121 protein-coding genes are annotated in these 110131 nt (G+C 33.3%); 49 read left to right on the top strand and 72 right to left on the bottom strand.

Annotation, left to right across the window (positions count from 1 at the left end; genetic code table 11):
- Positions 1-26: 26 nt before the first annotated feature.
- The 7 genes from ACOMCU_RS16395 to ACOMCU_RS16365 form a co-directional block, all read right to left on the bottom strand.
- Entirely contained in the window at positions 27-266 is a 240-nt protein-coding gene (locus ACOMCU_RS16395; RefSeq protein WP_421050762.1) for a hypothetical protein, read from the bottom strand.
- A gap of 341 nt (positions 267-607) precedes the next feature.
- On the bottom strand, positions 608-1255 hold the full coding sequence (locus ACOMCU_RS16390; RefSeq protein ID WP_421050761.1) for a hypothetical protein: 648 nt from the start codon (positions 1253-1255) through the stop codon (positions 608-610).
- A gap of 54 nt (positions 1256-1309) precedes the next feature.
- Entirely contained in the window at positions 1310-2239 is a 930-nt protein-coding gene (gene holA / locus ACOMCU_RS16385) for a DNA polymerase III subunit delta (RefSeq protein WP_421050760.1), read from the bottom strand.
- 1013 nt (positions 2240-3252) lie between these two features.
- Positions 3253-3453, bottom strand: a complete 201-nt coding sequence (locus tag ACOMCU_RS16380; protein WP_421050759.1) for a hypothetical protein — start codon at positions 3451-3453, stop codon at positions 3253-3255.
- Positions 3454-3724: 271 nt separating this feature from the next.
- Positions 3725-3916, bottom strand: a complete 192-nt coding sequence (locus tag ACOMCU_RS16375) for a hypothetical protein (protein WP_421050758.1) — start codon at positions 3914-3916, stop codon at positions 3725-3727.
- A 126-nt stretch (positions 3917-4042) separates the two neighbouring features.
- A complete protein-coding gene (locus tag ACOMCU_RS16370; RefSeq protein ID WP_421050757.1) occupies positions 4043-4540 on the bottom strand; it encodes a hypothetical protein in 498 nt (165 codons plus the stop codon).
- 69 nt (positions 4541-4609) lie between these two features.
- Positions 4610-5338 (bottom strand): helix-turn-helix transcriptional regulator, encoded by a 729-nt coding sequence (locus tag ACOMCU_RS16365; RefSeq protein WP_421050756.1) that lies wholly within the window; start codon positions 5336-5338, stop codon positions 4610-4612.
- A gap of 208 nt (positions 5339-5546) precedes the next feature.
- Between ACOMCU_RS16365 and ACOMCU_RS16360 the strand changes: the two genes are divergently transcribed.
- Entirely contained in the window at positions 5547-6920 is a 1374-nt protein-coding gene (locus ACOMCU_RS16360) for a hypothetical protein (protein WP_421050755.1), read from the top strand.
- A gap of 536 nt (positions 6921-7456) precedes the next feature.
- Here the strand turns inward: ACOMCU_RS16360 and ACOMCU_RS16355 are convergent.
- A complete protein-coding gene (locus ACOMCU_RS16355; protein ID WP_421050754.1) occupies positions 7457-7666 on the bottom strand; it encodes a hypothetical protein in 210 nt (69 codons plus the stop codon).
- A 434-nt stretch (positions 7667-8100) separates the two neighbouring features.
- A complete protein-coding gene (locus ACOMCU_RS16350; RefSeq protein ID WP_421050752.1) occupies positions 8101-8607 on the bottom strand; it encodes a hypothetical protein in 507 nt (168 codons plus the stop codon).
- A gap of 381 nt (positions 8608-8988) precedes the next feature.
- On the opposite strand from ACOMCU_RS16350, the gene ACOMCU_RS16345 reads away from it, so the two are divergent.
- Complete coding sequence (locus ACOMCU_RS16345; protein ID WP_421050751.1) at positions 8989-9747, top strand: phospholipase D-like domain-containing protein; 759 nt, start codon at positions 8989-8991, stop codon at positions 9745-9747.
- 12 nt (positions 9748-9759) lie between these two features.
- On the top strand, positions 9760-10596 hold the full coding sequence (locus tag ACOMCU_RS16340) for a hypothetical protein (protein WP_421050750.1): 837 nt from the start codon (positions 9760-9762) through the stop codon (positions 10594-10596).
- Positions 10597-10637: 41 nt separating this feature from the next.
- On the opposite strand, the gene ACOMCU_RS16335 is transcribed toward ACOMCU_RS16340, so the two are convergent.
- The 42 genes from ACOMCU_RS16335 to ACOMCU_RS16130 form a co-directional block, all read right to left on the bottom strand.
- Positions 10638-13634 (bottom strand): DNA polymerase III subunit alpha, encoded by a 2997-nt coding sequence (locus ACOMCU_RS16335; RefSeq protein WP_421050749.1) that lies wholly within the window; start codon positions 13632-13634, stop codon positions 10638-10640.
- A 284-nt stretch (positions 13635-13918) separates the two neighbouring features.
- Complete coding sequence (locus tag ACOMCU_RS16330; RefSeq protein WP_421050748.1) at positions 13919-14374, bottom strand: hypothetical protein; 456 nt, start codon at positions 14372-14374, stop codon at positions 13919-13921.
- Between the two features lie 262 nt (positions 14375-14636).
- Complete coding sequence (locus ACOMCU_RS16325) at positions 14637-15008, bottom strand: hypothetical protein (RefSeq protein ID WP_421050747.1); 372 nt, start codon at positions 15006-15008, stop codon at positions 14637-14639.
- 260 nt (positions 15009-15268) lie between these two features.
- The gene (locus tag ACOMCU_RS16320; RefSeq protein ID WP_421050746.1) at positions 15269-15409 is read right to left on the bottom strand and encodes a hypothetical protein; all 141 of its coding nucleotides are present in this window, start codon (positions 15407-15409) and stop codon (positions 15269-15271) included.
- Positions 15410-15494: 85 nt separating this feature from the next.
- Positions 15495-15653 carry a hypothetical protein gene (locus ACOMCU_RS16315; protein WP_421050745.1) on the bottom strand — a complete coding sequence of 53 codons (159 nt, stop codon included), beginning with the start codon at positions 15651-15653 and terminating at the stop codon, positions 15495-15497.
- Between the two features lie 84 nt (positions 15654-15737).
- Positions 15738-16121 (bottom strand): hypothetical protein, encoded by a 384-nt coding sequence (locus ACOMCU_RS16310; protein ID WP_421050744.1) that lies wholly within the window; start codon positions 16119-16121, stop codon positions 15738-15740.
- Positions 16122-16197: 76 nt separating this feature from the next.
- Entirely contained in the window at positions 16198-16356 is a 159-nt protein-coding gene (locus ACOMCU_RS16305) for a hypothetical protein (protein WP_421050743.1), read from the bottom strand.
- Between the two features lie 39 nt (positions 16357-16395).
- The gene (locus ACOMCU_RS16300) at positions 16396-16740 is read right to left on the bottom strand and encodes a spore protein H (RefSeq protein WP_421050742.1); all 345 of its coding nucleotides are present in this window, start codon (positions 16738-16740) and stop codon (positions 16396-16398) included.
- The gene (locus ACOMCU_RS16295; protein WP_421050741.1) at positions 16730-16948 is read right to left on the bottom strand and encodes a hypothetical protein; all 219 of its coding nucleotides are present in this window, start codon (positions 16946-16948) and stop codon (positions 16730-16732) included. Before ACOMCU_RS16295 ends, ACOMCU_RS16300 begins: the two co-directional genes overlap by 11 nt.
- A 442-nt stretch (positions 16949-17390) precedes the next feature.
- Positions 17391-17852 (bottom strand): hypothetical protein, encoded by a 462-nt coding sequence (locus tag ACOMCU_RS16290; RefSeq protein ID WP_421050740.1) that lies wholly within the window; start codon positions 17850-17852, stop codon positions 17391-17393.
- 37 nt (positions 17853-17889) lie between these two features.
- On the bottom strand, positions 17890-18129 hold the full coding sequence (locus tag ACOMCU_RS16285) for a hypothetical protein (protein ID WP_421050739.1): 240 nt from the start codon (positions 18127-18129) through the stop codon (positions 17890-17892).
- A gap of 331 nt (positions 18130-18460) precedes the next feature.
- Positions 18461-19285, bottom strand: coding sequence for an ATP-grasp domain-containing protein (locus ACOMCU_RS16280; protein WP_421050738.1), 825 nt, complete (start codon positions 19283-19285; stop codon positions 18461-18463).
- Between the two features lie 111 nt (positions 19286-19396).
- Positions 19397-19783: a hypothetical protein gene (locus ACOMCU_RS16275; protein ID WP_421050736.1), complete on the bottom strand. Its 387-nt coding sequence runs from the start codon at positions 19781-19783 to the stop codon at positions 19397-19399.
- 337 nt (positions 19784-20120) lie between these two features.
- Complete coding sequence (locus ACOMCU_RS16270) at positions 20121-20294, bottom strand: hypothetical protein (RefSeq protein ID WP_421050735.1); 174 nt, start codon at positions 20292-20294, stop codon at positions 20121-20123.
- Positions 20295-20487: 193 nt separating this feature from the next.
- Complete coding sequence (locus ACOMCU_RS16265; RefSeq protein WP_421050734.1) at positions 20488-20616, bottom strand: hypothetical protein; 129 nt, start codon at positions 20614-20616, stop codon at positions 20488-20490.
- A 30-nt stretch (positions 20617-20646) separates the two neighbouring features.
- Positions 20647-21183, bottom strand: a complete 537-nt coding sequence (locus tag ACOMCU_RS16260; RefSeq protein WP_421050733.1) for a hypothetical protein — start codon at positions 21181-21183, stop codon at positions 20647-20649.
- Positions 21184-21224: 41 nt separating this feature from the next.
- Positions 21225-21572 (bottom strand): hypothetical protein, encoded by a 348-nt coding sequence (locus ACOMCU_RS16255; protein WP_421050731.1) that lies wholly within the window; start codon positions 21570-21572, stop codon positions 21225-21227.
- 39 nt (positions 21573-21611) lie between these two features.
- Positions 21612-21887 carry a hypothetical protein gene (locus ACOMCU_RS16250; RefSeq protein WP_421050730.1) on the bottom strand — a complete coding sequence of 92 codons (276 nt, stop codon included), beginning with the start codon at positions 21885-21887 and terminating at the stop codon, positions 21612-21614.
- A gap of 95 nt (positions 21888-21982) precedes the next feature.
- Positions 21983-22390: a hypothetical protein gene (locus tag ACOMCU_RS16245; protein WP_421050729.1), complete on the bottom strand. Its 408-nt coding sequence runs from the start codon at positions 22388-22390 to the stop codon at positions 21983-21985.
- 100 nt (positions 22391-22490) lie between these two features.
- Positions 22491-22868, bottom strand: coding sequence for a hypothetical protein (locus ACOMCU_RS16240; RefSeq protein WP_421050728.1), 378 nt, complete (start codon positions 22866-22868; stop codon positions 22491-22493).
- A gap of 685 nt (positions 22869-23553) precedes the next feature.
- Positions 23554-24411 carry a DNA cytosine methyltransferase gene (locus tag ACOMCU_RS16235; RefSeq protein WP_421050727.1) on the bottom strand — a complete coding sequence of 286 codons (858 nt, stop codon included), beginning with the start codon at positions 24409-24411 and terminating at the stop codon, positions 23554-23556.
- Between the two features lie 36 nt (positions 24412-24447).
- Entirely contained in the window at positions 24448-24741 is a 294-nt protein-coding gene (locus ACOMCU_RS16230; protein WP_421050726.1) for a hypothetical protein, read from the bottom strand.
- 225 nt (positions 24742-24966) lie between these two features.
- Positions 24967-25323, bottom strand: a complete 357-nt coding sequence (locus tag ACOMCU_RS16225) for a hypothetical protein (protein ID WP_421050725.1) — start codon at positions 25321-25323, stop codon at positions 24967-24969.
- A 49-nt stretch (positions 25324-25372) separates the two neighbouring features.
- Positions 25373-25558, bottom strand: coding sequence for a hypothetical protein (locus tag ACOMCU_RS16220; RefSeq protein WP_421050724.1), 186 nt, complete (start codon positions 25556-25558; stop codon positions 25373-25375).
- Positions 25559-25615: 57 nt separating this feature from the next.
- Entirely contained in the window at positions 25616-25852 is a 237-nt protein-coding gene (locus ACOMCU_RS16215; RefSeq protein ID WP_421050723.1) for a hypothetical protein, read from the bottom strand.
- Between the two features lie 165 nt (positions 25853-26017).
- Positions 26018-26200 carry a hypothetical protein gene (locus ACOMCU_RS16210; RefSeq protein ID WP_421050722.1) on the bottom strand — a complete coding sequence of 61 codons (183 nt, stop codon included), beginning with the start codon at positions 26198-26200 and terminating at the stop codon, positions 26018-26020.
- Positions 26201-26238: 38 nt separating this feature from the next.
- Positions 26239-26460, bottom strand: coding sequence for a hypothetical protein (locus tag ACOMCU_RS16205; protein WP_421050720.1), 222 nt, complete (start codon positions 26458-26460; stop codon positions 26239-26241).
- Positions 26461-26499: 39 nt separating this feature from the next.
- Entirely contained in the window at positions 26500-27507 is a 1008-nt protein-coding gene (locus ACOMCU_RS16200; protein ID WP_421050719.1) for a hypothetical protein, read from the bottom strand.
- A gap of 601 nt (positions 27508-28108) precedes the next feature.
- Entirely contained in the window at positions 28109-28711 is a 603-nt protein-coding gene (locus ACOMCU_RS16195; protein ID WP_421050718.1) for a thermonuclease family protein, read from the bottom strand.
- Between the two features lie 707 nt (positions 28712-29418).
- Entirely contained in the window at positions 29419-30030 is a 612-nt protein-coding gene (locus tag ACOMCU_RS16190; RefSeq protein WP_421050716.1) for a hypothetical protein, read from the bottom strand.
- Between the two features lie 284 nt (positions 30031-30314).
- Positions 30315-30587, bottom strand: a complete 273-nt coding sequence (locus tag ACOMCU_RS16185) for a hypothetical protein (RefSeq protein ID WP_421050715.1) — start codon at positions 30585-30587, stop codon at positions 30315-30317.
- Positions 30588-30624: 37 nt separating this feature from the next.
- A complete protein-coding gene (locus ACOMCU_RS16180) occupies positions 30625-31599 on the bottom strand; it encodes a GGDEF domain-containing protein (RefSeq protein ID WP_421050714.1) in 975 nt (324 codons plus the stop codon).
- A gap of 217 nt (positions 31600-31816) precedes the next feature.
- Positions 31817-32035 (bottom strand): hypothetical protein, encoded by a 219-nt coding sequence (locus ACOMCU_RS16175; RefSeq protein ID WP_421050713.1) that lies wholly within the window; start codon positions 32033-32035, stop codon positions 31817-31819.
- Positions 32032-32187 carry a hypothetical protein gene (locus tag ACOMCU_RS16170; protein ID WP_421050712.1) on the bottom strand — a complete coding sequence of 52 codons (156 nt, stop codon included), beginning with the start codon at positions 32185-32187 and terminating at the stop codon, positions 32032-32034. Before ACOMCU_RS16170 ends, ACOMCU_RS16175 begins: the two co-directional genes overlap by 4 nt.
- 368 nt (positions 32188-32555) lie before the next feature.
- Positions 32556-32747: a hypothetical protein gene (locus tag ACOMCU_RS16165; protein ID WP_421050710.1), complete on the bottom strand. Its 192-nt coding sequence runs from the start codon at positions 32745-32747 to the stop codon at positions 32556-32558.
- 39 nt (positions 32748-32786) lie between these two features.
- The gene (locus ACOMCU_RS16160; protein ID WP_421050709.1) at positions 32787-33197 is read right to left on the bottom strand and encodes a hypothetical protein; all 411 of its coding nucleotides are present in this window, start codon (positions 33195-33197) and stop codon (positions 32787-32789) included.
- A gap of 13 nt (positions 33198-33210) precedes the next feature.
- On the bottom strand, positions 33211-33405 hold the full coding sequence (locus ACOMCU_RS16155; RefSeq protein WP_421050708.1) for a hypothetical protein: 195 nt from the start codon (positions 33403-33405) through the stop codon (positions 33211-33213).
- A gap of 38 nt (positions 33406-33443) precedes the next feature.
- Positions 33444-33842: a hypothetical protein gene (locus tag ACOMCU_RS16150; protein WP_421050707.1), complete on the bottom strand. Its 399-nt coding sequence runs from the start codon at positions 33840-33842 to the stop codon at positions 33444-33446.
- 192 nt (positions 33843-34034) lie between these two features.
- Positions 34035-34307 (bottom strand): hypothetical protein, encoded by a 273-nt coding sequence (locus ACOMCU_RS16145; RefSeq protein ID WP_421050705.1) that lies wholly within the window; start codon positions 34305-34307, stop codon positions 34035-34037.
- Between the two features lie 865 nt (positions 34308-35172).
- Complete coding sequence (locus ACOMCU_RS16140) at positions 35173-39474, bottom strand: DUF5704 domain-containing protein (protein WP_421050704.1); 4302 nt, start codon at positions 39472-39474, stop codon at positions 35173-35175.
- Positions 39475-39484: 10 nt separating this feature from the next.
- Positions 39485-40744 carry an S-layer homology domain-containing protein gene (locus ACOMCU_RS16135; RefSeq protein ID WP_421050703.1) on the bottom strand — a complete coding sequence of 420 codons (1260 nt, stop codon included), beginning with the start codon at positions 40742-40744 and terminating at the stop codon, positions 39485-39487.
- An 82-nt stretch (positions 40745-40826) separates the two neighbouring features.
- Positions 40827-41267 (bottom strand): DUF3797 domain-containing protein, encoded by a 441-nt coding sequence (locus ACOMCU_RS16130; protein WP_421050702.1) that lies wholly within the window; start codon positions 41265-41267, stop codon positions 40827-40829.
- Between the two features lie 661 nt (positions 41268-41928).
- Here ACOMCU_RS16130 and ACOMCU_RS16125 point away from each other — a divergent pair.
- Positions 41929-42567, top strand: a complete 639-nt coding sequence (locus ACOMCU_RS16125) for a hypothetical protein (protein ID WP_421050701.1) — start codon at positions 41929-41931, stop codon at positions 42565-42567.
- A 107-nt stretch (positions 42568-42674) separates the two neighbouring features.
- Here ACOMCU_RS16125 and ACOMCU_RS16120 read toward each other — a convergent pair whose 3' ends face one another.
- Both ACOMCU_RS16120 and ACOMCU_RS16115 read right to left on the bottom strand, forming a co-directional pair.
- Entirely contained in the window at positions 42675-43067 is a 393-nt protein-coding gene (locus ACOMCU_RS16120) for a hypothetical protein (RefSeq protein WP_421050700.1), read from the bottom strand.
- Positions 43068-43439: 372 nt separating this feature from the next.
- Complete coding sequence (locus ACOMCU_RS16115) at positions 43440-43943, bottom strand: hypothetical protein (protein ID WP_421050698.1); 504 nt, start codon at positions 43941-43943, stop codon at positions 43440-43442.
- Between the two features lie 480 nt (positions 43944-44423).
- Between ACOMCU_RS16115 and ACOMCU_RS16110 the strand changes: the two genes are divergently transcribed.
- Both ACOMCU_RS16110 and ACOMCU_RS16105 read left to right on the top strand, forming a co-directional pair.
- On the top strand, positions 44424-45062 hold the full coding sequence (locus tag ACOMCU_RS16110; protein WP_421050696.1) for a DUF6088 family protein: 639 nt from the start codon (positions 44424-44426) through the stop codon (positions 45060-45062).
- A complete protein-coding gene (locus ACOMCU_RS16105) occupies positions 45043-46026 on the top strand; it encodes a nucleotidyl transferase AbiEii/AbiGii toxin family protein (RefSeq protein WP_421050695.1) in 984 nt (327 codons plus the stop codon). The genes ACOMCU_RS16110 and ACOMCU_RS16105 overlap by 20 nt, the downstream gene beginning before the upstream one ends.
- A 138-nt stretch (positions 46027-46164) precedes the next feature.
- On the opposite strand, the gene ACOMCU_RS16100 is transcribed toward ACOMCU_RS16105, so the two are convergent.
- The 3 genes from ACOMCU_RS16100 to ACOMCU_RS16090 form a co-directional block, all read right to left on the bottom strand.
- Positions 46165-47277: an RNA-guided endonuclease TnpB family protein gene (locus ACOMCU_RS16100; protein ID WP_421050694.1), complete on the bottom strand. Its 1113-nt coding sequence runs from the start codon at positions 47275-47277 to the stop codon at positions 46165-46167.
- Positions 47278-47288: 11 nt separating this feature from the next.
- Positions 47289-47687, bottom strand: a complete 399-nt coding sequence (gene tnpA, locus ACOMCU_RS16095; protein ID WP_421050693.1) for an IS200/IS605 family transposase — start codon at positions 47685-47687, stop codon at positions 47289-47291.
- 254 nt (positions 47688-47941) lie between these two features.
- Entirely contained in the window at positions 47942-48982 is a 1041-nt protein-coding gene (locus ACOMCU_RS16090; protein WP_421050692.1) for a hypothetical protein, read from the bottom strand.
- A gap of 440 nt (positions 48983-49422) precedes the next feature.
- Between ACOMCU_RS16090 and ACOMCU_RS16085 the strand changes: the two genes are divergently transcribed.
- Positions 49423-51201 carry a DUF4365 domain-containing protein gene (locus ACOMCU_RS16085; RefSeq protein WP_421050691.1) on the top strand — a complete coding sequence of 593 codons (1779 nt, stop codon included), beginning with the start codon at positions 49423-49425 and terminating at the stop codon, positions 51199-51201.
- 72 nt (positions 51202-51273) lie between these two features.
- Here ACOMCU_RS16085 and ACOMCU_RS16080 read toward each other — a convergent pair whose 3' ends face one another.
- From ACOMCU_RS16080 to ACOMCU_RS16015, 14 genes are all read right to left on the bottom strand, one after another.
- Positions 51274-51861 (bottom strand): hypothetical protein, encoded by a 588-nt coding sequence (locus ACOMCU_RS16080; protein WP_421050690.1) that lies wholly within the window; start codon positions 51859-51861, stop codon positions 51274-51276.
- Between the two features lie 14 nt (positions 51862-51875).
- The gene (locus ACOMCU_RS16075) at positions 51876-52862 is read right to left on the bottom strand and encodes a hypothetical protein (RefSeq protein ID WP_421050689.1); all 987 of its coding nucleotides are present in this window, start codon (positions 52860-52862) and stop codon (positions 51876-51878) included.
- On the bottom strand, positions 52859-53419 hold the full coding sequence (locus ACOMCU_RS16070) for a hypothetical protein (RefSeq protein WP_421050688.1): 561 nt from the start codon (positions 53417-53419) through the stop codon (positions 52859-52861). The genes ACOMCU_RS16075 and ACOMCU_RS16070 overlap by 4 nt, the downstream gene beginning before the upstream one ends.
- 19 nt (positions 53420-53438) lie before the next feature.
- A complete protein-coding gene (locus ACOMCU_RS16065; RefSeq protein ID WP_421050687.1) occupies positions 53439-53819 on the bottom strand; it encodes a hypothetical protein in 381 nt (126 codons plus the stop codon).
- A gap of 58 nt (positions 53820-53877) precedes the next feature.
- The gene (locus ACOMCU_RS16060; RefSeq protein WP_421050686.1) at positions 53878-54351 is read right to left on the bottom strand and encodes an ABC transporter permease; all 474 of its coding nucleotides are present in this window, start codon (positions 54349-54351) and stop codon (positions 53878-53880) included.
- A 60-nt stretch (positions 54352-54411) separates the two neighbouring features.
- Positions 54412-56472: a hypothetical protein gene (locus ACOMCU_RS16055; RefSeq protein WP_421050685.1), complete on the bottom strand. Its 2061-nt coding sequence runs from the start codon at positions 56470-56472 to the stop codon at positions 54412-54414.
- Between the two features lie 3 nt (positions 56473-56475).
- Entirely contained in the window at positions 56476-58410 is a 1935-nt protein-coding gene (locus ACOMCU_RS16050; RefSeq protein ID WP_421050684.1) for an ATPase, T2SS/T4P/T4SS family, read from the bottom strand.
- Complete coding sequence (locus ACOMCU_RS16045; protein WP_421050683.1) at positions 58407-59213, bottom strand: hypothetical protein; 807 nt, start codon at positions 59211-59213, stop codon at positions 58407-58409. Before ACOMCU_RS16045 ends, ACOMCU_RS16050 begins: the two co-directional genes overlap by 4 nt.
- A gap of 4 nt (positions 59214-59217) precedes the next feature.
- A complete protein-coding gene (locus tag ACOMCU_RS16040; RefSeq protein ID WP_421050682.1) occupies positions 59218-60117 on the bottom strand; it encodes a hypothetical protein in 900 nt (299 codons plus the stop codon).
- Positions 60117-61076: a hypothetical protein gene (locus tag ACOMCU_RS16035; protein WP_421050681.1), complete on the bottom strand. Its 960-nt coding sequence runs from the start codon at positions 61074-61076 to the stop codon at positions 60117-60119. Before ACOMCU_RS16035 ends, ACOMCU_RS16040 begins: the two co-directional genes overlap by 1 nt.
- A gap of 51 nt (positions 61077-61127) precedes the next feature.
- Complete coding sequence (locus ACOMCU_RS16030) at positions 61128-62537, bottom strand: hypothetical protein (protein WP_421050680.1); 1410 nt, start codon at positions 62535-62537, stop codon at positions 61128-61130.
- Positions 62538-62665: 128 nt separating this feature from the next.
- Positions 62666-63724, bottom strand: a complete 1059-nt coding sequence (locus ACOMCU_RS16025) for a hypothetical protein (RefSeq protein WP_421050679.1) — start codon at positions 63722-63724, stop codon at positions 62666-62668.
- Positions 63725-63828: 104 nt separating this feature from the next.
- Entirely contained in the window at positions 63829-64539 is a 711-nt protein-coding gene (locus tag ACOMCU_RS16020; protein WP_421050678.1) for a hypothetical protein, read from the bottom strand.
- Positions 64540-65350: 811 nt separating this feature from the next.
- The gene (locus ACOMCU_RS16015) at positions 65351-65989 is read right to left on the bottom strand and encodes a hypothetical protein (protein ID WP_421050677.1); all 639 of its coding nucleotides are present in this window, start codon (positions 65987-65989) and stop codon (positions 65351-65353) included.
- 336 nt (positions 65990-66325) lie between these two features.
- Here ACOMCU_RS16015 and ACOMCU_RS16010 point away from each other — a divergent pair, with 336 nt between their 5' ends.
- On the top strand, positions 66326-66451 hold the full coding sequence (locus ACOMCU_RS16010; protein WP_421050675.1) for a hypothetical protein: 126 nt from the start codon (positions 66326-66328) through the stop codon (positions 66449-66451).
- A gap of 663 nt (positions 66452-67114) precedes the next feature.
- Here ACOMCU_RS16010 and ACOMCU_RS16005 read toward each other — a convergent pair.
- Positions 67115-67672 (bottom strand): hypothetical protein, encoded by a 558-nt coding sequence (locus tag ACOMCU_RS16005; RefSeq protein WP_421050674.1) that lies wholly within the window; start codon positions 67670-67672, stop codon positions 67115-67117.
- Positions 67665-68870 (bottom strand): hypothetical protein, encoded by a 1206-nt coding sequence (locus ACOMCU_RS16000; protein ID WP_421050672.1) that lies wholly within the window; start codon positions 68868-68870, stop codon positions 67665-67667. Before ACOMCU_RS16000 ends, ACOMCU_RS16005 begins: the two co-directional genes overlap by 8 nt.
- Before the next feature lie 504 nt (positions 68871-69374).
- On the opposite strand from ACOMCU_RS16000, the gene ACOMCU_RS15995 reads away from it, so the two are divergent.
- The 41 genes from ACOMCU_RS15995 (at position 69375) to ACOMCU_RS15795 (ending at position 109907) form a co-directional block, all read left to right on the top strand.
- Complete coding sequence (locus ACOMCU_RS15995) at positions 69375-70796, top strand: hypothetical protein (RefSeq protein ID WP_421050671.1); 1422 nt, start codon at positions 69375-69377, stop codon at positions 70794-70796.
- Positions 70797-70954: 158 nt separating this feature from the next.
- Positions 70955-74188: a type IV secretory system conjugative DNA transfer family protein gene (locus ACOMCU_RS15990; protein ID WP_421050670.1), complete on the top strand. Its 3234-nt coding sequence runs from the start codon at positions 70955-70957 to the stop codon at positions 74186-74188.
- A gap of 15 nt (positions 74189-74203) precedes the next feature.
- Positions 74204-75169 (top strand): hypothetical protein, encoded by a 966-nt coding sequence (locus ACOMCU_RS15985; RefSeq protein WP_421050668.1) that lies wholly within the window; start codon positions 74204-74206, stop codon positions 75167-75169.
- Between the two features lie 218 nt (positions 75170-75387).
- Complete coding sequence (locus ACOMCU_RS15980) at positions 75388-76251, top strand: hypothetical protein (protein ID WP_421050667.1); 864 nt, start codon at positions 75388-75390, stop codon at positions 76249-76251.
- A complete protein-coding gene (locus ACOMCU_RS15975; protein ID WP_421050666.1) occupies positions 76196-77416 on the top strand; it encodes a replication-relaxation family protein in 1221 nt (406 codons plus the stop codon). Before ACOMCU_RS15980 ends, ACOMCU_RS15975 begins: the two co-directional genes overlap by 56 nt.
- 11 nt (positions 77417-77427) lie before the next feature.
- Positions 77428-77814, top strand: a complete 387-nt coding sequence (locus ACOMCU_RS15970; protein WP_421050665.1) for a hypothetical protein — start codon at positions 77428-77430, stop codon at positions 77812-77814.
- A 69-nt stretch (positions 77815-77883) separates the two neighbouring features.
- On the top strand, positions 77884-78375 hold the full coding sequence (locus tag ACOMCU_RS15965; protein WP_421050663.1) for a hypothetical protein: 492 nt from the start codon (positions 77884-77886) through the stop codon (positions 78373-78375).
- Between the two features lie 282 nt (positions 78376-78657).
- Positions 78658-79008, top strand: a complete 351-nt coding sequence (locus tag ACOMCU_RS15960) for a hypothetical protein (protein WP_421050662.1) — start codon at positions 78658-78660, stop codon at positions 79006-79008.
- Between the two features lie 137 nt (positions 79009-79145).
- A complete protein-coding gene (locus ACOMCU_RS15955) occupies positions 79146-79751 on the top strand; it encodes an NYN domain-containing protein (protein ID WP_421050661.1) in 606 nt (201 codons plus the stop codon).
- A gap of 155 nt (positions 79752-79906) precedes the next feature.
- Positions 79907-81358, top strand: coding sequence for an AAA family ATPase (locus ACOMCU_RS15950; RefSeq protein WP_421050660.1), 1452 nt, complete (start codon positions 79907-79909; stop codon positions 81356-81358).
- Positions 81358-83286 carry a hypothetical protein gene (locus ACOMCU_RS15945; RefSeq protein ID WP_421050659.1) on the top strand — a complete coding sequence of 643 codons (1929 nt, stop codon included), beginning with the start codon at positions 81358-81360 and terminating at the stop codon, positions 83284-83286. The genes ACOMCU_RS15950 and ACOMCU_RS15945 overlap by 1 nt, the downstream gene beginning before the upstream one ends.
- 271 nt (positions 83287-83557) lie before the next feature.
- Complete coding sequence (locus ACOMCU_RS15940) at positions 83558-87391, top strand: leucine-rich repeat protein (RefSeq protein WP_421050658.1); 3834 nt, start codon at positions 83558-83560, stop codon at positions 87389-87391.
- A gap of 325 nt (positions 87392-87716) precedes the next feature.
- Positions 87717-88814, top strand: coding sequence for a hypothetical protein (locus ACOMCU_RS15935; protein WP_421050657.1), 1098 nt, complete (start codon positions 87717-87719; stop codon positions 88812-88814).
- A 273-nt stretch (positions 88815-89087) separates the two neighbouring features.
- Positions 89088-90059, top strand: coding sequence for a DNA-methyltransferase (locus ACOMCU_RS15930; protein ID WP_421050656.1), 972 nt, complete (start codon positions 89088-89090; stop codon positions 90057-90059).
- Positions 90060-90066: 7 nt separating this feature from the next.
- On the top strand, positions 90067-90531 hold the full coding sequence (locus tag ACOMCU_RS15925) for a hypothetical protein (protein WP_421050655.1): 465 nt from the start codon (positions 90067-90069) through the stop codon (positions 90529-90531).
- Positions 90532-90674: 143 nt separating this feature from the next.
- The gene (locus ACOMCU_RS15920; protein ID WP_421050653.1) at positions 90675-91751 is read left to right on the top strand and encodes a hypothetical protein; all 1077 of its coding nucleotides are present in this window, start codon (positions 90675-90677) and stop codon (positions 91749-91751) included.
- Between the two features lie 166 nt (positions 91752-91917).
- Positions 91918-92454 (top strand): hypothetical protein, encoded by a 537-nt coding sequence (locus ACOMCU_RS15915; RefSeq protein WP_421050652.1) that lies wholly within the window; start codon positions 91918-91920, stop codon positions 92452-92454.
- Positions 92455-92489: 35 nt separating this feature from the next.
- Positions 92490-93140 carry a hypothetical protein gene (locus tag ACOMCU_RS15910; RefSeq protein WP_421050651.1) on the top strand — a complete coding sequence of 217 codons (651 nt, stop codon included), beginning with the start codon at positions 92490-92492 and terminating at the stop codon, positions 93138-93140.
- An 18-nt stretch (positions 93141-93158) separates the two neighbouring features.
- The gene (locus ACOMCU_RS15905) at positions 93159-93323 is read left to right on the top strand and encodes a hypothetical protein (RefSeq protein ID WP_421050650.1); all 165 of its coding nucleotides are present in this window, start codon (positions 93159-93161) and stop codon (positions 93321-93323) included.
- Positions 93304-93753, top strand: coding sequence for a hypothetical protein (locus tag ACOMCU_RS15900; protein WP_421050649.1), 450 nt, complete (start codon positions 93304-93306; stop codon positions 93751-93753). The genes ACOMCU_RS15905 and ACOMCU_RS15900 overlap by 20 nt, the downstream gene beginning before the upstream one ends.
- Positions 93754-93798: 45 nt before the next feature.
- On the top strand, positions 93799-94023 hold the full coding sequence (locus ACOMCU_RS15895; protein WP_421050648.1) for a hypothetical protein: 225 nt from the start codon (positions 93799-93801) through the stop codon (positions 94021-94023).
- Entirely contained in the window at positions 93986-94261 is a 276-nt protein-coding gene (locus tag ACOMCU_RS15890; RefSeq protein ID WP_421050647.1) for a hypothetical protein, read from the top strand. The genes ACOMCU_RS15895 and ACOMCU_RS15890 overlap by 38 nt, the downstream gene beginning before the upstream one ends.
- A gap of 108 nt (positions 94262-94369) precedes the next feature.
- Positions 94370-94573, top strand: coding sequence for a hypothetical protein (locus tag ACOMCU_RS15885; RefSeq protein ID WP_421050646.1), 204 nt, complete (start codon positions 94370-94372; stop codon positions 94571-94573).
- On the top strand, positions 94570-95832 hold the full coding sequence (locus ACOMCU_RS15880; RefSeq protein ID WP_421050645.1) for a ubiquitin-like domain-containing protein: 1263 nt from the start codon (positions 94570-94572) through the stop codon (positions 95830-95832). Before ACOMCU_RS15885 ends, ACOMCU_RS15880 begins: the two co-directional genes overlap by 4 nt.
- A 34-nt stretch (positions 95833-95866) precedes the next feature.
- Entirely contained in the window at positions 95867-96562 is a 696-nt protein-coding gene (locus ACOMCU_RS15875; protein ID WP_421050644.1) for a hypothetical protein, read from the top strand.
- A 456-nt stretch (positions 96563-97018) separates the two neighbouring features.
- A complete protein-coding gene (locus ACOMCU_RS15870; protein WP_421050643.1) occupies positions 97019-97498 on the top strand; it encodes a macro domain-containing protein in 480 nt (159 codons plus the stop codon).
- 418 nt (positions 97499-97916) lie between these two features.
- On the top strand, positions 97917-99305 hold the full coding sequence (locus ACOMCU_RS15865; protein ID WP_421050642.1) for a DNA primase: 1389 nt from the start codon (positions 97917-97919) through the stop codon (positions 99303-99305).
- 51 nt (positions 99306-99356) lie between these two features.
- Positions 99357-99833, top strand: a complete 477-nt coding sequence (ssb, locus tag ACOMCU_RS15860; RefSeq protein ID WP_421050641.1) for a single-stranded DNA-binding protein — start codon at positions 99357-99359, stop codon at positions 99831-99833.
- A 121-nt stretch (positions 99834-99954) separates the two neighbouring features.
- Positions 99955-101091, top strand: coding sequence for a DNA polymerase III subunit beta (dnaN, locus tag ACOMCU_RS15855; RefSeq protein WP_421050640.1), 1137 nt, complete (start codon positions 99955-99957; stop codon positions 101089-101091).
- Positions 101092-101336: 245 nt separating this feature from the next.
- The gene (locus ACOMCU_RS15850; RefSeq protein WP_421050639.1) at positions 101337-101819 is read left to right on the top strand and encodes a hypothetical protein; all 483 of its coding nucleotides are present in this window, start codon (positions 101337-101339) and stop codon (positions 101817-101819) included.
- 48 nt (positions 101820-101867) lie between these two features.
- The gene (locus ACOMCU_RS15845) at positions 101868-102047 is read left to right on the top strand and encodes a hypothetical protein (protein WP_421050638.1); all 180 of its coding nucleotides are present in this window, start codon (positions 101868-101870) and stop codon (positions 102045-102047) included.
- A gap of 129 nt (positions 102048-102176) precedes the next feature.
- A complete protein-coding gene (locus ACOMCU_RS15840) occupies positions 102177-102299 on the top strand; it encodes a hypothetical protein (RefSeq protein ID WP_421050637.1) in 123 nt (40 codons plus the stop codon).
- 387 nt (positions 102300-102686) lie between these two features.
- A complete protein-coding gene (locus ACOMCU_RS15835) occupies positions 102687-102938 on the top strand; it encodes a hypothetical protein (protein ID WP_421050636.1) in 252 nt (83 codons plus the stop codon).
- A 34-nt stretch (positions 102939-102972) separates the two neighbouring features.
- Positions 102973-103170 carry a DUF6877 family protein gene (locus ACOMCU_RS15830; RefSeq protein WP_421050635.1) on the top strand — a complete coding sequence of 66 codons (198 nt, stop codon included), beginning with the start codon at positions 102973-102975 and terminating at the stop codon, positions 103168-103170.
- A 54-nt stretch (positions 103171-103224) separates the two neighbouring features.
- Positions 103225-103434, top strand: a complete 210-nt coding sequence (locus ACOMCU_RS15825; protein ID WP_421050634.1) for a hypothetical protein — start codon at positions 103225-103227, stop codon at positions 103432-103434.
- A gap of 124 nt (positions 103435-103558) precedes the next feature.
- Positions 103559-105061, top strand: a complete 1503-nt coding sequence (locus ACOMCU_RS15820) for a DNA cytosine methyltransferase (RefSeq protein WP_421050633.1) — start codon at positions 103559-103561, stop codon at positions 105059-105061.
- Positions 105062-105088: 27 nt separating this feature from the next.
- Complete coding sequence (locus tag ACOMCU_RS15815) at positions 105089-105391, top strand: hypothetical protein (protein WP_421050632.1); 303 nt, start codon at positions 105089-105091, stop codon at positions 105389-105391.
- Positions 105392-106484: 1093 nt separating this feature from the next.
- On the top strand, positions 106485-106727 hold the full coding sequence (locus tag ACOMCU_RS15810) for a hypothetical protein (RefSeq protein WP_421050631.1): 243 nt from the start codon (positions 106485-106487) through the stop codon (positions 106725-106727).
- Positions 106728-107098: 371 nt separating this feature from the next.
- Entirely contained in the window at positions 107099-108169 is a 1071-nt protein-coding gene (locus ACOMCU_RS15805) for a hypothetical protein (protein ID WP_421050630.1), read from the top strand.
- A 629-nt stretch (positions 108170-108798) separates the two neighbouring features.
- On the top strand, positions 108799-109365 hold the full coding sequence (locus ACOMCU_RS15800; protein WP_421050628.1) for an AbrB/MazE/SpoVT family DNA-binding domain-containing protein: 567 nt from the start codon (positions 108799-108801) through the stop codon (positions 109363-109365).
- 29 nt (positions 109366-109394) lie between these two features.
- The gene (locus ACOMCU_RS15795) at positions 109395-109907 is read left to right on the top strand and encodes a hypothetical protein (RefSeq protein WP_421050626.1); all 513 of its coding nucleotides are present in this window, start codon (positions 109395-109397) and stop codon (positions 109905-109907) included.
- Positions 109908-110131: the final 224 nt, after the last annotated feature.

Raw genomic sequence — 110131 nt, 5'->3', positions numbered from 1 at the left:
GAAATAGGAAAGGGCTTTTTAAAAGTTTAGAATTTATAGCCAAAGATAAGAGCCATAAATAATAAAGAAGCGATGAATATTACTACTGTTAAGAATGTAAAAACACCCTTAAATATAGTTCCCCACCAACCGATATCTAGTCTTTTGATTTCCGAAGGCAGATCATTCTCCACTTTCAAGTTTTTATTTGTTTTAGATCTACGATAGCTGTCAATTGATGTTGAATACACTAAAGTAGTCCTTCCGTTTAATACATTAGCTTTCATGGTTATCCCATCCTTAAAATTAATTTATCAAATTACTCAAAAAAAAGCACTTTTGATAAATGAACAGACTATTCCCGTTGAGAGATTAGTATGAACACTTCAAAAGTGCTTTTAAGACCCCTATACCGTATGGTTGGGGGGAATTTGAGTTAGTAAGATATGCAATTATTATAAACTATCTTAATTTTCTTATCAATAGGGAAGGAGATTTTTAAGCTTCAGGACTAAAAAGATATTCAGTATAAATGCATTTAATTTTATTTTTCACCTACGACATATTTAACTTAACCCTAGCCTCATATACATTGTAAATTTTACTTATCCTATTCCAGTAACGGTATTTACTTGCTGCTTTCATACAATCTGGAGAATTCATACGTTTCAAATATAGGATTTAATCTTAATTCCAGGTACTTACCTACGAGTGAAGTATTATCCGCATTCGTTATTCGGTAAACCTTACGTGCACGTATAGAATTTCTGTAAATTACCTTAGCCACCTCTTCAACAATAACGTTGTTACAGTTATTAAAGTAATACGCTTCAGGGGTGCACTTTAAAAGGGATTCGACTAAGAAAAAAGTGCGAGAATAAAAATCACTATATTGTTGAACCATGAACTTATTATGTGTTTTTCCAGCTTCAACAAGTGCGAAATGATTTTCAATCGAATTTGACCATAGTTCCGCTTCAAACGACCTATTGAGAGGTAATATTTCTAGAACATAATCTTCTAATGTACCAGCTTGTTTGAAACCTCGAATATCTTTAATGTCATATCTCCTATCACAACCACAAGATTTACAATGAAAATGATGAAAATCATAAAAATTGAATGAGGTGAATTCCATATTTAAAAAATCGTTTGCGTAAACATTCCCTGAGTTCCTGGATATTTTGAGGCACCTTGGACATTTTACATCCAAGGTGAAAACTGTCCCTATATTTTTAGCTAACTTACGTTTTAGATCTTCAATATTAATAAACATATAATATTCTCCTTTTGGGCAACTAAAAAAGAAACTTGAAAACCAAGTTTCTTTTCACATCCACTGTAAAATTAGTGTTTCAAGAGCAATTACTTTGTCTACTTGCCCTCTTTTCATTTTTAAATCAAGTGTGGCCACTTGATCCATTTTTGATTGTATATCACTTAGTGTATAATCTTCTGCTTGTTCCTTCGCTATTTGTAGTGCATAAGGGTGGACAGTTAAATAATTCTGTACAGGGTTCCCAGTTATTTCTGCAATTTTTATTTGTTCTATCATCCTTAATTGACGAATGATTAGCAAAAGAACTTGAATAGGATCGTTCCCTGTCATTAAAAGATCAGATAATAAATCAATAGCAGATGCTTGTCGATACATAATACGGTCCAATAGTTTAAATACATCACTTTCAAGTGTGCGAGATAAAACATCGCTTAACATATCTGCTGTAATGAGCTTTTCTGATGGGAAACGATTTTGAATTTTCTTTAGTTCATTATCCAAAAGATATAAATCCACACCTAATTGAACAACCATTTTATCTACTGCGTTTTTCTCTAAATTTAATTTATACGCTTTAGACCGTGTATTGATCCAGCTTTGAGGGAACTTAATAAGCTTCCCTTCAAACACTTCAGCAGACTTCATGAGTGCCTTCACCAGCTTTTTACGTTTATCCAACTTTGTATAACGGAAAACAACAGTCGTTGTATTCTCCTTGTTGTTAATAAACTCTGTGACACTTTCCATTTCTTTATCTGATAATGCTTTTTCACTACCTAAGAAGTAACAATCATTTAGAACAAGGATTTTATCATCACTCCCAAATAAACTGCCTTGTGAAGCATCTATTAAAACATCGATTATAGAGTTTTCCCTCATGTCATATTTTTCTATAGACATCGGATCGTCCGGTAAAAGACTCTTAATGTACTCATCACATAGCAAAGCTTCTTCACCATGAACTAAAATTACTTTTGACATAAAATAATCCCCCTAAAATTTTCATAGCAATCCAAGTCACAAAAAGCGTGATTCACACCATTCGCTTGTATTAGAATGGATTGCTCGCATTTTACTTGTTGGCCACAACTGCAAGTAACATAATCAGAAACCTGAGTCCGATACTGCATTAAAAACCGTTTAGCTATTTTAAATTTTACACGACCTAATAAATCATTAGGATCCAATATTAATACCTGGACTTTGCTACCAAACATTAATACGTAGATTGGAACCCCACAGATTTCTGCTTCATGAACTAATCTGTCCAAATAACAATCCGAACAAAATATGTCCAAATACATGTTTTCTTCTGTGTATACATTACAACAAAGACAACTTTTCATTTTTCTCACCTACCACATCTGCATCATTGTCCAAAGTCGGGCTAATAAAAGAAATGTCATTATTATGCTTACAACTTTGAATAGCAACTTACTTATCATTTTTGCGATTTTAAGTATCACAATAAGAATTAATAAAATAATTAATCCTGTCATTAAAGTCATTTTGTTCTCCTCCTTTCTAAAATGCCAAAACAAAAAGACACTTTTTTAAGTAAAAGAACAGACTTATCCTGTCCATTTTCACTTAAAAAAGTGTCTTTAAAGATAAAAATCCTACCGTTTGGTTCGGATGTTAAAATTTTTGGCAAAGTTACAATTTAATTCTAACTTGTTGATAAAGCAATTGCAACGGTTGCCTCATGACTAATTAGAATTAAAGGTCTTACTATCTTGTATTACGTGAATTTGGAATAATGTGTGGAAATGGCGAAATTAATCCTCTAGAAGCTTTTTTACTGCATATAAATCCTTTAATAATATTGGTTCCATGCTTATAAAAAGCAGCTTGTAAGCACTTCACTAAATGTAGATTTGAAATAAAGTCGTATCGTTTAAAATAAAATCATAACGTTTGTAAAAAAGTTACGATACATTGTATTTTTCAATTAAAGAATTCTAAGTGAGTTTTAATCAAACTTTATTCTAAAGCTATAATTCTTCAAACGATTTTTCGCATTTAAAGCAGATACCATCGTCATTTTCTGATTCTTTCCCTCTTGTAAATTCACCACAAGCAACACAATAAATACATAGCTTTGGCACTACAGAATCCTTTTGCCCCCCTATTAGCCCCATTTTAAAATTCTTATCAAATACATTAACAAAAATAAGATTTTCCTTGTTTTCCATTTTGAACTTACTCCTTCTCGATATTCATTTATCTATCCATGCCAACGATTTTTTAAAAGAGATTTCATTTGATCAATCTTTTTTAAACCACGTTGGTTGCTTAGATGATGTAATCAATGGTTTGAACACCCTTTAAACAATCTTTATTCTAAGCCAACACTAAACTATATAAGTAACTTCGCATAATATCGAAGGTTTCAATTTCTTGTAGATATTAATAGAAGGCAATCTTCAATAACCAAGGAGGTATTCGTTTCATTAAGCATCTCCATTAGAAAAAGGGACGGCCTTCCGTTTCCGTGTTTTTATTTACATTGGTAAATGTAAGAATATAAGGTAATACTTCTTTTTCAAACTGTATTTTAGCTCTCTTTCTTTCTTCTTTATCACCATTTGCAATAAGGCCATTTAAGATGATGGCTTTTTCCATAAGAACGGCTTTATCGAATGAAGTAAATTTCATTTATACTCAACTCCTTATTAAAATAATTGTACGTTAAATGTTTGTATATCTCAAAAAATGAAACAGGTGAATACTCACCTGTTTCATAATACTGTTAAATTCTGAAGTTAATATTAGAGTAAAAATTCATTGATCATTTATCTCTTCTTTAAACGTTTCCCAATGAAAGGAGATTCTATTAATGTTTAGCTTTTGACGTAAAATCAAAGATGTTCGATTGAATGGATAAGTCAACAGTTCTTTGTGTGTATAGAGCAGTTGATTATCTCGAAATACCGCTAACTTATATCTTCCCTGATAGACTAATGTATATCGAACTAAAACTTTAGATTCTTGGTCCATATAAATTGAGTTGAATTGATATTGATACCCTTCAGTGATTAATTTCGGCTTCTTAACTACTTTTATTGCTGCTCTTTTTTCATACTGTAAAATATATTTTGCAATATAGATAATTTCTTCTTTTGAATTTGCTCTATGTATTGCCTTATGAATATGCCGTTCCCATGCTTCATTCAAAGAGCAATTGAAGATTTTAGATTGCAATGCTAGGGTTTGGGCAACATTAAATCCCTTCATTTTCTTTAGTTCACTATAAGTTGGCTTTTCTTCGGTTCTATTCATTAAGGTTCCTCCTGGAATGTGATTTCCCTTTAATTTTATCAATAGCGTCAAAAAACCAACTTTAGTTATCTACTTGAAAAAAACCACGAATGAATTTAAATATTTTCTAAGACTAATCACTTGCTCCCTTAAACTAGAAGTAACCTGTTTTGAAAATGTTTCGCCTATATCAGTTACTTGCATTAAGCGAACGGTTCTCTTTTCAGGCTCTTTCCATCGACCCTTAATAGTCCCCTCAGCTTCCATTTCACGTGTAATTTCATAAAGGTATCCGTTTGATGGTGCCCATCCAAAAAGCGTATTTAGTTGATTGATCACTTCTGCAGCGTAAAATTCCGTACGGTTCATACCTAAATAAAAGATCATATAACGTGTGATGTCCTTTACGGAAATTAACTTAGCAAAATAAGCCCTAAACTCTTGTTGCAAGGGGTATTCTGGCAGTTCCGGTTTTTGGCCATCTTTTGTAATAAAGAAATGAATACGTTCTATCACTTTCAGAAGCTCGGTAAACTTGTTGAAGTATAGTGATTCATAACGTTGTAAATATTCTTTACCTGAAGCGGTAATTGAATAGTATTTTTTATGCTGTATCTGATTCACAAGTAAATATCCCTCATTCTCTAACTTCTTAGCAATGCGAGCAACATAATCATAAGCAACTGTGCGACCAGGAAATAAGCTTTCATAAGCTTCGTGAAGTTCTTTTGGATTAATTTGCGAATCAGATGATCGGTGTAGCCATAGAAGTTTAACAGTATCTCCTATACTAAAACCAATACGTTGAAAAGCGTCCATGGTTATCCTCCCTTTCACAAACGTTCGTTCTATAATCAGTATCTTATATGTGAGTTAAAAGGTAAATAGAAATCATATTTTATTAAAATTTAAAAAACTATATTTTTATTTGAAATAAATTGTAGAAATAAATAGAATCAAATCTAAATTTAAAGAATAATAGTAGATAATGATGAATAAACTATATATAAAAATATGAGGTGAGAAAATGATAATAAATGAAAATGATATTTTTGAAGGTGAAGTGGCTATTCGTGTTAAAGAACTAGAAAAATGTATTTATTGTGATGAGCAATTGCCAGGAACGGAAAAGGAACATATTTTTAACTCTTGCTGGGGAGGCATCCATAAAACAGGACAAATAATATGTAATACATGTAACTCACATTTTTCTTCTATAGATGGCAGTTTTAACACTTATACAAAGTACATCATGAATGCCTGGGAATTTAAAGGCCAAAGGCATAAAGCGGTACCTGTTATAAAAGCAGATGATGGTACAACGATTGAGAGTGGAGGAAAACCTAAAAAGGAATCGAAGATTGAAATCAGTGAGCTTGAAGAAGGTGCAAGTATAAGGATTATTGCAAACAGTAAAAATGAAGCAAGAAAGATGATTTTAGATAAGAAAAAACATATAGAAGAGATTCTGAAGCGTGAATTGACAAAAGAAGAAATTGAGGGCATCTACGAAGGGATACGTCAAACGGAAACAGTTACTGAATATGTTGGACCATTAGGCATGGATGAGGAAATACGTTACATTGATATGTATCGCTCTACAATTCATACCTTAGTAAAATGTATTGCTATGTATGAGCCAGAGATCGTCGCAAGTAACCAATTACAAGAAGCTAAAGATTTTGCATACGATTCGAATGATGATTGGACTAAATTCGCAATATATGATGCTAAACCAGCTTTCATCTCAATACTGGACGCTTCAATTATAAGAGAAAATGTAAAAGTAAATGCAGCTGAGATTTATTTTTCAAATACCCAAGGGATGATTATTGGTAATCTAAGAATATTAGGATTGATTAATACATGGGTTGTATTATCAGATACATATACAGGGCCGGATAAAATATTGTGTGTGGCCGAAAAGGTAAATGGTAATGGACAACTTCATGGAAACAAAATACTATTTCCTATTAAAGTGGGACTATTAATTGAATCGGATTTTAAGGCACCGACTCCTGAACAATTATTTAGTATGTTAGCAAGCGTTGCAACTAAATCAACCGGATCTATGGATGCGTTTTTTAAACAGTTAGAAAATCAGTTGGAAGGTATCGCTAAGAAACATCAAAATGTTCAAGAGAGCAGCATGAAAGCAATCAAAGATACCTCTCTAAAGTATTTACGCGACTTTTCTCATTACATGGGTGTTGAATTTGATGCTGAGAAAAAGAGCAGCTTTTTGGGTAGGGAGCTTCAACGTATACTTGAGAAGCATAGAAATCGATCGCTACTTGATGCGGAGATAATAGATGCTGTAATCGAACCATTAACGATAATGATTAAAGAAATTGTGGAAGAAGCGGAGCAGCAAGAGGCCGATAATCGCATTAACCATTAACCTCCTCACACCTCGGTAGACCATATGCCAACGGCATGTATCTCTCGCCCCCCGCTATCTTGCTCACCCCCGTTCCGCTTGTCTGTTTTCTTCCCCCTTACCCTGCGGTCTGTTCGGGTAGAATACTCCCGTACACATTAATATAAACAAGCGACGTAAATCTGTCGCTTCTTTTTGTTGTGTGGGTGAGGGGGCGGCGACCTTTCGTGAGCGATAGCGATGCGCTACCCTTCGGGTGAAAAGTTAGTAGTGTGCGTAAAATTGATACCGCAGGGTAAGGAGGTTAAGAGGGCGGGATGTATTTTTCAAGCGTTTAAGTTCTGAGCTTCAGGGAGGGTCATGGTTCGGAAGAATAATATGTGGATGTGGTTGAGAAACATGTGGTCTATCGAGGTGTGTGTAGTTTACCCTTTTCTTACTGTATGTGTATGATGTGTGTATAAAATACGGAGAATATCTGGAGTGCTGTGATTTGCTTTGAAGCCTTTTGATAGCAGCATTTCACACACACTCTTCTTCCCTTCTCTTACCACATATTACCCTTCCATCTTTATTTCCGGATGGTAATCGATAAAGTAACCTAGTGCCAGTTGGACACCTTCGGCGTATATGTTGGCTTGATCTTTATGCTTAATTTGATCTAATAGATGTTCTTCGCCAGCTACTTTTATCATTACTTGGCCGTCGGCTTTTACTAAGATTTCTCCTTTTGACTGTTTGAGCTTTCTTAATAATTTATCTGTCATAGTTTCTTCCTCCTTACAACAAAAAAACATGTAACCCGATATGTAGGCATAATTCGCCCTTTCATCGTTACATGTTGAAAATAAGCTCCTATACCGTTTGGTTGGAGGATAACATTGTCTTGTTTCTATTATAACACTCGAATTTAATCATTTATATGACTATTCTTTGAACTATTTATATACTCATTTTAGCTTAAAATAATTTCCTAATATTACTGTTATTCCTGAAATAAAAAGGAATGGTACCGTAATAAGAACAAACATGTATTTGACTTTTTTGGCTATCATCTTGTCTATCTCATTTTGACTTTCTCTGCACTTCATTAATGATGTTTTATATTCATTAATTAATGTTTGTCTAATCAATTATATTAACGTTAACATAGATACTGTAACTAAAATGATGTTAACCAATCAACATTATTTTATTGCTCTTATACATTTTGATCTTTTAGCAAATGAATTTCATTCTTAAATTCAGATTTTATATCACTCATAATTTTCTTTTGTGTATCCTTAGCATACTTATGGATATGATCATTAACCTTTCCAAATTCTTCACGTAATATTTCAAAGCGTTCTTTATCTTCAAGCGTTTTTTTCGGTTTTAAAACTTTTAAATACTCAATCAAGTTATCGAAATATCCGTCATAGCTGGTTAACTTGGATTTAACAAGCATTTCATCTTCATACATAAATAAGTAATATCGTGTCCTTATGTTATCATATCGACAATATATATTTAGTGCCTTTTGTAGTTTCCTAAATTTCCACCATACAGGTAGTTTTCTCATTAGCTTAATATCACCTACGGCTCCTTTTAAATCCTGGAACTTTTCTTTCATATCAATAATTCCTATTGCTGTAGACAAGCCTAAAATTAAAAAAATCGGTAAAATCACAAGACTGATATAACCAATAACTAGCATTAAATCGTACATTTACTTTCCCACCACTTTCTTCTACTCCATATATAACCTTTTCTATTATATTAGTGAACATGTTTTTATCAAGCAACAATCCGTTAGTAGAATCGTTTACAGTAACTTCATGCAGAAGACTTTCATTTTATCCAACCGCAGATATGTACGCCTCAGTAAAATCAATTATATTTACTATTAAGGTGCCCAAGGCTTTTAAATTTTTCTACTTCCGTTTCAAGAACTTCAATTTAACAAAAGTAGATATGTCTGTTATTCATAAAAAAGTGAGCTTTTTATCATTTTTCTACCTATATTCCATATAACACCATCTATTGATTGGAATTGTTCCATTTAAATGTGATAATTCTAGTGATAAATATGTATTTTGGGGAGGCACTTATGACAGAAGAACAATATTTAAAAACTATGATTCAAGATGTAAAATATGGAGATTATGAGAGAGCAGAAGAGCTATTGGCACTTCTTAGATATTCCTTTATTAAATTTGATAGGACACGCGATTTTGCAACCAAACCACGACATTACAAAGAATTTATCCATTTAAGAGTACCTATTCCCATGAGAAAAAATGCTCAAGAATTAGAAAATATATTAGGGAAAATTGTATCCGATGTTTACATGGATTCTTCCGACGCTTTTGGTAATTATGAGTACTGGGGTTTTAAAATTAAACCAAAACCGGTAGAATCTGATTCTGATAGTATCAAGGAGCACGATGTAACTTTCGACAAGATTAAAGACGAAATAATACAAGGGATACGTAATGCCAAGTATACTATTTGGATAGCAGTTGCCTGGTTTACAAATGAGGAAATCTACAACGAATTAGTTTCGAAAAAAAGAGAAGGCCTACATATCAGGATTATTACCTCGGATGAAAAAACAAATGATCACATAATGGATAAATTGGAGGCCAACTTTGATGTACTAAAAATACCTCCATATGGTTGGAATCAAAGATATCGATTACACCATAAATTTTTTATTATCGATTTGGAATATGTTATGCATGGCTCCTATAATTGGAGTAAAAATGCCGAGAAAAACCACGAAACTTGGGCTACAGCATTAGACAGGGATTTTGTTAAAAAATTTGCTGATGAATTTTTAAGTATCTATGTTGAACATTCTAATTGAGGAGTGATATTTATGGCTAATTTAAAAAAATACAAAGAGATTATTCAAGATTTCTCAAATAACAATATTGATACTACACAAGTCGGTTTCTATGATACACCAGAATTCATTAGTATCGAAAATAACAATCCATCTTATCTCCAAAATTACGCTAAATTTGTTCAATTACAAAGGTATGACGAAACTTATTTAAATATGGTAAGAGAAAAGGTACCATTTATTGCTGAAATTTTATACAAAGAGCTTGAAAAAGATGGCCGATTAGGTGCATGTATTGATGTCTCTATGACACTATCTCGAATTTTAGAAAAAGAAGGTATTTGGAATCACATGGTATGTGGTAGTTTAAACATTGATTATCCAAAAAAGAGTAAGTTACCTAGAGGACATTTTTGGTCCTGTGATATTAGCTATACGAATCAGCCGATTATGGCTGCTCACGCCTGGCTTTTTGTCCCCCCATTTTACGTGGTTGATTTAACAGTTAAAATGCAACAATACACTTTAGAACAAGTAAAATACCTGCCCAATTTCGTTGTAAGCGAAAAAACTAAACAATATGTACCTAAGGCTGAAGATCTTATAAATACCATCGTTGTGCGAGATTATAAACAAAGAGGTTTCAACGATATATTATCAAAATTAATCCCTAATTTTAAATCTTTCAACAGCATTTTCCCAGCTGTAAGTACCAAGTATAGTGAAACTACTTTGCATTATATTCCTACTTCTATCTCAGCACCCGATGCTCCATTTGAACAAGCTATTAATCTCAAACTGAATGGAAAATACGGTAATGAAATTTATAAGGAAATTATTCAGCCTGCTTTAAAAGAAAATGGCTTCTAGCTTTTTCCAATAATTCTTTTTTGTAAAAAATCGCTATGAACCTATTGGAACATAGCGATTTTATTTGCTGTTATTGACTTTTTACCATATTTTTGTTCAATTTTTCCCTCTAGGATGATTAGATTACCTTCAACTAATAACTGTCTAATCTTGTTATAAAGTATTGGGAATACCTTTACATTACTTGAACCATGTTCATCAGAAATTGTAACAAACGCCATCTCCTCATTTTTCTTAGTTGTAGTTATCTTAACCGCTTCAATTAGTCCTGGTACCTTTACGAATTGCCCAGTTACTCCTGAAATTGTATTTTCCTTAAGCTCAATCGTTCTCGAACTTTCTATAGGATGGTTGGACAATGAAAATCCACATGATTCAATTTCTAATTGGTAACAGTTATCTTTATTAGCGTTCATCAATTCATAGGTTGGGGTACCAAACCCAAAATCTAATGATTCGTCCGTTAGTGAATAATCAGCTGCGCGATCTAAAGATGCTAAAAGTGTCCCACGTGTTTGATTAAATACATTATCAAAAGCACCGGCTTTTATTAAAACCTCCATTGCCATTTTGTCAAAGGCAGAACCTATATTTCTTGCATATTCAAACAAGTCTGAGCCTCTTCCTTTTGTGTAGGTTTGCAACTTTTGTTCAGATAAACCTTTGATATTTAGTAATCCTAGACGAACGGCTTTATTTGTAGATACACTAACTACATCACTTTCTAGTATATCAAGTGGCAATATAGATATTCTACCTGAGCTCATTTCAGCTAAAATCCTTTTAACTTTTGGTACATTGCCAATTGCTTGATTTAATAATGCTGCATAGAAATGAGAAGGATAATTTGCTTTCAAAAATGCCATTTGATAAGTGATAACGCTGTAGGCAGTTGCATGACTTTTGGGAAAGCCGTACTCTGCAAACTTTACGATTAGAGAATAGATTTCCTCTGCTACCTTTACATCGTGATTTTGATTTATGGCTCCTTGCACAAAAAGAGCTTGTTGTTCTTCTAAAATTTCTCGTTTCTTTTTACCAATAGCTCGCCGTAATAAATCTGCTTCTCCAACTGTAAAACCAGCGTATACTTGTGCTATACGTAATATTTGCTCCTGGTAAATAATAATTCCATATGTCTCCTTTAGAATTGGTTCTAGAAGCGGATGTAAATAAGTTATTTTCTCTAAGCCATGCTTACGCTTTGCATATGTCGATATAAATTCCATTGGCCCAGGACGATATAAAGCATTAATTGCGATAATGTCCTCAAATTTTGTCGGACTTATCTGTTTTAAAGCATCTCTCATTCCTTCTGATTCGAGTTGAAAAATGCCCTCAGTCCAGCCTCTTTGTAATAAATTGAAGGTATTCTGATTATCCAGAGGGATCGTTTCAAGTGTTGGTTTTACTTTATAAGTATTTTGCAGAGAAATAAGAACGTTGTCTATTATTCGTAGATTTGCTAACCCTAAAAAATCCATTTTTAAGACACCTTCACCCTCAACTTCATTCATATCCCATTGAGTTAAATAAATCCCATCGTTACCGCTTTGTAACGGCACATAATTGATTAATGGCTTAGGGGTAAGTACTACGCCTGCAGCATGAGTTGTCTTATTACGTGTTAATCCTTCTAATCTGCAACAAGTATCATACCAAACTTGATTACGTCTATCTTTATTTACAAATTCCTGAAACTCTTTAGAGCTTTTATAAACATCCATTATGTTACTAGTCTTTGATTTTTCTATGAGTTTAGACATTAATTTTAATTCAGTTTCCTGAAAATTTAACATTCGGCCAACATCACGAGCAACTGCTTTTGCAGTCAATGTACCAAAAGCAACTATTTGAGCTACATGATCCTTACCGTACTTATTTTTTACATACTGAATTACCTCAGTTCGTCGTGTATCGATAAAATCAATATCTATATCTGGTAACGATATTCTATAAGGATTTAAGAAACGCTCAAATAGTAATTGATACTTAATAGGATCCACTTGAGTAATTTGTAAACTGTAGGCCACTAGAGAGCTGGCAGATGAACCTCGCCCTGGCCCAGTAAGGATACCTTCCCTTTTTGAAAATGCCATAAAATCAGCAACAATTAAAAAATAAGAGTCATATCCCATCTTACTTATTATCTCAAGTTCATAATTTAAACGCTCTTTATATACTGTTGGTATTTGACCATTATTACGAATCTTTAATCCCTCATACGCTAGTCTGTGTAAACACTCCTTAGGCGTTTCACCATTGTTTAGAGGATATACAGGCATATGCGCTTGATACTCTCCAAAATCAATGTTACAAGCGTCTAGAACGCTCTTAGCCGTTTTAATCCAGTCTGGTTTATCAACAAACCATTGCTCCAGTTCTTGTGGCAAGGGAACATATTTGGAAGTATCTTGCGGATCCAATGCATCAAGTTTCTTTCCTGTATCTATAGCAGTTAAGACCTCGTATGCAAATGCATCTTCTATCTGAAGATAAAAACTTTCATTTAACGCTACAATTTGTATAGCTTGGGAGTTGGCGATCTCCTGAATATTGATTTCTTCAGTGTGCTTGAAATTATTTGTACGAGAGATTCCTATGTAACAATCTTCGTTAAAGATCTCTTTCATTAATTTAATCTCATTCATAGAATTTAACCAGTGATTTTCTATAAAAGGAATAACCACTATTAGTCCTTTTGAGTATGGTTTCACCCAATTCAAAGGCATAATTTCATCTTTTCGTTCCATGATACCACTTGAAACTTTGATTAAATTACTATAGCCCTCATTATTTTTGGCATATAGTAAAATTGGCAATTGATTATTTATACCAAAAGCAACATTAACCCTAAGCGCTACTACGGGCTTCAAATCATTTTTCTTAAAGATGGATATGTAATCCATTAAACGATATAAATTCGTATTGGCCACAGCACAGCTTGTTATCTTATTTTGTTTAAGAAATGCTGCCAACCTTTCAATTCTGATGGTACTTTTTAAAGTGTCCGCTTCTGTTCTTACATTTAGATACATTTGTTATCTCCCCTTTAATTTTTTGTGTATAAGAGGTGTAAACCCACCGTATACACAAACTTCAACTCAATTGATTTTTCGATTACTTTCTTCCTTACAAAAAAAAAACACTCTATGTAAGTGAACATACTAATCCCATATCGAATGGTTAGTTTGAACACATACATAGAGTGTTTTTAGGAACCTCTTTACCGTTTGGTGGAGGTATTGAAAGAAAAAGAATTACTAATATTATATGAAAATAAATCACTGGATTCAATGGTTGAATCCACTCTTTCCTCTTTCTATATTAGATTTTGATCGTACCAATTTTTATATAGAGTAAAACGATACTTTGCTGTTTCTCCAATTAAAAGCAATATTAAAATTAAAATAAACATGAATATCTGTACGACTAAATTATTTGCACTATAAATAGCTATAGATATGATCACCGTCACTGGAGTTAAAAAAATTGAATTGAGCAAGCGTTCCTTGCCGGTTAATTCTTGATAACAAGCTTCTCTCTTTAATATCGCTTTCTTAACCTGATTAAATCGAATAAGAAGCAACATAGCACGGTTTGTCAGCTTATGAAGGCATACTAATCCCAGAATAAATATAAAGTAATAGGCAGCTGTATTATTGGACTGTTTTAGAAAAAGAGCTCCTAAAGAGCTAAATACGAATAGTAATAGTATCGCATAAGATTTAACATATATTTTTAACAAAATTTTGTTTTTTGATGGAAATGTGTTCAAATGCCATCCCCCTATCTGTGCAATAAAAGCCCTCTTTTTCGAGAGCTTTATATCATTAATTATAACATCGTATAAGAGGGAAATGTATGATTTTGTTATACAGGACATACTGCATTGTGCTTCAATTTGTGTCCTTACACTTGGTCTGTCTATTTGACTCAATTTTATATTCATTTAAATAAATCTATTAAAAGAATATCGTTCCGTAAATTCTCATTCATCACAGCTGTAATTCATTATTATTTTTACTAATCTGGTATAGTTACGGACTGCCTGGATAAGTAATACCATAGAGTTTGGCTTTTTCTTCTATTTCAAACAGCTCAACTTCTTTTTTTAGGTAATCAAATCTTTTCTTTTCTTCACTCATTTTGTTATCAATCGCATTTGCATGCTGTTCTACTTTCGTTAAGAACTCTTTATGCGCTGCATGAAACCTTTTCCGATCTTCTCCACAATCACTACAGTAGTAGTGTTTTATTTCATTACTTTGTTCTTCTTCAATATAAGTACATAATTTTCTGTCTTTACATGAATTGCATTTTTTAAATAATAGAAGCTTTAACTTAGTTTTTTCATAATTATATTTGGATTCCCCAAAAATTAAAACTTCAATATTTACTTTAATTAACATGAATACCATACCATCTCCATTTCTATAAACTCACATTTCAATTAGAAATGCTATAAACTAATTTACACACGTCTAACTTTTTAGAATCAAAATTGTTCTCAAAATATAACACCCAAACCTTTAATTAGTTTTAATAAACCATAGTCAAGTAACTATTCCAAAGTGATTTTTTTTCATATTCTTAGTTTGTAATGGTATTCTTTACACTTCCTGTTTTGACACCCTAGGGTCACTTTCAATTGAGTGGCCCGATTTATGTACTAAGCATTAAGCAAATTTTCGTATTCTTTACTATCTTCTTCCTCCATAACAATATTTATATTTTCCATATGTTCTTGAGCGGCTTTTAACTTCAATTCGCTGCCTTTTAAATTTTCTTCCTTTACTGTTCCTTTATCCATGTTAGTTCAATCTCCTTTTCTTCATATTGTGCTGTAATATTAATCGATGATTGATTTACGTCTGCTACTTAAAACATCAAAAGAATCAATCGTTTGTTAACTTTTTCACGTTTTTGCTTTTGCATTTTGGACATTTACCAGGCCGCCCTGGATTCCTTGCCATAAACATTGTATCTAATATAAACTCGTATTTTTCACCACAATCATTACATTGATATTCCTCTGGTTTTCTGTACCATCCCATAAATATCTCCTCCTTAATTACAACAAAATCTGTTTGAACTAAATATAATCCTCAAAGTGTGCAGTAACTTTGAGAAAATGCTGATTATTCGGAAAAGCTAGCCTTTGCCTCAACATCTGCTTCTGCATCATTATCTGTGTATGCTAATACTTCATCTACTGGCATTCCGTGAAAGATTAGAGTTCCTTTGTTATAACCATATTTATCTGTAAGCTCATTAAAATGTTTATCTAAGTCGTATTCAATGAAGTGCTCATCCAATTTTTCTTGATAAATTTCGAGCCAACTACCGTATACTTTACCTGTGCCAATTAGTCTGATAGCGTCATTACCAGCCACAAAATTATATGGCGTTTCTTCCACTTGCCAAACAGTACCTTCTGCAATCTCGATTGTTTCGTCCAATAACTCACCTTCATCACCGTACTTCTCTACTTGAAATGCTTTTATACACTTATATTTTTCCATTTCATTCACCCTTTCTTTACTCAACATTTTGTTTCTTGTACTGAACATTTTTTTTTTGATACGATTCTCATATCGTTCAGTTATCCTTATACTTTTCAATTACCTCAATTCCATCTAATACAACACTAATAAATTCTTCATTTTTAGCGTAATAACCGCTAAGATAGCTAAGAAGTTGTGAAGATTCACGTTCATCTAAAGCACGCACTAATTCTAAAAAATCTTCTTTATTCACTAACTATCGCTCCTTTTTTTACTAGACATTTTCTTTCGTTTATGAAGCACTTTGTAAAAGCGCTCTGGCTTTTCTTAATGCACGCTCATCTTGCGAGAAATTCATTTTGCTATATTGCCTTGGTTTTGGATTATCCGGTTCGTTATCTTGGCAACCTTCACGATTTAATTGATACTGGAAGCGATCTTCTGGACACCATTTCAAACCGCCCCAAGAAACCCATTTAGAATGTGAGGTTTCAACTTTTACTAATTGTAATGGCGTGTCGTTTCGCATACACATCCAAACATATTCGTCATATTGCATTTCCCACGGTTTATACGAATTACCAAACATCATTACGCAATCTGCAAATGTTACACGCACTGTTTTATTAGCTGCCATTGTCATTCCCCTTTAACTGGTTGTTAATTTGCCTATTATGTTCTTTTTGCCAAGTCGCATTTTCCTTCATTTCATAGTTACGAACTATAATGCGCTCACGTTCTTTCTTTGCGCATTCGATGTGGTGAATGTCGTAACGTTCTGTGATATTCCAACTGGAACATTCATAAACAGGTTCTTTACAAAAACAACAGTCTGCTATTTTCATAATGTTTACTTCCTGCACAATATTTATCTAATGTGCAACATCTACATATGGACTAGAACATGAAACCCATATGCAAAAGCTGCGAGAATTAGTACGATTATAACTATCCCACTAATAAATAAGAACGTTCCAAACTTGTCCGTTGTTTGCATGGAGTAAGCACCTACCCTTATCGTTATTAACTTGCCTATACACATCAATTTCATGTTTATTGTAATAAAACCTCTTTTCATGCACCAATGTATATGTTTTTTATCCAAAAAGCTTCTCTAAATGCATTAATCATCACTTTTGTTTCTCCTAGCGTTCCACAAAGTAGTAGTCGAGGTTCCTGAGTCGTTATTCAATTCTTTCTTATTTTTCTTAAATAATACCATTAAAAAATTTTCCTTTTCAGTGATTAATTAGTTACTAAACTACTCAAATTGTTCAGTAATGTATCTTAATCTTTATAAAAGACATGGTAACTATCATGCTCTTTACTTGTCCCTTGCGTAAATACTACTTTCACCACATTTTTCTTAAGTAAAAAACCGTTCAAATCCCAATTTGAACCATTAATAATTACATTCCCTTTGTCCATATAAAAAACTGCTAATTTCGTACCTTCTAAGTTCTCTTCATATGAATTTAATTTAACATTTGATAACTCGGTTCTATTAGAATCATTTCTTTTTCGTTCTACTTCCCACTGCGCAGCCCCTTGTTCTGTATTGATCATAGTTTGTTTTACCTCCTCATAGCATTTTTCACAAACCTTAATCTCCAATTTTTTTACGTTGTATGCATTAAAACCCATGTAAACTAATTCCTTGGGCGATAATTTATGAACAGATTTCTCCTTCTTACATTGGTTACAATTGATACCGAAATAAACCAATATTTCTTGCCTTAATTTAAACATCCAATGCACCTCCAAAATTCTCAAATTGTTCAGTAAGCTAAAATCCTTCTCGCTGTATTTCTCCACGCACTACACGCTTTTGTTCATCTTCGTCTAAAGCGTACACATTACCGCAATTTTCACAAAATAGTTCATTTCCCCAGCCTTCTTTTGCTGGTTTACCGATTTTCCTTTTAGATACTTTTCCATCTTTAGTTATGCGATAGTTGTTACTATGAACGTTATCTAAAACTAATAATTCCTCACTACATTCACATAATGGCTTTTGATACTCCAATTTCTCACCTACCTATTTCATAAAGCTTATTTTTGGCTTTCATCCATTGTTATTGAATGTTTTGCAAGCGAATAACAAACCAAATTTCCTTAATAACTTGTATATATAGAAAAAAATTACTATAAACCAAAATGAAATGACTATAATTCCAGCGACATTAGCGAGAAAATGATATTGTATTAATCCACCAACACCCCAATGGAATGAAAATAACATGACAATTATCCACGGCAAAACCTTGTTTATAATTGGAAAACGTTTATTCTTTATCAAGAATAAATTTATACCAAATAAAATTACTATTAAAAAATTCATTAGATTCACTTCATTTTCACTCCTTCTTACTGTTGAAATCTAATTCGTTAATCGCACGAACAAATGCTACTTCATCACACCCATATAACCCAGACGTATTTATATTGTTGTATTCCACTACTTTTAGACCTTTTTCTGTTTCCGCTATATCAATCACAAAGGCTTTTGCTAATGGAAATTTATCTACTATTTGTTCAACGTATCTTACGATTTCAGCAGAAGGTTTACGAGAACTGTCTAGTTTGTCACCTACTTTGTAACTTGAACCTGTAATTACTTTTTGATTCACTACAAAGAAACGATATTCCACTTTAATTCTTTGTAACGGGGCAATCATTAAAGATTGACCGATATAATGACTACCTTCTTTATTTTCTCGTCCTTGCCAATCCAAAAAGTCCTTTTTGGTAACAGTCATACCAGTAAAAAGTTTGGTATTTCCAGTTGGACGAATAAAAAACTCTTCTGCTATCGGGTAAAGAGTAGAAAGTTCTCCAATGGTGATTTCATTATTTAAAAGTTCATTTCCCAACTCTCTTTGAAAGACTTCAAATTCAAATTGATCAGTCATAAATGAACCAGGTTCTAATTCCATATCTTTTGCTATTATTGCAAATGCTTTAGAACCATAGATCATGATTTGTTCATTCAAAATAAACGCTTGTATTACTTTTTCAGAGTTATCTAACGGTGTCCTCTTATCTTTATCAATAACAGATAGAGAATTATCTTTATTTACTCTGACTAGTAAATAATCTATGGAACATTTCTCTAATGCATTTGAGATTCGGATAATATTTGAAGAGTTGTTCAAAATCTCCTGCACTAACCATTTCATCATTTATTCGCCCTTCTTTATATGGATTTTCTATCTAAAATCGAATGAATTATTTAACAATCCTTTTTATTTTTCTTTCATGTTACTGGAAATATCCTCATTTTGTGCAGCAACTCAACTGTTAAGATGAAATTTCTTCGCTTTTTCTACACTCTCTATAAAGCGTTTATCACCAGTGTTTTCAGCGTAACCTGCAAGTGCTCGTTCGATTTCTCCAAGCACATTGTCATATGCGACAACTTTGTCGCATAGTTGTCCATATCCGGCAGTGTTTTCAAGAGGGAAGATATGTTTAACTTTTTTCCTTTCGTCTTTTAAAAGTTCATCCACTACCTTATACATATGTATTATTTCTTGTTGGTGTTTTAAAGTTTCTATAACATGTTTCAGATTTACTATATCGCTAGGATTGTGAGTTGCTACTGAATCTTCACTTTCTACAGCGAATGTAACATCTTCCAATAATTCTTTAAGATACTCTAACGGCTCTCTAGGCTCCATGTTATTTTCCTATCGTTACTGCAATCTTCTTCTTTCTGACACGAACCTCATATTGTGCAGTAATTTTGACGGAATGTTGATTAATTTTTATCTTCCATTCGCTTATCGGCATAGCCAAAAGATATAGATACATCGTCTACTAAATTCACAATGTCATCGTAACTATCAGTTAAGCCTTGTCCGTCACAAAAATCTTCGTAACGCGCTATCAACGATTTCGTGCATATTTGATAAAGATTCGAATAACTCTTCTAACTTTTTGGCTTGTTTTTTATTTAGTCGTTTACCATGTAAATTTTTCAAAATCCCAACCTCGATACTGATCATTTTTTATCGATTACTCCCTTTCTTTACGTTTTGCACTATTAAACTTAGCTCTAAAACGATCCAAAACCCATTCTCTTTCGTAATGGTTTTCATCAGCAACGTCAATACAAGTTTGTATTACTTCTTCAACAAGTTCATCCATTCGCTCCATAGCCTGCTTGTATACCTTTTCGTCCTCCGACAAATCTTTTTTCCTCCTTCCTCAATATAATGTTTCTTCAACTGAACAATATTTATCAATTGTTCGTATTTTATGAACCTAAAACAACCGTCTATTTTTTGAAGCTCTATTTATTTCTCTATCCGTTGTAGTACCCCAATCAATTCTTTTTTCTAATCTCTATCTACATCTGTATCACCTCTCCTTACCATAAGTTTTAATAATCCAGCAGCCGTTTAAAATCAAACTCTACTTTTGTATACGCTTTAGTATTTTCACCTGTTATTGTCTTGTTTGCTAATCCTGCATTTGCGTGGATTTCGTAGCAAAATAATATTGCATTCATCATTTCTTCCCCCTCAACATAATTGTTCAACTAACCATGCCTTCGAGCAAAAGTTAATTCTAAATTTGCATAATATAGGTCATTTTTTAATCTTCTAATTTCTTCTACTTGTTGGCTAATAGTTCTCTTATAATTGTTAATCGCTGCATCGTTTCCTGAAATATATAGTTTATTAGCATCTCTTGCGAGAGAACGAATCATAGATATTGTGAGGATTTCATTTTCAACTTTTAATGATTGTTTACGAGCTTTTTTAACACACCAAATATGTTTTTCACCGACATAAACACCTATATGTTTAGGAATATCCACTTTCACTTTTTCATACAATTCTTCCGTTAATACAAAATAGTTGTAATGACCAATAAAAGTCTTTTTTGCTTTGCTATAGAAATCTGATACAGAACATTTAATTTCAAAACATCTCCAAATACCTTTAGCATCAACAGTCATGTAGTCAACTCTCTCGTCACCTATTGTAACTTCACAACAACCAAAAGTACCGATCTTTGATGTAGCAACAGAAAGAGCCTTTTCAAGTTCTTTTGTTGTGCTTGTCTTAGCCATTATTAAACCTCCTTCTGGTACAGAACATTTTCTTTCTTATATTACTTATCAATTAGTTGTAAATGTTCAGCTACAAGGTTTCCATCCTTATCGTAGCCCTTCTTGTAGGTAACTTTTATCTTTTGTCCTTCTTTTACTTTGTCATAAAGACTTCTGCTATCAAATTCTTCTTCTATTCCATTGTATTCGATTGTAACGTCATACTCTGCTCTATGATTCGTTGTCTTTGTCACATACTTCCCATCCTGCATAACTCGCTTTGACGTTGTCTTCGGTGCATCGTAATCCTTTTCAATTACTACCGCTTCTACAGTCGTTGACTTGTATTCCCTAACACAACCTGTTAATAACGCAACCATCAATACTACAAGTAAATACTTAAATTTCATAACTACCATCCCTCATTCCTAATATTGTACGATTAACCCTCATATACCAGTGATTTCAAAGTAACCCGTAAGTGCTCGCTCGATTTCTCCATGTGTATAGTCATATGCGGCAACTTTGTTGCATAATTGACCATATCCTGCAGTGTTTTCAAGTGGGAAGAGGTACTTTATTTTTTGGCATTCGTCTTTTACAAACTCATCTACAACCCTATACATTTGGATAGTTTCTTGTTGGTGTTTTAAAGTTTCTATAACATGTTTCAGATTTACTATATCGCTAGGATTGTGAGTTACTACTGAATCTCCACTTTCCAAAGCTTCCAATAAATCTTTGAGATATTCTAACGGCTCTCTAGGCTCTAGGCTATTCTCCTTTCGTTACTGCACATTTCCCTTATATTGGTGCAGTACTAAAATAATGACAATTGTTTATCCTTCGTAACTTTGCTCACTGGAATATTTAGAAATTCATAATACATAACTTCAATTTCCGTTAAAGAATAGCCTAGTATTTCTAACACACCCACAACAGTACTAAACCACTGTTTGCAATAAAATCTAGGTGCTAAATCGTTAGATAGTTCCCAATTAAAATATTGCTCATAATCTCTATCAAAACGTCTAAAATCATTAAAATCTCCACTGCAATCTAAGCTGGACTCCATAAATGACTTAGCAAAATTTCTGTAACAAGTCTCCAGTTTAATTGGAGCTGAATACTCCAACCGGTCATTAACAAGGGACAAACAATTTTTTATAACTGTTAATGCATGATATAGCGCTTTTGAACTTTTAAAAGCTAAATAAGCTTCTTTCAATTCAATCAATCTTTCTCTGTTTGACCTGTTATCTGAAGTAACTTTATGCATATTAATTATGTTCAGAATTGTTCACGCCTTTCTGTACATTTTCTTTCTTTTATTTCTTAAATTCTAAAGATCTTGAATAGGTTTCAGCGTAGTCTTTACTAACCTTCTTTACATCATAAGCATTTAGATAAATCTTCGCTGCTTTTGTTTCCAATTCCGTTATAGCCACAGTCTCTTTAGTAATTTTCAAATGAACCGAAGAACTTTCATCTTCCGTCTTTATAAAAACAATATCTTCGAGAGACAGGACCAATGTTTCTGTATCTGTACTTACTATTGCTTTATCCCACTTAAATTTCTCCAATTTAAAATCAATGCTTTCAAACTTAAAACTTTCATCTTTTATAATTTCTACTTTTGGTATTTCACAAGCAACTAAAAAAATCAATGAAAATGCTGTTAATAAAAATAATTTTCTGAATTTCATTCTTTATACTCCTCATTCTTGTGTTCTTTTACATTTTAGATGACAAATACCAAGCATAAAGAAACAATATGTACCGCCTAATATAAACCCATTTATTTGGGTATCTCTGAAAATATCGCTTTACTTCATCAATCATCAATGTATAGTCACTTTTATTATCTAATCTCCCATTCGACTTCATTTAATGATTAAAGTGTATTTTTTGATGGCCTGTTTTGTGAAACTACTTTTTGAATGTTTTGTAGGAAATAGATTCAATGTTATATTTACCTTGACTTCGTATAATCAGTTAGTTCGTATAAATATTGCCATTCGTCCATAATAAATATTTCTAAGTCTGTTTTAAGGGCGAAATTAAATATAATATGAAATAAACCCGCTCCTAAAGGATCCTTTCCTCCTTTATCTTTCTTAGTCTCAACGTCTAATATTTCGCCACTTTCAAAGTTTGTATTATCGTACTCCCAATTAGTAGCTTCGATAGCATAATATTTTTTATCCTCAACACTTTCAAAAATAAATAATGGTGGTCCATAATCAGTCGTCTTTTCTAAAAATACAAGTTATTTAAATATTATTGGACTTTCCTTATTACATCCGGCGAGGAATAATGATGCATTAATTATTAAAAAAATCATAAATATTTTTTTCATAAAAATCCTTTCCTCCTCAAAATGTTCAGTACCTAACTGGCAAAATACTTAATCATTTGTATACCAATCCATCTACCCATATCTACAGGCACAGCATTTCCAATCATTTTATACGCATCATTATCAGTTCCCTCGAATTCGAACCAATCAGGAAATCCTTGAAGTCTAGCCCATTCACGAACAGAATAAGGTCTAGTTCTCTTACCGTCGTTAATTAAACGAGTCGAGCGATCTTTTGAGTAATGTGCTACACAAGTTGGTGCTATTCCATCTAAATCTGTAATGATTGGCTTGTCCCTATAGTGACCGTCTAAGCGCTTCTGTACATATGCAGGAGTGTAAACTTCTGTTCCAACATCAATAATGTCACGCATTTTTATTGGATTACTATCTGGATAATCTAAGTTGTTAAAAGGTCTTTTAGTGCCAATCACTATTAATCGCTTACGTTCTTGAGGAAGCCATATATTTGCATTGACGGGACACTCAACTCTTACATAATAATTTGGTAGTTTCGTCATACACTCCATTACTACTTGAAACTTTTTCATTCCTGGAACATTTTCAATTACATAGGCTTCAGGCTGAGCAAGTGCAACATGACGGAAAAAATGCAAAAATAAATCATCACCTGTACGTGTACCATGTATGTCTGCAATGTTGCTATATCGTGTACAAGGGAATGTACCGATATATACATCTGCGTCCTGTTGATCTAATACTGTAATCTTAGTAATATCTATTTCATTTACTTTGTGCTTAAAATTTCTTCGTAGAGTGGCACAGGATTTTTTATCAATTTCAAATGATTCAATTACATCAATACCCGCTTCAATCATCCCTAAGTCCATTCCGCCTGAACCACTAAAGTAGCTTTTTGCTCTAATCATATTTGCATCTTCCTTACTACACGTATTCTTCTGTCACTATTCATTAAGTAATGATGGTGCTTTCCCTTCATCTAGTTCTCCATATTCAATGTTCATATCCATATCATAATGGTCACAGATTGCTCGAATAGCCTTTGCTATGAAGTGTTGTTTATTCTCAGAAGCCTCTTGTTCATTTGCGTTATCAAGACATTTACATAAAAGTTCCACAAATTTATCTTGTTCAGCCGAAATTTGCTCGTTCTCTTGAATCAACTTATCGTATTTATCTGCTTTGTCTTTGATTGATTGGAAACTTTCATAATTAATTGTTACTGTAGCGTTATTCATTTGCTTTCACCATCCTTAGTAAGCTATTTTGTATGACACAATCCTCATAATGTTCAGCAACTTATCAACTCAGTTTACTTAAACCAGACTAGGACAAAAAATACGACCAAAAATATACAAAACCCACCAAATAGTGCCCAGAACATACTCAGTAACTTATTTGTTTTATCAGTTTTCATAAAAACATCTCCTGTTTTCATCCTTATTCGCATGTACTCATATTTTTCAGCAACTACAATAATCTTTTGTGTAGTTTCTAACATCTTCTAAAGTGCAAATATCATCACGCATTAGCCCTCTCACAGAAATGTTATGCACATGTTGCAAATCTTCTTTTAATGAGATAATTTCATTTTTTAATCGTTTTACTTCTGCATCATGTTCGCCAATAATGAGTTCGTATTGCTCCCACTCATCATCACAATTACATTCAACAACATATGTTTCTCCAACCGGTTGACAATCACATTTTGTCATATCCATAACAATATCAATTTCATCTGTTTCTAAAAGTTGACGAGCTGTATATGATGATTTAATTACTCGACCACTGTTTTTACTAGTTAACATTATTTCAACCATCTTTTTTTCCTCCTGGTACTGTACAATTTCTTTCGATTGAACCTCATGATTAATCTTCCATAGCTTTAATCACAAAATCTCGTAAACTTAAAGTATCACTTTCTAAATCAGATACTAATGCGTCCATTTCATCATCACTTAAATCCTCTGAGACATTTTCTGCAACAAAAGAGTACAATTCTACACTATCGTTTTGTAATTCAGTAACACGTTCATCAAGCTCCTTTTCACTCATTTCAACAACTCCTTCCTCTGAATAAAATCTTTCTGAAACGAACGTTCATATTGTGCATTAATTATTGAACCAATTATTTAGCTTTTCATTAGAAATTTTAGGTGTTGGCAATGTGTTATTAGCTTCCATTCTATTAACTTCTGATTGAGAAAAAATTATTGTCTTGCACTTGCCACAGCTCATTTCTCCTAAAAAATCTTGAACAAAATCTTCATTTGTTTTACATTTACAACCTCTTTTAATTGCCATTTCCCAAATGGCATTAAGATAATCAATACCTTTAATTCCTAGCATAAATACTCTCCTTTCTTCTGCACACTTTCTTTCAATTTTTCACATTAGAATTCTTCATGTGCCTCGCTAAATCAAACCAAGATTGCATGCTATTAATATCTTTTTCACTTGCTCGTAATTAGATCCTGGAAAACGCTTATTCCGTTCACGCACAGTTTCAATTGTTTAGTAACTTAATCTCCAATTTGGTTCAATCGTTCGTCGTCCATAAACCTTGCGACCTCTACCATTTTCAACTTCTGTCACTTCAAACCATTGCCCTGTTTTATCGTATTTAATTACATCACCTTTTTCTGGTTTGTAACTGAATGAAAACACCTTTTCATCCTTAACATAAAACGGATACATGTCACTCACTCTCCTGTACAAAATCTTTCGTGTTTACATTATCGAATGCCCATTAAAATAGTTGTTACTCGTTCACCAAAGTCAGTCATGTTTATTTCTTCATCATACATCTCTTGGGCCTCATCTTTGATTTTTTGAAGAGTTACAGCTTGTTCTATTAACCACTCAACCAACTGTTCATCTTGGATATCAGTAGTGCACTCATAGTTACCTTCAACCGATGATTTTAACTCTTCTGCTCGCTCTAAATAATTATCCATTAAATAACCTCCTGCACATTTCTTTCCTATAATAAACACTTACCATAAAGACAATTGTTTAAAATCTTGATTATTTGTTACTTTAGCTTGCTCAGCAACGTATAAGTTTTCAATCTGTTTTGTCTTAACGGATACAGTTGCTATGGTATCATTGTGATTCCCCCCATGAGCTACAAGTCGAATACGATTGATATGAAAAACATCTTTATTATTCATTCCACCGCTATTCCATCCACACGAAATAGCTTTACCTCCTACTCGTAGAATTCGGGTGATTTCCCTTTTTAAATTACTCCAATAGGATGCTCTTGTGAGCTTCCCACCTTGAGTATCTAATCCTACTGATTCATAGGCTTCTTTTACTTGACGGGGAGAATATGGGGGATCGAACAATGCAACATCAACAGATTCATCATCAAACAATTTCAAAAATTCTAAGGCATCCATATGATAATCAGTTTCATATTTGTTACTCAAATCATTTGTCAGGTGAGCAAAGCTATTGTTATTTGCAAATGGATCTATTATTAATCCACCTATTAATTCTTCTTTTAAAAGGTCTTGTATAGAATGGATTTCAAATGTATTTTTATTTGGCATATTCCAAGTTCGATCCATTGTTAGCTCCTGAACAGAATACGAATAAGGTTCAATTAGGTCTAGAAGATTATCTATACTATGAAATTTAATATTTTCTTCTTTTTCTACACATGAAACGTAAAAGTCATATGCGTAAAATTGTGTACAGTTTACAAAGTCTTCATTAGGTGCTGGCGCTTCTTCATCGTCTATATTTAAAGCCCAATCTGCAATGTAATACTTTCCAAAATGTTCAACTTGTTCAATTGGTCTATCAGTCATAATACTGCCCCAGTAATTAAATTGAGCCGCACCTTCTTTGAGGATTGCATCTGGGAAATGCTCGTCATCTTCGGGGTGAGTTAAATCATAAAAATAAAACCCATATAACCGTTCTAATTTTGTAAAAGAAGACTGTTTGGCAACCATCTTTATTCCTTCAAATTCAAACTGTATATACATTTCCATATTTATCACCCTTCCTGTACATTTTCTTTTGATTAATCCACATATCAATTACTGTAAAGATGATTGTAAGTTCCAACAAAAATGTATAATAAATAAAATGGTAATAAAATCATTACTGGCCCACCGATTAAAATAATAAAACCCCTTCACTTATTCAATCTATTGCAAGAGAATTTTAAAGCAACTAATACCCATAGATACAAAAATGACAATAGTGAATAGGTAGACAAATCGAATATTGCCATTACTATTTTTGTATTTTTTTATTCCGTTCAAAGTTCCCATGATTCCCACAAAAAAGGATAATGTGTAAAAGAAAATCATCATAGTTTTGCTTATTCCTCCACCTTTACTGTTATTTAAAATAGAGATTATGTATTGATACATTTATAAACATTCTTCGAAACTTCTTCTAGAATGATGTAAGAAACTAATAGATATTCAGGATCTTTTCTTTTAATCAAATGGCGTTCTGTATCGTTATAAAAACATATCGTAGAATTAGACTCACCAACTAATGTAATTTTCCTATACTTCAAACCTTTATAACTGATTGCATCAACATTACTCAATTCCATATACCTTAAATAATTGATGTTACTTAATTTTCTAATTGCCATAATCCTGCACCTTCTTTAATTGCTATTGCTTCTGCCGCTTCAAATTCCTTTAAATATCGTGTATTTGGCGGAAATACAGCTACTTTAGCCAGTCCCTCTTTTAAAAGAAGTTCTTGCACAGACTGGTCATTTACGTACACATAACCCAAAAACCTCCCATATTTATCATATTGAGCACCTTCATCTGCCTCTATTGTTATCCTCTTTGCGGATTCTAATAGTTTAGTTGTACGTGCTTTGGCTTCCTCTGCATATGGTTGCGGTTTTCCAGTTTTTTTGTCTGCCATTTCTGGGCTTTCAATAAGTAAAAAGCGGACTTTTATTTGCTCCTTTTCTTCATTACCAATACCTCTTATTGTTTCAAAAACAGCTGTATCCCCGTCAGATGCCCATAAATATTTCACTTCGATTTGATTTGATACTGTGGACTCTTTAACCGCTTTGTTATTTGAAGCGGACATTGCATTTTCATTCACCTCATAGCTGATGGGCTGCTTATTTTCAATGTCAATATTGTCTTGGTATCCACACGCCGACAATGCTAAAGTGAGTAGGCTAATTTTAAGTACTTGTTTTGAACGCATCATATTTCCTCTTTTCTTTATATTTTCTATTACTATCTAAGCATGATTAATGGATTTTGAAAAAAAATGGAGCAAGCATACTCTTTGAATCTTGAATTAGTCCCATATTGAAGGTTCAACTATTCAACTACGTGACTTAAAATGGATAAGAGCTCATTTTCTTTGAACTAGTCAGTTATAGTTATTAACTTCTGTTTCAGATTTTACCTCTCTGACTACCATATAAGAGCCCTTAAAGTTTTTAGTTTTTATGAAAACAAATAAGTTGTACTAGCCTTAAATAAGTTTAAAAAAAGGCACAAAAAAACACCGCATAGCGAATAAACGCTAATACGGTGCTTCCGTGCTTAGTTGTGTGTTTAGATATAGATGTTTGTATATTTAATTATATGATGCTTCTTATCTATTTTCAAAGGTTTATTTTGCTCCAACTTCCTTTAGCACGACATGGGATTAAACAAAGCATTATTTTTAGGTTTTATCATGTTAAGTAGTATCTTTTCTTCAAAAAAGTACAAATTCGTAATTAAATACACTTAACGAATTATGCTTAATGGAGGCCCTTGCGAATAAATTGCAAAGCTTCTTTATACTAACAAATAAATAGGTTTACGGAATAACTTGTGCCTTATACAACATTCAAGTCTAGGATATACCCCTTTAAAACATGCGGGTTGGCTTTTAAATCAAACGTGAACATCATATATTTAATCTAATTTCGTCTCAATCAGCAGTGTTTTAAAATCCCTTTTAATTTTTTCCTTTTGATTTTTAGTTACACAAATTTTAAGAAGAAGAAATTTCTTTGTGAAAAAATCAATGGCATCTTCTATAGCTTTTTCATTCCAAGATGGATTCTGCTTTATAAGGTATACATTTGTTTTGCCACTCAGATATCCATTATTCACATTAAATGGATTATTAAATTTCACTACATAGAAATTATTAAAGTAATCCACTAAAATATCCGCATCTTGTCCCAGCAATTCGAATGCTATAGTATTAGCTCTTAATTCCGACATTAGATATTCTAATGTCATGGCAGGTAATACAATAATATTTAACCAAGGTTTCCGTATCTCATTAAATTTGGCATGTACTAGCTCGTGAGCTAACACATATTTAGTTCGATAAGGCTGTTCATACCATTCAGTAACAGTACCCAAATCAATACAAATACCCTTTCTAGAATAAGAACCACTTTTTCCTCTCTGCCAGTTGTTAAAAGAAAGGGGTACATATTTATTAATACTTAGCATTTTTTTAAAATCTTGCATTTCTTCTTCAATTGCCTTTTCAATTAGTGAATTGTTTACCATTATTGATCCATCCTTTTGTTAATATGGACTTAAAAAATAGAAAACCACCTTATATGGTGGTTTGTTTTTTTGCAAGCTACGATAGATTGACATGCTGTAATATACTTGTTATCAATAATTATAACATCCATTAGTAAATATTCGAAAAAAAGATTGAACAAAACAGGAGATGAATTCCATATAAAACGTTGAATTAACAATGTTTAGAAGATTTTTCGAACAAACTTTTTTATAAAAAATAGGCAACTGTAATAAGTTATATCATTGGTTTTAATCAGTCTTTTTTATAAAACCAAATTTTTAAATTCTTCATCGTATCTTACTATATGAACGGGTTTATACTTTTTCAAAATATATTCATTTGCTTCTTCTTTATCATCGAAAGAACCATCAATATAACCATTTATAGTAATTTTCAAATCCGAAAACTCGTACCTATTATAACCTTCGTCGGGATTACAATAAAAAACCACATACTTATTATCAAGTAATTTAAGGTCTACTGAAATCGCTAATCCTTCACTACTAGGACCTATAAAAAATTCAGCAATACTCATGAAAACTCACTCCTTTTGTTCAGTCTTTTTTATAAATCTACACTACTTCATCCTGCAGCGTGATTTTATTTTTTCCTGTATTCTTAGAAATGTACATACGCTCATCTGCTGTCTTTAATAGTTCATCAACTGAACCCTGTCCAACTGCTATTCCGATTGACATAGTGATGTTTATTTCTTTACGAACCGCTTCTAAAATTTTTTCAGCAAGGCGCTCCGTAAACATGGTATCTGTTACAAGACCTATTAACTCTTCTCCTCCATATCTACTCGCAAATCCATATCCGTTTAATACTCTCCGCATAATTTCACCGGTTTGTTGTAGAACAAGATCTCCATGTTCATGACCTTTTTCATCATTTAACTTCTTGAAGTTATCGATGTCACAAAAGATGATTCCTATTTCTTGCTGTCGAGCTAATTGTTCTGCCTTTTTATATAGCCAGCGACGATTATATAACCCTGTTAAAGCGTCAGTAATAACATTGTCACTTGCTTGTCGTAGCATACTTAAAAGCTGTGATGTATGTTGTATATGATTAAGAGCAAAGTATACCGTTGTACCAGCCCAAACTATGCTATCTGTATTAGTAGTAATAGTTAGAATAGCGGAGAGTACGATAATAAGTATCCCAAATCGTTCATTGAATTCACTGTATCTATAGCCACCATAAACTAGATAGAGTAATAGGATAATTAATGCCATTCCTTTTATAAACGGAATGAATGTAGCTACTAATAGTGTAGCTATCAGTATTTTTGTTAAAAGCAGTTCATTCATTAACCATGGCTTTATTAACTCCACTAGAAATAAACTTATTACTAAAAAAGGAATGTAAAAATTTAATTGTAAGGGTAGCCACACGTAAATACTAGCTGAAATTATTAATAATATTTGGCTAATTAACAGTAACATGTTCTCTTTTCTTGCATTTTTCAAACTTATGGCCAGGTTAAACTTCAACCTTATGTATTGATATAAAGCACTCATTACAATAGCTAGTAATGGCATTCTTCTCTTCCCTTCTCTTTATTTTGTTTTAGCCCTTATAAAACTGGGTCCATCCTAACTGTATATCCTGAAACACCTAACATAACGTTCGCTTGTTGAAAGCTTCCCAAAATACTTTTGTGCCTCTTTAAACATTTCAGGGACTGCTGTATCAACTGCCTCTTGAAAATCCTCCCGCATTTCATCACCTTCCGTTACTGCACAATTCTTTCAAATATTAAGCTTTCATACGTAACCAGCATTTATAGCACAATTGATTATTGTGTTCTTCAGTATTTTTTCTAGCTGACCATTCAATTTCGCAAAACTCACAATTGTATGCTTCAAATGGCGAATCTTCTAAGAGTTTGTTTGCTTTTTGCAACGTTTCATTTGAAAAGATTTTTTCACCTTCTTTATATTTTGAAATAATCAATTCTGCTTCATTGATCCTCATTGTGTCCCATCCCTTCTTCTTAAAATCCTCTTTTCATTCAAATAAGCATTTATTCGTATGCGTTTTTCTTTGTCGCTCAAACCTTGCTTTGTCCAGTTTTCACAAAGCTTTTCAAGTTCATTCTTTTGCTTTATAGCTTTATAAATATCCATGTAAATACCCCTTCCTTTTGCTGAACAATATTTATCAAATTAGAAATAGTTTTATTCTGTATACGATACATGTACGTTATTACTAAAGCTCCTATTGCAAATTGAATTATCCAATGCATTAATAGAAGTTGTATTGGAGTATCTACTAATATTAAAACGCCTGTAGGAATAAAACAGCATAATAATCTGTACTGAATAAAATTTATTTCTAATTTCATTCATTTTATTTTTAATATTTGCAATAGCAAGATTTACTTCTTTCTGTTTCTGCTGTTGTTCATATTTTCTTAATTTCTTTACGATGTCATTTGCAGTATCATTCACAATTCTCCTTTCTATTAATTTTTCATTTTGCTCATATTGTTCAGTTAAAATATGCGTTTTACTGTTGCCACTTCTGCTACTTGTAATGTCGTATTGTTTGCCATTTCCTCAATTTCCTGCAATGTGTATTCCCATTCGATTTCAAAAGGAACATGTGAATCAATAAACTCAACCACTTTATCTGCACCTTCGATATTAGCTTTTCTTTCGTTTACTAATACTTTAAATTTCTTCATTGTGATTCCCCTTCCTGAATAAAATCTTTCGAATAATTCTTAAACCAACACTGCGTCAACTGGCGCGCTATGGCGATATGATAAATACATTTCGCCTTTTACTAATCCTTCCATTGCTTCTTTTAACGATTCTTCACTTTTAACACTTATCCCAAAAGTTCTGTTTGATGGACCACAAACTCCGTAATCAGTGTCAACGATTGTATATTCATTACGGCTTTTTGAAGCAGCAATAATAAAACGTACATTTTTTATTAAAATTTCGAAGTTTTTCGTTTTACCTTCCTTGAATTGAATGAATTCACCAACTTGTTTTTCTTTTAATTGGTCACATAAAGCTTTTAAGCTTTCATAATCACGATTGACTCCCATATTGGCTTCCATATATAAAAATTGGAATCGGTTGCTATTCCATTGTTCTTCGAAATAATTTTTAAGTGCTGTTGTCATATTAGTTACCACCTTACTTAGATTTTTCACCTTCATTATCTTCATACGCTGTGCGTAATAGCTCGCTTGTAACCTCTGTACGCTTATCTTTATGGGCTGCTACAAACTCTTGTTTTTGTTCAACTGTTTCACCTTCAAACGTAATACCCAAAAACGTTTCAATCGCTTTTACTTCAAAATTAAGAGCATCTAATTGCCATTTCTCCATTTGTATTCTCCCTTCTTTAACTGCACATTTTCTTTCCTTTACGTTCTTTTTGTTTCCACAAGGAGCTCTGTTGCACTTCGAACCATAATATTGAGAACCAAATACTCTTTGCCTTTAACGGTGAACAAGCTACCCTCGCCCAAGGTTTTTTCAGTTTCCAAAACGGCACTCAAAGGGTATTCACCGACAAATGAAGCATTGCAAATGTGTTTAATAATGGGCTGATTTTTTAAGCGTTCTACCTCAGCAATTAGCGCTGGCACATCTTCACGAGTATGAGCAATAAATTCAGCGTCATTATGCGATAGTGTTACTGTACCTAAATAATTAAAACCATCTTTATTCCAAATACCTCGTTCTTCCTCATCATACTGCCAAGGCCCTGGTTCAGCTTTCGCCACACGTTCTTTAATTGCATTTAATCGTTCTTTATTCATTGTTATTCCCCTTTCGACTGCTGCACATTTTCTTTCGATTAATACTCATAATGTTTAGTAACTACAATTGGTCTAAAATGTCTTTTACTTCCTGTATTTCGTTCTCTGTTAATGATTGTGTTATTGAGTTCATAGGCTTTCTTGTTCCCTCTTTTTTTAAAGAATAGTCCTGTATCCCTTGCGTTAAGATGATTAACTGAACGATAACTTTTCAACATTCACGACATCATATATCATATTTTCATTGTTCTTTAATTGTCCAATTACAAAGCCACAAGGAAATACTTCTCGACCTGCAGCAATCGCCTCATCTTTCTTTTCAAAAGGTTCAGGTTCCCATACCAAATCTTTACTGTGTGCGTATGTCCAATAACCTTCATAATTCTTCATTTCAGTTTGTGCTCCTTCTTTCAATTCCCTACCCAATATACCTTCCATCATTTTAACTGAAAACTGTTTTAACATATCTATCACTCTCCTAGCCCATAACGAATTGAACAAATAAATAAGAACCCGCTTCAAACACCCCCATAGCCATGTTAAAATTTCCATGACAAAATGGTTAGTTTGAAGCGGGTTCTTCCCGTTTGTTAAATTCTATTGATATTATCTTATCAAATCACTTAATACTATACAATAGTCAAAGTCTCACAACTAATTTCACATATCTCAATGCCATTGATTAACTTCCATGAGTGAGACATTTATACTGAACCTTTGTACTACTAATGTTGTATGTTTTTCAAATATGCTATTAATAATGAAAACCTATATACTCAAGTACTATCAATCTTTATACATTAATTCAGTATACGTATCACCAATTGGAGTTGCAGTTTCAGAAATATAAGTATTGATTACTGTACCCATAGGATTTTTCACTACATTTTTTACTTTGTGATATATTACATCTTGATTTCTCTTTTACATTAGATAATGAAAAGAAAATTCTTACCCTTTCCTATACAACTTCAAAAGGAAGTACAACAAATAAAAAAAGGCTATTCCTTATCGAAAGTAAAAAAAAGAATCAGTATGAGGAAATAAAACTATTGAATAATGATAATGAGGATGGCTTTTTGGGAGTGTATACTAATTAAGGATATTAGCCACTCAATTTTGCTGAATTGTTATTTTAATTAATGAATATTACAATAAAGTTGTGAACTGTTAATCGTTTTTTCGCAATGCTTTTTTTATAAAAAAAGTTGAATACTGTATGTTGTTTAAAATCGCTACATAAACGATTTCAAACAACATACTTCACTATTAAAATAGCTAGTATACAACTTTATTGTTAGTTAACACCTTTTAGAGTGTTTTACTTTACTTAGTGCGTTACGCTTGATTTGAAATCTTCTAAAGAAGATTGATCAGCATGATAGAAAATCATGTCACCCTCCTCAAGATGAAAGTTATTACCATAGCTATCTACAAAGTTTGATGTGAATCCTTCCATATCAGTCCACTGACTCATGTAATATGCGTCATAATAGTGTAGATACGGATTATTAACATCACCTTCTTGAATAGTCTCAATGTCGAAATTAACGATAATATATCCATTATTTAAGAACAAAGGATGATTTTCATTCAGCATCCCTACACGTCCTGCTTCCTGAACCGAAGAATTCTGCGGCACAACATATAGTTTTGCTGGCAAGCTATATTCGCTATACCATGTTTGTTCTTTAGAAACGACTTCTTTTGGTGGAATCATCGTATCTTGAGGTACCTGGTTTTCCAATGGACCCATATAAGTACGAAGTTTCCAGTTTAATATTTGCCATCCATACGGGCCTGTTTGAGTAGGCTCTTTAGACATATGCTTCATGTAATTACGTGCAAACGCCGTTTCATAAAATTCGTTTTTAGTCTCTTCTAAATTGAAACGATCTGCAAAATTATAATAATGGCTTGCGTTATTTGCTAATTCATTTTTTGGCACATTTCGTAACGTCTCATTTAATGAAACTGTACGGTATGTCTTATCTTTATCCGAACCAATTTTAACGAAGTAGTTGTTATCATCATGGTAATACAAGTCTACTGGTTGGCGGTTTCTACCGTCTTTCGACACATGATAGAATCTTGGTGTAATACGGATTGCATCTTTGATACTCTCCATGTCTCCTTTTGTCTTCATGTCGAAGCGGAATTTGTAACCTGTTTTCACGGCTACATTTTGGTATCCATCTGGATGACTACCATGACGTACTGGAAGAACAAATGGATTATTGTTACCTCTTTTATCTCCATCGATGCCTTTTAACCCTACCCAATAAGAATTATTGTTAGGTGTAACACCATCACTTTGTCGGAAAGCAGTCTTCCAGTTATAATCCGTTATGTCTGTTATATGAAGATCATATAATCGACCAACCACATCAACCTCGATGGAATCTGTTGCGACGTGCGCAGCTGATAATGAGCCTGCAGGTGGTACATTAAATGCTGGATTAGGAATTGTAATGTTAGCATGATGCTCAGACCCACCAAAGTCACCGTCTGTTAACGCATTTATCGCGAACGCTCGGAATTGAATTGTATACTCTCCTTCAGGTACCCATACAGGTAAGAAGAAGTCGGCTGTTAAACTTTCTACAGGAACCGTAATCCACGTATTTGCTGGATAGAAACCTTGTTTTGTGGCTGTGTAAACATCGAATGGGAACATCACTTGTTTTTCTTTGATATATTTCGCATAGTCACGATTACCGTAACCAGGAATATCACGGTGTTGCCCCCCTGTTGGCATTGTCACTGTGAATGGTCGATCCAAAATAAACGCATGTCTATCCTTATCAGGGTCAGCTGGATTTGAACGTATCGGAGGTTTAATCCGTTGATCGTGTTCTTTATCGTCTGTAGCCTTTGAATAAATAACTACGGGTGTATGGACTGTGACTGGATTCACGTCAAAAGGAAAGTCTTGAGCTGTAGCTGAATTATCGATAGAAAATACAGGTTCGTAATGTACTTTACCTGTACTCGGTGATTCAAAGTAGTTTGTCTTTAACGGATCAATTTGTAGGCCTGTTTGTGCCATGTCAATCATGCCAGGGTCAGGTATCTCCGTTGGTTTTGGTCCGTTTGTTACTGTACGTACATTATCCATAATGATTTTGCTTTTGAATTCTGCACGGTCATTTTCAACTTCATTATCTCCAATTTCTGCTTCTGCAGCAGCTGTCGCTTCGCCTGTGATATCAGGTACGCTTGGTCTAGAACTACCTCCATCTATTGATTCTGAAGGTAATACAATTTCAACACACTCAGGCGGGAATACGTGATCTTCTACAACATCACTATGTAGACCATCAGCTGAAACATCAGTTATAGCATCTATTTTCAGTAACCCACCTGGCAACGCGTAGTTCGTAAATTCAGAGTGTGTTAAATTCCAAATGTTATATTTGAGAATTTCCCAGTAAGTAAACGGTCTTTCAATACCGTTAATAGCCACTTCCTTATCTTCACTATCTGAATGGGATGTATAGTGAGTATCTCCATCTGAATCGGTCCATGAAGTTTCCCAAGTTAAATCAAAATGTTTCGATACCTTAATACCGTTAAATACTGACTTCCCTGTCCTTTGTACAAAGTCCTGTTCATAGGTGTATTCCTCACTTTGAGCATCGGCTCGTAAATATTCACTTGATGGGATACCTTGTACTACATCAAATTCACCGCTATCTGAGCTAATGCTACCGCTCGGACTCGGTTCCATTAGACTTTTTATTAAAGCTTCGCCATCCGCTTCTTTTACGAATATAACTTCACAGGATGCTGGTGTTACTTCAGGTTTATCAGAGCAAGCTGGATCTTTATCATTAGGGTCACAACCTACTGAAAATTTAATTGTAGCTTTTGCGTAACGTTTTACTTGATCTTCAATATAAAGCTCAGCTGTGTAGAGTCCTTTTTGAGTAATACTCGGACCAGGTACCCCGTCTTTTTCCCAATAGCCGGCTTCAGCTTGATTCGGCTTTTTAGGATTTTTCTGCGATTTATTCGAATTAAGGTTAGTTTTAATCGGTGAGCCTACTTCACTTCCATCATTCTTTTTAATAGTAATTGTGGTGTCTACCTTTGTACGATTATCTGAAACGTACTCATATCCATCCATTGTGAATGAAATGCTATCACCAACTTTTACCTTATCTTGCTTTAGTTTAAAAGTTACAATGTCTGGCCAGTCAGTTCTTAATACACGTAACCATGTTGGGTTGATAGAGTTAAAGTCATCATTCCCTGTTACATTGTCTGCTGCCCCACCTGCTTCATAAGCTAGATCGCGGATATAATAATATTTATTTCCATATGACTCATAAGTATCAGGATTTACTATGTCACGTCTTTCAACAGCCGTTGCCATATACTCGGGGTTACCATTATAAACGTTTTTAAAATCATCTTTACTTACCCTGTCAACATCGATAACATTTCGAGCTGTAGAAACATCTTCGGTGACCAAATGATAAAACGCTTGTCCTTTATAGGCAGCCGTAATTTTAGAACGGTCAACTCCTGTGTTTTTGAATGGAACTTCCACAGTAAATGATGTATTTTGGTTACTCATTGTAGATTTATCAAGAAAAGAATCTCCATATTTTCCATCATACAGTGTTGGATAACGGTATCTTCCTAAAACATGTTCTCCTACTGTATCGTCAACACGTTTTAATAACTTACCCCCAGCTAAATTATCTTCTTTTAATAATATTTCATGGTTGAAGTATGGTAATGTCCCATCTGGGTCTGCTTCAGATGTTACGACACCACAAATTTTAAAATTTAAACCAACTGGCTTGATTGAACCTACAGTTAGGTTTAATTCTTGAGAATCCTTGTCGTATCTATTTCGGGAGTCATAAGCACGAACATAGAAAGATACTTCTTCTTTCATAGAAACTTCATAAGGAACAGTTAGTGTAGCTTTTCCATTTGAAGTTGGGACATTATCCCACTTTTTTAATGTTGAAGCGGAATTCTTATCTTTCACATATACTTCTACATATTTTATCGGAGCCTTTTCGTCGCTTTGTTCTACTTCAATTTCAATATTAATTGCTTTTTTTATGGGGTAGCACCCTTTTCCATCTACAGGTTTTTCTTTGACTGCAAATTTGGTGATTTTAGGTGCATCTCCAGGTGCTTTAACATAGATTTTCCCGTTTGTATATTCTGATGTTACACCAGAAGCAGAAATAATATCATCGATTTTTAAGCGATCATAGGCTGTCTTAGGTGATGGTGGTGCCATATTGTAAGTAGATATCTTTCCAGAAGAATAATCACCAATAACTTGATGCCGCTCTCCACCAAAAGCATCTACCCAATCTCCAATACTACCAGGATTAATCATAGTAACAGTTGCACCACTTGAACTTTTATAGCGATACGTATTCCCTATTGTGGCATTTGTAGTACTATTAACAATTTCTGTATACCCATCAAAATACCAAGTCGAACTACCATCTAAACTCGGAGTAACTGTTAGTGGCGTTGAACTATCTGTAGAATTTGGTGGTACGTTAATAGCAGCAAATGCACTTTGGGTCACTGCAGAAAAGAAGATTAGTATGGCTAGAAAGGTAAGCCATACCTTCTTCTGTGATTTTATGAGCATTTAATCACTCCTATTTATTCTTCTCTACTTCAATCCAAAAATACTCTAATCTTTGTCCTGAACCAAATCTAACTTTAAAATCTCCAATATTTTCAGTAGTTACATTTCCTCTAAATTCACGTTCACCTACAGGAACGTCCTTTTCTTTTGCATATGCTACACGTGCTTCTTTTGCTGAATCATTAATTTTACTTTCTATTGACGAAAGCTCTGGATACGCAAGATTGAATAGTTGAAGGGTTAAGTTAATTGTATTTTCGCTAGTGTAATCAAAGCTAAATTTCATATCTTTAGTTTTACTATTGATTTGGACACCAATTTGAGTTGACAAATATCCTGGTGGTAACGTATTTACCCAATTTGGTTCCTGCAGATGTATTAACGCTCCCGCTTCTTTATATTTAAAGTTTGTTTCTTTAACATATTGTTGTCCTTCGATTAATAGCTTTTTAAATCGAGGATCATTAAAGGCAAATTCAGTTACTTTGTAATTAGGAGCTACATCGTATAATGATTTATCGTTAGAAACTACCTTTTGAAAGTCCTCAAAACTCATACCTATACTCATTTTAGGAATATCTGTTTGAGTAGGCTTTTCTTCCACTGGCTTACTTGTTGTTTTCTCATAGTTTAATGCACGATATAAAAATACAGCATAGTGTGCTCTTGATAGAGATTCGTTTGGTTTGAAAGTAGTATCATCGTATCCAGTCGTAATCTCAGCCTCAAAAAGAGCTGCAATAGCTTTACCTTCATCGGATGTTTTTGATACATCTTTGAAAGGATGTTGCCCTTTTGCTGTTAAGTTGAAGGCGTTGGCAAGAATTAAAGCCATTTCTCCACGTGTTAATTCTTTATTTGGATTGAAGTTTCCGTTTGCATCGGCTTTAATCAATCCCGTTTGTTGTAACTGCATAATTGCGTCATAGTAAGGATGCGTTTTTGGTACATCTTTATATGCCTTTAACCCAACTTTAGGGGTAAGGGTTTTAACACGCTGGATTAATATAGCTGCATGTTGTCTGCTAATTTTCACATACGGCTTAAATGTCCCATCATCGTAACCAGTGATAATACCTTTGTCACGCATTTCATGTAGAATGTCATAGTACGGATGAGCACTAATAATATCCTTGAATGGGTTTTTGTAAGTAGCTGCCTCTGCTTTAGAATCATTTCCAGGTATTGCAATTACAGGTGTAGCAATACATAAGGCCATAGTAGCAAGTATTAATTTGTTTGATTTTTTTCTATAAGTACCACGTTTCATAATTTTCTCCTCCGAATGCATTAATTTATTTTATAATCTAATTTTACCATTTATAGAGGATGTATCAAATTTCCGAAGGTCTTTAGGGCTCAAGCTGTTTCTCCTGTTTGAGACGCACTGCCTGCTCTATTGATTCATTAATGGCGCATAGATCTTCACTAGACAGTTTTTCACCAAAGAAAGTGAGGTTATCAGAGTTTTTAAGTGTATTTTGAAAATCCTGTAGATTTTCAATCATATCACTAGTTTCTTCTGTTTCTTGTATTGGTTTTTTTTCATTAAGAGTTGTCTTATTTTGACTTTCTAAAATGGATAACATTTCGAGATTTATGGGTTCTTTAATCTCCCCAATCTCTAAATTTCCTTTGTCAGTAACTAAAATCTCAATTGAATACCCACATTTACATGCTCGTTGAAAACGATTTTCTAATGCTGACATCTTCCCATCTGCAATACGATTACTTTTACATTTTGGACATGTCGCATACTTTTCTTGCAATTCAATTAATTGATTAAACTCCATCTAATAAACACCCTCTTTCATCTATTATCCTTGCTAATTAATCATTTTTCTGCTGAATAATAATACAGTCCAATCGGTTTATCTGTTGTTTACGTTAAACACCACTCATTTCAAAAACAATTTTAATAAAAAGAAAAGAACCCGCTTCAAATGCCATTAAATAGCCATGACATATGTCATGACAAAATGGTCATTCTTGAAGCGGGTTCTTCCCGACTTATTAATTTATCTACGATTTATCTTAACAAAATTTTTTATACTATACAATAGACATTAGAAAAACACTATACCGTTTTACGTTTTTGGATACGTTCATAGGCGTCTCGATACACTTCGTCGTCGTCTCTATCACCAATAGCAATGATTTCTGTAGTTGAAATTACAGAAATCATTGCTCGGTGAAAACAAACATTGATATGAAGATAACACTAGATGATTAGGCTATGAGAAGAAACAACAAATTGAAGCGTATGTAAGATAAGATCTTATTCGTCTAGTTTCATTGTACGACCGAATAGATAAGATGAAATGAAAAAAATAGGGTAATATCCCTGTTCTTTCTAATGAATAAAATAACGAATACTATATTGTATGCCTCACATCATATGTATTCTATAATAAACAAAAGAACGACACATAGGAAAAGAAGGAGGAAAAGATTATGACAATGTTTTTATTAGAAGGAGATAACGATCCACATCTACCCAAACTATCTCAGCATGGAATAGCAAGCTTTATGCCAGCTTACCTTTCTACAGTTGAAGAGACTAGCAAGAAATACGTGAGGTTAAAAGGGAAGTCGAAGGATGGAAATTATAAGGATATTCTACAAAACCGATTAAACAGATACATTGGAAAACGTATGTGTCTATTTAGTGATTATGAGAAGTATTTTCTAAAAGAAGCTATTTTAACGAAGTTTTTAATAGAAAATAACGAGTATATTTTGCTGTTTGAAGTGGATGAATTGACATATAGAAATGATGATTACTTTAAGAGAGACCCTTATGATTCTGCAATAGAACGTTTTGAGGAAATAAACGAAGAACTTAAAACACGTTATGATGACCTTCAAGAAGTAGTTGAACACTTAGAAACCATACAAGAAAACATTTCAACGTTACATACACCCGAAATAGATTCAGAATTAGATTGGAATGAGATTCAGACTTTACGCGGGTTAATCTTTGCAAAATTAGACACTAATCTTGATGAACTTACCATAAAAACACTTAATTCAGCATTGGAAAAGTTATCGAAGTTAGGTTTTATTAAAAAAATGCAGATGGAAACTGAATAATAATGATTTAATTTAATGGATGGGAAGTATATAAGTGGTTGGACTTACTTTTAAAACAAACATGTTAGAGATATTGAGGTTGTTTTAAAAGTAAGTAGCATTAATTATTATGTTAAAGTTTCATAAATCGAAGTAATGTTCTTAAAAGCTTTTTTAGCCTCGTTTTCGTAATTTCCGTAACAGTTAAATAAAATCACGCCGTTTAATGCTGATAAATTTACTCGCTGTGTATCTTTCGGATCTAAGGATGCTACACACATGAATCCAGGTGATGAAAGATGTACAGGGTTCTTTTTGAAAATTTCCCACGATGGAACCCCATCGTTATATGTAACAGAATACGAATCTCTAGGCAATATATATTTGCTATCGAATTCTTGAGGGTTAGGATTCATAAAAGTACATTCTTTTATCTTTAGAGATTCAGTTTGCATAAAAGCAAATGCGTACTTTAAAGTATCTTCTTTATTAGTAGTTTTAATGGTTGCTAACGTTTTCACTTTAATTTTCCTCCTCCTTTATAAAAACAATGTTATACAAAATTTAAAAGACTATAGTTAATATAACATTTTATCTCTGCTTTTCCAAAAAAGGTATCAAAGAGTCAAAAAGTCTTGGACATATCATCTTCATGTTTTTGAATAACTTTGATCCCTATAAGAAATCTTTTTTCTCCATTATCTATATGTACCTCTATAATAACTTTTTTCACTTTACAATCTCTTCAATGCTTCTATATATATTTGTTACGGTACGATTGATATCCTCTATTGTTGAACTAAGCTTGGAAAGATATTCATTATTTGTTGCCTCCGTTTTCTATAACCAAGTTAAAAATAGTCTCATTCCAAGTGGCAAGGATCTTGTACAAGTTAATTATTTTGATTAGTTTCTTCTTCCACATCTGCTATTTCTATAACATCCCCTCTTTGTAAAAGGACTGCAGCAGTAGCAAGGCCAACTAAAGCAATACCTGTTCCAACTGCTCCTGCCATTTTAAGTAAGAAACCTTTATTTTCTTTATTAATTTCCCACATCATCTTCGCCAATTCCATTACCAAACTTAAGACATGTTCTCTTTCCTCTTTACTAAGATCTTTCACATTACTATTTAAATAATTTAGAAGCCCATCTCTTGTATCATGCAACATTTTCAACGTTTCGGTATTAACTAGTTGGTTCTGATCTAAAATCTTATTCCATCCTACCATCGCTTCTTTAATCACTTCATGGAAATGATTAGAATCTACAAACTCTTTTAGAAAATTTTCAGCTAGTTTCTCATCCTGCGAAATAATTTCAAAAATCTTTGATAAATTTCCTACCTCAGCAGCCTCTTTTAATTTTGTATTTAAATAGAATTGTTTAACACCCAATCAAATCCCCCCTGTGTATATTGATATGTTACATCTCTTAAGAAGATTTTTATACAGCGAAGTCGTGTTTTTTCTTATGAAAGAAATATTTAACAATAAAATTATTCCTTCTAAACGAAATATAGCACCTTAATATTACCATATTAAAGTATAAATATTTCCGCTTCAGGATGCCAATAAATATCAAAAAGGCATCTTGAAGCGGGTTCTTATTTCTTATCTAGATAAATTGAAAAAATTTAACGAAATTCCCGAAAGAATTCTCTTTCCTCATGCGTGTGTAGAGCGATAGCCCAACGGAAGGTGGGAGATGAATTTCGGTTTGGCGTAGCCAAAAAGCAGCTCGTTGAATGACCAGCGCTCGCACACCGCCACGCATACAATCAACCTAATAATATGTCACGTTTCGAACATTACTGGTGCATTTTCGTTACTTTAGAGAATATTAAGTGCTATACTTAGAATTAGGAGGTGTTAAATGTGAATAAGGTTTATGAATACATTATTAATGAATACGGCTATGACGAACCTGTGTTTTCAAATGATCTTAGAGAACAGTTAGATATGACGGATTCAGCAATACGACAAAGTTTGAGACGATTAACGGAAAAGGGAGAATTACTAAGGGTTGAAAATGGAATTTATTATGTACCAAAAAAGAATAGCATTTTAGGAACTCCATACGTAAATCTTGAAAAAGTTGTATTAAGAAAATATATCAAACCAATTGACTGTGATGTAATAGGTTTCACATCTGGAATTAACTTTGCAAATCAGCTTGGTTTAACGTCACAAACTGCAAGTATAAATACAATTGTTACCAACAGGGTTAAGAGGACACAACACCAAGAAATAGGAAAAAAACATGTTATATTAAAATGCTCAAAAGTACAGATAACAAAAAAGAACTATAAGATCCTTCAGGTATTAAATTTATTAGAAGATTATAATCGCATAAGTGAAACTTCCTTAGATGGTGCTAGTTATGCAATTAAAGAGTACTTAAGTGATGTCATGATACCTTCAAATGAGTTTAATGAATATATTAAAAAGTTTTCTAAAGAAACTGTGCTAAGAATAATGGAAACGGGGCTTTATAGTGAATTTACACAAAGATAAAATAGCATTCGAAGAATTTATACCACTCGCAGCTGATCATTTCGGATTTCAATCTTTTCAAATTGAGAAAGACTACTATGTTTCTTTATTTCTAAAGAATTTAATTGAGGTTGCACCTGAAATCATATTTAAGGGTGGAACCTCTCTTTCTAAATGCTATGACGTTATTAATCGATTCTCTGAAGATATTGACTTAACAATATACTTTGATCAAGAAAAACTAAGTAGAGGGGCTTTAAAAGCAAATCAAAGACCGCTAATAGATGCTATTATGAAAACAGTAGAAAGTTTAAAGTTTTCTTTTTTAAACAATGAAGATGAAAAAGTTGTTTCTGGACGCCACTTCAATAAATATAAGGTAGGTTATGAAAGAAGCTTTAGTAGTGATGGTATGCATATGCTTCAGCACATCTTAATCGAGACAATGTTAAGTTTTAGACCATATCCTTGCGAAGAAAAATTCGTTAGTAATTACATAACAAAATTCTTAGAGAAATTAGAACGCTACGATTTAATTGAAAAGTACGAATTGCAACCTTTTAACATAAGAATACAGTCAATTGACCGTACATTTTTGGACAAGCTTTTTGCTATTTGTGACTATCACGAAGCTGGAGATTATAAAGGAAAATCGCGACATTTATACGATATACATATGATTTATCAAAGCGATTTTTTAAAACTAGATATATTACCCACATTAGTAAATCAAGTTATAGAAACCAGAAGAGACGGTAAAAATACATATTCTTGTCAAACTGGTTATAAACCCGTAACTATACTTCAAGAAATAATAGATAAAGAAGTATATAAAGGAGATTATTACACCAATACAAAAGAGTTCTTATCAGAATTTGTTAATTATGAAGAAGCAATAAATTCATTAAAAGAGATTATTGCTAAAGGATGGATACCAAATGAAATACCTGAACAAACCGCGCTTGTCTCAGAATCTGTAAAGTGAACTACCCACCACTTAGTAGCTCTTAAGAGCTTACTTGAAGTGGGGGCTTCTCGGTTAGTCGTTACTTTTGATAGCTAACGAATTAGTCTGAAAACAGCCGAGCTAACTCCCTTGTTCCAAAGGTTCTTTTACTGTCATTTATGCTAACGCTAATAGACGTATTGCTTCATTTTTGATATTGATAGCTGAATTGTAATCTCTATCGAGATTTACACCGCATTTACAAGAATATACTCTTTCAGACAATGATATATCTTTCACACTACCACAACTGCTGCATGCCTTTGTAGAAGGAAACCATTTATCTATTTTAACAAGTTGTTTTCCTTGCTCTCGTAATTTATAAGCTAAATAAGAAGTGAACATACCCCAACTATTGTCAGCGACACTTTTTCCAAAGTTTAGTGCTTGTGACATCCCTTTCATGTTTAGGTCTTCAATAGCTACCACATCGAAATTGGTAACTAACTCTTTAGACTTATGATGAAGGAAGTTCTTACGTTGATTCGCTACTTTTTCATGCAATTTAGCTACACGAATACGTTGTTTGTTCCAACGTTCTGAGCCCTTAGTACGTCTTGACAATATTCGTTGCTCCTTCGCTAATCGGTCTAACATTTTACGATAGAACCTAGGATAATTGGCTTTCTCATCCTCAGAACTAACGTATAATCCATCCATTGCAAAGTCTAATCCAACAACTGTTTCTACTTCTTTTTGTACAATTTCTTTTTCGTATTCAGTTAAGATGGACACATAGTATTTACCGGAAGCCGTCATGGAGATCGTACATGACTTGATCCTATGGTCTTGTGGTATTTTTCTATGTTGTTTGATACGTACCATTTTCAGTTTTGGTAATTTGATATGACCATTAAGCAATATAATATTTCTGTTTACTACATTCGTTGTATAAGACTTTCTGTCTTTTTTACTTTTGAATGTTGGGAAATCATTGTGACCACTAAAGAAATTCTTATAGGCAGTTTGCAAGTTTAATTGAGCATTTGCCAAAGCTAATGAATCAACTTCTTTTAGCCATTCAAACTCTGCTTTGTACTTTGCTGGAGTTGGAAGCTTTTGTATCTTTAGTTGTTCCTTATCACCTTTATATTTCTCATACACTTCTTTACGTTCAGCCAACATTTTGTTATACACAAAGCGTACACAACCAAAGGTTTTATGCATCAGATATGCTTGTTCTTCTGTTGGATACAAACGAAATTTATATGCTTTATTGAGCTTTGTCATATCATTTCACCTCACTTTTCACCTTGATTTTCAATATATTTCTTTACTACGTCTATTGGAGAGCCACCAGTAGTTAATAAGCAAAAACTTCTTGACCAAAACATCTCTTTCCAAAGTTTATTTTTTACTTGTGGGAAGTCTTTCTTTATCAGTCGAGAACTTGCACTCTTGAAGGCATTAATGAATTTTGTCATTTCTGTATTAGGATGTGCCTTGAACAAGATATGTACATGGTCAACATCATGATTCCACTCTACCAATGTTATATTGTAATTCTCTGATAATCGCACAAACATGTCTTTTGCATAGTCTGACATATCATCATCAAATGCATTTCTTCTATACTTTACAACCAATACAAGATGATAATACAGCAAGAACACTGAATGATTGTTACTATCTAATTTCACTGATATACCAACCTTTATACATTATAAGACTGTTATATCATAGGCGAAATAAAAAGCACAATTAAGTGCTTTTTGGCTACGCCAAACCGAAATTCATCTCCCACCTACCGTTGGGCTATCGCTCTGCATACGCTTGAGGAAGGAGAATTCTTTCGGGAAATTCGTTAAAAATAAGCCCGCTTCAGGATGCCAATAAATATCAAGAAGCTATCTTGAAGCAGGTTCTTATCTAAATGAAATGAAAAAAATTAGTGCTAGAAAAGGGAAGTTTGGATTTCATCTTGTTTATCGCAGCATTGATTATCCTGATAATCCATATAGTAAATGCAATCATGTATACCTGAAGATTCTTCATCAAAAATGATTAATCCTTTTTTAGCATATTCCTTACATGCTAGAACAATATCCATATATATATAAGGTCTGTGCATTATCCCACTAGATATACGTTTATCGACATCGTAATTATTTCTTATTAAACAACTAATTTCAGTCGAACTATTAACCCCATTCTGTATAAGACAATATGCTAACTCCCCTAATGATGCATTTATTGGCAGTCGTTCCTTAAGAATTTCTAACAACTTTTGTTCTCTAACATGTTGAACATTTTTTTCTTGTTTAAAACGCTCATCAATTAGTAAGCTTACCTTATGATAAGATTTCGGACGTTCTTCATTTAACAGTTCCTTTCGTCTGTTGAATACCTCTTCTCTTTCAAGTTCATCAATTATTTTTAACAGACGATTAAACTGACGATTTAATAATGGAACATTAAATTCTACATGCTCCTGTATGTCCAATGGTATATGGATCGTATCAGATAGTTCATCTAGAATTTCATATCCATAGTCTTTATTATTAATTTTTCTTAACATTTCATCTAGTTCATTATCAATTACCCTTAATCCATTCACAACTTCATTTATATCTTTTACCTCTAGGCTTAAAAAATCAGCAAGATGATCCTTACCATATGTAATGGTTTTTAAAGTCTTTGAATGTTGTACAGTGAATTCATACCTCAAAGTTCGACCACATGCGCACTTACCTTCTCGATTTCTGAAACCATAATCATGATATTTGATAATTTTCCAATCCACTACATCTTGCTCTTCCTCTAATAAGTCAATTTCATCAGTAGATTTGATAGCACTAACCTTTTCAGATAACATGAAGTTTCCGAAGATTGTTTCCCTACCTCGCTTTAATTTATTTTGTAAAAAATCACGCTGTTCTTCTGTAACTAGTGATAACAAATAAATTCTTTCTTCTTGTGAAAGAGATTCTAACAACAAAACCACGCCCCTAATCCGTAATTATAGCTCCCTTAATTTTACCATATATAATAGTTTGTTACTTCTCATAGATATATAGGAATCATATCCTGAAGCAGTTGTCAGAACAAAACATTTAGTCAACCTGGATAACTCAATCTATCATATTAAGATGCTTTCAAAAATAAAAAAGGATACGTTAATTCACGCATCCATATTCTTTATGTAGTTATATTACTTCATTTTAAATATCCACTTAATCCCATGCACAAATAACTTTTAGACTCATCAAAAATTCCACAGCCAGGTTCTATTCTAGAAGTGGTGAACCTCATTCATTGTAGAACAAAAACTAAAAATTAAACGTCCATATTGAAGCAAAATCAGCTATAAAATAGTAAAATTAGCATACAGGCTCTTGTTAGCTATAGCATAAGATGGATGGGTGGAAATTATATATGGCCAGTTTCTCGAATAGTCAACTTGAAAAAATTGCGGTAAATGCGGTTACAACAGCAGCATTACTCTACCCTCTTAATTCAAATATACCAGTTGGTGATAAAGGTATATCATTTGACGGTGATATAGAGGTAATGAAAGATACATCGGAAACTAAGGATGCATTCTTAGGAAAAGTTCCAGTACAAGTAAAAGGCACTGAAGTAAAAAAATTCTCTGGTAGGACAAGAAAATTCTCCTTAGAAATAGCTCATTTAAGTAATTACTATAAAACTAACGGTGCTGTTTTATTCGTTGTAGAAATAGATAGATCCGGTAACCCTAAAGTATTTTATAAACATTTGCTACCCTATGAAATAAAGATGATTTTAAAAGCTTATGGACAACAAAAAAAGCGGGTAATCATTTTACGAGAATTGAATGAAACAACAATTTATAAAGTATGTACACGATTCTTAACCGAAGCAAATAGACAATCCAAAAACTTAATAGATAACAACCCTTTCACCAAAGAAAGCTTTACATCATTTAAAATGACGAGCGTTACTTTTAATCCTGAAACAGATAATATTACGGAGCATGATTTCACTTTTTACGGTGTTGTAGGTGATTTATATGTACCAATTGGGATCGGAAGGTTAGAAGAAGAAATTATAGAAGGTATGGATACTCTAATTATTGATGGTTTTGAAACTATAGAAGCTGCTGTTGAGTTCAAAATTAATAAGGACAAGGAGACAGTCACGGTTACTATCGAAAAATCTTTGGAAATAAAAATAGAGAGTTTGAAATATTTTAAATTCAATATAAAAAAATTTATATCTATAGAAAAACAACTTAGGGTTTTACCTATCCTTATAGCTTTTTTATCCGGTAAGGAAATTAAATTTAAGGATACGGGAACTACTTTTGTTGGTGGAAATGTTTATGATGAAACTATACTGCCTAAAATAAAAGAACTACACCAAGACTTTTTAAACTTGAAGGAAGCTTTTACAATTATGAAGATGGATTTGAAAACTGAATTCATTAATGAAACAGGCAACTTACACAATAATATTAAAATTTTAGTAGATTTAATTGTTAATAAGGATTTATCAAAAATTAATAGAGATTCTTTAGGAAATGAATTATTTAGTGGTTACGATTTAGGTGGGTTAAAGTTATTACTGTTTTTGCAATTAAGACCATCTCCTCAATATATGAATGCTTTTTCAGAGGAGATTCTTTCAAAAAATCCTCTTCTAGAGGTGAGGGATAAGAATAATAAATTGATCAAAAAATGCCCAACCTCTCCTTATGTTAGTATGAAAACAGAGGATTTAGTGCAAATAGCAAATATTGATTTCCCTACAATAAAAAGAAGCTTTGACAGAATAAAACCTATCATGGAAAAAGAAACTTTCAATTATATAAATTCATTTTGTTTAAATTGTATCGGTGCCTTTGATGAAACAAATCGTAATGATTTTTTAGACCTCGCTGAATATATTTATTCTCTTCATAAGAGCGGATTATCTGAATTTGAGGAAGAAATTATTCGAATAAATCAATTACAGATTAATTTTAGAAAAAATGGCGGACTATCAGGAAGTGAATCTCGCGAATTGATTACCATGAAACAAAAAACACAAAATGAGGAAGTACTGTTTTGCACTAGTGTTTTGCTCAGTAGTACTATAGAGGCAACAACATTTTTCGAGGGTTTCCCTCATGAATCTAAAGAAAAATACAAGATATACCCTATTTATAATTTATATAAAAAGCAAAAAAGTTAAAATTGTATACCTATGAAATATGCCCGTAGATGCTATTAATGCATTTACGGGCATACTATACTATCTATTTACTTAACACCCAAATAACGTCCCCTTAATTGAAGATACATCTAACCATTCACCATCTAATAGTAAAATGCTGGTCCCCTCAACTTTTTGGTACTGTAGACTATCTCCCTTCCTATATTTAATCGTTTGTCCATTAATCGTCATATTGGCATCTGAATTAAATTCAAATGTTCCCAGCACATACTGAACGTTCTCGTCACTACTAATGAACTCTTTATTGTTGATACCATAAACAGTTACGTCATTAGAAATAAATATCAGGGTATCTATTTTGAGTTTTAGACCAAGCTTTAATTTTCTAATAAAAATCCCATTTTTTGAACATGTCTTTACATTTTCACCGGTAACTATAATTTCACCAAATGTCATTGTATATTGAGGCTCTTTGATATTTTTAATGAAGTAGCCATCTTGAATCTCAATATAGTCATCTGCTACATCAATAATGTTTCTTGTTTCCCCAATTTTTAGGTAGTCACGAACTTTTTCATAACCCCCTTCTTTTTTCCGATACAACGATGTTTGTAAGTGGAATACTATTCTTCCAATTGGAGCTCTTAGTTGTTCTTTCGAATGTTGTAAAATTCCCATCTAAAATACCTCCTCTAATTGTTGAGACAAGATAATTCGCTATAACCTTTAGCAGCTGCATCCTTTTTAGAAGAATATATTTCTTGTGCTTTATAAGGGAAACCACATGATTCATACCAAAACTTTTTATAACCATTAACTATCCCTGCAAGGATACGGTCATTATACTGAAGTCTTGTTCCTACAAAAGCATATTGTTGATAAAATACATTTCCCAAAATTGAAGGGTACCCCTGGAAAAATGCTAAGATTGAAATATCATCTACTGTGTTATACCAATCTTCTTTTGGGATATAAGGCAGCATAAATTTATAAGTAACATCTAAGTGTTTTGTATATACGTTATGTTCGTTAATATAGTAGGCTAGATGTTCCTGTAGTGTATTTACAATTGTGGATCTTCTAACATTATGAAAGGTATCTTTATCTTCTAGAAATGAAATTGTTACATCTGGATCATCAACTAGTTCTTGTCGTTTTCCTTCAAACCATTCACCTAATTCTACATCGTACACTTCCACTTCTTCATCGATAGTGAAGTTAATAATGTTTCCTTCCTTATCTAAATAAGAGAATGGAATTTTTGGTAGCCATACACGATCCAATACTTTGTCACCGCGCTCATCCTTGTATTCTCGATATACATTGAGTAACAGACCATCATAATCAACAATTGCAAAGACTGGTACATAGCGCGCTAAACGATTCATCGAATAATCCAATTCAACTCCATACTGCAATGATAAAGATTTCATAAAAGTCTCAAAGGCTGGTTGAGGATTAACAGGATTGATTTTATAAGAGTCATATCCATTCTCTAATTCGGTTTTAACATTTGTTCTCAAAATATTGACAGCATCATGAGTTGCTGTTGTCATGCCAACTTCATGTTTATGATTTAAGTGCATGGTTTCTTTTGCGTATTGATACTTGTATTCCGTAAATAACAGTGGGACAGAGAAGATGATAATAAATAAAATTATGTAATGTGGTAATTTCAATTAATATCATTCCAATCTTGGTTTTGTACCATGCCCCCATAAGGGAAAGCAATTTCAGGACCATCGCTACCCGGGCCACCGGTTAAGAAATCAAAAAGCATAGTTGATTTAAACTTGGTTTTGTTTTCAACATAAACATTGAAAAAATCTCCGTTTTCTAATTTATAAATTCGTTTATCATAAGGGACATTTGATTCAAATAAGGTCTTTTTGATTTGCTCCCAGTAAACACCGGTATATTGAACCTCATACTCACCTGTAAAGCTATTAGGATTAGAAGGGTCCTTATAAACAGGCGTATATTGCTTCTTCTGGTGTTCAATATCAATAGTAAATAGAACCTCATTCCCTGTATGCAACGAAGTAGCAAAATCCTCATACATTGAAGGCGTAATAAATCCTTTCAAGCGTACGTTATCAACAAATTCCGTTACCGTGTTATATGTGTTTATGTACGCCAGATCTTCTTGTTTCTTATAGTTCTGATACGTTACAAAGTAGAACATAACAAGGGCAGAAAGTATAACGGCGAAGAGCTTTGAGACTGCATTTGGCATTTATATCAACCTTTCCGCATTATTTTGAATCATAAGATATATAAGCAACTATTCCACTTGTATCGTATTTAATGGATTGAGAGTAGTTAGCATAGATTGAAATATAAAAGAGCTTGTCTTTTACATCTTTAGGAGTACTAAATGTAATCCCATCCACTTTCACAGTAACCCCATCAAGATTTAGCTTATATATTGAACTTATAACTTCTGTACCACCAAATAACACTTCTTCAGGTATTTTTGTTTGCACAGAATATACGGTATCTACTGTTCCAGGAGAGATTTCAAACTCTTTTTGGATGTCAGTTATAGGACTCAATGCATAAGCCAAAGCCATTGCAAATATTAACGCTGAAAATCCAATATTTAACGCTGAAAATACAGAACTATTCATAAACAAGGCGGGGACCATCCGACGAAGCGGATAAGCCCCCTTCCTCCTTTCCATCTAAAATGGATTATTGTTTTTCTTGTAAAAATTTAATTGCACGGATAACACCATTTGAATCGCGTTGAACCGAAGCTGCAAACATACCTGATGGGTTAATATATTCAGCATTAGTGACATTAGTTGTTGTAGAAATGTCTGCTGCTGCACCACCCTTATTTACTTTGTCTGCCTCGAATTTAGAATAATACCATTGACCAGTTGAGTTTTTACCAGTTTGTACAAAAAGAGCAATAGTTTCGTCTTTAGCTGTAGATTCGAAGCGGCGTAATGCTGTTAGCACTTGAGAACCACTTACGACTGTATTGTCATAAACTAAGTATTTTTGGTCCTGTAGTTCTGTTGTATTGGCCGTGAAATCTGTTGTTACTGATTTTGCTGAGTCGGCTGCAGGTGTAAATACCATAATGGCGATACTAACTAAAACGATTGCTAGTATAATACCTGCTGCGAATTTGAGTGCGGTTGCTGTTGTTTCTGACATGCATTAATACCTCTTTTCATTGTTTTTATATATATGCTAGTGGCAGAATGCCACGGTTAGCTAATTTAACATATTTATCATATTTTTGGATTCTTTAACCCCGATGTAAATAATTGGGAATATTAAGTAAATGAAGGTTAAACATACTAATGGCCCCATCCCTAAGAAATCCCCTATTTGACCTTTCTTTTCAAGTGATCGTTTTTGATCTTCTCGACGTTGTTCTAAGTAAAATTCGCGTTCCATGTCAATATCATTGAATGCTTCCTTGATAGATAACCGAACAATCGTTAGCTTTAAACGTTCAACTATCTGTTGGAATGGTTCAAATGAGTTATTCTCTGAAAGTTTTACTAAGGCCATCTCTTGTCCACTATCAAATTCTTCTATCGCAACAGTAATAGGCTTTTTGAATGCGATTGAGAATCGTTGTAACCAATTTAGAATGATTGATACACTCATTCCTTCGAAATCTCTAAGAATGGAAATTAAAACAAGAAGTTGATATACTTCCCTCTCCATTAATTTCAAACGCGCTTTGCGTTTTGAAATTAGAATTAGGACCGGGATGAAGTAACTAACAAATGCTATTACTATAGAAATTAAAACTTCCCACCATTGAAGGAATGAATTTGAAACAGTTACCCATTTGCCAGCAATACGCTTGTAAGCATTAGTCACCTCTAAATCATTTGGATCTAGATTTAGTTGATCCGAGATCATGTCTCTAAGCTCTTCTTCTGTAGGTAATTTCTTCATTTCCTTTAAATCTCCAATAACGCTCTTATCAAATTCATTTTTTTGAATCTCAGTTTGCAATTCTTTTTCAGACAACTGCGAAGTAAATATTGATTGTGATACCACTTGATTTAACACACTATTTGATTCACGAATATGAGCAAAAGTGAAAGATGTAACTAAAATAATGAATACTGCTAGGCACGACAGAATTTGTTGTAGTGTTAATTCTCTGATTTCTAGATTTTCATTGGCATCTTTAATCAATTGTTGACGTTCGTGATACTTCTTCGTAAACCTCTGTGGGGACAAGGCTTCGCAAAATTTTTCTAATAAAGGAATTTTCTTAAATAGCCATTCTTCCCACTTGATCCTTGTTGGTTTAAATTCAGATGTATTGTCATTAATTTCTCTCATTTTTCTAACAATTAAGTAACAAGCAACACTAATTGCATATACAGCAATTTCAGAAAGGAATCCAATACGTGAATCATAAAATGATTCAGTAGTTGGGAATTTTGAAATTGACCAGTACTTTGTAGGGAGCGCTAAGAAAATTGGAATCAACGCTAAAGTACTTAAACTACGTAGCGCATAAGACAATTTGGAACGATATAATACTTCATCGTTTAACTCTTTATTAATCGAGGTCAAACCACGAACAAATGAGCTTCCTTCTTTCTCATCAACATTGTCCCCTCGATCTTTCACTAAAACTGCAAGGCCAGCAAATACGCGTAAATAACGAGATGGTGCAACCTCTTCATATGCTGCCAATTCTTTTTCTGAATCTAATGCAGTTAGAATTTTATTAATTCGTTCCGCATGAACTTTCATTTCAGGGCCAGCATATTGTATTGAATCGAAAACAGCATCATCAACCATTTTTGTTTGTTGAAAATTAAATGTAACTCGAACAATATAGTTTTTTAGTTGAATAAGTAATCGATTCTCAACTCGATATACGAAAAAGTCTATTAATACACCAGATAACATTAAGATTCCTAGTAAAATCCAAAACACTATTAACCAAGATGGTCGGACAATCAGTAATACAAGACATCCGACACTAAATAAAGCAATAATGGAGAATATGATTTTCATTACTTCTCGACGAAGAGTATATTCATCATAAACAGATAGTGTTTCTAGTTTTTTACGTATTTTTATAAGAACTGTCCGTAAAATCGGAATTCTCAATATAACGTTGTAACCTTTTTGAGTATATTTATTTAGTATTGTAGGGAACGGTATCCCTTTCCCTGCACCAATCGTTTCTTGTCTTTTACGCTTTGCTCGTAAATACTTATAGTATTGATTGACTACATACAGAATAGTGATGATTAGAGCTACCACTACGATATATTGAGCAAGCATATTCATCTTTTATGCCGCCCCCCAATATTGATTAATAAATGCATCGAATTGTTCTCGATCTTCCTTTGATAATTCAAGCTTTATGTCTTCAATTTTCTTGTCAGAAATTCGATTTACTGCTACATACTTACCATCTCTGTATTCTAAGATTGTATTTTCGACAAACTGTTTTGTCTGTGTTCGCTGATGGAAGAAAGTAGATGCTAAATTAATTAGTAAATCCATTTTCGATTCGCGATCTGCTACATTTTTTAATGCTTCAAAAGAAGATTTCTCGTCTTGATAAGTGATTGGTACACACTCTGTAATTCTTTCAGCGTAACGTTCGCCAGTCGCTTTATCTTGCCTCATGTGAATATTAAATTCCAAAACACTTACTACTTGTTGCTCCGCGATTTTTTCGTCATTGAACATGTTTGTTTTTAATAATGAATTTCGAAGTGAAAATACCAAATCCGGAAATGTTTTGGCATGGTGCGTAAACCAAGTAAATAATGAAGCTACCTGTGCAGATTGAATCATCCATGCTGCAACAGGGTCAGTGGCAACCTCTCCTAAGATAGTTACATCACCGTCAGTCTTTTTCCCTAAATCCAAGCCATCTTGTCCACTGTATGTTTCAGTTTCTTGTAAAGATAGGATATTGCGACCCGAATATTGATTTCTTAAATTTAGCTCAAACTTAGTCTCATGAACACGTAAATTAAGTGCTGGATTTATAAATTCCACCAAAGCCATTAAAAGCGTTGTTTTACCACTACCTTGAGAACCAGTTACAGCAAGAGTTCGATTACCTTTAACTAAAAACAAAAGCATTGTTATTAGTAGACTACTGTTTTCTTGTTGAAATAGTTCTTTCACAGACACCTTACGAGAGTTGAATTTTTTCCTGATAAAGAAAGCCCATGATTCCGTTAGTTTTGGTCGCATTACTGTTACACGAGATCCGTCTGCCATCTCATTGATAATTGCTGGCTTTGTTTCAGAAAGTTGTCCAGGGTACCCATACTTATAAACATTATTAGTTACACGTATAAGCTCAGCTTCATGTTCAAAAGATAGGAACGAAAGATGAATTGTCTTCCCTCTGTACATAATCCAAGAACTATTTAAAACTGTAAATTCACCTTGATTTGAAACGTGGTCAACAAACACATTATCTATTTCAGAACCATCTGTGTTATCTGGATAAAAAGGATCATCAATATTCATAAGATTTGTTAATCTCTCAGGTAAACCAGATACACCACCTGATGTCCCATCAATATTCATGTCTCGTATTTCATCAATAATTCCAAAGCCTTTATAATGACTATAAATTCTTTGCGATAAGACTCGCATCTTATCCTCGAATTTCAATGGGTAGTTAAGGACAATTTGTTCATAAATGGTGTTCACCTCTTCGGCTAAGACACGATATTCTCCATCCTTTTTAGGCACATCCAATTTAAACGTTTCAATTATCCACCCTAAAGCGTTGTAGCCCTCAGTTTTAGAAACTACGTATAGTGCAGTTTCGAATTTTTCACGAGGTGTCATTTTCGATGGAATATTAAATGGAATTGCAAAGTTAATAGTCGTTTCATCTATTTTCTTACCTTTCTTTAAGAAATCATAAATGTGTTCACGAACTAATATTTTGGCTGAAAGATTACCAGTATTACAGTTTTTAAGAGCCTCCTTTAATTCATTTCTTCGTCTTTTTTTACGATTAAATGCTTCTTCAGTTAACCCATCTTCGTATAAATTGCTGGTAGTGTCGGCGACCATTTTGTCACTTATATATTCTTGTAATGCTGAAACAGAATACTCTTCTTTGTTTACTACTTTTTTTACATCCAAAATCTTACTATCTTTTTTGGCTTGCACTAATTTCATTAATATTAGAAAGAGTATTAATGATAAAATGCCGATGATAATAAGGAGATTTAGCGAATAGTTCATTCATCATCCTCCTCTGTATCTTCCAACTCCAGTTTTTTCGCGATATACTTATTCACTTTTGCAAGTGAATCAATAAAATCTTGCATATCCAAACCTTTATTAGAGTTTGTAACACGGTAAAACAGTTCCGTAATACCAAAACTATTTGAAGCGTCTTTAAATTTACTTGAATAATTTACAGGGAATACTGGATATTTCTTGCTGTATTTGCTTTTTATCTTTTGAATCCCCGGTTTGACATGTTTATCATATTGGCTTATTAAAATAATGATTTCCTTTTCCTTTAACTCATTGGGAAAACCCTCGCCAGAAAAAAATTGCTCCAATACATAACGATTTTGGGGTAAATTTACTATTACAATATCTGCTTTATTAAGTAATCTCCTCGAAGTATTACTTCTTGTTCCAGAATGGGCGTCAATCCAAACGAGATCATAAGCATCTTCAGTTACACTAAGTAAAACTTCTAATAATTGGGGTGTTTCCAAGGATTGGTTTTGAGTCCCACCAAGTAAATCTAAGCGACCTTTGTATACAGTTTCTGTATAATCCCTTACCGCATCAGCCTTTAATAGATTGCTTTTAGTTAATCTTTCTAAAGCTTCTATTCCACTATCAAACCCTCTAGAAGTCGTCATTTCTTTTCCGAATAGTGTCTCTAGGGTTGAATGTGTTAATTGAGTATGTGTAATTAACGATTGATGTGTGTACTTCAACCCAAAGTGAGCTGCTAATGCTGCTACATTTGAAGTTGTCGCGGCTTGTCCATGAACTGGTGACCAACTAACTATTGTCTTTCCCATTTGATCACCCTCCTACTACTTCCTTTGATTTTTTGCTGTTAGTTGTTTTGTCGCTTGATTTATCAAATTCTGATGATTCCGATTTGTGATTGTGAGAGACATTGTTTAGAACTAATCTTGGTTGATTCTGCACTTCCAGAACTTCTTGCTCTATGTCTAATTTAGAATTCTGTTTCTGTTCACTTTGAGCTTTGGTTTTGAAGCGGCCAAAGAGCATACCTAATGGTCCACGTTTTGTTGATGCTTCAAAATCCTTATTTCCAATGTCGTACATTTCTATTACAACTGACTTTAATAATTTCTTATAATCTTTTGGTAATTTGTTATAAGGAATAACGGCTTCATGCTGCATATAATTACGCAATTTATGCTCTTGATCATCATATTCCAGAGGTTCACATACTGATTTAAATTCAATACGATTATTAATTAATAAATCTAAATAGTCGTTTGGGATTTTGTACGCAGATTCAAAATGAATTCTTTGAAGTATTGTGTTCCCAGTTGTATCAGCATAGTCATTAAGTATTTCAACATCCTGAGTTATAGTAAAACGAGTATTATCGCTTATATATAGAACATGGTGGAATTTTGGCCAATCGTTAAAGATAGTCTTACTGTCATTTGAATCAACAATCACGCAATCAAAGTTCTCCAATTCTTCATTAGAATTGGCGAGTTTTTCAACTAGTTCTTTCATTGATTTTGTATTGATAAGTATTTCAACATCTTGAAATTCGTATAGACTTTCTTTTTCTTCTAATTGAATATAAGAGTGTAAATACTCGTTATTATTTGTCGAATCGATAATTAGTACTCTTTTCTCCATAGCTGCAATTGTATGTCCCAGATAAATTGCAAAATCCGACTTACTTCTTGAACCTAGTAATTGTATTAGTTTCATTATTCACTGTCGCCTCCAATCAAAGCCTGCTGATGTTGAGCTTGATTGTTTATTGCATTTAACCGTTCTTCTTCAGTAGATTTAGCATTTTCTTCTGATACCTTAGATTGCACTTGTTGATCACCATCTTGGATTTTTGCTTTTTGTTCTTCACTCAAATCACGCAAGTTATTCTCCAGACGACCGCGATTAAGCTTTTCTAATTCCATTTCATACAGATTTACAACGTTCGGTGATTCTCTAATTAACTCTTGTACATTTGGTTTAATTGGATAAGTCATTGTTGACTTCTCTTGCATGTGTTCATCAACATATGGAATAGCATAAATCTTTGCTCCGTTAAGATAAGCATCTACAATAGCAGAGCTAATTGTAAGTAATTCAGATTCGCCAATATTAAACCAAGTTGTTACACCTGATAGCTTTTTTAAATGTTTCTTTGTAAGCACTACGTAATCATCACCAGTAGGGAATTTAATACGAATGTCTACGTAACTATCAGTAGAAATATTTGATGGTAATTCAATAAAACTGTACTCAGCTTCACGAGTATCATTAGTTATGTTTTCCGTGTCGTATACCATCGATTGCACCAAAACAGTTGCCTTTTTCATGTTAGTTTTTGCTTGATAAACAAACTTTTCATCTCTTTTTAAGTCTGAAATTCTAATAGTATCTGCTGCTGCCGCGGCCTTTGAAACTGAAGCGGGTGTTAACATTTCAGGCGTAATCGTAGTTCCTTTGTCAATATCTGCTTTTAAAGCATAAGCAGTAAAATTTTGTGCAGCTGTATTTTCCAAAACTTCTAGCTGTTTTTCATATTTGTTGATTAATTCAAGCTCTCGTTCTTGTTCTTTGTTGTGCCAGTAATAAAATCCGCCACTACCAATTGTCGTAGCTAACATAAATCCTGCAGTACCAGCATAAATTAGTTTCTTCGTCTTTAGTCGGATACCCAAATTTTCTCCCTATTCGTTATCGAACAGGATTCACCACCTTTTTCTTATTAGTTAAATGAAGAATATAAAACCTATTGCCGAAATTAGCGCTCCTAATAGGGCCGTTAAAAGTAAATGTTTCTTCTTGATTCGGAATCCATGATTATCTAGATATATTCTTAATAACTGTTCATACACTTCCCCCGATTCTTCTGGCACTTCATACGGATTCGAATGCTTTTCAAGAGGATACACTACATGTTTTTTCCACCTTGATTCGAGGTCATTTGCAGCCTTATAATCACTACTTGGTATTAAAAGAACAAGATCATCTGTTGCATCAATGTTTAACATAAATTCTTCTATCCAATGAAATTTCCATTCATCGGCTGAAGCAATAACACATTTAATATGTGAACGATTGAACTCATTTCTAAATGGAGAATTACGTATATCACCTAGATCAAGTACTACAAATTGATAGCCAGTGTAGATTTTCCCTAAATCCATATCATCTCGATACTTGATATGCGTAAAACCTTTGTAGTTAAATTCACTTTCACTTAACGTTATTTTTTCTCCTTCAATGAGCGAATGCATACGATCAAAATCCATATTCTTATTTCCCTCAACTAATGCAACATTATTTCCAGCTTTACTTATGAATTTCGCTATACTTATTGCTGTATTAGTAGCTCCTAGATGCTTTTCTACAGAGGCAACACCTATTATCACAGTTCCTACTACAGGGATTTTTGAAATGTTCGATGACTCACTTTTTTCAAAAATCCAATCATCATTTATTTGATCTTTTGATGGAATTTTTTCACCAACCGAAAATTTAGGAAAAGCTATACTAGACTTTGAAGTTTTAGCTTTAGATAGTAAATCGATTGGTTTCTTTGGCTCTACATTTTCTTCATTTTTATTTCTTACGTTTCTTTCCTCACCATTGACTTTTGCATCTTTGTCCGACCCATTTTCTGAGCTGATAAATTTAACTTCAAGAGATTGAGGTTTAGTAAGATCTCTACGCCATGGAATCTCCTTGTTCGCAGCTCTATACTTCAATGCCATCGAGAATGACATTGGAGTATTGAAAGAATCGACTAAATGATTAATTGTGAATTCAATTCCATTTCTCGTAAAGAAGTTGTAAATACCCATCTCAAAAAATTCAGCTAGTAGTGGATGACCCTCTGCGTAATCAGACAATACAGTGAAGATAACTTTTTCGAATTGGGGCGTTTTTCGAATACTTAGAACAACGTCACTTAATACTTCAAGACGATAATCATCGTTTTTTTTGGCTAGGTCCGTTTTAAGCAGAATTCCATCAACTTTTTCCGAATGTTCGCTCATACTAGTGATTAAGTCTTCTACACAAGACACTATATCGAGAACGTTACAGTTATCGTTTTTTAAATTATCTCTTAGTGACTTCGCAAACTCAGTATTTGAAGTGGCGATAATAAGATTCATTAAATCCCTCCTTAAAAAAACAAAAAAGCACGCATTACCCCCTTTAAAGGATAATGCGTGCTTCGCATTGTAAATTTTTAGATATTTAATTTGGTTGCTTTATGTGAATTATATTAGCATATACCTTTTTAGGTTTCAATAGCCAAAAATACTTTTCTTACAAATTCTTTCCCATCATTTGTCACGACCTTGCTTCTATATACAGCCTCGTTAGGAATTAAAGGTTTTAGATCCGGTATCATCGAACGTAAATTGAAGTCCGGCGAATAATCAATACCGTAGAACATATGACTTACTTGCGGATAGTTATTAGGGAACAATTGAGGCGACTGAATAAACAAAGCGTGTCTCTGTTGTATAAGAACTTCATCAAGCGTTATCATTGTTAAGTCAGCAAGTAATTGTACTATTTCCTCAATAATTGACCTTGCCGTTTGATCTAACGAAGGGTATACAAAATTCTTACTAAGCTGAATAAGTGTTAATAAATTTTCCATTTTTTCATCGTTAAAATCTCTTGCATGATGGACATTCATAATTGTCCAAGCACCTAAAAAGAAGGATTCTAGTTTTTCATTAAATGTCGAACCCTTAATGTGATACAAAAAGTCCGTTATGCCATTTTTCTCATTATACCTAATTCCCCATTTGACCTCTTCGAGTTTCTCTAAGTGCTTTAATATAATTGATTTATCTGGAGATGTCGGCATTTCATCAATTGATCTCAAATATCCAGCTAATGGCCCTTCTTGAGTTCTAAAATACTTTAGTTGCGGTATAAACTGAGCGCGATCTTTTCCGTTTATATAGCACAACATTTTAAGATACAGTTGAACCCATTTCATTCTTGTATCCTCTAATTCATTGAGACCTTCTTCAGTTGGTAATAATTCAAAATCATATAGGTTAATTATGTCTTTATCTTGATAATCATCCTGAATCATTTCCGCACTCAAATGTAGAATACGCATCTCCTGTTTCCTTGCTGTTGTTTTAATGTGTCTTATAAACGGATGATAAACATCGTCATGCAGAAACCCTACCCTCGCAAATAGAGAATGTTTCCAGTCCCAAGTTATTGAGAAATCATAGGGTTTATAAGCTAAATAAAAATGACCATTTGGTTCTCCCTGTTGCTTATCACTTAAAATTTCTTCTGTTTCTACTTCTTCATTAGAATTTCCCATCTATTATCCCCTTCCACACAAAAAAGCACGCAGCAATCCCCTACTGAGATTTACTGCGTGCTTCGCTAGTAATATTATTAGTTTATTGGAATTGATTACCGAATTCAACCTTTGGTTTGTTCTAAAATCCACTCCATGAACTTTTTATCTACATAATCATCTATATACTGTTCACGCTCTTTTATTTTTTCCCTTTTAAAAATAAATCCCTCATACTTTTCTGAAGATGATTTTTTATCCCATTCAACTCGTGCAAGTGCTTTAAATTCATTCTGTTTTTGCATTACTTCAAGCATTGTTCGATTTACTTGTTTGGCATTATCCTGTTTCATTTCAAGAAGCTGTTGCTGAATATCAAACTTCTTATTGACCTCGCCCATTATAGCATCTTTAAATTCTTCTAATTGTTTAGTAATGTCAAGAGCATTATCCTTAGAACTTGTCTCTGCATCTGGCTTCGGACGGCAAGGCAAATCCCTACTTATCGCCTCGAAAATTTGGGGTAATTGCCAAGTAATTCCCTTTTGCTGCTTCTTAGAGCGCTTACAAGCAATAAATTCTGCAATATTCAAATCCATTGGATCATAAATTTTTATACCATTTATCCTGTTTAAGTAATGTATTTCAGCAGATTCTAATTCTCTAAAATAATTATTAATTGTATTAACAGTAATATTTAATTCTTCATCATATTTTTGTTTAAAAGTTTCATTCATAACTTCTGTAAACTCGGTTATTTTCCAAGTTTGTAGATAATCAACTTCTGGTTGATCTGTTTTATTATCTTCTTCAATTATTGTTATTTCATTAGTCACTTGTACCCCTCCTCTCTATAACTCTTATATAGAATAAGATATCATATTTAGCTATCGATAATCAACAAACGCTTGATATTAAAGGACTTTCAGTCATAAATAATGATAATCCTGAACAACCAATATCGTTAACATTAACCAAGTTATTTCTACCACCAGATAATTAACTCACCTTTATCTAATAAACCAAATATCATTAACTGAATAAACTAACGTTAAAGCAAGATACGACATTAATATATCTCCCCGTTATCTCATTCACCACACAATATCATATCGTTAATACATAATTACTTTAATATTTCGAATTAAGTTAATCTATCATTATCCAATTAATCAATCTATCAACAATTAATATTTTACCGATAACCAATCTATTATAATTATATTATCGATGTCTTATCTATTAATTCACATTAATCACTCTGAATATACTAATGTTATCTTATCTGTACGGATTAATATATCTAATAATTATTGTTAATTGAATACGATAATGTAACAATATATTATTTCATCTTCAATAACCAAGATTTTTTAATGTTAAAGTATTCAATTAGTCTAACGTTAATTTAAAAGTATACTAATGATAGATTAACATCCGTACAATATACACATAAAACATATGTATATTGTACGGATAAATTATTGTTTTTTATACACACTTTATATGTATAAAATAATCGTTTTCATATTTTGTGTGTATGATATACACACAAAATATATGTATATCATACTTATATTGTATGTAAAAATGAAGTAGGGGGGTAAAAAAAAACCACCTATGATGTGGTTTTTTGAAAGAGGGGGGTTATTTATTATTTCTCCAGTTATTTATCAAATATTCTTCTACTACTTTCTCAGGATTATGGAGTAGGGGGTTAACTTTAACTTCATCTACAATAACTGATAACAAAGAAGCCCATGTGAATTCAGTGTTTGAATCATTTTCATTTACAAATTTCATAAGCCTCTTCAGCTCTCTCATTTTTTGTTTATCTATGCCTTCCTCTAAAAAACCTCGAACAAAATCATCTACAATACCATAATCATTAATTGCATATTCAATGAGTGCTGCACTAGCTCGTGCCTTAAAACATCCTAATGAATATGCTAAATCTTCAATTAGATCATTTACCTCAGTTGTGACTCGAATTGTTATTCTCTCACATTCTCCAGCATCTGTTCTGCGGTTTATGGATGGATTCTGTCGATCTCCTCTATAGAAAGTATTATCTACAATTATATCTCTCTTTAAATACTTAGAAATGAGTCCAATAATTTCTTTGCTTCTAAGGGCCTCTTTGCATAAGTACTCCCCAATATCTTTTACCGGTGTGTCAGTTATATATGCAAGTCGATTTATCGCTGCTTTAACATCTAATAGAATCGTTGGTTTTATATTCTCCTTTTTATCACATCTTACTTTACGTTTCTTGGTTAGTTGCATATTACCACCCATTTCTAAATGTCTTCAATATGCCCAGTGGGCAAGATGTAATTCCATAGTATGTATATATCTCTTAGTGTATGAGTATAAAAGAGAATTTCTGTGGCCATAATTAGTAGTGAAAGGGGATTTACAATGGGTGAGGGAAACTCATAAACTCATTTGTTAGTTTTAATAATAGCTAGAAATTGATTACAACTCACAGTTCCCCATTACCCTGAGTAATAGAAGATATGAACTGATATCTCTTGCCCACTAGGCTACTGGGTAAAGGCTTTTATGGAAGTGAATACTGATAAGATTTAAAGATTAGTTTTACAAAGGAGAGAATAAATAATGGAAGCAAAGAAAAAAAGTCTGATTGATGGTGTACGTGCTCACACTAAAAAGTATGGGTTTCCAGTGCAAAAGAAAGAAGAAAATAAGAAGGAGAAAAAGGGGAGAAATAAGGATACAAAATAGTAATTTATATATCGTCTTTTTTTAGCAGCATGGAAAATTTAGAATGCTGTTTACATAACTCACACCCATTGGATTGAAAATAACTAGTCCTCCCTAAAAGCTCTGTTGAGTTCGATATTGGATTTTAATCCTTGCCCAGTGGGTTACTGGGCAAGAGATAAATCACTAATTTTTCTTATAGGGTATGGGATAAAATATGTACTTTAAAAGCCGTAGGGGATAGGTAGCTAGCCAATAGAAGAGGGAGAACTATTTACAACTTCTTCATTTTCAGTGGTAATAAATTCCGCTTTACTCTTACATAAAATTACTTTTACATGTATGATTGAAAAGTTTTACGCTACTTGTTTTGTTAGACGATAGGTTGTTAGTTATGATTGTTTTCCAGAGCGAATTCATTAGTCAATAATATAGTAACCCTCATTTAGATTTCTTTTAGAGAACGTTTGTAATACTAGAGGTGACAAGCAGCTACGCTTGAAAACTTACAAATTTGAAACAGAACAACGTTAAGTTGTCTTTTTATATTGGAGAGGGACTTTGTAGTAAGATTTGGGATGCAGAAATCATTTATGCTATAAACTGCTTCACCATTATAATGACTATAGGTTTGGCTTTCTTTATTCATTAAAAGACACCGTACACTCTAATGTACGGTGTCTTTTAATTATCTTTTTTTGGTTTGCTCATTTTACCAAAATGCATCATGGAACTAGTGTTTATCGAATCTAAACCTTTGCCCTTACTATCAGGTATTGTTTCGATATTCTTTGTTGACTCTTCATTCTGAACAGGGGAGGGTGTATTTTCGTTTGTGATTTTTATATCATTATCTAGCTTTTCTTTATCTGACAATGAAGGCCTAACTATAGAACGAGTAGATTCTGCTTCTACTCGTTCTATATTTTCAACTTTAACATTTTCTTCGATTGCAGTTAGTACTTGAGCCTTTGATACACTAGCCTGTTGGAAAGGAATACTATTAGGAATATTTATATTAAAATTCGGTACTTGTGCATTTACTCTATAATTTCTTGGCAATAAATCATCAATATCAGTCATCCCATACAACTGATAAAGTACAATCAATCCTAACATGCTAGCTCCGGATATATCTGACTGTTTATTAATAAAAGATAATAATTCATCATCTACAGTTCTATTTATATAGACCTGATAGCGATCCCCATGTTCATATTTGGTTGTTCTACGCTTAGACACTTATTGCCTCTAAGTAATTATTTTTCAACTCTTCAAAAGCAGGAGTAAGGGCAAATATCAGTAATCCTTCTGCAGTTGTAAATTTAGGATTTGAAGCAAATATTACCTTATCACTGTACTCCTCTAGTAACGGTAGTAAAGCATTTTTATATAAAATCGCGCCACCGCCGTACAATACAATACGTGCTCTTGAAGGCATTTTTTCATATATGCTCTTTAAGCTATCCGCAATAACAATCGCATCATCATTTAAATACATAGTAGAAAAATTTTGCAATTTCGCTGAGTTGAAGATTTCAGTGTTGCTATAAATTTCTGTGAACTGAGTTAATGAATTAATCTGATCTTGCTTTTGTAGTTTATTCCATTCAGTACGAATTTTACTAACCGATTCTTTTGTTCCTAACTCAAATCCTTCAGAGTTGCTGTAATCAAAATCAACACCCTTCATTACAGCACAATCTAAAGAGCCTGCTCCTATATCACCCAATAATAACTCTCTATCATCAAAAGTCACTTCAGTTATAGTACCTTCTGGATTTTCATCATTAATATCTTCAACAATTGTATATTGTTTCAAACTACCATCTTGATTATAAACTATTGCATAAGAGCCTACCGCACCTTCAGGTAAAGTCATTGCAAATTCAACAACAATGGTTACAGTTAATTCTTCTCCATTTGGGTAATGGAATTTCATTTCATGTGTTCCAATAAATCTTTCTGCATGCTTCTGGAAAGCTTCTTCATCAATTTGATTTAAAGGTAAAGCTAAATCTAAATCATAATGTGCTGTAATTGATTTACTTTCAGGATTATTTCTAACCGCATCTACTAACAATCCTGCAAGGACTGTTCTTGCTACAATTTCAGAAGTATGTTTTTGTGCATGTTTGGGAGTTTCTTTAGGTTTTGCACCCATATTTTTAAGCGTTCTTTTCCCAATATGGTAACGTTCATTAGTTTTTGCTAAAGCTTTGGAAGAAACAAAGGTAATATCTAAATGTTCATGAATATTTTTAGGTGTTACAACATCTGTAGCTAGGAAGTTACCCTTGCCATTTGCATTAATTACGATAAGTTCAGCAGTTGGGATGGCTAGTCCTTCATCTGCTCCCTCGAAATATACTTTGAGTTCACCGTTACCTCCGTCTACTCCAGCTTTTCTAACTACATTTTTAGTCTTCTTTTTTGTCATACAATCTCCACTCCTAATAATTGTCCTATTGAAACATGTGTTTCTAAGTAAATTATAAGGGTAAGTTTGCCATTCGTCAATATATTATACATACATTTTATACACACAAAATACACACAAAAATATAGACAATATACACACAATATACATATGCTGTTTGTATAATAAAGTGAGATTTATTATCTATAATCGATTTCTACTTTTAATCAGAGTTTGAATTTATCATATTTAGATATTAAAAGAGTCAGCGTTTTGTTCTTGTAAAAATGGAAAAATTGAAATTCATTTATAATGAATATGGGCTAAGTAATAACACTCCCAAAACATTCCCAATGAAGGGTGCCATTATACAGTGCTGCAAGCGCACTGTATAAGCACCTTACATCAGCGCCCTATGAAAATCAGAAACAATATTATTTTGTCAAGTCTTTTTAACTCGTCACTTGAACTCCGAACTTCATTACCCTAAAATCGGAGTTATAAGCAGAAGGGAGAAATTAAGGAATGGCACCCCCAACATATAAGAAATTAAGCAACAAGCAATTGGAAATATTGAGGTTCATCTTAAAGGTACGGATGGCTAAGATTCATCAAATACTTGGATATTTAAGACCAGAACTCAGAGGCAAGTCACGGCAAGATAAAGACTTCGAAAGTGGTCGTAAGGTTTTAAGTAAAACTCTAAAGCTATTACAAGACTCTGGCTATATAAAGCAGCATAGAGTTTCAGATTCTACAGAAGTGTATTACTACTTAACACAAGAAGGACAAACCGAAATTTATTCATTTATGGGGATTACCGAACTAGATAAGAACAAACATTCGGGATTTGATTTTGACTTAGGGTACTTTCCCTGGAGGGTTCCACCGTTAGAGAACATACATTCCCGTTTTCAAACTGAAATTCAATGTAGTATTTTGGCTCTTAATCGCCAGGTAGAGGACGCAGCAAATGAAAGGGATAATGAGCAATGGGTGTTTGGTGGTGTGAAGTTAACGAACATATGTTCTTTGCGTGATAATTTACATGCTTCCCCACGAAATTCAAAAATAAAAGAAAGTATGCAGTATAAGCCAGATGGTGAAATTTGTTTAAATCTATCTCGTTATGATGAAGAGGGTAAATTAATAGCAACACAAGGGGAACTATCTTATTACTTTATGGAGTATGACAGAAAGACAGAATATGGAGAAAGATTACTGGCTAAATTTAAACGATTAAACAGCCGTTTAAAGGAGCTGCGTTTAAACAATGAACTTCGGTATTATAAAGGAATGATTGTTGTGTTGGAAGATCCTCGTTATGATAACAATCAAAAGACAAATGACTTACAAGTGAATCTCCGTTATCTTAATTTCTTAAAGGCTTTCAAAACAGTATGTGGTGAATTTGTTGAAGACTTTAATATCATTGCTTCCACTCTAAGTAACCTTGAAAGCACAATTCTTTCATTAAGAATAGAATACAGTAAGGATTTTAAATATCCCTTAGTTGATTCATTCCGCTTCAAAGAACTACAACAATCATTTCTTTATTCCGATCCCTTGACTGATGGACTACTATTTGATTATTTCAAAACAACAAGTGATGTTCTCGGTCGTTTTACAAGCGACAGGAAGTATTACTGTGTATTCTTTAATATTGAAGGATTAAATACCCTTAAATGGAAAAAGTGCATTGAGGTTTTTAATCATTTACAAAAAGCTGCTGCAGATAAAAATGAAACATATATTGTTATTCCAATAGTCGTATTTAGAGAATTATTCTCTTATTCACCAGTATTAATAGACTCTTCATTAAAGATTGGTGAAGAATCACTTTTTTATGAAAGATTGTTCATGATGGATCTACGGATTAATAGACCTATTCTTTATAAAGACTTAGAACCAGTAGAATTTAAAGACTCAATATTTATTGTTAAGTAACATAAATAGCCTTGACTTTAGACATGAGAAACATATAATTGAGAGTAAGAAAAACAAATATTCGTTCGTTCGGAAGCACCGAACCTACGCCTTAAATTTATTTTAAGGTGTTAGGGTTCGGTGCTTTTTTGTTTTTCAAATAAAGAAGGGGGGATATGATGGGCTTCTTGCAAAAGAATGAGAAGCAACCGGTTGCAATTCAAAGTGATAGTGATTATGTAATCGAACGGGAAGGTTTCTTAAACTACCGCTTCGAAAAGGCAATTAAGAAAACGAAGCGAGAAGAATTTGTTAGGATGACCTTGAATTATCAAATTGTCTCACTGTTATCCTGGTTTAATATGGGTGTTTTACTACCAATAGCTATGTTCACATGGTTAATGAATTTATTTGGACTGTTTGAACTCGCCTTATTAAACCATCTATCCTGGTGGTTATTCATACCACTATGGTTCTTACCTTATTTCACATGGCATTACAGTACAATTTCAATTCCTCAGAAGAGTGGCCCAGTAATACTAAAAGATTGGTCAAAGACGAAAAAGGGAAGATGGAGAGCAACTATTTTTAATCTTGCTCCCTTTCATGTTCTTAGCTGGTGTGCATTTGCAAAGTATACAGTTGATTATTTTTTGGATTACTTAACGAGTGTTCGGATATTTGAACCTTACAAAGACATTATCATGACTGATGATTTAGACTCATTGATTCTTGTTCTTTTTGTAGTCCCAATCATATTCAGCGCGATTGCAGCATTTTTACAAGCACGAGACTACATGATAAATAAAGATTTACTTAAAACACACTTTATGACATGGGAAGCTCCTTATATCCGTAGATTCGCACATGAATACAAGCTGGATACATGTGATGTAATTGTAGGGTTTGAACTTGATACCAAAAAACCTATTATCATTAAAGAAAATGAACGTTTCTTACATGAAGCTATTATTGGGGCCACCGGTTCTGGTAAAACCTCAACAACATTACTATTACGTATTGCACAGGATATTTTAAAAATTGCCACTGGGCAGCGTGATATGGGTTTAATCTTTTTAGAACCAAAAGGTGATGGTGTGGATGACGTCTTAACTATCTGCAAGAAGCTTGGTGTACCTGATGAGAAAATAAAAGTAATTGATCCAACAAAATCATGGTCAATGAAGTACAACCCATTTAGTGGAACACGTGAGTCAGCCGCTTCAGGTTTTCAGGGTACATTAAACGCTTTAACTGGTGACCAAGATGAATTCTTTAAAGGACAACAAAACGAAGCAGCTAGTACCTATACATTGTTAGCTAAAATTCGATTTGGCACCACAACAAATATTCTTCATATCCAACAAATGTTTACTGACCCTCGCTATTTAGCTGATATTGTAGAATTCGTTCGTAAAACGATTGATTCCAAAAGAGAAGATCCTTCGTTAACAGGAAGCATGCGTGCAGAATTAAGTTCATTTGAACAAATCGTATCTTATTTTGAAAATGAAATACTAGACTATAAAACTTTTCGTGATAAAGAGGAAATTAAACAAGTCCTTTATCCCCCAAATCATAAATATGCTGGACGTCCTGTCGTTGAAAACAAGAAAGACAAATTTGTTACGGGTGCCAAAAAGTATTTAAATGAAATTGCTTTAAACTCAATGCTCAAAAGTTTATTTGTTTGCAATGACGGAGAAGAAGCATTTGATGCTGACAAGTTCCTTAGAGAAGGCGGTGTCGTATTAGTTAATACTGCACTAGGTGATTTAGATGAATTATCATTACTTTTTGGTCAGTTCTTTATACGTCAATTCCAAAGTGCTGTATTCCGCCGAGCGAAGGAATGTAAAGAGACGGGCATTCAACGTATTCCTATTATGTTCTATGTTGACGAATTCCCTCTATTTGCAAACGAAGCATTTGAACGCTTCTTAACGTTAGGTCGATCATATAAAGTCGGCGCAGTTATTGCTATGCAGTCAATTGCACAGTTAGATGCTGTAGGGCAATCTTATCGAAAATCGGTTATGGGTAACGCATCTCATAAAACAGTATTTGGCCGTGGACCAGTTGAAGATAATGAATACTTCTCTAAAGAATTTGGTGAACAGATTAATGTGATTGAATCGATGAATGAATCTGGATCACCGATGACAAGTGAAAAAACAACTTGGGGATATCGCTTAAATACACAAAAAGAACTTCAACCTCGTTTCTCAACAACTGATATAAGAGAGTTGCCGTTCAAGGAAATGATTGTACAAGTAGTTAATGAGCGAAATAGTATTGGTATCCCGAAACATGCTGTAGGGCAGTTCGTTCATGAATCAGCATTTATTAATCGATTCATGGATTTAACAGAAAGTGAAATTAAATCTACAGTAGAAAATGACTTTAATATCACTGATCACATTTCACAGGAAAAGCTAAATACTCTTACCAATAATGTAAAAGCCGGATATGAAACTCTAGAACCTTTATCATCTGATGAGATTCTAAATTTAACAGACTTCCATAGTGTTATTCCTGAAAAATTTATGGCGAATGTATCAGCAATTGGTGATTCGGTACAAAAGGAATTTGAACAAAATTCTATGAATGATGATGGTTTCATGTCACCACCATTACAGTCTCAAGCAGTTCCTATAATGAAGAATGAGGCGAAACATGATAATGTGATTCCTTTTCCAGTGGGAGAAGAACCAGTTGTAAGTGATAGAAAAGAAGACATTGGTATATCTATATACGGCGGTGAAGAACCAGTATCGGGTGAAGAAGCGATATTGCCTTTTGGATTTGAATTGCCGAAGGATGCTTCAAAACTACCAACCAATTTACTGTTTAATGAATCCGATTCCGCTTCAGAAAATGACTCGCTACAAAATACTGATAAGGATGATACAGCTGCATGGTTAAATCATATGGGTGTTAGCGATGATGATGTACCACCTGAAGATACATTGGAAAGTTTAGACTACATGGTGGAATTTCCTCCTGAAGATGTGGAGGTGCCTGTAATTTATGATGATGGGGTTCAACAAACTAATGACATAATTGAAACTGATGTAACTATGGTGGAACAACAAACTCAAAACAATTTTATCCCGCCTATGTTTGAACCACCTATGCTGGATGAAAAGAATAGGCAAAGCGAAAAATCTAACTACCGTATAGAAGAACAGCAAAAACAACCTCTAGAAAAATTTAATAATCAAATGAGCTTATTTACAGTTGAACCAGAAATAAAGAAAAGTAAACAACCTAGACAAAAAGCTGTTGAAAGCGTTAAATCAAATGAAAAAAACAACCATATTGAGTCCAAACAAAATGGAACTAACAAAAGGGAAGTTGTTATACCAGGGAATCATTCTGTTTCGGATGAGGTAATTGAGGAAGATATCTAATAAGGAGGACTTGAAATGCCCTTTTCACAAGAAAATTTAGTTGAAATACCTTTGTATGAAAATGCTTTAAAGGTATTAGAAAACCCTATGTATCAAAACATTCTAAAGGTAGCCAGTGGTAAAACTAAAAAAGGCTTAGTCTTTTTTGATTCAAATAGCAGTAGCATTGATGAAATTTTAAGAATTTGTGAGAAGTTAGAAGTACCATTGGAGAACATTAAGATCATTGACCCTACGAAAACATGGTCTATGAAGTTCAATCCATTCAATGTCCCTTATGAGACGGCCGCTTCTGATTTTATGAAAACGTTGATTGTTTTATCTAACAAACAAGATGCATTTTTTAGCGGTCAACAAAATCAGGCAGCTAAAAACTATATATTATTAGCTAAGAAACGTTTTGGAACCGATACAAACATCATTCACGTTCAACAAATGTTTTCAGAACCTCGTTATCTAGCTGATATTGTTGAATATGTTAGAAAAACTATTGATTCTAACGCAGAAGATGCTACTTTAAATACTTTTGACAACCTTAATTCAGATGAAAGTGAAAGTCTTATTGCGTACTTTGAAAATGAGGTACTGGATTATAAAGTAGTACGTGAAAAAGAAGCGGTTCAACCAATTCTATATGCAAACAATCATAAATACACTGGACGACAAGTAGTTGAAAATAGGATGGAAAGATATAATACTGGCATCAAAGCGTATTTAAATGAGGTTGCAATGGATTCAATGTTATCTAGTTTATTTGTCTGCAATAATAAGAAGGATGCATTCGATGCAGTACAATTTCTTAAAGACGGTGGTGTCTTATTATTAAATACCGCTACAAGTGAATCAAATAAGGTATCGCCTTTATTTGGTCAGTTCTTTTTAACTCATTTGCAAAGTGCTGTGTTCCGAAATGCTAAAGATTGTATAAAAGCATGTGTTTTACCAATCCCGCTATTGTTCTATACAGATAAGGTTGTATAACCGTCAAAAGTAGCATAAAAAACTTAAAGAATTACAAGTAAGGGAAAAATCAGGTTAGGTATTGCAAAAAATAACTTCACAGGTTATAGTAATTGTAATCTTGGTTAATAAACCTTTCAGAAGAACGTTCGGAAGCACCGAATCTTTCGTCTTATTTAGACGTGGATTTGGTGCTTTTTTTGTTTTTCTGATAGTTAAATTTTAAGGAGGAAATGAATATGACAATGTTAGAAGAACAATTAAAGGAAAAGCGAATGTATGCTGCAGCTGCTTTAAGAGATGCTCGCCGCTTCAAACGTTTCATTACTGTAACTAGTGTTGGTGTTGAAGAACTAGAAAGGGCTGGAACAAAAATTGAATGTTTAAAGGTATATTTTGATGGTGTTTATGGCTATATACCAAAAGATAAAATTGATGACTATGATTTCCGTTCACTATTCTCATTTGTAGACGGCGAGTTCCAAGTGACTGTAGAAGAGGTCATATCAGATGAGCATAACTCTTTCTTCATCGGAAACCGAAAAGCTGCTTTAGAAAAGCAAGCTGAAATGTTCTGGAATTCTGCGAAAGATGGCCAGTCAAAAGAAGGTCAAATTTATGATGCATTTGTCTCTGGTGTTGATAAAACGAATATATATCTAATTATCAATGGTGTAAGAACTCGAATGACAAAGGAAGAGTACTCTTACTCTTATCATAGTGACCTACGTGAAGTAATTGCAATTGGAGATCAAATTGAGATTCAAATTGTTACGATTAATGTTGAAGAGAAAAAATTAAAAGTCAGTCGTCGTGTTCTAGAAGCTGACCCTAAAACATTCTTATCTGAATACAAGGCTGGCGGAGTATATGCAGCTGAAGTTAATAACATTAATACAGATGTGGGTGGCGTTTTTGTTACTTTAAAACCGCGTGGAATCACTGCTCTCGCACAATTCCCTTCGATGCGAGTAGGGCAGCATATTAATGTAGGCGATAAGGTGAATTTCAAGGTAAGTCGTGTGGATCTACAAAGTGGGCATATTTATGGACATGTCGTTATCCCGAAGGTATCACAAATATCAAAGGCTCGTCGTTCTTAAAATGGCTGCACAAGATTTAAGTATTCAAAACTTTGTAGCAGGAGATGTAGAGGAACAAGCTCAATCACAAGCTGTTCCTCGCAATAAAATATCTCCTACATATGCAACGACTGTACCTTATAAGTCGCCTTCCTTACCACGCGATATATTACAATACCTACCACCTAACGGCAATCCTTTTAGTTTGTTTGGTGATCCATACGCCCTGCTATATTTTTTACCTGTAGAGTACAATGTCATTCGTAACAGTCAGTACTGGCTCCGTGGGAAAGAGGACGATAATAATTTCACTAACCACGAAATAGCATTATTAACCTTTCTTGCTCAACACCGTGTTGCAACACGATCACAAATACAAAGAGCCGTTTTTTCATCAAACGATTCAGACACAAAAATCAAAGAGTTTTTGAGAAAATGTTTGCGTCATGGAATAATTGTAGCTTTCAAATGGGTGTCACCATGCGAAAGTGAAAAAAGATTACCCCATTTATATGGACTATCTCCTGGAGGGGCGAAAGCGGCAAAGATTATTTTACCTAGAACATTTATACCGAGGTCTTTTCAGTTTCTTCCGATTGATTTTGTCCCAGGTAATGCACCTAGTATGACAGAATATTTTACTACCGCAATAGCCAATGAATTTTATTGTAAGTTGCGTGAATTGGACAGAGTGGTTGAATGGTCATCTCAAGAAAAATATGCATTACCCAATGGCCGAGACTTTAGACCACACTATTCAATTAAAACCATTAAAGATGCACAAGACTTTAAATACCTATGGTTAGAGGTTATTCGTCCCGTAAAGAATTGGTATTCTGATTGCATTGAGAGGTTTCAACAAATTCAATTAGCGTTTACTTCATTATCACCTGATGTTCGACCTGAATTAGTTATATTGCTAGTTGACGATGTTTCACGAATCCCTGATATAGCTGAACTTGCTGAACACTATATGCCAGATGGTAAGATCCGCTACACGACTGATGAAAGATTAATTCAGAAAAAAGATTCCGCTATCTTTTACACATATTTTGAAGCATCCGGTGTAAAGCTTACGAATATAAAATTCTTAACTCCTGAATGGAACGGTATGTCTGCTTCGGAATATCATAAGTCTTTTTATAATGAAGACCTGTTAATGGATGATGCGGACTACGATTATTAGGAGGAAAACTTTTGACAATAGCACAAGACAAATGGGTAATCATTCTTCTTGAAGAGTTGAATGAACACCGCGATTTAACACATGTTGTATCTGATGAGGCTTTTCGATACCCAAAGCCATATGACGGGGATTTATTTGTAGTGGGACACGATATAAATGGCAATATTCACTTTTTATTAGTTGAATTGAAAAATAATGACGAAGTAGAGCTACGAGTCATTGAAGATGAATACCTATTTAAAAGACTGCTTGCTTATTATAGAAATGAAAATCGCCTTCCATCTAGTGAAGCGGATGAGCAAATACGTTTAAACATCGGAACTACTTTTTCAGATGATTCATGCTCACAACTCAAGCAACAATTTATGGCCAAGTTGCCAATGACAACCTTTCCATAAACCAAGAACTGAATACTAAAAAAGGGGTGTGTAAAGAGCAATTTGCCCACTTAATTAGGAGGGGATTTTATGCATAAGCAATCATTTTCAAATGCCACGCTTGAAACACAGGTAGATGTAGTTGAAACAGCATTAGATGCAGGAGAAAAGGTAATCATCACTGGTAAATTAGCAACTGGTAAAACAAAACTTCTTATGTCTTTAAAGAAGCGGTTTAATGAAAATACAAATAAAAAAGCAGTATACTTCACTATGAATTCAAACGAAGTAGAAAATGACAAATCAAAAGAAGAATTTAAGTTATACGGACAATATACAGATAAAATCTTATTAATCGATGAATTAGGTTCATTAACTTCTTGTGGTTTTACCTTGGATTTGATTCATCCAGAAACACCTATTGTGGCAGCAATTCAAACTAGCAGTTCCGAAAATTTAAACAAGCTTATGGAAAAACTTAAGTTAGATAATTATTTTAATAAAATCATTTTCTTAAAGGAATTTGACGGCGATTTTGATATTTTTACTGTGGAGAGGGATTCAAGAAAGGTATCTCAATAAATTGTTAATACCAAATTGCGTAAAGGTATTGAGTTACCCATTAAAACACACTTAGCAGGTTCTATAAAAGAACTTGCTTTTTTCATTTTCTTTATCTCATAACTGTGTTATTCTCATAGTATATTTCTTTTGATTATCTTACTCTAACCAAACGGTGAAGAGCACATTTTTTAGAACGCTTATTACAGCGATTGATAAAAGGCACTCGTATGTCTTTAACTTTTCAATCTTTGTGATAGGCGTTTTTTTATTGCCTAAATTTAATCAAAGGGGGAATACATTATGCGTGTAAATATGGTTTGGTCTGGAGACGATCAGCATAATTCGAGAGAAATTAATAATATTCATTGGGGCAATATTCGTATATCCTATGGAAATCACTGTACATTGTATTACTTTGAAGGTGAATGTGAGGAGATGGATGAAGTTCGCCGGATATTTTCTTTCTTTCAAAGAAACAAGCTTTTCTGTAGATCTATTAAGTTATTCGAACCAGGTAGTATCCCTAAGATGGAAAAGTACGGATTTGCACATAATGGCATGTTTTATATTTTACCATTACGCGACATTTCCTTACTTGCTATTCCCTATGGTAACAATGCAACTAGACAAGCGTACTGGAAGCGGTATTGACTTACGAATGCTACATGCTTTTCCACATTTTCAGGAAACTTTTATGCAACTATCATTAGAAGATTTGTCCTCGCTATCGCATATCTAATATGCTTGACGATTTTCTAAGGATAAGTAAATTTTAAGGAGAGATATTTATGAAAAATATTAATATCCCAGTTATTATTGACGAAATGAATGTAATTCATCAATTACATCGCATTAATGTACACGGTCTATCGTGGACCTCTTTTTACAAAACATTAAGTTACTACGCGAATTCTAATGTGATTCCTTATTTTGCTTGTGCTAATGTAGAGAGCCAAGAAAAAGTTATTCATTCTAATAGAACAACCTTTTTTAATGCTTTACGTGAGCGTGGTGTTAATGTATTAGAAGGATTTGCTGTAAAAGCTTCTAAAAATCATCGAATTGAGAAAGGCGTTGATGTATTAGTAGCCTTACAAATTTATAAAGAAGCATTAAAAGGAGCAAGGGATATTATTGTTTGCTCAGCTGATAGTGACCTAGTACCAGCTGTAAAAGAAGCTCAAGACATGGGTGTTCGTGTTCATGTTGTTATGAGTGACTATACACCAGGCTGTGAATTATCAACTATAGCAGATCGTGTAATTAGCCTAGAAACAGTTGTCCAATCGATGCTTGAAAGAGGTAAAGTCCGCTTCAAAGACCAAGAGAGACCATATCTCTTTACAGATGCTGAATGTTATAAACAACTAAGAAAAGGACTTTTATATGCTTGAAATTTGTTTAAGAAATTCACGTAAAGAACGAATACAGTTTGACTATTCATTAGTGGAACTAATAAGAGGAAACAACTTGAACTATTCACGTTGTTTCCTTTTTCTATGATTAAATATTGAAGCCTTGCATTTGCAGGTATAAAGGAGATAACAAAATGACACTTAATTTTCAAAAGATAAATATTACAGACGTGGCAATTCAAACAGCAAAAGATTCTATTCCTGGTTTTGTTGAAAATATTGATACATTTGAAGGAACCAATGACAATTTTTATATACGTGTGAAGTTTAAGAAACTTGATCTTTACGCCTATATAGTTATTGATACAAAAAATAGTTTAATGGTCCATTATTGCGAGAACGTTGAAAAGAACCTTTCATGTAAACATCGAAACATACTTGCAGCAATTGCTAACCATTATAGATACTCAATAGAATTAGCCAATACAAAGACAAAACTAGTTGAATACAAAGATTTCGTAAAGCGTTTTGAAAAAGTAAAATGGGAAAATAAAGATGATGAATTTAATCTTTTCCCTTCTATTTCAGACTCCACAACAGTACAAACACCAGAAGTTAAGAACGCTGTAATTGTACATACTCAAACAATAGACCGTGATTGGGCAGCTGGGTGGAATGAAGTACAAGATTATTTAGATAAGCAAGGTGTTGATATAGCCTTACAAATTAAAATACTCGAACGTAGGAAACAGATAAGCAAGTATGTCCCAATCCAACCGGAGCAAAGTCCTCCTTTAAAACCCAAAACTCCTTATCAAGGAGAAATTTTCCGACGAGTGTTACGTCATATTTTTAATAATAAACACTTAATTTTAATAGGAGGAAAAGGTGCAGGAAAGGATACTTTAATTAATACTATTGCTTGGATTTTTAATCTGCCAAAGCTTCTTCAAATTGGAGATAAGGATACATCAAGAGAATCAATTGTGGCGGAACCCGCTTTCCGTAATAATCAAAGTACCTATGATTTATCTCAATTCACTAAGACAGTGCAGATGGGTGGTTTAGTAAATTATGCTGAAGTTAACTTTCTCAAAGGAGATACAACTTCCGTCTTCCACTCTTTATTCGATGATAATGAAACATTGGCCACTCCTATTGGCCCGATTCATGCACATAAAGAGTTTCTAATGTGTTGTTCAATGAATGTTGGGAACGGGTATTTTGGAGTTAATAAGCTCAATGATGCATTTAAGGATCGATTCGCTGTCATTCGTTTACCGCAAACCCTTAGTTTCGAAACCTTAATCAAAGACAAGTCTGGATTAGAGGATTCAAGTGCAATTAAATTCCTATCTACCATAAAGAAAAATTTAGAAGAACTTTTTTTTGATAACCTATGTGAAAGCGCCGATACCATTCGAGGTTATATTGATGCTGCCGTCTATTTTTTAAATTACGGTTTTAACAATGAAACCCGAATTGAGGTTGTAGAAGATTATATTATTAATAAAGTGGAAGACATAGAGGACTATTTTGAAGCGCGTAACGCTGTACGGGAAGCCTTTGCCGAATTGAAATTACAAGCTTTCCCTCTAACTGAAGAAGAAAAAGCCTACTCCAATAGCGATACGGAGGAGAACTAATGAGCAGCTTAGATACTAAGTTAAAAGAAGTTAAAGGGCGTCGCTTACATCGATCTCTTCGTAAGAAATTTAAAAGACGCGATTTTGAATTCGATTGGACAAACTTTTACACAGCATATTTTGATGGTAAAACGATTTTTGTAAAATATGATGTCCAAAAACCAGATAAGTCTTTTAGTGAAGCTGAGATTTATTTATTGCATCTCGGCTTTGCTTACCATGAGATGGGCCATAAACTGTATGATATCGTCCAAGACTTTAAAGATTGGGTGATCAGCAACTATTCTGCAAACAAGGCAGATTGGGAGGAAAATAATAAATGGCCCAAAAATATCGTCCAAACTTGGGGAAACCTTGCATTGGATGGTAGACTTGAGAGATTTCTTCGCATTGATTATCCTTTTACAACTGATGAAATTGATTTCTTAAATCACGAATGGGCTTATCCTCCTTCTCCAGTAGAAAATAGAGGTGAAAGCAAAGTAAATGATTTTTTAGAAATGTATGGGCGCCGCTGTTTAGAGATGGAGGATTTAGAAGGATGGAACAACGAAGTAATTACATTAATGGACCAGAATCAATTTATCCTTGAAGAAGCTTTTATACAATCGACAACTATAGAATGTCTCAATAAAAGTAAAGAACATTTAATTGCAGTGTGGCCTACACTTTACCAATGGATATTAGAAGAAAATCAAGAACCCGCTTCTGTTAGTACAAGTCCTAATAAGGATGAGGATCTTGATCTTTCTGAGTGGGCAAATTCAGAAGACGTTAATACTAATATTCAGCGAGTGATGGACAAACTAAAAGATGTTCTAAATGGCTCTAATGTCTCGTCTAAGGCTTCAGAAGAATCGGATGATAAAGATGATAAGAAAGACGAGAAAAGTGGCTTAGATGAAAAATTAAACCCTAATGAGGATGGTATACAAATAATTTCACCAGTTAAACCTTGTCTTAGAGAAAAGCCTGATTTTAAGAGACTTATTTCTTCTGCGGATAAGGAAATGGAGAATTCTCATATACAAGCAGAAGAAGAACTAAAAGAAGACGAGATTATAGATACCCCTATAACTATAATGTGTAACAATACAGTCATTAACGATACTGTTACAGAATGTACTTATGAAAGAAAAAATGAAGCGGCCTTTGATGAAATGGTTGCCTCGAATAGAAAACAAATAATCGCGCTTGAGAAAGCATTGCAGATCATACTAGCCCCGGTACCGGAGACACGTACTCATAATAGAAAACGAGGACGTTTACGACCACAGAGTATATGGCGCGCTGTCCACTGTGATGATGATAATATACGTACAAAAACAAACCGGGGTTTACCTACAGAAGATGCAAGTATCTCTCTAATGGTGGATATAAGTTATTCAACAATTTCTATGTGCGATAACAACAAGCGGGTTATCACTGAAATGAAAGAAGCACTATCGGTTGTTTTGTCAGCTGCACATAAAATTAAGCTACCATCAAAAGCATACGCGTTTACAAGTGATTTCGATTCCAATACAAATATTTATCATTTAAAACCGTTGGAGGATAAACTTAAATCACAGCACAAAGGGGCTATTGGAGGGTTATCTCCAGAGATGGGGAATCGTGATGTAATCGCACTTCAGTATTTGTTGAATCAAGTACAGGAACGCAAAGAATCCATTCGCCTAGCTGTAATGATTAGTGATGGTGAACCGAATTTCTATGAAAATGAAACTGAGGAAACTATTAAAGAAATGGTGAAATTAGCAAATAAAAAAGGTATCGATGTTTTTTGTATTTTTGTTGGAAATGATAACCGGGGTTATGAATGTGCCAAAAGAATGTATGGAAATAGAGTGATTCGTTCAAAATCAGGACTAGCATCTAATTTAAAAAGGCATCTAATTAAAGTACTATCATTACGTCGTGGCCTTTAAATAGTCCAAGCCTTCATTGATAGGTATAGGTATACTTCAGTGATTTTTCCCTGAAAAATTAGTTGATAATATATATTGATTTATTTATAATGTGGTATATTAGTATTATAAATATATAAAATTTCGGAAGTACCGAATTAACGCACGTATACGTGTGTTATTCGGTGCTTCCTTTTTTTTTGAAAAAAGAGGTGAGATATTAAAAATTTGATTCAACACAATATATTTTAATCACATTCGATAATTTTCTATTAAGGAAGGAGATTCAATTTTGGCGAAAAAAATATCCATTGGTTTAAGTACCTTACTAGCATTCAATATGGTTGCTACGCCCTTATCTGCTTTTGCTGAAGAAACAGCGCTAGAGCAAAATTCCGTACAAGACGTGTCTACTAAACAGCAGCAGGATGACTTGATAAAAGATGAACAATTTACTTCTGAAAAAGATGAGTCTAACGATCAGCAAGTTGAAAATAGTGAGGAACCTCAAAAAGAACAAGATAAGGAAGATGAGCAATCAACTCCTGTAGTAGAGCAACCTAACGAACCGCAAGTTGAAAAAAATGAGGAAATTCAAACAAAGGAAAATTTGCAGATGGAATCGGACAACTATGCAGAATTCCAAGTTATTGATAATGGTGACGGCACCGCTTCTATAACTGGTTATAGTGGCGTCGAAACAAATCTTGTTATACCTGACCAAATTGGCGGAAAAGATGTAACCGTTATAGGTAAAGAAGCTTTTGCTGGAAAAGGTTTAACTTCAGTTGTCCTACCGACAGGTTTAAAGAGAGTCGAAGAAGCTGCATTTGTTTATAATCAACTAACAACATTAGTTTTACCTGAAGGACTTGAATATACGGGTATTTCCTCTTTTAACTATAACTCTATATCAGATCTAACTATACCAAAGAGTTTAGACACTATAGATGATTTCTCGTTTCAGAACAACCAATTAACTGAAGTTGTGATACCTGATTCAATCGATAAACTAGGGATGAAAGCATTTGGAACGAATAATCTAACTGCTTTTACAATCAACGGGGATGTAAAAGATTTAGGTACTGAAAATGCAGGTTGGGTATTTGATAACGAAGATGGAAATCCTAAGAAAAACCGAGTTGATTTAGTTATAAACGGTAATGTAGAAAGTATCGGTGAATTTGCATTCCAAAGAGACACCCTAAGAAATGTTACCATAAAAGGTAATATAGGTAGTATAGGGCAATTTGCTTTTGCTTCTGATGAGAACTCTACATCTGGATTAGAGAGTGTAGTGGTCGAGGGTGACATAGGCACTATAGGCGACTTTGCATTTAGATATAGTAAAAATCTCACCAATCTTGATATTCAAGGGAATGTAGGAGAGATAAAACAGTATGCATTTGCTTCTACTAAAATGGAAAATCTTAATATTCAAGGTTCAATAAATGAATTGGGAACCTGGGCTCTAGCTAATTCTGAGATAAAGGATGTCAATCTACAAAGTTTTGTGAATACGATTGGAGAGTATGCCTTTTCTGAAATAGAATCTGACAGTATTACTATAGAGGGTAGCATAAATAAAATGGATAAATTCTCTATACAAGATGCTAAGATAGGTGAATTTAGAGTAGAAGGAGTCATCAATGATATAGCTGAGACTATAGCTCAAAACGCAGTTATAGATAATTTCTATGTAGATGGTGCTATAAATAGAATAGCACAATATGGTTTGCACCTAAGCACTATCAAAAACTTTACTGTTCAAGGTTTTATAAATACCATAGGAAATGGAGCCTTCCAGATATCCAATATAGACAATATGTACGTAAATGGCAATGTGGAGGACATAGGTGGATTTGCTTTTCAAAATGGAAACTATGGGAACATAACTATAAATGGTGATGTAAACAACATAGGTAAGGGAGCTTTTCAATTATCCACTATTGGACTAATTGATATTAATGGAGATATAGGAACTATAGGAGAAAATGCCTTCCACGGAGAGACAAATGCTAATAATCACATAAGTGAGATTAAGGTATCCGGGAATATAGGTGTAATAGGTACAAGCGCTTTTCTCAGATTAAACATGGATAAAGGTGTTTTTGTAGAGGGTAACGTAGGAATTATTGAAAGAGAAGCTTTCTTGCGTTCTAATATAAGTACTGTTAGTATCGGAGGAAATGTGGATAGTATAAATACTATGGCTTTTGCTTATGTTGAAGACGCTTCGACACCTTGGTCTACAGGAGTATCTAATATACTGATAGGTGGTAGAGTAAAAAATACTGGTAGCAACAGTTTCATGAGAATAGTCTCAGATAAAGTAATTATATCTAAAGGTATTGAGAACATAGGAGCCACGTCATTTATGTTTGCTAATCCTAATGAACTTGATATCCTCAAAGATACAATGACAATAGGAACATCAGCTTTCCTTTCAGCAAAGATACCTGGAGGTTTAACCTTACCTGAAACTGTGATTAGTATAGGAGAGTCATCTTTCTTAAATTCAATATCTGATAAACTTATTATTAATTCACCTATTTCTATTGTATCTAAAGACGCTTTCCATTCCTTCAAAACTGTTAAAGACTTAGTTATACCTAATACTGTGGTTACCATTTCAGAAGGTGCTTTTTCAGACGTAGGATTAGAAAAGGTTAAATTGAGTGCTAAACTCGATTCAATAGAGGATTATGCGTTTAATAATCACAAGTTAGCGTGTGTTACCATTCCATCAACTGTAACTGCAATCGGGTTGGATACTTTTAAAACTACTGAAGTAAAACCTAAAGATTTTGTTATGTATGGAGATAAAGGTTCAGTAGCAGAATCATATGCAGCAACTGAAGGTTTTACATTTATAGAAAATGATATGTTCTCAAACAACTGTAACCCTGCAGATTGGGCGATTGAAGTAAAATACGTTGACGAACAAGGAGATTTACTCGATTCGAAAACAATTAATAAGCCTGCTAAGGGTAGTTATACAGAAAATGCTAAAGACATTCCTGGCTACACTCTAAAAAGTGATAAAGCTATTTCAGTTGAAGTTACAAGCAAGGAACCAAATCATACAATTACTTTTGTTTATAAGAAAAATTCAACACCTAAACCACCTGCTACTGTATTAGGAACAGTGACAGTAAATTATATTGATGAATCTGGAAACATTCTTGAGACAAAATTCTCAAAAGAACTACCACTAGGTGCTCATATTGAACATGCAAAAGAAATCATTGGATACGAAATAACAGGACCAAAACAACAAACAGTTGAAATTACGAAGCAAAATAATCAATTTACGATTTCATTTAAATACAAAAAAATTAGTTCACCAGATACATCAACACCTGGTACTAGTCAGCCTGAAGTCATATCACCTCCAGTGACACCGGAAACACAGGAGCCTGAATCTTCAAACGAAACGGGTGAAAATCATAAAGGTATGCGAGTTATTCGCGATGAAGGCGATGGGACATATACAACCGTCCCACACTTTTTAGATGACAATTCAAAGCTAAAGATTACTACAAAGTATAACTACGGATTACTCATTACTGAGCGTGTAGCTGCACCTTTTAAAGATATTAAAGGCTTATTTAGCTATCAAGAAGTCGAAGACTTGTACAATTACCTCATAACAACCGGTACTGTCGCTAATACTACGTATAGCCCATACGTCAATATCTCTAGGGGTCAATTTAGTGCGATGATAGCACGAGCTTTGGAATTAAGACCATCCAGCACTAATTATGAATTTGAGGATGTCTCCTGGTATAAGAATGAAGTTCAAGCATTATATGAAGCGGGGATTGTTACCGGCTTCCCAGATGGTACATTCGGAGAAAGAAAGCCCCTATCACGTCAACAAGCAGCTGCTATGATAGTTCGCATGTTAAATTACATGGGAGTGGAAACAAAGCCGACAGTAGCCATATCTTTAGCTGATATGGATCGTATAAGCGATTACGCTAAGGAACCGGTACAATTTCTAGCAACACAGGGTGTCTTAATTAGTGGCAAAGAAACGTCATTCAATCCTTTCAATGAGCTTACACGTGCTCAGATGGCTAAGGTACTAATGCGCTCTTTACGAATAAGTGATTGGTATTAATTTTATTTAACGAGCATATTACTTTGTAATACACTTAGTTTGGAAATTGTAAATAATATGGTATACTTTAATTAATAAAAACAGATAATAAAAGAACTGTACAGCGCTAGTAACGCTTGTACAGTCCAACAACAAAATAAATCGCTTCAAAGGCGATTGGCACTGAGAGAGTAAATCGTTCCCTAACCGGCCAAGGTATTAGAGGGGTGATTTACTTTTTTTTATTGAAAGTAAAGACAACGAGAGAATTAACACAACCAATTTGCTTATTTTAAACGAAATTCCCAAAAGAAAAAGACATTTTATGTGATAGGAGCTACTTAAAATGAACGAAGTTATAGTCTTAGATACAAATCTTTTATACGATTATCTGGATATTAAGTTAGATAATACTACACCTAATACTAAAACCTTAATGGTTGAAAATTTTGTTGATTTTATGGAAAGTAAGGATTATATGAAAGGTTATCATGTTGGTACACTTTATGAACTATTTGGACGAATATATAATGCTGCATTTAGTTTTCATGAAGGAGATTTGAAGAAGGTTTACTATACAACAAAGAAGAGGTTAAAAGCAGCAATAAAAATATTAGAAACTAAAAATTATAATATTAAGATGTTAAATGACAGCTATTTTACATATGAAATGAATCCGAATTTAAATGCTGAAGAGTATTGTAAAAAAAATATGGATAGAAAAAGCAGTTTCGAAAAACAAGAGTTAGCACGAGTTTTATTATTTTTAGTAGCACATTATAGTTTCTATTATTTGGATGAAAATGATGAGATTGACTTACTTTCTTTTCGAGTATTTATCGAAAAAATAAAAAAAAATATTTCTAGCAACTTGAATAATTTATTAGATAATTTTTATTCACATCACATTACTATGAAGAAATTAAATAATGAAATTAGTTATATATTAGGTGCCCAGTTAGAGTTTGTAAGATTTGTATTTAAAGAAAAACTAGTTTATCCATATGGCAATATGACTAGTAATTTAATGAAAATAAATAATTACGTATTTAAAGAAAATCTAGATGGAATAACACAAATTCGAAATGAGAAAGGAAAAGGTGTTCCTAAAAACCAAGTGGAAAAAAAAATCAGTATGTTTTTTGAAGGTGTCCAAGATCTAGCAATAGATAATGGAAAAGCAGGATTTAATTCAGTAGAGATAGAGTATTTCGAATATTTATTTCAAAGCATTCAGTCTAACGGACGAAAAATAAACAAAAATGATGCTATCGATTTTGTTATAGCAACTTCTTTTGAGAAGGGGTCAGTTAAAAGAAGAGAATATGGCATTATGTATAATTACACTACGAGCTATGTAACAAATGATAAGTTTGTACGTAATTTCCTACAGTCTCATGATGTATACAACGAAGAAATTCATAATTTCATTTTTCAAATTTAGATAAAGTGAATTGACTTTCAATTTTTAGTTTAATAAAATAAAAATTACTACTTGTTGACTTAATTTATATGCATATCCATACGGTAATGCATAATCTAAAACACTCTTTCATGTAAGTGTTAAAACTAATCTACTAAGGATTAGTCTGTACATTTACATGCTTGGAGTGTTTTTTTGTCTCAAGTAGTAAATAAAATTATGGAGGCAATGACATGTTAGAATTAGACGATTTTTTAGAATTCCTAAGTATTTTATCTTTGGGAGGGGAAAGTTATGCATAACTCTCAAATATTAAAAGACCGAATTGCCGTAGTTCTAAAAAATTTAGGGCGCCCAGCAAGCCTAAAAGAAATTAGTAGTGTCATATCAGACAAACCCGAAAGTACTGTACGAGGCAGGATTTATGACAATTTAGATGTTTTATTTAAACGAATATCACGTGGGATATACTGGCTCACAGATGAGCGTGCTGGTGTGTTGCTAATAGAAGGTGATGGCAGAGATCTAACAATGTTTGATGATGAATCGGTTGATGCACTTGTTAACGACCACCCTTGGGATGATCCCTTATCACATGTAGGCGGATCGAGAAAATTTGATAACACCTATCCAACTTTTCGTTATGAAATTGAGGATTTTAAAGAAAAGGCTCGGGTTTTAAAAAAGGGAGGCTTCTGTGTAGAATTCTTACCCTCCGAGAACGCCAATAATTGGAAATACCTATTTTCCATAAAGGAAATGGCTGAACAATGTGGTTTATTATATTACTCAAAAGTAACTTGGATAAAGGGAACGTTTGTCTCTAACACCGGAAGAAAAAGTAAGAATAGCGAGGATGTTCTGATTTTATTTAAGGGTCCTAAAGCAAGGAAACTACGCTTAGATAAAAAGAAAATGAATCAATCAGGCGAGGCCTGCTATATGTCAGGAACCTCTAAAATGCTTCCAACTATGTTTAATATTCAAAGTGTACCCATCAGGGAAAGGGTCCATCAAGCTGAAAAACCTGTAGAACTATATAAACAACTTCTTGAGTTGATTACAAAACCTGGTGAAATCATTGTGGATCAGTTTGCTGGAAGCGGAAATTTGGGCGTTGCAGCTATACAGACCAATCGATTTGCGTGTTTATTTGAAATTGTTAAAGAGAATATTGCTAAGATTCAAAGAAACATTGAACACGTTACACAATCATTAGTTAACAATAATACATTTGAATGGAAATCTAAGAACATTTTGGAGTGACTATATTATGTATCGAAAATATGAAACTGACGGTTATCATTTAATGATAAACGACCGCTTCATTTCTGAGAATGCAGGAAAGGAATTTTTAGATATAGGTACTCGTCAGGAAATATTAGGTAGAATCGAAAGAGACAATATTGTTCTTGAAATAACATATATCGGTTACGGTGTCCTGATGCATAGGAGAACCAATCAATCTTATAATGACCTGCAACTATCCAAAGAACAATGGGATATGGTTAAAGTTCATTTTCGAATGAATCCTCAATACTATGAGTACAATCCGTCTGGTTTACAACTTTTCATTTATGAAGCTGGGGAGGAAGTAAAAATCGGAAGACTATTCTTTGAAAATTTAGAGTCCTCAGTAGAACAATTACTGATAAATCTTTTCGTGCAGCATGTTGCATGTAAGCCCGCAGAAGAGTTATATGAAATTCGAGACAGAATTCAAACAGTTAATTCATAGGACCATGATGACAATGGGAATCTTTTATAGTAATATTAAAGAAACCAATTTCATAACAGTCTATATGTTGGAAGAACCACATACTACCCAAGGGGGTCAGTATGTGGTTTTTTCTGTTTATATATCTAAGGAGGCTTTAAAACATGAATCCATTATCAATTTTCTTCGTGTTAGAACAGTTAAGTTATAATTGTCATTCTAGAACTGGCGCATTAAGATCTGCACCACAGGACGACTTCTATAAGCGTGTTTTGTCAGCTGCTAAGTATCTCAGAAAAGATTTAAAAAAAGCAGAAGCAATTGAACAAGGATTAAATATTTATCAGAAGAGGGAGCTGTCAATACACTCGATAATGGACCATCTTGTTCAAATGGATATGGTCTCAATAATTCATAAACAAATACTTCTTTTGCCAAAAGGCTATGAGTATCTACAGAATATCTATACTGACAATTACTCAGCAGCATACCAAGCATTTCGAAAAGAAGTATTAGAATTATTAAAACAACGAAATGAAACGGAATTCACAGAGGATATGATCTCGCGATTATTCTTCCGAAAACACTCTTTAGATGATATTTCAAAGATATATTTCGATAAATCTAACGATGCAATTGCTGAATTTCATTCATACATCATAAAAAGCATGGGTAAACAAATAGAAGATGATTCTTTCGTTTTCCACTTTTGTCCTCAAATCTTCTTGCCAGATGAGTACATTGATGAAAACATCACTTTAGAAGTTGCAGGACTTGATGTTTCTAATAATATTATTGTGGGCCGCCCTTATCCTAATAAAAGGTATGCGGTTGCTGGTACGAAATTTAATAATACAGCTATCTTTTCTGGTTATTATCCTGTCATTACAAGAAAAGATAAATTTCCTCAAGCGAAAAAGATTACCATGCATTGGAATGTTGGAAACGTGCTGAAAGTTATCCATTCGATAACTGTTAAATTCAACTTTGATAGAGGGAACTTTTTCTCTACAGACCAAAGCCTTTCTAGAGGCAATAGTTTAAAATATCTTAAATTGATAACAACCTTTGAAGATGATGGATATTTTGAAGAAAACAGAAACTTTAAAAGAAGGCAGATAGGAAATGAAATTTACATTGAAGAAGATGTAACTCTAACATCATTTTCTATGCACCTTCATAATTTCCATTATTCCCATTCACAATTTAAGAAATTTAAAGAGCAGAAAATAAAAATATAGGACTTTAAAAATATAATATTAGTTTTAAATGACAATAAAGTTATTTTATAGTATTATAAAACTAATCACATTTAACTTTCTCCGCTATGTTGGAAGAACCACATGCGTACTTAGGGTACGTATGTGGTTTTTTTATGTTCTGAAAAAAAATTAGGAGTGAATCTTCGTGTCACAAAGAAAATATAAAAAATTAATAGCTAGAAGCAGTTTTGTTGTGTTGCTAATAAGTGCTATTGGAGGTGGGGTATATTTAGCTGAACAAGATAATAATCCTACCGCGATGGAAAAAAAAGTAGTTTTAGAAAATCCAACTGCAGCCTACATAGAAAAAATCTATGTAACGTACATCGATGAGATAGTGCACACTTGGAATCTTATATCTAATGGAGATACCCAAACAATACAAGAAACTAAAAACAAAATTATCGAATGGAAAGCTCTGTTGTTGCAGCAACAGGAAGAAGTATATGAACCCTTAAATACACCTGTAGAGCATCAAATCGATACCTTAGAGAAGTTCTTAGCATTATCCCAAGAGAATGTGTCAGTTGAGCAACGAAAAGGGCTTAGAGAACTATCTAGAGATTTTATAGAAGGTCATGAATTAGTAAAAGAAGGGTTATTTCTAATCTTTAATAAACAAGAAATTGAATATAGCGTAGCAGCTGATGGAACTATTGAATATCAATTTAAAGGTGATTGATGCCTGTGTAAATATACAAGAAAGGAGAGGTGAATTTGTTCAGTTACTACATACTGCTTTTCCCAAAAAAGAACATGTCTTTTATTTACCCTAACTTTTCAAAAATCAGAGCTTTTAGTAAATCCAAAGCTCTAGAGAAATATCTGAAACGAAACAAAGTTTACGAAGATGATTATTTATTTGAAGTTTACACTGTTGCAGAAATATTGGACTCAGGGATAATGAGTTACTGTCATAAATTCTTAGAGGAGAAGGAAAGTAAAAAAGCTTCAGAATTAGAGAGAAAGATATTATTTTGTCTTAGGAAAAAATACAACATTAAAAGATTTTATGAGTATTTAAGTCAAAAAACAGACTTAGAACTAATAGAACTTTGTAATATTTCCACACATTACGGCATTATTTTTATTCGTCAACTTAGCTTTAAGGATTTCTGTAATCCGGTACATAGAAGTTTAGTTTTACAGCTAACAGATACGTTAGAAAATGCTCCATTCACAATCTCAAACTTCAAGGTTGGGGCGAATAGAGAAAACATGAATAACCTTCTAGTAAATTTCTACTTAATAGTTAAAAAATACGAAGATTTGTGGCATGAAATACATCACTCAAATAATGATTTTGACATCATCACTGAAGAGATATTTAAACCAAAATTCATGGCATTGTTTGATCAAACAGATTGAAGAGACAGGAGGATTTTTATGCATTTCTGCCAAGCTGCTTCTAAAATGGGCGAAGGTAAGTATATTCAAAGTGTTGTAAGCCAAACAGAATGTTTCAAAGTGCGCAAAAGTGGCATGAATACGAATCGAATTGTAGAAGCGGTACTTAGGAGGGTGAACTTTTATGAAGAAAAAGTATTTTAAGCTATTTCTTATATTTGCAATAGGAGCGATTCTAGGTATTTTCCTTGTAGGCCTTTTCTATAGTTGGGCATTACAAAAAACCATCCTTGTTTCAGATCAATTAAATTTTGTAAATAATACTGGTGAAATCGTTCTAATTATCCATGATTACAATGATGGTAAAGTTGACCACGATTATGTAAATGAACTTCTTGACCGTCGAATTAATAACATTAAGCAATCAAAGAGCTTCCCTTATGAGGTATTATCACGCGGAAAATCTAATTCTAAATATGCTAATTATGGTGCAGCCATAGACCGATTAGTAAATAGTCTGGAAGGCTTAAAAGATAAAGTTGCTAAAGACGAAGGTATCGATACTGAAAAGGATATGAATGATTTTATTGAGGCAGTTGAAAATTACATGAAGGTCCTTCAAGAAGTTCTTTAAGGGCTTCTCTACTTTTTTTTGCGAGGTTATCAAGGAGGAAATTGTTTGAAAAAACATGAAGAAAAAGAATCCACTGTAATTAATAACAAGTTCAATTATATGTATATCAATTTTGGTTTAATTACTTTTGGTTTTACGATCCCTATTATTTTGGGTGCATTATCATTAATGGCCATAGTACTGGTAGCAGCGAAATACGTTAAAGGCGGCGTATCATTTTCTGAGGCTTTATTTGGGGGCACAACTTTATTACATTCAATACATATCTGAAACACATGTTTCTAATCAACATGGATTAAGTGAATTGGAGGCAGTATGTATAGTCAATGATTTATTTGGTCGTGTTGAAATATTAAAGACCACCATCCCACTAAGCCAAGATTACACACTAATCTATCTACTAGAGAATTATGAAAACAACTGGCAATGCCCAGATGAGATATTTTATTTAGTAGAAAAGATTGGTGAAAATGTATTAATCAACTCATTAATTGATCTGGCCATATGAACTTTATCTTATAACCAAAACTAACAACTAATTAACAAGTGGATTTACTAAATAAGATAGCCTCTCAAACAATTGATAGAGATTACTAATGAAGGGAGAAATGTTTAAATGCAATACTCTGAATATAGAAATATACATGGCAAATGGGGAAAAAGAATGGGGTATATCTCAGGTGTTGGAAAACTTCAAGAACTTAATGGGAGATTACCATATAAAAACAACCTATTAATTGAAGGTGTAACCGGAAAAGGTATGTCCTACTATTCAAATTTAAAACTTAATCTCCAAAAGCCAGCTCTAATAATCCCATGAAAAACTTATTCTTAGGGTCATTGAAGACTAAGCAAACAGTAATAGGATTTATTTCACTAGTCTTGCTTGTATCTGTAATTTCATTCGTACTTTATCAAGTTACTAAAAAAACCGTTACGCTTGATGCGAACGGAGAGACTATCAAAATAGCAACACATACCAAAACTGTAGAACAATTATTACAAGAACAGAAGATTGTCGTAACAGAGCATGACAATATATCACCCTCTCTAAATGACACAATTGTTGATGGATTAGCAATTAAATGGAAACAAGCAAAAGAAGTGACTATTTCAGTTGACGGAAATCAGTTAAAAATTTGGACAACCGAAACAAACGTGAAAGACATTTTAAAAGAAGCAAATATTGAAGTATCAGAGAGGGACTCTTTAGTACAGGAGCTAGATACAGAAATAGGGGCAGATAACAACATCGATATCCAAAAAGCGTTTCAAGTATCTCTTGTCGTTGACGGTAATAAAAGAAACGTATGGTCAACTTCGACTACAGTAGCTAACTTTTTAAAACAACAAGGAATTAAGCTAAATGAATACGATTGTGTCGAAAGTAATGACCTCACGGACGTTATCACACCAGAGAGTAAAATCACAGTAGTTCGTATAAAAAAGGAACTAGATGTAGTGGAAGAAACTTTAGATTTCACAATTGAAAAGCAGCAGGATGCTTCATTGGAAGCGGGAATAGAAAAAGTTGTAACAGAAGGCCAAAAAGGTTTAATTGCTAAAACGTATGAAATCGTAAAAGAGAACGGCAAAGTTGTAGCTAAAAATCTACAATCTGAAAAAGTTTTAAAAGAACCGCAGAATCAAGTGGTTGCAGTAGGTACTAAAACTATAGTGCCTAGTGTTACTAGCGTTCCTAGTAATGCTAGTACGGCTAGTATACCAAGTGTTCCAAGTATAGCTAGTACATCGACTGTATCACTCGGTTCAACAGAGCCAGCAAGCGGTCGTGAATTTTATGTAACTGCAACTGCCTATACCGCTTATTGTAAGGGGTGTTCGGGTACATCTGCCACTGGTATTGATTTACGCTCAAACCCTGAGTTAAAAGTAATTGCGGTGGATCCATCTGTTATTAAGCTTGGCTCAAAAGTCTGGGTTGAAGGCTATGGAATAGCTGTTGCTGAAGATACTGGTGGTGCAATTAAAGGAAATAAGATAGATATATTTGTAGAATCCGAAATCCAAGCAATTAATTGGGGAGTTAAGGTAGTTCGTATAAAAGTATTAAATTAAAAAAATTATAAGAACCATTAAGGAGTTAAATATAATGAATCCTGTTATCGAACGCATTTCAAAAGAAGGAGTGTCCATTGAAAAACATTACGGGAGAAATGTCTTTTCGTATCACTCTGGAGCAAACCTTATAACCTATCCAGCATTTGAAGATCTGAATGTACCTCGAAATATCTTTAATCTAGCACATGAACTAGGACATCATCTTCAAAGAAAGAATACTTTTCTCCATTACTTCGCCAGTTTAGGAAGGACAAATAATCTTCTATATTTACTTCTATTTCCTTTTATCTTATTGGAAGAAATTGATGCATGGATAAAAGGTTGGCGCATATGTAAAGGTGAGAAAATTGCTCTTGACGGTTTCATCACCTTGGCCGTCTCATCAGTAAATAGCTATTGCATAGGATTTCTTAATCAAATCTTATCTATTGGAAAGCGTGTTATAGGTTTATATATTGGTTCGGTATTTTTAATTAGATTTATTATTATAAGTGAAGAAATGAATTTACAGCAACCAGAGTTTTTAACCTCTTTACGTTATGAAGTAATTAATAGCAGTTTAACCCAAAATGAGTTGGTAACAGAAACATTTCAACTCTTACTCTTTAGCTATCTAATTGGTATTTTACTTTTCATTATTCCTAAATTTCTTAATTCACATTCTCGAGCAAGGGAATCTTCGAATAACAAAGGAGAAAATGATGAAAAGCAGCCCGCTTCGAGTTAGTTGTTTTACCGATGATATTTACGATTAAACTAATTTAGGTGGGGGAAATGTATGATGAAAGTCACTGGAAATGCCCGGATGAGATATTTTATTTAGTTGAAGAAAGTATTGGCGAAAATGTAATAGTCGAAGCATTAAAGGATTTGTCCATTAATAACACCTGGTGACTACTTGATAAACATCTTATGATACCTATTATAATTTGTGAAAGGAATGAATTTTAGAGTTAGGAGTTTAAAAGTGTTAATACTACAGATCAATACTGAGCGGATAGCAGTCGTTAATTTTGAACACGGAATTATATACTTCGAGATTGAGCATAGCTATTGTGATAACTATAAAGATTGGAAGAACATAAAAATTCGAAAGTGTTTTGACGAATTATTGGATTTTCTAAGAAAAGATGGAATTGATGCCCATTTTATTTAATACTTTCAAGGGGGATAATGTAATACTATGATTACTCACTTATATGGTGATGTTATTGGTATTGAAGCGGAGGTTTTAGTTAATCCCTCAAATGCAAAAGGTTATATGGGAGGATTAATAGCCAAGTACTTTCATATGAAGGGGGTTGCCGAATCGATTCATTATTTAGATCCTAGCATTGAAAAGGTTTCAAAAAAAGTACTTAAATCGAGTATCTTTAAATGTGGAGATGTATTTCATACTGGAGCTGGTAGTTTGGGTTTTCCAAAAGGAATCTTGCATGCAATTACAATGATGAAACCTGGCCAATCCTCCAATATTCATGTTGTTAAAGTATGTTTAATCAATTTATTACATTATTGTGAGATTAATAATATTACAACTGTAGCATTGCCATTGTTAGGTACTGGAACAGGGAAAGTAAATAAAGATGAGGTTATCAGATTATACGAAGAAATGCTAAGTGATTCAAAAACACATTTCAAAATAGTTCATTTCAAATCTTAGCTTACTAGGGGACCACTTATACAAAAGAAAAAACCCACTCGAAGCCACCGAGTGAGCATTTTAGGACAATTACAAAAGTGAGAAGAAAACACATTCAACAATAGTTCTTATCGCAATTGCAAATATACAAAGAGTATAAAGGTTTAAAAAAATTAAATCAATGAAATTCTTCATACAAGGTTAAAACCTTTATCCTGCTAGTTCACTTGTTATATTTATAATGACAAAATTTGAATGGTTCGTTATACTTGAAGTATAACTTTTCTTCGAAACTTTTACGCTCAATCCACACGGAAGAGCATATTTTTTAAAACGCTCATTTGAGTGACGAATACGACTTTTTTGTCGTGCCTTCGTTTCTTAATGGGCGTTTTTTGTTTTCGTCTGAAAGTTACACTTTTTAAGGAGGCTATTATAAATGGCAAAAATCAGTCAAGAAAGTATTGAAAGAGTAAAGGCAGTGACACTCGTTGACCTAGCACAAGCATTAGGGTTTCCAACTAAAATGGTTGGAAAACAGTTGTTCATTCCATGCCCTAATCCTGCTCATAATGAGTCTAAATTGGATACTTGTTGTATTGAGATTAATAAAAATATTTTTAATTGTTTTCATTGTGCAGATGTAAAAGGTAATAGCGCAATCTCACTATATTCATGGCATCAATTTGGACAAAGAGAAGGAAAATTCAAAGAGTCAGTTTTAGGTGTAGCACAACTTATGGACATTGAAGTGACAGATGAACGAGGAATAGTGATGAAACCTGGTAGCAACACTTACATGCCTTCAGTAAAAATTATTTCTCAGGATCTTGAACCTCAACCTGTACAAGTTGTTGATGCATTCTATCGCGCATTTCTATCAATGTGTCCACTTAGATCAGAACATGCAAATGAATTAATGGAGAAACGTCGTTATTCAATTGAAGAAATAAATCTTCATATGTTTCGTTCCGTTCCCACATTAGATGAATGGATTAGTATTTACTCAAGATTAAAGTCTTTAAATTATCCATTTGAACGCATTCCTGGTTTATCACAAATTTTCCAACCTGATTATTTTAATTCTAAATTCCCTAAAGATTTAGGTGAGGCTGGAGTTTTTAAGGATGCTAACGGAAAGAATCATGAAGGTCATTGGTTCTACGTTTTAAGCGCAGCGAAAGGATATTTTATTCCTGTTTATAATGAGGATGGATTTATTATCAGACTTCGTGTACGTAAAGATAGTGGGGATCCAAAATATGTGTGGTTTTCTTCAACACATAACATTGAAATTGAAAACATTATTCAAAAAGCTCGACGTAATGGAGCATCTAGTGGGGCCCCAATTACAATCGAGGTACCACCTGATTACTTGAAAGTTTGGGAACGTGGTGTGAATGTTTCAAACATAATACCAACAAGAACATTGTTAGTAACTGAGGGAGAACACAAAGCAAAGATAAGTGCCAAAACTTTTAACGTATTTGCAGCTGGTCTACCAGGCGCGGGTAATTTTTCGCAATTACTGAAGCTTATACGCAAGTGGAATATAGAGAAATTAATAATTGCATATGACATGGATACATTACAACGCATTGATGATTCAAAAGAAAGCATAAATAAACAAGCTACTCTTATGGATATCGTTAATCGTTTTGCTGTTGAAGTCGTTAAACTAGGAGTAGATAGTGTTATTTGGACTTGGAATCTAAATGATGGAAAAGGTCTGGATGACCTTGTTCATAATCGCAAACTCCCTATTGAGTTTAATTTAAAAACAAAGCGCCAAAGAGCTGTAACACTTGATACAGTACATTCTCTATAAAAAACTTTGAATGTTAAAAGATGAAAAATTTGATTATTAGGAGAAATTTCTATGATAAACCGAGTCGTATTAGTTGGAAGACTAACAAAAGATCCCGAGCTACGCTACACACCAAATGGTATTGCGTCTACTCGATTTACAGTTGCTGTAAACCGTACATTCTCAAACCAACAAGGTGAAAAAGAAGCAGATTTTATTAGCTGTGTTGCTTGGCGCAAACAGGCTGAAAACTTAGCGAACTTCATGAAAAAAGGAAGTTTGATTGGAGTAGAAGGTCGTATCCAAACAGGCAGCTATGAAGGACAAGATGGTAAACGTGTATATACAACTGATGTTGTCGCAGATAGCGTCCAGTTTTTAGAACCTCGTAACGGTGGTGGAACGTCAACCCCTCCTCAAAACAATGGACAGGCTTATGGTCAAAACCAACCGCCAATGAATCAGCCAAATTATACACGTGTAGATGAGGATCCATTTGCTAATAGCAAAGGACCAATCGAAGTGTCTGAAGATGACCTTCCATTCTGACCGGTATAACACTGTGTAATTAAGAAACAACTAAGAAAATTTAAGAACCTATTTAAAACGAACAGTTCTAATTCAACTGTTCGTTTTATAAATTACAAATACTGAAATGAGGAAAATATATATGAAAATTCAAGTGACTAAGTCAATTTTACTTAAAGAACTTGCTACAGCTAGTAAATATCGTGGAAGGGAAATTAAAGGAGGAAATACTATAGGTATTCCTTTTATATCTCTAAGCGCATCTGAAGAAGGTCTTAAAATACGTGCTACTGATAACCAGGTTTATTACGAAAACATCTTGCCGCTCCATATTGTGGGTGAGGAAGATTTGGAAGAAGTTCATGTTGTGATTGAAGCGGGCCAAGTAGCTCTTACTCAAAAATTTGATGAAGTACTACGAAAATTCCCGTCGGAGAAAGTCGAAATACAAGTAACCGGTGAAAAAATTATTCTTACTGCTGACAATGTAAATGCAGAAGTATCAACAATGGATAGCCCATTTGATGAAGCACCTACTGGCGTAGAAGGCGAATCTATCAATTCACCCAAGACATTTTTTGATAATATCATTACTAAAACCGTTTTTGCTTCCAGTGAAAGTGATTCGCGACCCCTTTTAAAAGGTATCAATATTAAAGGGGATGGTACAACGTTCACTGCAATAGCAACCGATAGTCATCGTTTAGCAAAATATGAGGATGCACAATCTATTCAAATTGATAACATTACTATTCCAGCAAAACCTTTCGCAAGTGTCCTCGAAACATTTAGTGATGATGGAAAAGTGATGCTTATACCTTTAGGCAATTATGTTAAATTACAACAAGAAGATAAAAACGTATTTATACGTTTACTTGACGGGAATTTTCCAGATACAACGAAACTTGTAAATGTTTTAGATACTGTTTCCCATATTAGCATTAACTCAAAAGAGTTGATTAATGCCATTGATCGCGCAATTCCTTTCGCTAAAAATGATAAAGGCCGTCCAGTGGTTCAGCTTGAGATGTTTGATCAAGGGATCAAAATTTTTTCTTCAGCCGAGGATGGCTCAATGACATCTAATGTTTCCATTAATAAATCAAATGGCGTAGTTATTTCTGAAAAAATTGTATTAAATGCTAAATTTATGATTGATTCTATCAAATCACACAATAGCAAAGAAGTTACGCTAGTCATAGAAAGTAAAGGAAAGCCTGTTTATGTTCTTAGTGAAGACAAAAGCAACACCCAACTTATATTACCTATTAAATACTAATATCTATTAAAAAGCCCTTTATAGTGGGCTTTTTCTTATGGATTTTTCCAGGTGAAAATTGTATAATGACACCATACTATTGATAAACGTCTATTTGACCTCCAACCACACGGTATAGAGGATTATAAAGCACTTCATTTAATGAGTGTTCATTCTTATCTATTTACGGGATAGGTATGTTCATTTACTAATTGAAGTGCTTTTTTGCGTTTTCATTAGTAAATAATTTTTAGGAGGCAATATTTATGCCGCAAAATTTAATTTCGTGTTTGGAGAAACGTATCAACACTGGATATTTTAAAATAGACGAACCAGTTATGGTTCGTGAAGATTTCAAAATTGTAGTTGTGTATATCCCTTCAGAAAAAGAAGATAACAACGCAATTATGTTCGGAACACATACGAATAATGTATTCCCCGACTCTTTTAAAGAGCTTGGTGAAGATATTGTTCATAATTTTCATGCGACTTACTTTGATTATCCACACCGTTATTCAGATGATTTTTCACCCGAAGAAATGGTCACGTTTGACTCAATAGAAAAGTATAGCCGTGGAGAATTATTCATTAAATCTGGATTGGTTGAGTTTGTATCATTTGAGCATAAAAACACTATCTATCCCGAAGCTATTTACGGTTGTAAATTTACAGGAGAAGGTATTACACGAATTGAAGATTGTAATGTAATCGAAGGGCTGAAATCAATTCGAAGAACATGGAGGGTATAGAGAGAGCAACTGCAATATTGTATGGTTGAAAAGGAAGGAATGAATTATATGAAATATATCGGAAAAGTGTTTGAATACTATTCTCACCATGGTGAAAAGCGTAAAGCGACTTGCAAGAAAATAGAGTTTCATCAAGAATTAGGGAAACCAATTTTTATAGGAATCACACCTTTTGGTAATCATGTTAGATTAACAAGAGAAGAAATAACAAATTCATATCATGAATAATTAGAATAATTTTACAAAAAACAATATCTTATTTTAAAGAGGAACGAGGTAAAATCGTTTCTCCTTTCTTTTTTCTACTAAAAAGAGAATTATATGACCTTTAAAAAATTGATGTATAAGGAGATAATAATGGATATGTATTTTATTTATTATCATTGTGATCAATGGAAAACGAATAGCAGCATGAAAATTATAGGTGTTTTTACTGAACCAAAATTGAAACAGACAATTGTCGAGCAAGGTGCTACATAAAGACTACATCATTACGGCATACGATTTACAAGAGCGTAAAATGAGGAACTTACCTAAGACTAGTCATAGAAAGTTAAGGAAAACCTCTTTTTGTTCTTAGTGAAAACAAAAGCAACAATAAGCAACTTATATTAAATACTAAAATCTATTAAAAAGCCCTCTATAGTGGGCTTTTTCTTATGGATTTTCCCAACTAAATATTGTATAATGACAACATACTATTGATAAACGTCTATTTCACCTCCAACCACACGGTATAGAGGTTTATAAAGCACTTCATTTAATGAGTGTTCATTCTTATCTATTTACGGGATAAGTGTGTTCATTTACTAATTGAGGTGCTTTTTTGCGTTTTCAATAGTAAATAATTTTTAGGAGGCAATATCTATGCCGCAAAATTTAATTTCACGTTTGGAGAAACGTATCAACTCAATTCATAAAGAATCATTCTGGACTACACTACAAGTAGAAGGGGATTTTATTAATTTTAATGAATCTTCCAGAGAACATACTTATGCTTTGAGAACGAATAAGGAATATTTAGAGGACATTCTAAACTCAACTTTATCATTGGCTAGAATCTATACTATTGTAGTTAAAATAAAGGATGGGTTTTTAGAAGTTTTGAAAGTAGACTAATTTTTATTCACCCAAAATAGGAGAGTTCATGTTTATGAAAACTTTCATCTTACCAATTAATGAAGTCAGAACAGTCGCACACATACTTCCCAAAGAAGCAATTGAAGACATCGAAAAACGTATGTCGGATTGGATGCTTAGCGGAGGAAATGATGATGACCCGTATATGTATCAACAGTCCCACTATGCAAAAGAACTAGCTTCGTACTGTGAGATGAAGACTCTTAAATAGCATATGGATTTACACAAGAAATTTATTGTTAATCAATTAAAAAGGAGAAAACATATGGATAATACTAGCGTTAGCTTTTTGCAAACTCTTAGTTATGGAGGATATACGTTTAACTTAAAGGTAATTTGTTCAGATAATCCAGGAATTGATGGTTTTTATATAGTTTCTGAAGCTCCTGATGAGTTTCAAATAAATGGTGAATTGTTTTCAAATGAAGATGAGATTTTTGATACGATTCAAGAAAATATTTCATCAATTCGCTAATAAGTTAGCAAACATTAATACAGTGTATAAAAAGAGGGACGATGATTTAGTCGTTCCTCTTTTTCTTGTTTTAACAATTTTTAGTTTTGATTGAGTGAAATCAAAAAAATAAGGAGTAGATATTATGATCACAAAATGGATAAAGAGACGTACAGCTAAATTATCAAGTCGCGGGCTTTACCTACAAGATAAGGAATTACTTAAATCAAATTTTAATGTTGGCAAACATTTTAAGTATGTTGTGGATATGAAGAAGAAACAAATTCGTATTGTTCCTTCAACCAAAGAAACGAAAAACACGGTATCTAAACGTCAACTAAAGGACGGTACAAAACCAGTCCTTGATATACGAGATAAGGAAGCACTTAAAGCTTTTCAAGGTGCCGATTTTTTAGAAGTAGTTATTTTTGAAAATGAGATACTTGTAAGAGGCATAAAAGAACGTAAAATTCGTAAGACATCTATCCTAAATTTCTTGGAGCTAAAAGACACAAAAAGTGCTTTTAATACACGAATAGATAAAGACGAATTAGCGTCTGTTGTTGGGGGATTCGATTTTACAATTTCCTCTAATGAAAACCTTGATTTGGCAGAAAATCCTACCCTATTTAGTGAAATGCCACTTCTTTTACGTGCAGTTAGTTTATTTAGTGGCGCGGGCTGCATGGATATACCGTTCACTCAAAATAATTTTGAAGTAGTATGTGCCGTTGAACGTAATGAAGAGGCTGCTCTAACATATAGATACAATCATGGTAATCATATTTACGTTGCAGATATAACGACTTTTGATAAGTCTATATTTCAGGAATGCTCTGCGCCGGTCATGTTTGGCGGATCTCCTTGCCAGGGATTTTCTAACTCAAATAGGAGGCTTAGTTTCTTAGATAATCCAAACAATTTACTTGTAAGAGAGTTTATTAAATCTGTACAAGCTAATAAAAATTGTGCAATTTGGGTTTTAGAAAATGTACCTCAGCTTTTAACAGCTGGTAAAGGACAATTTCTAAACGAAATTAAAAGTGAATTGTCTGATTTTCATATTACTCATGGGGTATTAAATTCTTTGGAATATGGCGATGCACAAGACCGTCAGAGGGCTTTTTTAATTGGTTCTAAGATAGGTCCGATTTCATTACCAACGCCTAATGTAGACAGTCCTAGAACGGTTTTTGATGCATTCAAAGGTTTGTATGATGAAATGCCTAATCAAAATGATATTTCTGACTCTCGTAAGAGAACGATTGAACGAATGAAATGTATTCCCCAAGGGGGCAATTGGCAGCAGCTACCTGATCACTTGAAAACACCAGGAATGTTTAAAAGAAATACGCAAAGTAATATCTACAAACGTTTAAAATGGGACGAGCCGGCATGTACAATTGTAAATCCACGAAAATGTTTACTCACTCATCCGGAAGAAAATCGTATTTTATCTGTGAGAGAATGTGCAAGATTATTCTCTATTCCTGACGACTTCATTTTCCAAGGAAATTTAGAGGCTATGCAGCAGCAAATAGCAAATGCGACACCTGTTCGTTTGGTGTATGCCATAGCTCAGAAAGTAAAAGATGCAATAACATCGTTTAATGCTTTGCTAAAACGAAGATTTTTTTCTCTAGTATAAATATTATAAAAGAAAGAGGGTATTAGCATGTCAGAATGGTTAGTTAGTTTCGATGAAAAACTTTGGTTGAAAGGATTCTATGAATTTGAATCTTATGAAGATGCAGTTTATAGCATTTGCCATATAGGGGCATTGCGACTGTACAATGAGTGGCTTGATTTTATTGGTTCAATACATATTGAGGTCTCAGAAAGTCTCGCCTTAAATTACTGCGTAGTGGGACGAATAGAAAATTACAAGTATGATGAGGAAACTGGCTTAGACATTCCAATTATGGCTGATATTAATTTTGTTTTTAGAAAACGTGAAAGTCAGATTCTGATGAATTAAATTATATTGGGTTCTTTTAAATTTTGAAATTTAAATTGAACTATTGAAGATAGTGAACCGTATGCTTGGAAATAAGATTTTTAGGGGAGCAGGTGGGAACTGTCAGAGTAATATGATATGTTCTACCTGCTTTATTATGCTATCTTAAATAATCCAACATTTATACAGAGAACATAGTAATTTCAAATTAACGATCTTTTGAATTCTCTTGACATCTAGCCTGGTTTCTAGTTTTATTATAAGTATATGAATTAAATATCTTATAGTAGAGATGTTAATTGATATAAGAAAAAAACCCCTTGTTGGCAGCAAGAGGTTTTTGGTCTACGATATACGCACCAGCAAAGTTTGTTTATCGTAATTTCTTAAATTGATTAATACAAATAGAATTATAAGCAATATTAAAAAATATTGCAATCAATTTTATTATAAAACTATTAATCATTTATCTAATTATCTGATTTTAATAAACAATAAACAAAGTTTCATTTGGCGACGTATAAGTAGGCCCTCTAATCCTTAGAAGGTCTTTTTTTCGTGGGAATTACATTTGCTGCTACAAGGACAGCTAGTGGGATCTAGCTTAATTGAAACTTTGTCGAACTAACGTGCTCTTGACATATTGGCGGAAGTTTAAGATAATTGCACTTGAAATATTATCTTAAATACTCCCGTTTTGTAATATGTTACGGAAGCACCGAGCATACGACTAGTTTCGTATGCTCTTTTTTATTCCCTAAAATTCCTTACTAGGAATTAAACGACGAAAAAACCGCTTTACAATGAACAATCAAAGTAAAAGCGGTGTGCTTTTGGATTAGTCTAGCGAATCGGGAAATTCGTTAGACAAGTGTGAACAACTGCGGGAACAGTTTTCACAAACTAGATTTTAAAATGTATAAAATTTAATAAATGACCACTTCAAAAAATCGGATTCTTTGAGGCGTCTTTAATTTTGCCTTTTTTAAGACTTCTATGAACAATCATATCAACTATCACCAAATATATCAATGAATTTTATGAATTCATTGTATTCTCTTTTCTAGTGTGTTAATTTTTATTTGTAACAAATTTTTCTGAAGGAGGAATTAAGATGGTTACAGTTAAGGAAAATAGTAAGGGTAAGTATACTCGTACAGGTACCCCTTCTCATGAAAAAAAAGCTATGTTAGTTCGTTTAGAAAAAGAGCAAAGAAAAAGGGTAGAAAACTTTCAAAAACAAAATAGAGAATTACAAACAGATCAAAGCGTAGCTCTTGCTTTGTTTGAATTTGCACTTGACGCGTTTGAGCGTGGAGAGTTTGTACTTATTGAACGTTCTAGTGCCTTGAAATGAGGATAAACAAAGAAGGAATGAAAAAACCGCTTCACAGATTTGGTCGTCTGCAAAGCGGATACTTTAGAAGTCGTCATTCGAATTTTGGTCGATTCGATTGACATAGTGTAAAAGCTGCTGGTCACAGTTTTTACGAGTTAGGTCTAAACAAATTAAAAATTCAACACAAGATTCACACAAGAATCATCAAAGATTCATCAAAAAGATTCATCAAAAAATTTAATAAAATTTCAACACAACCTTTTTCAAAAAATCATTTTGAAAAGGGCCACTTTAATATTGCCAAAAAACGGCCTTGTTTAGTTAATTACATAATAACAAGTCTTACAAAAAATTTCAACGAGTTTTACATAGAAAGGAGGAGTTAATATATGGCTAAAATGCGTAAACTAGATGGTATTATATTCTATCAAGCAGAATTAGAGTTTTTGAAATTACATTTTCGAGAGTATTCTACTAGCTTAACAGCTGCATCCCTAGTTACATATTTACTCCTTCGCAGCAATTGTGATGAAGAAGGTCTAATACGTGAAGACGACTTTGTACTTAAACATTTAACTGATAAATACGACTTACCATACAGTTCTATTAATAAAGGTCTTTTAAAGTTGGAAGAAATTGGGTTTGTCCAAAGAATTTTTAATAACCAGAAGCACTATATACACTTACCACTAGTTTTACGTTTTGCGATTAAAGATGATCCTCGTAAATCAGCTGAGCTGAACTATTTCCGTATTCCAAATTACGTCTTTGAAAATGGATACTTAAATGCATTTATTAAAGCAAGAGATGTATCAGGTATTGTTGGATTATTAGACATCATTAATGCTTTGTATCGTGATTATTCCAACAAATCTCAATCTATAATCAAACGAAAAATTCAACCATTATTATTGAAAATGAAGAAGAGTTTACGAAGCGGAAAAGATTGGCTAAAACGACTTTTTAATGATGGTAGAGGTTTAATCAAAGAGGTTAATTTTGATCAACGAGATACATTTGGAAATTCGGTAGTAGAGTTACGATTTAGTTCGGATGCTTTTAATGAGCGAGAGGTAAATCCGATTGAAGAATCAATTACTGCTATTGCTAAGAAAGAGATTAGAAAACACTTTAAAAATAGTACTATCTCCTATAAAAACAGCGAGTTAACGAACTGCATTAATATCTTTAAGTCAGACGTATTGGTGCATTTACATAAGCTACCTAACGTTGTGGCAAAAGATATGGCATTACACATAACAAAAAATCTATTGGTGGATGTATTACCTAAAACTATTTATGCTATTGAGCATTCTAAAGTAGAAAATCTCCCTGGATTATTCAGGGTGCGTCTGAAAGGCTTCTTTAATACATTCGTAAAAACAGACGAACATGCTCGGACTATGATTAGGTTTGCATATCAACGAACAAATACTGATATTCCTCCATTATTTACATAACAACCTTTTTCAAATTTAAAAATGAAAAAGGTTATTTGACATTGATCAAAACGAGATCTCTTTATATTAAAGAGATCTCGTTTTTTTTTTACGCTAGGTTTTGTATTTTATTCCCAAGTACGTATTCCTATCGATGGATTTCAGAACTGTGGAAACTGTTGATAATAGAAATAAGATTGTGGAAAGTTTATAACTGTACTGTTGAAATAGTGAATAATATATTTATAGCTTGTTAAGTACATAGAATAAGGTATTTAGTGAATTTAATAGGAACTCATAAACCCAAGTGGCAGAAGGGGTAGGAGAGATAAAGTTATCCCCTATAAATATATATATTGATTATTACTATTGGATTTTTTATTTATTGTAGTGGAAGTAAAAGAGGTAGTTTTATAGTTTTGAAAAAGGTATTTTGATTTTTTTCTATTTAATATATCTATTATTAATTATGTTTTGCTATTCAAGTAAGAATTTGAAAACCAACATAAATATAAATCTATTATCATTATTCCTAATTAACAGGTAATTAATTCGAAGAAAGAGTATTAATAAACAGTATTATTTGATAATTTATGAAAATACAGATAACATCATGAGTAAGGAAAAGTAAGGAATGGAGTTGAGGACAGATGTACAAAGCATCGTTAACTAGTAAAGGACAATTGACTATTCCAAAAGAAATTAGAGATTTCTTAGAACTTGAAATGGGAGATGAAGTTTTATTTTCAATTACAGATATTGAAAATAAAACTATACTTTTTGAGAAAGTAGGAAAACAAGTATTATGTCCAGCCTGCAATGGTACGGGTAATTTTATTGATTTTAATTTGCCATGTTTCCTATGTGATCAAACTAAATATATAACTAAAGATAAGAGAATCTTAAACCCGCTACTGCTACATACATTAGCCAAAAATAAGGTTACTTTAACAATTAAAACTCAAGATACTTCTCCAGAAAACGGTTTTATGATTAATGAAATCCCTAAAATTACACTATTTAGTAACATTTATCCCGAAAAAATACTTAGCTGGGTACAAGATTTACTTCAACTGGATTTAATAAGAGATTATGCACCCAAAAGGCCCACAAATCCTGATGAATTTATGTTTCCGTCAAATACAGCATTAAATAACATTTTAGATTTATTAGTTACTGATGCAGCAAAGCAACAAGTGAGAAGTTGGTTTAAATAAATCAGGGGGTAAGAGGAGTTGTTTAAAAGATGACGCAAGAATTTATTTTAAATGAAGAAGTATACAATCTTTTAGTCGATTATGAACAAGCTTATAAAACTTCAGTAGTTATAAAGGAAAAATTAGATAGTTTACGTCGTAAAGATATGTCACTTCCCTATGAAAATGAACCAACGGCTTCATTATTAAAATTTACAATTGGTGACAAGATTGAAATGCTAGAAAATGAATTAATAAATACCATCAAAACTTTGTCAGACCGACAATCAAAGGCACAGTCTGGATTAGATTTGCAGTTTTTTATAGAATTACGAAGTCCAAGATACAGACCATTCATGTATAATTATTACGTTTATGCTTTTAAAGAGAATAATGGTCCTTTAATATTCATTTCTGAGAACAGCGAAACTGGGGGAGACAAGAGATATGATTCAAAAGAAGAGTTAATTTTTGATTTCGTAGAGATGTACCATTACTTGCATAAAGATTTATCCCGAGACGAAATGATAGATTTTGTTTCTGACCGATTTAAATATGTTTAGTTGTAGCTTTGTATACACATATATCTATATATTAAGGTGGTAAGAAAGGCAGACTAGGTGAAGGGTTTTCTTTAGGGAGAAAACCTTAATCATAAAACATCTTCTTAAGCTCCCATTCGTATTATAAGGTCAGCCAGAGAAATCTGGTTGACTATTTTTTATTCAATTTATAGATTGATAGTAGCCGGGGTAGAACGGAAGCTCCCGTGGGACTTGATCCCGAC

This window comes from Lysinibacillus sp. UGB7, assembly GCF_049058285.1.
In the GTDB taxonomy this organism is placed as follows: Bacteria; Bacillota; Bacilli; order Bacillales_A; family Planococcaceae; genus Lysinibacillus; species Lysinibacillus sphaericus_B.
The sequence above is the reverse complement of the archived record's forward strand: the minus strand, read 5'-3'. Positions and strand labels throughout refer to the sequence as shown.

What these genes read in the sequence shown, in the direction of transcription:
- ACOMCU_RS16395 (WP_421050762.1), bottom strand. Translation starts at nt 266, where the DNA reads ATGAAAGCTAATGTATTAAACGGAAGGACTACTTTAGTGTATTCAACA.
- ACOMCU_RS16390 (WP_421050761.1), bottom strand. Translation starts at nt 1,255, where the DNA reads ATGTTTATTAATATTGAAGATCTAAAACGTAAGTTAGCTAAAAATATA.
- holA (WP_421050760.1), bottom strand. Translation starts at nt 2,239, where the DNA reads ATGTCAAAAGTAATTTTAGTTCATGGTGAAGAAGCTTTGCTATGTGAT.
- ACOMCU_RS16380 (WP_421050759.1), bottom strand. Translation starts at nt 3,453, where the DNA reads ATGGAAAACAAGGAAAATCTTATTTTTGTTAATGTATTTGATAAGAAT.
- ACOMCU_RS16375 (WP_421050758.1), bottom strand. Translation starts at nt 3,916, where the DNA reads ATGAAATTTACTTCATTCGATAAAGCCGTTCTTATGGAAAAAGCCATC.
- ACOMCU_RS16370 (WP_421050757.1), bottom strand. Translation starts at nt 4,540, where the DNA reads ATGAATAGAACCGAAGAAAAGCCAACTTATAGTGAACTAAAGAAAATG.
- ACOMCU_RS16365 (WP_421050756.1), bottom strand. Translation starts at nt 5,338, where the DNA reads ATGGACGCTTTTCAACGTATTGGTTTTAGTATAGGAGATACTGTTAAA.
- ACOMCU_RS16360 (WP_421050755.1), top strand. Translation starts at nt 5,547, where the DNA reads ATGATAATAAATGAAAATGATATTTTTGAAGGTGAAGTGGCTATTCGT.
- ACOMCU_RS16355 (WP_421050754.1), bottom strand. Translation starts at nt 7,666, where the DNA reads ATGACAGATAAATTATTAAGAAAGCTCAAACAGTCAAAAGGAGAAATC.
- ACOMCU_RS16350 (WP_421050752.1), bottom strand. Translation starts at nt 8,607, where the DNA reads ATGTACGATTTAATGCTAGTTATTGGTTATATCAGTCTTGTGATTTTA.
- ACOMCU_RS16345 (WP_421050751.1), top strand. Translation starts at nt 8,989, where the DNA reads ATGACAGAAGAACAATATTTAAAAACTATGATTCAAGATGTAAAATAT.
- ACOMCU_RS16340 (WP_421050750.1), top strand. Translation starts at nt 9,760, where the DNA reads ATGGCTAATTTAAAAAAATACAAAGAGATTATTCAAGATTTCTCAAAT.
- ACOMCU_RS16335 (WP_421050749.1), bottom strand. Translation starts at nt 13,634, where the DNA reads ATGTATCTAAATGTAAGAACAGAAGCGGACACTTTAAAAAGTACCATC.
- ACOMCU_RS16325 (WP_421050747.1), bottom strand. Translation starts at nt 15,008, where the DNA reads ATGTTAATTAAAGTAAATATTGAAGTTTTAATTTTTGGGGAATCCAAA.
- ACOMCU_RS16320 (WP_421050746.1), bottom strand. Translation starts at nt 15,409, where the DNA reads ATGGATAAAGGAACAGTAAAGGAAGAAAATTTAAAAGGCAGCGAATTG.
- ACOMCU_RS16315 (WP_421050745.1), bottom strand. Translation starts at nt 15,653, where the DNA reads ATGGGATGGTACAGAAAACCAGAGGAATATCAATGTAATGATTGTGGT.
- ACOMCU_RS16310 (WP_421050744.1), bottom strand. Translation starts at nt 16,121, where the DNA reads ATGGAAAAATATAAGTGTATAAAAGCATTTCAAGTAGAGAAGTACGGT.
- ACOMCU_RS16300 (WP_421050742.1), bottom strand. Translation starts at nt 16,740, where the DNA reads ATGGCAGCTAATAAAACAGTGCGTGTAACATTTGCAGATTGCGTAATG.
- ACOMCU_RS16295 (WP_421050741.1), bottom strand. Translation starts at nt 16,948, where the DNA reads ATGAAAATAGCAGACTGTTGTTTTTGTAAAGAACCTGTTTATGAATGT.
- ACOMCU_RS16290 (WP_421050740.1), bottom strand. Translation starts at nt 17,852, where the DNA reads ATGTTTAAATTAAGGCAAGAAATATTGGTTTATTTCGGTATCAATTGT.
- ACOMCU_RS16280 (WP_421050738.1), bottom strand. Translation starts at nt 19,285, where the DNA reads ATGATGAAATGGTTAGTGCAGGAGATTTTGAACAACTCTTCAAATATT.
- ACOMCU_RS16275 (WP_421050736.1), bottom strand. Translation starts at nt 19,783, where the DNA reads ATGGAGCCTAGAGAGCCGTTAGAGTATCTTAAAGAATTATTGGAAGAT.
- ACOMCU_RS16265 (WP_421050734.1), bottom strand. Translation starts at nt 20,616, where the DNA reads ATGAATGCAATATTATTTTGCTACGAAATCCACGCAAATGCAGGATTA.
- ACOMCU_RS16260 (WP_421050733.1), bottom strand. Translation starts at nt 21,183, where the DNA reads ATGGCTAAGACAAGCACAACAAAAGAACTTGAAAAGGCTCTTTCTGTT.
- ACOMCU_RS16255 (WP_421050731.1), bottom strand. Translation starts at nt 21,572, where the DNA reads ATGAAATTTAAGTATTTACTTGTAGTATTGATGGTTGCGTTATTAACA.
- ACOMCU_RS16240 (WP_421050728.1), bottom strand. Translation starts at nt 22,868, where the DNA reads ATGAAATTCAGAAAATTATTTTTATTAACAGCATTTTCATTGATTTTT.
- ACOMCU_RS16235 (WP_421050727.1), bottom strand. Translation starts at nt 24,411, where the DNA reads ATGATTAGAGCAAAAAGCTACTTTAGTGGTTCAGGCGGAATGGACTTA.
- ACOMCU_RS16230 (WP_421050726.1), bottom strand. Translation starts at nt 24,741, where the DNA reads ATGAATAACGCTACAGTAACAATTAATTATGAAAGTTTCCAATCAATC.
- ACOMCU_RS16225 (WP_421050725.1), bottom strand. Translation starts at nt 25,323, where the DNA reads ATGGTTGAAATAATGTTAACTAGTAAAAACAGTGGTCGAGTAATTAAA.
- ACOMCU_RS16220 (WP_421050724.1), bottom strand. Translation starts at nt 25,558, where the DNA reads ATGAGTGAAAAGGAGCTTGATGAACGTGTTACTGAATTACAAAACGAT.
- ACOMCU_RS16215 (WP_421050723.1), bottom strand. Translation starts at nt 25,852, where the DNA reads ATGCTAGGAATTAAAGGTATTGATTATCTTAATGCCATTTGGGAAATG.
- ACOMCU_RS16210 (WP_421050722.1), bottom strand. Translation starts at nt 26,200, where the DNA reads ATGTATCCGTTTTATGTTAAGGATGAAAAGGTGTTTTCATTCAGTTAC.
- ACOMCU_RS16205 (WP_421050720.1), bottom strand. Translation starts at nt 26,460, where the DNA reads ATGGATAATTATTTAGAGCGAGCAGAAGAGTTAAAATCATCGGTTGAA.
- ACOMCU_RS16200 (WP_421050719.1), bottom strand. Translation starts at nt 27,507, where the DNA reads ATGGAAATGTATATACAGTTTGAATTTGAAGGAATAAAGATGGTTGCC.
- ACOMCU_RS16195 (WP_421050718.1), bottom strand. Translation starts at nt 28,711, where the DNA reads ATGCGTTCAAAACAAGTACTTAAAATTAGCCTACTCACTTTAGCATTG.
- ACOMCU_RS16190 (WP_421050716.1), bottom strand. Translation starts at nt 30,030, where the DNA reads ATGGTAAACAATTCACTAATTGAAAAGGCAATTGAAGAAGAAATGCAA.
- ACOMCU_RS16185 (WP_421050715.1), bottom strand. Translation starts at nt 30,587, where the DNA reads ATGAGTATTGCTGAATTTTTTATAGGTCCTAGTAGTGAAGGATTAGCG.
- ACOMCU_RS16180 (WP_421050714.1), bottom strand. Translation starts at nt 31,599, where the DNA reads ATGCCATTACTAGCTATTGTAATGAGTGCTTTATATCAATACATAAGG.
- ACOMCU_RS16175 (WP_421050713.1), bottom strand. Translation starts at nt 32,035, where the DNA reads ATGAGGATCAATGAAGCAGAATTGATTATTTCAAAATATAAAGAAGGT.
- ACOMCU_RS16170 (WP_421050712.1), bottom strand. Translation starts at nt 32,187, where the DNA reads ATGGATATTTATAAAGCTATAAAGCAAAAGAATGAACTTGAAAAGCTT.
- ACOMCU_RS16165 (WP_421050710.1), bottom strand. Translation starts at nt 32,747, where the DNA reads ATGAAGAAATTTAAAGTATTAGTAAACGAAAGAAAAGCTAATATCGAA.
- ACOMCU_RS16160 (WP_421050709.1), bottom strand. Translation starts at nt 33,197, where the DNA reads ATGACAACAGCACTTAAAAATTATTTCGAAGAACAATGGAATAGCAAC.
- ACOMCU_RS16155 (WP_421050708.1), bottom strand. Translation starts at nt 33,405, where the DNA reads ATGGAGAAATGGCAATTAGATGCTCTTAATTTTGAAGTAAAAGCGATT.
- ACOMCU_RS16150 (WP_421050707.1), bottom strand. Translation starts at nt 33,842, where the DNA reads ATGAATAAAGAACGATTAAATGCAATTAAAGAACGTGTGGCGAAAGCT.
- ACOMCU_RS16145 (WP_421050705.1), bottom strand. Translation starts at nt 34,307, where the DNA reads ATGTTAAAACAGTTTTCAGTTAAAATGATGGAAGGTATATTGGGTAGG.
- ACOMCU_RS16140 (WP_421050704.1), bottom strand. Translation starts at nt 39,474, where the DNA reads ATGCTCATAAAATCACAGAAGAAGGTATGGCTTACCTTTCTAGCCATA.
- ACOMCU_RS16135 (WP_421050703.1), bottom strand. Translation starts at nt 40,744, where the DNA reads ATGAAACGTGGTACTTATAGAAAAAAATCAAACAAATTAATACTTGCT.
- ACOMCU_RS16130 (WP_421050702.1), bottom strand. Translation starts at nt 41,267, where the DNA reads ATGGAGTTTAATCAATTAATTGAATTGCAAGAAAAGTATGCGACATGT.
- ACOMCU_RS16125 (WP_421050701.1), top strand. Translation starts at nt 41,929, where the DNA reads ATGACAATGTTTTTATTAGAAGGAGATAACGATCCACATCTACCCAAA.
- ACOMCU_RS16100 (WP_421050694.1), bottom strand. Translation starts at nt 47,277, where the DNA reads ATGACAAAGCTCAATAAAGCATATAAATTTCGTTTGTATCCAACAGAA.
- ACOMCU_RS16085 (WP_421050691.1), top strand. Translation starts at nt 49,423, where the DNA reads ATGGCCAGTTTCTCGAATAGTCAACTTGAAAAAATTGCGGTAAATGCG.
- ACOMCU_RS16080 (WP_421050690.1), bottom strand. Translation starts at nt 51,861, where the DNA reads ATGGGAATTTTACAACATTCGAAAGAACAACTAAGAGCTCCAATTGGA.
- ACOMCU_RS16070 (WP_421050688.1), bottom strand. Translation starts at nt 53,419, where the DNA reads ATGCCAAATGCAGTCTCAAAGCTCTTCGCCGTTATACTTTCTGCCCTT.
- ACOMCU_RS16060 (WP_421050686.1), bottom strand. Translation starts at nt 54,351, where the DNA reads ATGTCAGAAACAACAGCAACCGCACTCAAATTCGCAGCAGGTATTATA.
- ACOMCU_RS16055 (WP_421050685.1), bottom strand. Translation starts at nt 56,472, where the DNA reads ATGAATATGCTTGCTCAATATATCGTAGTGGTAGCTCTAATCATCACT.
- ACOMCU_RS16050 (WP_421050684.1), bottom strand. Translation starts at nt 58,410, where the DNA reads ATGAACTATTCGCTAAATCTCCTTATTATCATCGGCATTTTATCATTA.
- ACOMCU_RS16045 (WP_421050683.1), bottom strand. Translation starts at nt 59,213, where the DNA reads ATGGGAAAGACAATAGTTAGTTGGTCACCAGTTCATGGACAAGCCGCG.
- ACOMCU_RS16040 (WP_421050682.1), bottom strand. Translation starts at nt 60,117, where the DNA reads ATGAAACTAATACAATTACTAGGTTCAAGAAGTAAGTCGGATTTTGCA.
- ACOMCU_RS16030 (WP_421050680.1), bottom strand. Translation starts at nt 62,537, where the DNA reads ATGAATCTTATTATCGCCACTTCAAATACTGAGTTTGCGAAGTCACTA.
- ACOMCU_RS16025 (WP_421050679.1), bottom strand. Translation starts at nt 63,724, where the DNA reads ATGGGAAATTCTAATGAAGAAGTAGAAACAGAAGAAATTTTAAGTGAT.
- ACOMCU_RS16015 (WP_421050677.1), bottom strand. Translation starts at nt 65,989, where the DNA reads ATGCAACTAACCAAGAAACGTAAAGTAAGATGTGATAAAAAGGAGAAT.
- ACOMCU_RS16010 (WP_421050675.1), top strand. Translation starts at nt 66,326, where the DNA reads ATGGAAGCAAAGAAAAAAAGTCTGATTGATGGTGTACGTGCTCACACT.
- ACOMCU_RS16000 (WP_421050672.1), bottom strand. Translation starts at nt 68,870, where the DNA reads ATGACAAAAAAGAAGACTAAAAATGTAGTTAGAAAAGCTGGAGTAGAC.
- ACOMCU_RS15995 (WP_421050671.1), top strand. Translation starts at nt 69,375, where the DNA reads ATGGCACCCCCAACATATAAGAAATTAAGCAACAAGCAATTGGAAATA.
- ACOMCU_RS15990 (WP_421050670.1), top strand. Translation starts at nt 70,955, where the DNA reads ATGGGCTTCTTGCAAAAGAATGAGAAGCAACCGGTTGCAATTCAAAGT.
- ACOMCU_RS15985 (WP_421050668.1), top strand. Translation starts at nt 74,204, where the DNA reads ATGCCCTTTTCACAAGAAAATTTAGTTGAAATACCTTTGTATGAAAAT.
- ACOMCU_RS15980 (WP_421050667.1), top strand. Translation starts at nt 75,388, where the DNA reads ATGACAATGTTAGAAGAACAATTAAAGGAAAAGCGAATGTATGCTGCA.
- ACOMCU_RS15975 (WP_421050666.1), top strand. Translation starts at nt 76,196, where the DNA reads ATGGACATGTCGTTATCCCGAAGGTATCACAAATATCAAAGGCTCGTC.
- ACOMCU_RS15965 (WP_421050663.1), top strand. Translation starts at nt 77,884, where the DNA reads ATGCATAAGCAATCATTTTCAAATGCCACGCTTGAAACACAGGTAGAT.
- ACOMCU_RS15960 (WP_421050662.1), top strand. Translation starts at nt 78,658, where the DNA reads ATGCGTGTAAATATGGTTTGGTCTGGAGACGATCAGCATAATTCGAGA.
- ACOMCU_RS15955 (WP_421050661.1), top strand. Translation starts at nt 79,146, where the DNA reads ATGAAAAATATTAATATCCCAGTTATTATTGACGAAATGAATGTAATT.
- ACOMCU_RS15950 (WP_421050660.1), top strand. Translation starts at nt 79,907, where the DNA reads ATGACACTTAATTTTCAAAAGATAAATATTACAGACGTGGCAATTCAA.
- ACOMCU_RS15945 (WP_421050659.1), top strand. Translation starts at nt 81,358, where the DNA reads ATGAGCAGCTTAGATACTAAGTTAAAAGAAGTTAAAGGGCGTCGCTTA.
- ACOMCU_RS15935 (WP_421050657.1), top strand. Translation starts at nt 87,717, where the DNA reads ATGAACGAAGTTATAGTCTTAGATACAAATCTTTTATACGATTATCTG.
- ACOMCU_RS15930 (WP_421050656.1), top strand. Translation starts at nt 89,088, where the DNA reads ATGCATAACTCTCAAATATTAAAAGACCGAATTGCCGTAGTTCTAAAA.
- ACOMCU_RS15925 (WP_421050655.1), top strand. Translation starts at nt 90,067, where the DNA reads ATGTATCGAAAATATGAAACTGACGGTTATCATTTAATGATAAACGAC.
- ACOMCU_RS15920 (WP_421050653.1), top strand. Translation starts at nt 90,675, where the DNA reads ATGAATCCATTATCAATTTTCTTCGTGTTAGAACAGTTAAGTTATAAT.
- ACOMCU_RS15905 (WP_421050650.1), top strand. Translation starts at nt 93,159, where the DNA reads ATGCATTTCTGCCAAGCTGCTTCTAAAATGGGCGAAGGTAAGTATATT.
- ACOMCU_RS15900 (WP_421050649.1), top strand. Translation starts at nt 93,304, where the DNA reads ATGAAGAAAAAGTATTTTAAGCTATTTCTTATATTTGCAATAGGAGCG.
- ACOMCU_RS15885 (WP_421050646.1), top strand. Translation starts at nt 94,370, where the DNA reads ATGCAATACTCTGAATATAGAAATATACATGGCAAATGGGGAAAAAGA.
- ACOMCU_RS15880 (WP_421050645.1), top strand. Translation starts at nt 94,570, where the DNA reads ATGAAAAACTTATTCTTAGGGTCATTGAAGACTAAGCAAACAGTAATA.
- ACOMCU_RS15875 (WP_421050644.1), top strand. Translation starts at nt 95,867, where the DNA reads ATGAATCCTGTTATCGAACGCATTTCAAAAGAAGGAGTGTCCATTGAA.
- ACOMCU_RS15870 (WP_421050643.1), top strand. Translation starts at nt 97,019, where the DNA reads ATGATTACTCACTTATATGGTGATGTTATTGGTATTGAAGCGGAGGTT.
- ACOMCU_RS15865 (WP_421050642.1), top strand. Translation starts at nt 97,917, where the DNA reads ATGGCAAAAATCAGTCAAGAAAGTATTGAAAGAGTAAAGGCAGTGACA.
- ssb (WP_421050641.1), top strand. Translation starts at nt 99,357, where the DNA reads ATGATAAACCGAGTCGTATTAGTTGGAAGACTAACAAAAGATCCCGAG.
- dnaN (WP_421050640.1), top strand. Translation starts at nt 99,955, where the DNA reads ATGAAAATTCAAGTGACTAAGTCAATTTTACTTAAAGAACTTGCTACA.
- ACOMCU_RS15850 (WP_421050639.1), top strand. Translation starts at nt 101,337, where the DNA reads ATGCCGCAAAATTTAATTTCGTGTTTGGAGAAACGTATCAACACTGGA.
- ACOMCU_RS15845 (WP_421050638.1), top strand. Translation starts at nt 101,868, where the DNA reads ATGAAATATATCGGAAAAGTGTTTGAATACTATTCTCACCATGGTGAA.
- ACOMCU_RS15840 (WP_421050637.1), top strand. Translation starts at nt 102,177, where the DNA reads ATGGATATGTATTTTATTTATTATCATTGTGATCAATGGAAAACGAAT.
- ACOMCU_RS15835 (WP_421050636.1), top strand. Translation starts at nt 102,687, where the DNA reads ATGCCGCAAAATTTAATTTCACGTTTGGAGAAACGTATCAACTCAATT.
- ACOMCU_RS15830 (WP_421050635.1), top strand. Translation starts at nt 102,973, where the DNA reads ATGAAAACTTTCATCTTACCAATTAATGAAGTCAGAACAGTCGCACAC.
- ACOMCU_RS15825 (WP_421050634.1), top strand. Translation starts at nt 103,225, where the DNA reads ATGGATAATACTAGCGTTAGCTTTTTGCAAACTCTTAGTTATGGAGGA.
- ACOMCU_RS15820 (WP_421050633.1), top strand. Translation starts at nt 103,559, where the DNA reads ATGATCACAAAATGGATAAAGAGACGTACAGCTAAATTATCAAGTCGC.
- ACOMCU_RS15815 (WP_421050632.1), top strand. Translation starts at nt 105,089, where the DNA reads ATGTCAGAATGGTTAGTTAGTTTCGATGAAAAACTTTGGTTGAAAGGA.
- ACOMCU_RS15810 (WP_421050631.1), top strand. Translation starts at nt 106,485, where the DNA reads ATGGTTACAGTTAAGGAAAATAGTAAGGGTAAGTATACTCGTACAGGT.
- ACOMCU_RS15805 (WP_421050630.1), top strand. Translation starts at nt 107,099, where the DNA reads ATGGCTAAAATGCGTAAACTAGATGGTATTATATTCTATCAAGCAGAA.
- ACOMCU_RS15800 (WP_421050628.1), top strand. Translation starts at nt 108,799, where the DNA reads ATGTACAAAGCATCGTTAACTAGTAAAGGACAATTGACTATTCCAAAA.
- ACOMCU_RS15795 (WP_421050626.1), top strand. Translation starts at nt 109,395, where the DNA reads ATGACGCAAGAATTTATTTTAAATGAAGAAGTATACAATCTTTTAGTC.